The 99,517-nt window shown below is 73.4% G+C and carries 102 protein-coding genes and 1 riboswitch; of the genes, 49 read left to right on the forward strand and 53 right to left on the reverse strand.

Annotated elements, in window-relative coordinates; all coding sequences use genetic code 11:
- Positions 1 to 100 precede the first annotated feature (100 nt).
- Positions 101 to 424: a ferredoxin gene (gene fdxA / locus M8316_RS09935; RefSeq protein ID WP_250054207.1), complete on the reverse strand. Its 324-nt coding sequence runs from the start codon at positions 422 to 424 to the stop codon at positions 101 to 103.
- A gap of 99 nt (positions 425 to 523) precedes the next feature.
- On the opposite strand from fdxA, the gene M8316_RS21075 reads away from it, so the two are divergent.
- Positions 524 to 1,537 (forward strand): GNAT family N-acetyltransferase, encoded by a 1,014-nt coding sequence (locus M8316_RS21075; protein ID WP_250054208.1) that lies wholly within the window; start codon positions 524 to 526, stop codon positions 1,535 to 1,537.
- A gap of 25 nt (positions 1,538 to 1,562) precedes the next feature.
- Here the strand turns inward: M8316_RS21075 and M8316_RS09945 are convergent, their stop codons facing one another.
- Genes M8316_RS09945 through M8316_RS09960 form a run of 4 tightly spaced genes read right to left on the reverse strand, consistent with a single transcriptional unit; the run spans position 1,563 to position 5,860 of the window.
- Positions 1,563 to 3,647, reverse strand: coding sequence for a VanW family protein (locus M8316_RS09945; protein WP_250054209.1), 2,085 nt, complete (start codon positions 3,645 to 3,647; stop codon positions 1,563 to 1,565).
- Positions 3,648 to 3,658: 11 nt separating this feature from the next.
- Positions 3,659 to 4,069: a hypothetical protein gene (locus tag M8316_RS09950; RefSeq protein ID WP_250054210.1), complete on the reverse strand. Its 411-nt coding sequence runs from the start codon at positions 4,067 to 4,069 to the stop codon at positions 3,659 to 3,661.
- 43 nt (positions 4,070 to 4,112) lie between these two features.
- Positions 4,113 to 5,060 carry an N-acetyl-1-D-myo-inositol-2-amino-2-deoxy-alpha-D-glucopyranoside deacetylase gene (gene mshB, locus M8316_RS09955; protein WP_250054211.1) on the reverse strand — a complete coding sequence of 316 codons (948 nt, stop codon included), beginning with the start codon at positions 5,058 to 5,060 and terminating at the stop codon, positions 4,113 to 4,115.
- A 41-nt stretch (positions 5,061 to 5,101) separates the two neighbouring features.
- Positions 5,102 to 5,860, reverse strand: coding sequence for a (deoxy)nucleoside triphosphate pyrophosphohydrolase (locus M8316_RS09960; RefSeq protein ID WP_250054212.1), 759 nt, complete (start codon positions 5,858 to 5,860; stop codon positions 5,102 to 5,104).
- Between the two features lie 72 nt (positions 5,861 to 5,932).
- Between M8316_RS09960 and M8316_RS09965 the strand changes: the two genes are divergently transcribed.
- Together M8316_RS09965 and M8316_RS09970 are read left to right on the forward strand one after the other, a co-directional pair.
- Positions 5,933 to 6,874 carry an EamA family transporter gene (locus M8316_RS09965; protein WP_250054214.1) on the forward strand — a complete coding sequence of 314 codons (942 nt, stop codon included), beginning with the start codon at positions 5,933 to 5,935 and terminating at the stop codon, positions 6,872 to 6,874.
- A complete protein-coding gene (locus tag M8316_RS09970) occupies positions 6,871 to 7,695 on the forward strand; it encodes a hypothetical protein (protein WP_250054215.1) in 825 nt (274 codons plus the stop codon). Before M8316_RS09965 ends, M8316_RS09970 begins: the two co-directional genes overlap by 4 nt.
- 60 nt (positions 7,696 to 7,755) lie before the next feature.
- On the opposite strand, the gene M8316_RS09975 is transcribed toward M8316_RS09970, so the two are convergent.
- Positions 7,756 to 8,613 (reverse strand): thioesterase family protein, encoded by an 858-nt coding sequence (locus M8316_RS09975; RefSeq protein WP_250054217.1) that lies wholly within the window; start codon positions 8,611 to 8,613, stop codon positions 7,756 to 7,758.
- A gap of 96 nt (positions 8,614 to 8,709) precedes the next feature.
- Here M8316_RS09975 and M8316_RS09980 point away from each other — a divergent pair, with 96 nt between their 5' ends.
- The 11 genes from M8316_RS09980 to M8316_RS10030 all read left to right on the forward strand — a co-directional run bounded on the left by M8316_RS09980 (position 8,710) and on the right by M8316_RS10030 (position 21,251).
- The gene (locus tag M8316_RS09980) at positions 8,710 to 9,786 is read left to right on the forward strand and encodes an acetamidase/formamidase family protein (protein WP_250054219.1); all 1,077 of its coding nucleotides are present in this window, start codon (positions 8,710 to 8,712) and stop codon (positions 9,784 to 9,786) included.
- On the forward strand, positions 9,783 to 11,336 hold the full coding sequence (locus tag M8316_RS20590) for an AtzH-like domain-containing protein (RefSeq protein ID WP_272495034.1): 1,554 nt from the start codon (positions 9,783 to 9,785) through the stop codon (positions 11,334 to 11,336). Before M8316_RS09980 ends, M8316_RS20590 begins: the two co-directional genes overlap by 4 nt.
- 163 nt (positions 11,337 to 11,499) lie before the next feature.
- Entirely contained in the window at positions 11,500 to 12,021 is a 522-nt protein-coding gene (uraD, locus tag M8316_RS09990; protein WP_250054220.1) for a 2-oxo-4-hydroxy-4-carboxy-5-ureidoimidazoline decarboxylase, read from the forward strand.
- Positions 12,022 to 12,026: 5 nt separating this feature from the next.
- Complete coding sequence (gene uraH / locus M8316_RS09995) at positions 12,027 to 12,347, forward strand: hydroxyisourate hydrolase (protein ID WP_250054222.1); 321 nt, start codon at positions 12,027 to 12,029, stop codon at positions 12,345 to 12,347.
- 14 nt (positions 12,348 to 12,361) lie between these two features.
- Positions 12,362 to 13,693 carry an allantoinase AllB gene (allB, locus tag M8316_RS10000; protein WP_250054223.1) on the forward strand — a complete coding sequence of 444 codons (1,332 nt, stop codon included), beginning with the start codon at positions 12,362 to 12,364 and terminating at the stop codon, positions 13,691 to 13,693.
- A gap of 117 nt (positions 13,694 to 13,810) precedes the next feature.
- Entirely contained in the window at positions 13,811 to 15,046 is a 1,236-nt protein-coding gene (locus M8316_RS10005) for a pyridoxal-phosphate-dependent aminotransferase family protein (RefSeq protein ID WP_250054225.1), read from the forward strand.
- A complete protein-coding gene (locus M8316_RS10010) occupies positions 15,043 to 16,329 on the forward strand; it encodes an allantoate amidohydrolase (RefSeq protein WP_250054227.1) in 1,287 nt (428 codons plus the stop codon). Before M8316_RS10005 ends, M8316_RS10010 begins: the two co-directional genes overlap by 4 nt.
- A complete protein-coding gene (locus M8316_RS10015) occupies positions 16,326 to 17,195 on the forward strand; it encodes a MurR/RpiR family transcriptional regulator (RefSeq protein WP_250054228.1) in 870 nt (289 codons plus the stop codon). Before M8316_RS10010 ends, M8316_RS10015 begins: the two co-directional genes overlap by 4 nt.
- 17 nt (positions 17,196 to 17,212) lie before the next feature.
- Positions 17,213 to 18,007, forward strand: a complete 795-nt coding sequence (locus M8316_RS10020) for an FAD binding domain-containing protein (protein ID WP_250054229.1) — start codon at positions 17,213 to 17,215, stop codon at positions 18,005 to 18,007.
- Positions 18,004 to 20,766: a molybdopterin-dependent oxidoreductase gene (locus tag M8316_RS10025; protein ID WP_250054230.1), complete on the forward strand. Its 2,763-nt coding sequence runs from the start codon at positions 18,004 to 18,006 to the stop codon at positions 20,764 to 20,766. The genes M8316_RS10020 and M8316_RS10025 overlap by 4 nt, the downstream gene beginning before the upstream one ends.
- Positions 20,763 to 21,251, forward strand: a complete 489-nt coding sequence (locus M8316_RS10030) for a nucleoside deaminase (RefSeq protein WP_250054231.1) — start codon at positions 20,763 to 20,765, stop codon at positions 21,249 to 21,251. The genes M8316_RS10025 and M8316_RS10030 overlap by 4 nt, the downstream gene beginning before the upstream one ends.
- Before the next feature lie 64 nt (positions 21,252 to 21,315).
- On the opposite strand, the gene M8316_RS10035 is transcribed toward M8316_RS10030, so the two are convergent.
- The 4 genes from M8316_RS10035 to M8316_RS10050 are packed head-to-tail and all read right to left on the reverse strand — an operon-like array spanning position 21,316 to position 24,980.
- Positions 21,316 to 22,203: an ABC transporter permease gene (locus M8316_RS10035; protein WP_250054232.1), complete on the reverse strand. Its 888-nt coding sequence runs from the start codon at positions 22,201 to 22,203 to the stop codon at positions 21,316 to 21,318.
- The gene (locus M8316_RS10040) at positions 22,200 to 23,006 is read right to left on the reverse strand and encodes an ABC transporter permease (RefSeq protein ID WP_250054233.1); all 807 of its coding nucleotides are present in this window, start codon (positions 23,004 to 23,006) and stop codon (positions 22,200 to 22,202) included. The genes M8316_RS10035 and M8316_RS10040 overlap by 4 nt, the downstream gene beginning before the upstream one ends.
- Positions 23,007 to 23,037: 31 nt before the next feature.
- Positions 23,038 to 23,862 (reverse strand): ABC transporter ATP-binding protein, encoded by an 825-nt coding sequence (locus tag M8316_RS10045; protein WP_250054234.1) that lies wholly within the window; start codon positions 23,860 to 23,862, stop codon positions 23,038 to 23,040.
- Positions 23,862 to 24,980, reverse strand: coding sequence for an ABC transporter substrate-binding protein (locus M8316_RS10050; protein WP_250054236.1), 1,119 nt, complete (start codon positions 24,978 to 24,980; stop codon positions 23,862 to 23,864). Before M8316_RS10050 ends, M8316_RS10045 begins: the two co-directional genes overlap by 1 nt.
- A 177-nt stretch (positions 24,981 to 25,157) precedes the next feature.
- Between M8316_RS10050 and M8316_RS10055 the strand changes: the two genes are divergently transcribed.
- The 3 genes from M8316_RS10055 to M8316_RS10065 all read left to right on the forward strand — a co-directional run bounded on the left by M8316_RS10055 (position 25,158) and on the right by M8316_RS10065 (position 28,386).
- Positions 25,158 to 25,886 carry a GntR family transcriptional regulator gene (locus tag M8316_RS10055; RefSeq protein ID WP_250054238.1) on the forward strand — a complete coding sequence of 243 codons (729 nt, stop codon included), beginning with the start codon at positions 25,158 to 25,160 and terminating at the stop codon, positions 25,884 to 25,886.
- 221 nt (positions 25,887 to 26,107) lie between these two features.
- Positions 26,108 to 27,670 carry an NCS1 family nucleobase:cation symporter-1 gene (locus M8316_RS10060; RefSeq protein WP_250054239.1) on the forward strand — a complete coding sequence of 521 codons (1,563 nt, stop codon included), beginning with the start codon at positions 26,108 to 26,110 and terminating at the stop codon, positions 27,668 to 27,670.
- 5 nt (positions 27,671 to 27,675) lie between these two features.
- Positions 27,676 to 28,386, forward strand: coding sequence for an aspartate/glutamate racemase family protein (locus tag M8316_RS10065; protein ID WP_250054242.1), 711 nt, complete (start codon positions 27,676 to 27,678; stop codon positions 28,384 to 28,386).
- 28 nt (positions 28,387 to 28,414) lie between these two features.
- On the opposite strand, the gene M8316_RS10070 is transcribed toward M8316_RS10065, so the two are convergent.
- Positions 28,415 to 29,116: a YoaK family protein gene (locus tag M8316_RS10070; RefSeq protein WP_250054243.1), complete on the reverse strand. Its 702-nt coding sequence runs from the start codon at positions 29,114 to 29,116 to the stop codon at positions 28,415 to 28,417.
- Between the two features lie 244 nt (positions 29,117 to 29,360).
- Here M8316_RS10070 and M8316_RS10075 point away from each other — a divergent pair, with 244 nt between their 5' ends.
- Entirely contained in the window at positions 29,361 to 30,839 is a 1,479-nt protein-coding gene (locus tag M8316_RS10075; protein ID WP_250054244.1) for a right-handed parallel beta-helix repeat-containing protein, read from the forward strand.
- A 45-nt stretch (positions 30,840 to 30,884) separates the two neighbouring features.
- Here the strand turns inward: M8316_RS10075 and M8316_RS10080 are convergent, their stop codons facing one another.
- Entirely contained in the window at positions 30,885 to 31,367 is a 483-nt protein-coding gene (locus tag M8316_RS10080; RefSeq protein ID WP_250054245.1) for a response regulator, read from the reverse strand.
- A 197-nt stretch (positions 31,368 to 31,564) separates the two neighbouring features.
- A complete protein-coding gene (locus tag M8316_RS10085) occupies positions 31,565 to 32,089 on the reverse strand; it encodes a methyltransferase family protein (RefSeq protein ID WP_250054246.1) in 525 nt (174 codons plus the stop codon).
- Positions 32,090 to 32,319: 230 nt separating this feature from the next.
- Between M8316_RS10085 and M8316_RS10090 the strand changes: the two genes are divergently transcribed.
- Complete coding sequence (locus M8316_RS10090) at positions 32,320 to 33,480, forward strand: ECF transporter S component (protein ID WP_250054247.1); 1,161 nt, start codon at positions 32,320 to 32,322, stop codon at positions 33,478 to 33,480.
- Positions 33,481 to 33,484: 4 nt separating this feature from the next.
- Here M8316_RS10090 and M8316_RS10095 read toward each other — a convergent pair whose 3' ends face one another.
- From M8316_RS10095 to M8316_RS10120, 6 genes are all read right to left on the reverse strand, one after another.
- Positions 33,485 to 34,765 carry a multidrug effflux MFS transporter gene (locus M8316_RS10095; RefSeq protein WP_250054248.1) on the reverse strand — a complete coding sequence of 427 codons (1,281 nt, stop codon included), beginning with the start codon at positions 34,763 to 34,765 and terminating at the stop codon, positions 33,485 to 33,487.
- 85 nt (positions 34,766 to 34,850) lie between these two features.
- A complete protein-coding gene (locus tag M8316_RS10100; protein ID WP_250054250.1) occupies positions 34,851 to 36,551 on the reverse strand; it encodes an ABC transporter substrate-binding protein in 1,701 nt (566 codons plus the stop codon).
- A gap of 284 nt (positions 36,552 to 36,835) precedes the next feature.
- Positions 36,836 to 38,980, reverse strand: a complete 2,145-nt coding sequence (locus tag M8316_RS10105) for an ABC transporter permease subunit (protein ID WP_250054252.1) — start codon at positions 38,978 to 38,980, stop codon at positions 36,836 to 36,838.
- 51 nt (positions 38,981 to 39,031) lie between these two features.
- Entirely contained in the window at positions 39,032 to 40,033 is a 1,002-nt protein-coding gene (locus M8316_RS10110) for an ABC transporter ATP-binding protein (RefSeq protein WP_250054254.1), read from the reverse strand.
- Positions 40,030 to 40,902 carry an ABC transporter ATP-binding protein gene (locus tag M8316_RS10115; protein WP_250054256.1) on the reverse strand — a complete coding sequence of 291 codons (873 nt, stop codon included), beginning with the start codon at positions 40,900 to 40,902 and terminating at the stop codon, positions 40,030 to 40,032. Before M8316_RS10115 ends, M8316_RS10110 begins: the two co-directional genes overlap by 4 nt.
- A gap of 119 nt (positions 40,903 to 41,021) precedes the next feature.
- Positions 41,022 to 42,332 (reverse strand): NtaA/DmoA family FMN-dependent monooxygenase, encoded by a 1,311-nt coding sequence (locus tag M8316_RS10120; protein WP_250054258.1) that lies wholly within the window; start codon positions 42,330 to 42,332, stop codon positions 41,022 to 41,024.
- Positions 42,333 to 42,834: 502 nt separating this feature from the next.
- On the opposite strand from M8316_RS10120, the gene M8316_RS10125 reads away from it, so the two are divergent.
- From M8316_RS10125 to M8316_RS10135, 3 genes are read left to right on the forward strand one after another with little or no spacing between them, the layout of a single operon-like run.
- Positions 42,835 to 43,602, forward strand: a complete 768-nt coding sequence (locus M8316_RS10125; RefSeq protein WP_250054260.1) for a GntR family transcriptional regulator — start codon at positions 42,835 to 42,837, stop codon at positions 43,600 to 43,602.
- 1 nt (position 43,603) lies between these two features.
- Positions 43,604 to 44,914, forward strand: coding sequence for an NtaA/DmoA family FMN-dependent monooxygenase (locus M8316_RS10130; protein ID WP_250054262.1), 1,311 nt, complete (start codon positions 43,604 to 43,606; stop codon positions 44,912 to 44,914).
- Entirely contained in the window at positions 44,914 to 46,221 is a 1,308-nt protein-coding gene (locus M8316_RS10135; RefSeq protein WP_250054264.1) for an NtaA/DmoA family FMN-dependent monooxygenase, read from the forward strand. The genes M8316_RS10130 and M8316_RS10135 overlap by 1 nt, the downstream gene beginning before the upstream one ends.
- A gap of 29 nt (positions 46,222 to 46,250) precedes the next feature.
- Here M8316_RS10135 and M8316_RS10140 read toward each other — a convergent pair whose 3' ends face one another.
- Positions 46,251 to 46,628, reverse strand: a complete 378-nt coding sequence (locus M8316_RS10140) for an iron chaperone (RefSeq protein WP_250054265.1) — start codon at positions 46,626 to 46,628, stop codon at positions 46,251 to 46,253.
- 50 nt (positions 46,629 to 46,678) lie between these two features.
- Between M8316_RS10140 and M8316_RS21080 the strand changes: the two genes are divergently transcribed.
- Positions 46,679 to 47,380 (forward strand): HNH endonuclease family protein, encoded by a 702-nt coding sequence (locus M8316_RS21080; protein WP_250054266.1) that lies wholly within the window; start codon positions 46,679 to 46,681, stop codon positions 47,378 to 47,380.
- Positions 47,381 to 47,420: 40 nt separating this feature from the next.
- The gene (locus M8316_RS10150; RefSeq protein WP_250054267.1) at positions 47,421 to 47,759 is read left to right on the forward strand and encodes a hypothetical protein; all 339 of its coding nucleotides are present in this window, start codon (positions 47,421 to 47,423) and stop codon (positions 47,757 to 47,759) included.
- Here the strand turns inward: M8316_RS10150 and M8316_RS10155 are convergent.
- Genes M8316_RS10155 through M8316_RS10170 form a run of 4 tightly spaced genes read right to left on the reverse strand, consistent with a single transcriptional unit; the run spans position 47,753 to position 51,638 of the window.
- Positions 47,753 to 48,145, reverse strand: coding sequence for a biotin/lipoyl-containing protein (locus M8316_RS10155; RefSeq protein ID WP_250054268.1), 393 nt, complete (start codon positions 48,143 to 48,145; stop codon positions 47,753 to 47,755). The two genes, M8316_RS10150 and M8316_RS10155, sit on opposite strands and share 7 nt — an antisense overlap.
- A gap of 58 nt (positions 48,146 to 48,203) precedes the next feature.
- Positions 48,204 to 48,503, reverse strand: a complete 300-nt coding sequence (locus M8316_RS10160; protein WP_250054269.1) for a hypothetical protein — start codon at positions 48,501 to 48,503, stop codon at positions 48,204 to 48,206.
- Positions 48,500 to 50,071, reverse strand: coding sequence for an acyl-CoA carboxylase subunit beta (locus M8316_RS10165; protein ID WP_250054270.1), 1,572 nt, complete (start codon positions 50,069 to 50,071; stop codon positions 48,500 to 48,502). The genes M8316_RS10160 and M8316_RS10165 overlap by 4 nt, the downstream gene beginning before the upstream one ends.
- A 19-nt stretch (positions 50,072 to 50,090) precedes the next feature.
- Entirely contained in the window at positions 50,091 to 51,638 is a 1,548-nt protein-coding gene (locus M8316_RS10170) for a methylmalonyl-CoA carboxytransferase subunit 5S (protein ID WP_250054271.1), read from the reverse strand.
- A 245-nt stretch (positions 51,639 to 51,883) separates the two neighbouring features.
- Between M8316_RS10170 and M8316_RS10175 the strand changes: the two genes are divergently transcribed.
- Both M8316_RS10175 and M8316_RS10180 read left to right on the forward strand, forming a co-directional pair.
- A complete protein-coding gene (locus M8316_RS10175) occupies positions 51,884 to 52,270 on the forward strand; it encodes a YciI family protein (protein ID WP_250054273.1) in 387 nt (128 codons plus the stop codon).
- A 32-nt stretch (positions 52,271 to 52,302) separates the two neighbouring features.
- The gene (locus M8316_RS10180; protein WP_250054275.1) at positions 52,303 to 53,589 is read left to right on the forward strand and encodes an RNA polymerase sigma factor; all 1,287 of its coding nucleotides are present in this window, start codon (positions 52,303 to 52,305) and stop codon (positions 53,587 to 53,589) included.
- A 3-nt stretch (positions 53,590 to 53,592) separates the two neighbouring features.
- On the opposite strand, the gene M8316_RS10185 is transcribed toward M8316_RS10180, so the two are convergent.
- Together M8316_RS10185 and M8316_RS10190 are read right to left on the reverse strand one after the other, a co-directional pair.
- Positions 53,593 to 53,784, reverse strand: coding sequence for a ferredoxin (locus M8316_RS10185; RefSeq protein WP_250054277.1), 192 nt, complete (start codon positions 53,782 to 53,784; stop codon positions 53,593 to 53,595).
- Positions 53,781 to 55,112, reverse strand: coding sequence for a cytochrome P450 (locus M8316_RS10190; protein ID WP_250054279.1), 1,332 nt, complete (start codon positions 55,110 to 55,112; stop codon positions 53,781 to 53,783). Before M8316_RS10190 ends, M8316_RS10185 begins: the two co-directional genes overlap by 4 nt.
- A gap of 109 nt (positions 55,113 to 55,221) precedes the next feature.
- Here M8316_RS10190 and M8316_RS10195 point away from each other — a divergent pair, with 109 nt between their 5' ends.
- On the forward strand, positions 55,222 to 55,848 hold the full coding sequence (locus M8316_RS10195; protein WP_250054280.1) for a TetR/AcrR family transcriptional regulator: 627 nt from the start codon (positions 55,222 to 55,224) through the stop codon (positions 55,846 to 55,848).
- Between the two features lie 10 nt (positions 55,849 to 55,858).
- Positions 55,859 to 56,242, forward strand: coding sequence for an HNH endonuclease (locus tag M8316_RS10200; RefSeq protein WP_250054282.1), 384 nt, complete (start codon positions 55,859 to 55,861; stop codon positions 56,240 to 56,242).
- 33 nt (positions 56,243 to 56,275) lie between these two features.
- Here M8316_RS10200 and M8316_RS10205 read toward each other — a convergent pair whose 3' ends face one another.
- From M8316_RS10205 to M8316_RS10215, 3 genes are all read right to left on the reverse strand, one after another.
- Positions 56,276 to 56,716 carry an SRPBCC family protein gene (locus tag M8316_RS10205; protein ID WP_250054284.1) on the reverse strand — a complete coding sequence of 147 codons (441 nt, stop codon included), beginning with the start codon at positions 56,714 to 56,716 and terminating at the stop codon, positions 56,276 to 56,278.
- Positions 56,717 to 56,738: 22 nt separating this feature from the next.
- Positions 56,739 to 57,488, reverse strand: coding sequence for a DinB family protein (locus M8316_RS10210; RefSeq protein ID WP_250054287.1), 750 nt, complete (start codon positions 57,486 to 57,488; stop codon positions 56,739 to 56,741).
- A 116-nt stretch (positions 57,489 to 57,604) separates the two neighbouring features.
- Positions 57,605 to 58,351 (reverse strand): SRPBCC domain-containing protein, encoded by a 747-nt coding sequence (locus M8316_RS10215; RefSeq protein ID WP_250054289.1) that lies wholly within the window; start codon positions 58,349 to 58,351, stop codon positions 57,605 to 57,607.
- A 46-nt stretch (positions 58,352 to 58,397) separates the two neighbouring features.
- Between M8316_RS10215 and M8316_RS10220 the strand changes: the two genes are divergently transcribed.
- A complete protein-coding gene (locus tag M8316_RS10220) occupies positions 58,398 to 58,778 on the forward strand; it encodes a hypothetical protein (RefSeq protein ID WP_250054292.1) in 381 nt (126 codons plus the stop codon).
- A 3-nt stretch (positions 58,779 to 58,781) separates the two neighbouring features.
- Here the strand turns inward: M8316_RS10220 and M8316_RS10225 are convergent, their stop codons facing one another.
- Together M8316_RS10225 and ychF are read right to left on the reverse strand one after the other, a co-directional pair.
- Positions 58,782 to 59,090, reverse strand: coding sequence for a putative quinol monooxygenase (locus tag M8316_RS10225; protein ID WP_250054293.1), 309 nt, complete (start codon positions 59,088 to 59,090; stop codon positions 58,782 to 58,784).
- Between the two features lie 78 nt (positions 59,091 to 59,168).
- Positions 59,169 to 60,242 (reverse strand): redox-regulated ATPase YchF, encoded by a 1,074-nt coding sequence (ychF, locus tag M8316_RS10230; protein ID WP_250054295.1) that lies wholly within the window; start codon positions 60,240 to 60,242, stop codon positions 59,169 to 59,171.
- A 133-nt stretch (positions 60,243 to 60,375) separates the two neighbouring features.
- On the opposite strand from ychF, the gene M8316_RS10235 reads away from it, so the two are divergent.
- From M8316_RS10235 to M8316_RS10250, 4 genes are read left to right on the forward strand one after another with little or no spacing between them, the layout of a single operon-like run.
- The gene (locus tag M8316_RS10235; protein ID WP_250054298.1) at positions 60,376 to 61,176 is read left to right on the forward strand and encodes an exodeoxyribonuclease III; all 801 of its coding nucleotides are present in this window, start codon (positions 60,376 to 60,378) and stop codon (positions 61,174 to 61,176) included.
- A gap of 4 nt (positions 61,177 to 61,180) precedes the next feature.
- Positions 61,181 to 61,609 carry a GNAT family N-acetyltransferase gene (locus tag M8316_RS10240; RefSeq protein WP_250054301.1) on the forward strand — a complete coding sequence of 143 codons (429 nt, stop codon included), beginning with the start codon at positions 61,181 to 61,183 and terminating at the stop codon, positions 61,607 to 61,609.
- A 36-nt stretch (positions 61,610 to 61,645) separates the two neighbouring features.
- The gene (locus M8316_RS10245) at positions 61,646 to 62,806 is read left to right on the forward strand and encodes a DNA recombination protein RmuC (protein WP_250054303.1); all 1,161 of its coding nucleotides are present in this window, start codon (positions 61,646 to 61,648) and stop codon (positions 62,804 to 62,806) included.
- Positions 62,803 to 63,231 (forward strand): DUF6542 domain-containing protein, encoded by a 429-nt coding sequence (locus M8316_RS10250; RefSeq protein WP_250054305.1) that lies wholly within the window; start codon positions 62,803 to 62,805, stop codon positions 63,229 to 63,231. Before M8316_RS10245 ends, M8316_RS10250 begins: the two co-directional genes overlap by 4 nt.
- Positions 63,232 to 63,273: 42 nt before the next feature.
- Here M8316_RS10250 and M8316_RS10255 read toward each other — a convergent pair whose 3' ends face one another.
- Both M8316_RS10255 and M8316_RS10260 read right to left on the reverse strand, forming a co-directional pair.
- On the reverse strand, positions 63,274 to 63,897 hold the full coding sequence (locus M8316_RS10255; protein ID WP_250054307.1) for an L-threonylcarbamoyladenylate synthase: 624 nt from the start codon (positions 63,895 to 63,897) through the stop codon (positions 63,274 to 63,276).
- Between the two features lie 9 nt (positions 63,898 to 63,906).
- Positions 63,907 to 64,923, reverse strand: a complete 1,017-nt coding sequence (locus M8316_RS10260) for a 4-hydroxy-3-methylbut-2-enyl diphosphate reductase (protein ID WP_250054309.1) — start codon at positions 64,921 to 64,923, stop codon at positions 63,907 to 63,909.
- Positions 64,924 to 64,970: 47 nt separating this feature from the next.
- Here M8316_RS10260 and xseA point away from each other — a divergent pair, with 47 nt between their 5' ends.
- Both xseA and M8316_RS10270 read left to right on the forward strand, forming a co-directional pair.
- On the forward strand, positions 64,971 to 66,218 hold the full coding sequence (xseA, locus tag M8316_RS10265; RefSeq protein WP_250054311.1) for an exodeoxyribonuclease VII large subunit: 1,248 nt from the start codon (positions 64,971 to 64,973) through the stop codon (positions 66,216 to 66,218).
- Positions 66,211 to 66,447, forward strand: a complete 237-nt coding sequence (locus M8316_RS10270; RefSeq protein WP_250054313.1) for an exodeoxyribonuclease VII small subunit — start codon at positions 66,211 to 66,213, stop codon at positions 66,445 to 66,447. Before xseA ends, M8316_RS10270 begins: the two co-directional genes overlap by 8 nt.
- 107 nt (positions 66,448 to 66,554) lie before the next feature.
- Here the strand turns inward: M8316_RS10270 and M8316_RS10275 are convergent, their stop codons facing one another.
- Entirely contained in the window at positions 66,555 to 67,172 is a 618-nt protein-coding gene (locus M8316_RS10275) for a DUF4245 family protein (RefSeq protein ID WP_250054315.1), read from the reverse strand.
- 110 nt (positions 67,173 to 67,282) lie between these two features.
- Between M8316_RS10275 and M8316_RS10280 the strand changes: the two genes are divergently transcribed.
- Genes M8316_RS10280 through glpX form a run of 5 tightly spaced genes read left to right on the forward strand, consistent with a single transcriptional unit; the run spans position 67,283 to position 71,458 of the window.
- A complete protein-coding gene (locus M8316_RS10280; protein WP_250054317.1) occupies positions 67,283 to 67,678 on the forward strand; it encodes a TOBE domain-containing protein in 396 nt (131 codons plus the stop codon).
- Positions 67,675 to 68,508, forward strand: a complete 834-nt coding sequence (gene modA / locus M8316_RS10285; RefSeq protein ID WP_250054319.1) for a molybdate ABC transporter substrate-binding protein — start codon at positions 67,675 to 67,677, stop codon at positions 68,506 to 68,508. The genes M8316_RS10280 and modA overlap by 4 nt, the downstream gene beginning before the upstream one ends.
- A 3-nt stretch (positions 68,509 to 68,511) precedes the next feature.
- The gene (gene modB / locus M8316_RS10290) at positions 68,512 to 69,381 is read left to right on the forward strand and encodes a molybdate ABC transporter permease subunit (RefSeq protein ID WP_250054321.1); all 870 of its coding nucleotides are present in this window, start codon (positions 68,512 to 68,514) and stop codon (positions 69,379 to 69,381) included.
- The gene (locus M8316_RS10295) at positions 69,378 to 70,439 is read left to right on the forward strand and encodes an ABC transporter ATP-binding protein (protein ID WP_250054324.1); all 1,062 of its coding nucleotides are present in this window, start codon (positions 69,378 to 69,380) and stop codon (positions 70,437 to 70,439) included. Before modB ends, M8316_RS10295 begins: the two co-directional genes overlap by 4 nt.
- Entirely contained in the window at positions 70,436 to 71,458 is a 1,023-nt protein-coding gene (gene glpX / locus M8316_RS10300) for a class II fructose-bisphosphatase (protein WP_250054326.1), read from the forward strand. Before M8316_RS10295 ends, glpX begins: the two co-directional genes overlap by 4 nt.
- Before the next feature lie 87 nt (positions 71,459 to 71,545).
- Here the strand turns inward: glpX and M8316_RS10305 are convergent, their stop codons facing one another.
- Entirely contained in the window at positions 71,546 to 72,409 is an 864-nt protein-coding gene (locus tag M8316_RS10305; protein WP_250054328.1) for a hypothetical protein, read from the reverse strand.
- A gap of 97 nt (positions 72,410 to 72,506) precedes the next feature.
- On the opposite strand from M8316_RS10305, the gene M8316_RS10310 reads away from it, so the two are divergent.
- The 5 genes from M8316_RS10310 (at position 72,507) to M8316_RS10330 (ending at position 78,045) form a co-directional block, all read left to right on the forward strand.
- Positions 72,507 to 73,538, forward strand: coding sequence for an alpha/beta fold hydrolase (locus M8316_RS10310; RefSeq protein ID WP_250054330.1), 1,032 nt, complete (start codon positions 72,507 to 72,509; stop codon positions 73,536 to 73,538).
- 203 nt (positions 73,539 to 73,741) lie between these two features.
- Positions 73,742 to 75,055, forward strand: coding sequence for an extracellular solute-binding protein (locus M8316_RS10315; protein ID WP_250054332.1), 1,314 nt, complete (start codon positions 73,742 to 73,744; stop codon positions 75,053 to 75,055).
- Entirely contained in the window at positions 75,052 to 75,990 is a 939-nt protein-coding gene (locus tag M8316_RS10320) for a carbohydrate ABC transporter permease (protein ID WP_250054334.1), read from the forward strand. The genes M8316_RS10315 and M8316_RS10320 overlap by 4 nt, the downstream gene beginning before the upstream one ends.
- A gap of 1 nt (position 75,991) precedes the next feature.
- Positions 75,992 to 76,825, forward strand: coding sequence for a carbohydrate ABC transporter permease (locus tag M8316_RS10325; protein WP_250054336.1), 834 nt, complete (start codon positions 75,992 to 75,994; stop codon positions 76,823 to 76,825).
- A gap of 5 nt (positions 76,826 to 76,830) precedes the next feature.
- Positions 76,831 to 78,045, forward strand: a complete 1,215-nt coding sequence (locus tag M8316_RS10330) for an ABC transporter ATP-binding protein (RefSeq protein WP_250054337.1) — start codon at positions 76,831 to 76,833, stop codon at positions 78,043 to 78,045.
- 187 nt (positions 78,046 to 78,232) lie between these two features.
- On the opposite strand, the gene M8316_RS10335 is transcribed toward M8316_RS10330, so the two are convergent.
- From M8316_RS10335 to M8316_RS10380, 10 genes are all read right to left on the reverse strand, one after another.
- Positions 78,233 to 79,312 carry an ABC transporter ATP-binding protein gene (locus tag M8316_RS10335; protein WP_250054340.1) on the reverse strand — a complete coding sequence of 360 codons (1,080 nt, stop codon included), beginning with the start codon at positions 79,310 to 79,312 and terminating at the stop codon, positions 78,233 to 78,235.
- Between the two features lie 212 nt (positions 79,313 to 79,524).
- Positions 79,525 to 80,217, reverse strand: a complete 693-nt coding sequence (locus tag M8316_RS10340) for a DUF1707 SHOCT-like domain-containing protein (protein WP_250054342.1) — start codon at positions 80,215 to 80,217, stop codon at positions 79,525 to 79,527.
- On the reverse strand, positions 80,214 to 80,903 hold the full coding sequence (locus tag M8316_RS10345; protein ID WP_250054344.1) for a DUF1707 SHOCT-like domain-containing protein: 690 nt from the start codon (positions 80,901 to 80,903) through the stop codon (positions 80,214 to 80,216). The genes M8316_RS10340 and M8316_RS10345 overlap by 4 nt, the downstream gene beginning before the upstream one ends.
- A gap of 9 nt (positions 80,904 to 80,912) precedes the next feature.
- Positions 80,913 to 82,496, reverse strand: coding sequence for a phosphomethylpyrimidine synthase ThiC (gene thiC, locus M8316_RS10350; protein WP_250054346.1), 1,584 nt, complete (start codon positions 82,494 to 82,496; stop codon positions 80,913 to 80,915).
- The gene (gene thiD, locus M8316_RS10355) at positions 82,493 to 83,404 is read right to left on the reverse strand and encodes a bifunctional hydroxymethylpyrimidine kinase/phosphomethylpyrimidine kinase (protein ID WP_250054347.1); all 912 of its coding nucleotides are present in this window, start codon (positions 83,402 to 83,404) and stop codon (positions 82,493 to 82,495) included. Before thiD ends, thiC begins: the two co-directional genes overlap by 4 nt.
- Entirely contained in the window at positions 83,401 to 84,009 is a 609-nt protein-coding gene (locus M8316_RS10360) for a thiamine phosphate synthase (protein WP_250054349.1), read from the reverse strand. The genes thiD and M8316_RS10360 overlap by 4 nt, the downstream gene beginning before the upstream one ends.
- The gene (locus tag M8316_RS10365; RefSeq protein ID WP_250054351.1) at positions 84,006 to 84,791 is read right to left on the reverse strand and encodes a thiazole synthase; all 786 of its coding nucleotides are present in this window, start codon (positions 84,789 to 84,791) and stop codon (positions 84,006 to 84,008) included. Before M8316_RS10365 ends, M8316_RS10360 begins: the two co-directional genes overlap by 4 nt.
- A complete protein-coding gene (gene thiS, locus M8316_RS10370; protein WP_250054353.1) occupies positions 84,788 to 85,009 on the reverse strand; it encodes a sulfur carrier protein ThiS in 222 nt (73 codons plus the stop codon). Before thiS ends, M8316_RS10365 begins: the two co-directional genes overlap by 4 nt.
- A complete protein-coding gene (locus tag M8316_RS10375; protein WP_250054354.1) occupies positions 85,006 to 86,151 on the reverse strand; it encodes an FAD-dependent oxidoreductase in 1,146 nt (381 codons plus the stop codon). The genes thiS and M8316_RS10375 overlap by 4 nt, the downstream gene beginning before the upstream one ends.
- Positions 86,148 to 86,825 carry a thiamine phosphate synthase gene (locus M8316_RS10380; RefSeq protein WP_250054355.1) on the reverse strand — a complete coding sequence of 226 codons (678 nt, stop codon included), beginning with the start codon at positions 86,823 to 86,825 and terminating at the stop codon, positions 86,148 to 86,150. The genes M8316_RS10375 and M8316_RS10380 overlap by 4 nt, the downstream gene beginning before the upstream one ends.
- A riboswitch (TPP riboswitch) is annotated at positions 86,819 to 86,930 on the reverse strand. It overlaps the preceding gene by 7 nt.
- A gap of 61 nt (positions 86,931 to 86,991) precedes the next feature.
- On the opposite strand from M8316_RS10380, the gene M8316_RS10385 reads away from it, so the two are divergent.
- The gene (locus M8316_RS10385; protein WP_250054356.1) at positions 86,992 to 88,677 is read left to right on the forward strand and encodes a fumarate hydratase; all 1,686 of its coding nucleotides are present in this window, start codon (positions 86,992 to 86,994) and stop codon (positions 88,675 to 88,677) included.
- 93 nt (positions 88,678 to 88,770) lie between these two features.
- Here M8316_RS10385 and M8316_RS10390 read toward each other — a convergent pair whose 3' ends face one another.
- Positions 88,771 to 88,989 carry a hypothetical protein gene (locus M8316_RS10390; RefSeq protein ID WP_250054357.1) on the reverse strand — a complete coding sequence of 73 codons (219 nt, stop codon included), beginning with the start codon at positions 88,987 to 88,989 and terminating at the stop codon, positions 88,771 to 88,773.
- A gap of 102 nt (positions 88,990 to 89,091) precedes the next feature.
- Here M8316_RS10390 and M8316_RS10395 point away from each other — a divergent pair, with 102 nt between their 5' ends.
- Positions 89,092 to 90,501 carry a class II fumarate hydratase gene (locus tag M8316_RS10395; protein WP_308195992.1) on the forward strand — a complete coding sequence of 470 codons (1,410 nt, stop codon included), beginning with the start codon at positions 89,092 to 89,094 and terminating at the stop codon, positions 90,499 to 90,501.
- A gap of 75 nt (positions 90,502 to 90,576) precedes the next feature.
- On the opposite strand, the gene M8316_RS10400 is transcribed toward M8316_RS10395, so the two are convergent.
- The 5 genes from M8316_RS10400 to M8316_RS10420 form a co-directional block, all read right to left on the reverse strand.
- Positions 90,577 to 91,059 carry an acyl-CoA thioesterase gene (locus M8316_RS10400; RefSeq protein WP_250054358.1) on the reverse strand — a complete coding sequence of 161 codons (483 nt, stop codon included), beginning with the start codon at positions 91,057 to 91,059 and terminating at the stop codon, positions 90,577 to 90,579.
- A 43-nt stretch (positions 91,060 to 91,102) separates the two neighbouring features.
- Complete coding sequence (locus M8316_RS10405; protein ID WP_308195993.1) at positions 91,103 to 91,807, reverse strand: alpha/beta fold hydrolase; 705 nt, start codon at positions 91,805 to 91,807, stop codon at positions 91,103 to 91,105.
- A 16-nt stretch (positions 91,808 to 91,823) separates the two neighbouring features.
- Positions 91,824 to 92,546 carry an aggregation-promoting factor C-terminal-like domain-containing protein gene (locus M8316_RS10410; RefSeq protein ID WP_250054374.1) on the reverse strand — a complete coding sequence of 241 codons (723 nt, stop codon included), beginning with the start codon at positions 92,544 to 92,546 and terminating at the stop codon, positions 91,824 to 91,826.
- Between the two features lie 465 nt (positions 92,547 to 93,011).
- Entirely contained in the window at positions 93,012 to 94,409 is a 1,398-nt protein-coding gene (gene phoH2, locus M8316_RS10415; protein ID WP_272495057.1) for an RNA 5'-3' helicase PhoH2, read from the reverse strand.
- A 311-nt stretch (positions 94,410 to 94,720) separates the two neighbouring features.
- Positions 94,721 to 95,425: an isoprenyl transferase gene (locus tag M8316_RS10420; RefSeq protein WP_250054372.1), complete on the reverse strand. Its 705-nt coding sequence runs from the start codon at positions 95,423 to 95,425 to the stop codon at positions 94,721 to 94,723.
- A gap of 299 nt (positions 95,426 to 95,724) precedes the next feature.
- Here M8316_RS10420 and trhA point away from each other — a divergent pair, with 299 nt between their 5' ends.
- Positions 95,725 to 96,456 carry a PAQR family membrane homeostasis protein TrhA gene (gene trhA / locus M8316_RS10425; protein ID WP_250054360.1) on the forward strand — a complete coding sequence of 244 codons (732 nt, stop codon included), beginning with the start codon at positions 95,725 to 95,727 and terminating at the stop codon, positions 96,454 to 96,456.
- Positions 96,457 to 96,492: 36 nt separating this feature from the next.
- Here trhA and M8316_RS10430 read toward each other — a convergent pair whose 3' ends face one another.
- Positions 96,493 to 97,722, reverse strand: a complete 1,230-nt coding sequence (locus tag M8316_RS10430; protein WP_250054362.1) for an MFS transporter — start codon at positions 97,720 to 97,722, stop codon at positions 96,493 to 96,495.
- Positions 97,723 to 97,930: 208 nt separating this feature from the next.
- Between M8316_RS10430 and M8316_RS10435 the strand changes: the two genes are divergently transcribed.
- Positions 97,931 to 98,905, forward strand: a complete 975-nt coding sequence (locus tag M8316_RS10435; RefSeq protein ID WP_250054364.1) for an ArsR/SmtB family transcription factor — start codon at positions 97,931 to 97,933, stop codon at positions 98,903 to 98,905.
- A 22-nt stretch (positions 98,906 to 98,927) separates the two neighbouring features.
- Here the strand turns inward: M8316_RS10435 and M8316_RS10440 are convergent, their stop codons facing one another.
- A complete protein-coding gene (locus M8316_RS10440) occupies positions 98,928 to 99,320 on the reverse strand; it encodes a DsrE family protein (protein WP_250054366.1) in 393 nt (130 codons plus the stop codon).
- Positions 99,321 to 99,517: the final 197 nt, after the last annotated feature.

A 99,517-nucleotide genomic window follows, 5' to 3' on the forward strand; every position in this document is an offset into this window, starting at 1 on the left:
GGGGGCGCGGGCCGCCCCGGGGTTTGGGGGCCCGCGTGGTGGAGCGGGCCGGGCGCCCCCGCCGGGGGGGGCCCGCGGTCGCGGAGGTACTGCTCAGGGCTCAGCCCTGGTTCTGCGGCGGCAGGCCGGCGACGAGCGTCGCGTCCTTGTCGATGGCGCCGGTCTTGGCGGCGCCGCCCGGGGAGCCCAGGTCGTCGAAGAAGGTGACGTTGGCGTCGTAGTAGTCCTTGTGCTCGGCCGGCACGTCGTCCTCGTAGAAGATCGCCTCGACCGGGCACACGGGCTCACACGCACCGCAGTCGACGCACTCGTCAGGGTGGATGTACAGCATCCGCTTGCCCTCGTAGATGCAGTCGACGGGGCACTCGTCCACGCACGCCTTGTCCTTGACGTCGACGCAGGGCTGGGAGATGACGTAGGTCATCAGGGTCCTCCTGAAAGTTCCTGTGGGGTGTCCGTGAGGACGACGGACACCTTCTCACCAGATGTCCACCCGCGGGCTCGCCCACCCTAGTATCCCGGCGTGCCGGATCCTGCGGAAGACCACCCCTCGACACCCGTCGCGTCCTCGAGCACCCCGTTCCTGGGGCCGCACGTGGTGGGTCGACGCGTGGTCGTGCGACGTCGGCTGCGCGGCGAGACCGGCCCCAGCGGCGCCGAGGCGACCACCGACCTGCTCGGCGTCTGCCTGGCGTGGGACGAGGACAGCCTGCTGCTCGCGCCCGACGGCCCGCGGCACGGCGAGGCCGAGCCCGTGCGGATCGCGTTCGCCGACCTCGTCTCCGGCAAGCCGGTGCCGCCACGGGCCTCGGCGCTGGCGCGGGTCAGCGCCCGCGACGCCGAGCAGCACTGCCTCACGATGTTCGGCCACGTGGAGACCGAGGCGATCGGCGAGTGGGTGCTGCGGCACGACCCCGCGCCGGTGGGTCGCCCGCTCAAGCGCGCGACCTCGGTGCTCGCCATGGGCGACCCCGGGGTGGGCACGGACGAGGCCCTGCGCCGGGTCCTCGCCTGGTACTCCGCCCGCGACCGGCCGGCGTTGGCGCAGGTGGAGGCCGGCAGCGAGGTCGAGCAGGCGCTGCTCGACGCCGGCTGGAGCGTCGTCCCGGGCGGGGACGCCGAGATGCGCGCCGGGTCGCTCTCCCAGGTGCGGCGCGGCCGGCGCGGCCGGGGCGGCGACCGCGCGGTCCTCTCCCCCTCGTCCCTGCTGGAGCCCGCGCCCGGGCCCGGGCAGGTCGCCCGCGCCGAGGCGGCCGTGGCGGACGCCGGCGGCCGACTCGGCGAGTGCCACGCGGTGCTCGCGGCCGACTGGCTGGGCATGCACGGCCTGCGCGTGCGCCCCGAGCACCGCCGCCAGGGACTGGCCGGCGACCTGGTCGACGCCCTGCTGGAGTGGGCCGCCGAGCGCGGCGCGCGGTTCGCGTGGCTGCACGTGGAGACCGACAACGCGGCCGCGCAGGCCCTCTACGAGGGCATGGGCCTCGAGGTGCACCACGGCACCCGGTACCTCGTGCCACCGGGCACGCCCGCTCCCTGACCGGCCCCCTGACCGAGCCTCAGCGTCAGTTGTTGCCGCCGCCGCCGCCGTTGCCGCCGCCACCGTTGCCGCCGTTGTCGGAGGGCGGCGCCTCGCAGACCACCGAGTCCTGCGGGGTGTAGACGGTGTGGAAGGTCTCGGTGTCGACCAGCTCGTCCTGTCCCGGCTCCCGGAAGTACCGGTAGACGTCGATCGAGAAGCCCTGGCTGCCGGTGTAGGCGTAGCAGTCGTCCGTGGTCAGCGTGCGGGTGGTCGGCGCCGTGTAGTCGTAGCGCTCGGAGGTGGAGGTGGTGATGTCCCACGTCTTGGTGGAGTACATCGTCACGGTCACCGAGCCGCTGCTGCTGGGCGTCGAGGGCGTCGTCGAGGAGCGGACCCAGACGCCGTGGTCGGTGTTGTTGCGGAACCGCAGGTCGAGCGCGCCCCAGACCACGGTCGCCTCGCGACCGATCGGGTAGCGGCTGATGTAGAACGAGTGCGGCTTGTGCTCCACGTCCTCCAGGCCGGCGAAGAACATGGCGTTGAACAGGGTCGTGGCCATCTGGGAGACGCCGCCGCCGAGGTCCTCCACGAGGATGCCGTTGGAGATGATGAAGCCCTCGGTGAACCCGTTCTCCCGGGTGCGCTCGCCGACGATGTCGTTCATCGAGAACGTCTCGCCGGGCAGCAGCAGCGTGCCGTCGACCAGCTCCGCGGCGCGGCCGATGTTGGTGTTGCGGTAGTCGGCGTGCGGCCACTCGGTGGTGAAGGAGGAGACCTCCTCGACCACGCCGAGCGCGCGGGCCTCCTTGGTGGTCAGCTCCGGCTCGGCGACCTTGGCCCGCACCCGGGCGGTGCGGTCCTCGTCGCTGCTGACCGCGGTCAGGAACGCGCTGGTGACGGCCGCCGGGCGGTAGGTGACGCCGGGCTTGGCCGGCACCACGCGGGGCTCGCCGTCGGAGGTGAGCCGGAAGGTCGCGTCGACCGGGGCGTCCGCGCCGGCGGTGGCGCCGTCGACCAGCGCGAGCAGCGGCTTGCGGCGCACGGACGGCACGAGCGCGCCGTCCTCGACCGTCATCCGCAGGGCGTCGTCGAACTGGCGGGTGGTCAGGCGCACCGGGTTGCCGCCGAAGCGCAGCACGACCGGCCCGGAGGTCGCGGTGGCGCCGAAGCCGGCGATCGCGTCGGCCACGTCGGCGTCGCTCACGGCGGGCTCGACGTCGACCGGGTCCAGGGTGACCTCGTCGCCGCCGGGGTAGACGGCCACGAGCGCGGCCGCCGCGTCCTCGACGTCGAGGCCGGAGCCGTCCTGGGCGGCGACGGCCACGGCGCGTCCACGACGGATCTCCACCCCGCCGTCCACGGGGGCCACGGCGACGTCGGCGGCCAGCCGCTCGACGGTCGCGGCGAGCGCGTCCTCGTCCACGGCGACGACGGCGTCGGTCTCGTCGCCGCCGGTGTACCAGTCCCAGACGCGGCGCGGGTCGAACGAGCGTCCGCCGCCGGCGGCGGCCACGGAGGCCGCGTAGTCGATGGAGAGCCCCAGCTCGCCGGGCGTGAGGGTGGTCGTCGTGCCGTCGACGACCACGTCGATCGGGGCGGACGCGGTCTCCGAGAGCGCCTCCTCGAGCCGGGTCTCGGCGGCCGACGGGATCAGCCCGCCGACCTCCACGCCGGCCACGGTGGCGTCCTGCGGGAGCCGGTCACCGGCCGCGAGGGCCGCCGCGGCGTAGCCGCCGCCGACCAGCACGACCAGGGCGAGCACGGTCAGCAGCGCGACCTTGCCGCCCGGCCCGGAGCGGGCCGGCTTCGGCGCCTTCGCCGGCGTGCCCGCGGCAGCGGCTGCCGCGGCAGGCGGGGCGTCCTCGGTGGCGACCGAGCCGAAGAAGCCCGTGTCGTCCGCGGGCTCCGGCTCGGGCTCCGGCTCGGGCTCCGGGTCCGGCTCGGCGGTGTCGAGCACCTCGGTCTCCGGGTCCGCGTCGGGCTCGGCGTCCGGCTCGGCGTCGGTCGCTGCAGCAGGCTCGGGCTCGACAGCGGGCTGCGACGCGTCGCGCTCGGGGTCCGTGGGCTCCACGTCGGTGGGCTGCACGTCGTCGGGCCGGTCGTCGGGCCGGTCGTCGGGGCTCGTCACGAGCGGGGAGTTTACGTTCCCAGGTGCTTCTCAGCCGCACCGACGGGGCCGTCGTCCGCGCTCTCATCCCCGCTGTCGCTCACGTGGTCGTGCCGGCGCCGCGGGCCCGGCAGCGTGACCACCGCCAGGAGCACCGCCACCAGGGCCAGGGCGATGAGGGCCCACCCCCGCGCGTCGGCGGTGACGAGGAAGCCGCCGTCGGCCGCCTGCTGGGAGCCGTACCAGAGCACGCCGCACAGCACGAGCGCGTAGAGCAGCCGGGTGCGCACGCCCGGGCGCAGGGCGAGCAGGCACAGGACGACGGCGGCCCAGCCGAGGACCGCGCCCACCGTGTCGCGGTGCAGCAGGAGGGTGGGGACGGCGGTGAGCAGCGCGAGCGCCGCGACCGCGACGGTCCCCAGCACCGCCCTCAGCACCGACACCGCGTCCACCGTCCGCTCACCCCGTTCACCCGGGCCCGCTCGCTCAGGCCCAGGAGGAGTCGAGGCCGGCGAAGAGGTCGGTCTCCAGGCCCTCGTCGTTGACGGGGCCCTGCACGCCCTTGGCGAGCCGGTAGAACTCCTCGGCCCACACGCGGTCGCCCAGGTTGTTCGAGAGCGCGAAGAAGGGCCCGTCGACCTGGATCTGGGTCGGGTAGGCGCGCATCGCGTCCAGCTTCGCGCGGGCGCCCTCGGAGCCGCCGTCCACGACCGCGGCCAGGTGCTCGTCGGCGACGACGACCGGCGGGAGGGGCCCGTCCGGGTCGCCGCCGAAGAACTCGACCTCCTCGCCGGCGGCCTTGAGCTGGCGCATGCCCTCGCGCATCCGGGACTCGCTCATCGCGTTCCAGTAGTGCTTCGGGATGTCCCACGCAGCACCGAGCTCGGGCTTGTAGGAGGGCACCGCGGCGAGCGCGGCCCCGTAGGTGGCGACCCGGTGGGCCTGCTTGTGGTCGGGGTGGCCGTAGCCGCCGAACTCGTCGTAGGTGACCAGCACCTGGGGGCGGACCTCGCGGATGATGCGCACCAGCTCGTCGGCGGCGACCACGAGGTCGCTGTGCCAGAACGCGTTCTCGTGCACGTCGTCGGCGGGGATGGCGTAGCCGCCCTCGGGCGCCCACTTCATGCCGGAGTCGCGGAACCGGCCGAAGCCGCCGAGGAAGCGGTGGTCGGTGACCCCGAGCGCGGCCATGGCGTCCGCGATCTCGCCGCGGCGGTGCTCGCCGAGCTTGTCCTCGCGGTCGGCGGCCAGGTGCTCCAGCTCGGGCACGAGGATCTCGCCCATCTCGCCCGCCGTGCAGGTCACCATCGTGACCCGGCGTCCCTCGGCGACGTACTTCGCCATGGTGGCGCCGTTGCCGATCGTCTCGTCGTCGGGGTGGGCGTGGACGAGGAGGAGCCGCTGGTCGGCGACGGGGAGGGGGCTGGAGGTCATGGTCTCGATTCCTGGGAAGCGGTGGAGCGGGGAGCCGCGGCTCAGGCCCGGTCGGGGCGCTTGACGCGCTTCGGGGCCGTGGGCAGGGCGGGCGGTGCCGTCGGGGTCCAACCGGCACGGGGCCCGGCCTGTTCCCCGGCACCCGGCTGGTCCCCCTCGTCCAGCCACCCGTCGACCTCGTCGAGCAGCAGCTCGACCACGAACGTGGGCGCGTCGGTGAGCACCGCCCAGGGGTGGTCCTCGTCGTCGTCCTCGCCCGCCAGCCGCTCCCGGGTCAGGACGGCGTCGAACCCGTCCGCCACCAGGCGCTGCTGCACGGCGATCGCGTCCTCCTCCTCGAACAGGACGAGGCGGCGCTGGTCGGCCGCCACCCGGGCGAGGTGGTGGCGCAGCTGCGGGAGGAAGGGCCTGTCGGAGTCCAGCCAGTCGACCTCGTCCAGCTCCTCGGCGGCCAGCCAGCGCACCTGGTCGTGGCCGCCGGGCTCGTCGGTCGGCTCGGGCTCGCCGCCGACCACGCGGGCCAGGGCGACCCGCAGGTCGAGCGCCGGGCCGTCGTCCGTCGCCTCGCGGATGCGGGAGGTGCCGTCGAGCCAGGCGACGACCTCGACCTCGCAGCCCAGCTCCTCGTCGACCTCGCGCTCGACGGCAGCAGCCGGGGGCTCGCCCGGCTCCACCTTGCCGCCGGGCAGCTCCCAGCGCCCGGCCGCCGCGGGCGGGGTGGTGCGGCGGGCGGCGAGCACCCGGGCGCCGCGGACGATGGCGGCACCGACGACGAGGCGGGGCGGGGGCAGCTCGGGCACGGGCCCACCGTAGGGCCCTCGGCGACGGGGCAGCACCCACGGGGAGGGGCCGGCGTGCGCCAGACTGCCCCGGTGACTCGGAGCACCCCCACCCTGCTGCCGCCCGCGCGGCTGCCCCTCCTGCCGGCCGCCGCGTTCGTCGTGGTGTGGAGCAGCGGCTACATCGCGGCCCCGGTGGGCGTGGACCTCTCCGCCCCCATCGCGCTCCTGGTGCTGCGGTTCGGCGTGGCCACGCTGATGCTCGGCGGGCTCGCCCTGGCCCTGCGCGGCCGGCCGCGGTTCTCCCGGGCCGACCTGCTGCGGGTGGGCGCCACCGGCCTGCTGATCAACGCGGCCGTCTTCGCGCTCATGTACGAGGGGTTCGAGATCGGGCTGCCGGCCACGCTGGCGGCGCTGCTGCACTCCCTCTCCCCCGTGCTCACCGCACTGCTGGCGACCCTGCTGCTGCGCGAGCGATTGCGCCCGGTGCAGGTCATCGGCTTCGCCGCGGGCGTCGTCGGCGTGCTCGTGGTGCTGGGGCCGGACGTCTGGGGCGGCGAGGCCGGCGGCACCGCCGTCTCGCCCACGGCCGTGCTGCTCGGGCTGGGCAGCCTGCTCTGCCTCACCCTCGGCACGCTGGGCCAGCGGTGGACCGGCGAGGTGGACCCCGTCTGGTCGGCCACCGTGCAGTGCGCGGTGAGCGTGCCTCCCCTCCTGGTGCTCATGGTCGCCACCGAGGGGCTGCCGCCCGTGGAGTCCCCCGGGCTGCTGGCCCTCGACGTGCTGTGGCTGGCAGGCATCAACTCCGTCGCCGGGCTGCTGCTGCTCGGTCGCCTCGTCCGCGCGGGCGGGGCGGGCGCGGCCGCCAGCCTGTTCTTCCTCATGCCGCCGGTGACGGCGCTGGCCGCGACGCTGCTGCTCGACGAGCCGCTGGGCCTGCGCGAGGTCGTCGGACTGCTGGTCGGCGCGGCCGGCGTCGCGATCGCCACCGGGGCCGTGCGCCTGCCCGGCCGGGGCGGTGGGCAGGCAGCATGACCCCGCTCGTCGACGCCCTGCGCCGTCTCCCCCTGCCTCGGCGGCTGCGCCGCACCTGGGCGCCCGGCCTGGCGGTGCGCGCCGCCTGGACCTGGGAGGCCGAGGACCGTGCCGACCCGCGCTGGTGGCCCCAGGGCGTCGCCGCGCCGGGGCACGGCCTCCTCCTCGTCGCCTGGTACGCCAAGGACGGTGGCGCGCGGGTGAGCGTCGCCGACACCCGGGCGGGCCGCTACGCGCACGTCCCGCTGGCCGGCGAGGACGGTGGGCCCCTGCACGTGCACGCCGGTGGCCTCGCCACCGACGGGCCGTGGCTGCACGTGGCCGCGACCCGGGCAGGGTTCGTCAGCCTGCACGCCGACGACCTGCCGTCCGCGCCCGCGGAGCCGTGGCAGGTGCGGCGCGCCAGCGGCCCGCTGGAGGTCGCCGACGGGCCGGCGCTGCGCGTCTCGTTCCTGGCGCCGGCCGCCGGCGGGCTGGTGGTCGGCGAGTACGCCCGGGGCGAGGCCCCACGGCGCCTGGCGCACGTGCCGCTGGACGACGGCGTGCCGACCGGCCCGGCCCGCGTGCTGGGCGACGGCCCGGCCGGCATGCAGGGCGCGGTGCTCGCCGTCGGCGCGGCCGAGCTCGGCGCCGGCGTCCTCTCGACCTCGCACGGGCCGTGGGTGCCGGGCACCCTGTGGACCGGCGCCCCCGGGGCGTGGCGCGCCCGCCGCTGGGCGCTGCCGATGGGGCCCGAGGACCTCGCCCGGGACCCCGACGGCCGCCTGTGGTGCGCCACGGAGCACCCGCACCGGCGCTGGCTCGTCCGCGTCGCCGGCTGAAAGCTTCTGCCGACTCACCGCCGAGTCGGCAGCAACGTGCTGCCGACTCGGCGGCCAGGGTCAGCGGGGGACGAGGGCCAGCTGGCGGGCCTGGGCGACGAGGTGGTCGTCCGCGTCCCAGACCTCGCAGTCCTCCTCGAACATCCCGCCCGCGAGGTGGCGGGTGGCCTGGGTGATCCGCAGCCAGCCCGGCGCGGGGCGGCGGCGCACGTGCGCGGTGAGCGAGAGGGTCGGCGCCCAGCCGGGGCGGCCGAGGTCGAAGGTGACCGGCGGCAGCACGTCGAGGGCGGTGAGCAGGGAGAGCGTGTCGGGCTCGCGCCCGTCGCGGAACCGGAACCAGGCGCTGAGCCGTCCCTGGCCCGAGGGCGCACCGACGGCGAAGCCGGCGCAGGCGGGGTCGAAGCGCATCTCGAAGCGCTCCATCATCGGGGCGATCTCCAGCATCTGGGGCGGCGTGTGCTCGGGGCCCGGGCACCGCTCGGGCGCGGGCAGGTCGGGCGGGGTCGCTGTGAGCCGCTCGTCGCCGGCAGCGGCCTCGTGCGCGGCGGCGAGGTCGCCGAAGGTGCCGATCGCGGCGATCCGCGTGGCGCCGCCCTGCACGAGCCGCGCCCGGACCGTGGCCAGGCGCCCGACACGCTCGAGGTCGACCTCGACCTCGGCCGGGCCGTCGGTGCCCGCGGAGAGGTAGTGCGCGCTGATGCTCACCGGGTCGGGGTGGGCGGGCAGGTGGGCGCGGACGGCGGCGCCGACGACGCCCAGCTGGAAGCCGCCGTTGACACCCCCACCGACGCTCCAGCCGCCGGTCAGCGCGGCGGCGTAGCGGCCCGCCGGGGCGTCGGACGCCGTGCCGGGCAGCGGACGGACGGCGGTCTGCCGGTCGAACTCGTGGGTCGACGCGGCGAGGGGCTCGGTGCTCACGTACTGGACAGTAACAACGTGTCCGCACGGTCGGCGAGCACCACGACGGCGCGGACGGGTGCTCGGCCACGACAGGTGTCCGTAGGGTGACCAGCCATGGAGACGCTGCAGACCGGCGTGGGGCCGGTCCGGGGGACCTACCTGCCCTCGACGACCGAGAACGTCCTCTGGGGCCGACTGCCCTGCGAGACCGACGAGCCCGTGCTGCGCGTCGAGCCCGGCACCGAGGTCACCCTCGACACGATCAGCCACGAGGGCATCCTCGAGGACCAGGGCCGCGACCCGCGGGCGTTCTTCACCACCCACGGGCCGGACGGCGTCGAGGTGCTCGACGACGCCGTCGCGCTGGCCGCGTCCGACTACCCGCGCACCTTCGGCGTCGACGGCCCGCACGTGGTCTCCCGCCCCGTCGCGGTGACCGGCGCCCGCCCCGGGGACCTGCTGGCGGTGACCGTGGTGGAGACCCTCCCCCGCGTGCCCTACGGCGTGATCTCCAACCGGCACGGCCGCGGCGCCCTGCCCGGCGAGTACCCGCTCGAGGGGGACGTCTTCAGCGCGTTCTCCCACCTCACCGAGGACGGCACCCACGCGACGCTGCCCCTGGTGCCCGGCGGGGAGCCCGTCGTCCGCTACCCGCTCGCGCCCTTCCCGGGGGTCCTCGGCGTCGCCGTCACCGGCGACCAGCGTCCGCACTCGGTGCCGCCCGGTCCGCACGGCGGCAACATCGACATCAAGCTGCTCACGGCCGGCGCCACGCTCTACCTGCCGGTGCAGGTCGCGGACGCGATGTTCTACGCCGGCGACCCGCACTTCGCGCAGGGTGACGGCGAGGTCAGCCTCACCGCACTGGAGGCCTCGCTGCGCCTCACCGTCCACCTGGACGTCGTGCCCGCCGCCGAGGCCGTCGAGCGCTTCGGCGAGGTGGTGGCACCGATCGCGGAGACCACCGACCTGCTCATCCCGACGGGCATGGACGAGGACCTCGACCTCGCCGTCCAGGCCTGCGTCCGCCAGGCCATCGCGGTGCTGGGCGCCCGGTACGGCATGGACCCCCGCCTGGCGTACGCCTACCTCTCGGCCGCCACCGACTTCGAGATCTCGCAGGTCGTCGACGTCGTGAAGGGCTGCCACGCCTCGATCCGCAAGGCCGACTTCGCCGGAGTGACCCGATGAGCACCGCATCATCCGCCGGCGGGCCCGGCACGGGCGTCGGCACCGGCACCCCGCTGCCGGTGCCCCCGGGCCTGGTCGAGGCCTTCTGGGCCTACGAGAAGGCCCTGATGAGCAACGACGTCGACGCGCTGGACCGGCTCTTCGCGCCGGGCGAGGCCACGCTGCGCGGGGACGCCGACGGCCTGCTCGTCGGCCACGACCAGATCGCCGCGTTCCGCTCCGGCCGTGGCGGAGCGCCGCAGCGCCGGATCGTGCAGACCCACGTGCAGGTCACCGACGACCACCACGCGCTCGTCGTCGCGGTCACCGAGCTCGCGCGGGGCGGGCGCGGCCAGCAGACCCAGCTCTGGGCCCTGACCCCCGGTGGCTGGAAGGTCACCGCCGCCCACGTCTCGGTGCCGGCGCCGGCCCTCGACACCCGCGTGTGGCGGGTCGTCGGCGACCCGCTCGTGCCCGGCTCGGCCACCGGCGGGCCGCTCACCGGCGAGACCGTGGCCGTGAAGGACCTCTTCGCCGTCGCCGGGCACGTGGTCGGCGCCGGCAACCCCGCCTGGGAGGCGGCGGCCCCGGTCGAGCGCCGCGACGCCGAGGCCGTCGAGCGGCTGGTGGAGGCCGGTGCCGCGGTCAGGGGCATCACCCGCACCGACGAGTTCGCCTACAGCCTCGCCGGCACCAACCACCACTACGGCACCCCGCCGAACCCCCGTGTGCCGCGCCGGGTGCCGGGGGGCTCCACCTCCGGCTCCGCCACGGCGGTCTCGCTGGGCCAGGCCACCATCGGGCTGGGCACCGACACGGGCGGCTCGATCCGGGTGCCGTCGGCCTACCAGGGCCTCGCGGGCATCCGGACGACGCACGGTGCCGTGTCCGTGCGCGGTCTGCTGCCGCTCGCCCCGACGTTCGACACCGTCGGCTGGCTGACCCGCGACGTCCACCGGCTGCGCGCGGTGGGCGACGTGCTGCTCCCGCCCGACACCGGCTCCGGCTCCAGCGAGCTGGTCGTCGTCCCGGGCCTCCTCGGCCTCGCGGACCCGGACGTGCGGGCGGCGATCGAGGCCTGGCTGGGCGACCTCGGGCTCGTGGTGCGCGAGGGCTGGCCGCTGGGCGAGCTGGGCACCTGGCTCCGGGCGTTCCAGACCTGGCAGGCCTACGAGGCGTGGAGCGTGCGCGGCGGCTGGCTCGCCGACCGGATGGACACGCTCGGCCCCGACGTCCGCGGTCGCTTCGAGGCGGCCTCGCGGATCAGCAAGGCCGACGCGGACCTCGCGTGGGACACCGTGCAGACGGCCCGCACCCGCATCCGCGACCTCGTGGGCGACCGGGTGCTCGTCCTGCCGTCCGCGTCCTCCACGGCACCGCGCCCCGGCGCGGGGCTCCAGGCCACGCGGGACGCCACCATGCGGCTCACCTGCGTGGCCGGGCTCGGCGGCCTGCCCGCCGTCTCGCTCCCGCTGCGCACCCGCTCCGGCACGCCCTGCGGCGTCTGCCTGGTCGCCGCCCCCGGCCGCGACCGCGCCCTGCTCGACCTCGCAGCGTCGCTCGCCGGCTGACCGCTCGGTGGTCGAGCACCGGGGCATCGACGTCCGCGACGGGCGTAACGGGACTGAAACAGTTGTTTCGTGAGCCGTAACGGGAGGGTCGTAGGGTCGCCCTCCCGGGCGGCTCGCACCGCCGGGCCGACCTGGACGACCCCTGAGCAGAACGTGGTGCCCGTTGCTCCTGCACGACCTGAACTCCGCCACTGACGACGAGGCCCGCGCAGTGCTCGCCCCCTGCGTCCGGATCGACTCCTGGGCCGAGACGCTCGCCGCCGGCCGCCCCTGGCCGGACGCCTCGGCCCTGCTCACCGCCGCCCGTGCGCAGGCCGCGAGCTGGACCGACGCCGAGGTCGAGGCCGCCCTGGCCGACCACCCGCGCATCGGCGAGCGGCCGACGGGCCCGGGGGCCAGCGCGGACATGAGCCGCAGCGAGCAGTCCGGCGTGAGCCAGGACGACGACACCGCCGCTCGGCTGGCCGACGGCAACCGCCGCTACGAGGAGCGGTTCGACCGGATCTACCTGGTGCGCGCCGCGGGCCGCTCGGCCGAGGAGATGCTCACCCTGCTCGAGGAGCGGCTGGGCAACGACGACGCCACCGAGGCCGCCGTGGTCAAGCAGCAGCTCGGCGAGATCGCGGTGCTGCGCCTGGCGGCGCTGGTGACCGACGACCCCACCACCGCCACCGTGGAAGGCTGAGCCGCGTGCCCACGCTCTCCACCCACGTCCTCGACGCCGCCCTGGGCCGCCCGGCCGCGGGCGTCTCCGTCACGCTCACCGGGCCCGACGGCGCGGCGATCGCCGCCGCGACCACCGACGACGACGGCCGGTTCCGCTTCCCCGACCCGGTGGAGCCCGGCGCCCACGGCCTGCGCTTCGCCACGGGCCCCTGGTTCGCCGCGCAGGGGCGCGAGACCTTCTTCCCGCACGTCGACCTCGCCTTCGAGGTCACCGAGAGCCAGCCGCACGTCCACGTGGCGCTGCTGCTGAGCCCGTTCGCCTACACGACCTACCGCGGCAGCTGAGCAGGAGAGCCCCCATGACCCCCGACGCCGTCCGCGCCCGCCGCGTCCTCACTCCCGAGGGCGTGCGCCCGGCCACGCTGCTGATCGAGGACGGCACCATCACCGGCGTCGCCCCGGTCGACCTCCCGCTGCCCGGCGAGGCGGAGGTGCTGCACGTCGCCGACTCCGCCGTCGTCCTGCCCGGCGTGGTGGACACCCACGTGCACGTCAACGAGCCCGGCCGCACCGAGTGGGAGGGCTTCGCCACCGCCACCCGCGCGGCCGCGCTGGGCGGCGTCACCACGCTGGTCGACATGCCGCTGAACTCGATCCCACCCACCACGAGCGTGGCGAACCTCGAGGCCAAGCAGGCCGTGGCCGCCGGCCAGCTGGCCATGGACGTGGGCTTCTGGGGCGGCGCCGTGCCCGGCAACGTCGCGGACCTCGCGCCCCTGTGGGAGGCCGGCGTCTTCGGCTTCAAGTGCTTCCTCGCGCCCTCCGGCGTGGACGAGTTCCCGCCGCTGTCCCCGGCCGAGTTCACCAAGGCGCTCACCGAGATCGCCTCGTTCGACGGGCTGATGATCGTGCACGCCGAGGACGCCCGCGTGCTCGACGCGGCCCCGGCGCCGCCGAGCCGCGCCTACAGCGACTTCCTGCTCTCCCGCCCCGACGAGGCCGAGGTCGCGGCGATCGCGCAGGTCGTCGAGGGGGCCCGCGAGACCGGCGGCCGGGTGCACGTGCTGCACCTGTCCAGCGCCCGCGCGCTCGACCTGCTCGCCGACGCGAAGGCCGAGGGCCTGCGGGTCACCGTGGAGACCTGCCCGCACTACCTGACGTTCGCCGCCGAGGGCATCCCGGACGCGTCCCCGCAGTTCAAGTGCTGCCCGCCGATCCGCGACGACGGCAACCGCGACGCGCTGTGGCAGGCCCTGGACGCCGGCATCATCGACTGCGTCGTCTCCGACCACTCGCCGGCCACCGCCGAGGTCAAGCTCGCCGGGGACGGCGACCTCCAGCTGGCCTGGGGCGGCATCTCCGGCCTCCAGGTCGGGCTTGCCGCCATGGCCGCCGAGGCCACGCGCCGCGGCATCGGCCTGGAGAAGGTGAGCGCCTGGATGTCGCGCCACACCGCCGACCAGGTCGGGCTGGCGCACAAGGGGCGGATCGCCGTGGGCGCGGACGCCGACCTGGCCGTGCTGGACCAGGCCGTGCCGCTCACGGTCAGCGCGGCCGGCCTGGCGCACAAGAACCCGATCTCGGCCTACGACGGGCTCACGCTCCCCAGCCAGGTCACCACCACGATCCTGCGCGGACGGGTGCTCGACCGCACCGACCCCGGCACGCACGGCGGCATGCTGCGCCGCTGACCGGCCTCGCGGTTGCAGGGACCTCCCGCTCGTTTCACAGCCCACCCCGGACCTGCTGAAACGCAGACGCACACGCCCGTGACGTGGACGAAACAATCGTTTCATACAGTCGTCGCCATGAGCCCGGCACCACCGATCGACCCGCCTGCCCGACTGCTGATGGGCCCCGGCCCGATCACGGCCGACCCGAGGGTGCTGCGCGCCATGTCCGCGCAGCTGGTGGGCCAGTACGACCCGTGGATGACGGCCACCATGACCGAGACCATGGGGCTCTACCGCGAGGTCTTCCGCACGACCAACGAGCAGACGTTCCTGGTCGACGGCACCTCGCGCGCCGGCATCGAGGCCGCTCTGGTGAGCCTCCTCGAGCCGGGCCAGGTCGTGCTGGTGCCGGTCTTCGGCCGCTTCGGGCACCTGCTGGTCGAGATCGCCACCCGCTGCGGCGCCCAGGTGCACACCGTCGAGGTGCCGTGGGGCGAGGTCGTGCCGGCCGAGATGGTCGAGGAGGCGATCCTCCGGGTACGCCCGAGCCTGGTCGCCTGCGTCCAGGGCGACACCTCGACCACGATGTGCCAGCCGCTCGCCGAGATCGGCGAGGTCTGCCGCCGCCACGACGTGATGCTCTACGTCGACGCCACCGCCAGCCTCGGCGGCAACCCGTTCGAGACCGACGCGTGGGGCGTGGACGTCGTCACCGCCGGCCTCCAGAAGTGCCTGGGCGGCCCCTCGGGCAGCGCCCCCATCACCATCTCCCCCGCGGCCGCGGCCCGGATCGACGCCCGCAAGGTCGTCGAGGCCGGCATCCGCGAGGCTGCGGACGACGACGCCGAGGCCGGCAACGAGCACGCCGTCATCCGCTCCAACTACCTCGACCTCGCGCAGGTCATGGACTACTGGGGCCCGCGCCGCCTCAACCACCACACCGAGGCGACCACGATGCTCTACGGCGCCCGCGAGTGCGCCCGGCTGCTGGTCGAGGAGGGCCTCGACGCGGCGGTCGAGCGGCACCGGCTGCACGGGGCCGCGATGCTCGCCGGCGTCCGCGGCCTCGGCCTCACCGTCTTCGGCGACGTCGCCCACAAGATGCACAACGTCGTGGCCGTCGAGATCCCCGACGGCATCGACGGCGACGCCGCACGCTCTGCGCTGCTCACCGAGTTCGGCATCGAGATCGGCACCTCCTTCGGGCCGCTGCACGGCCGGGTCTGGCGCATCGGCACCATGGGCTACAACGCCCGCACCGACGCCGTGCTGACCACGCTGGCCTGCCTCGAGCAGGTGCTGCGGGCCGGTGGCGCGGAGGTGGTCGCCGGCGGAGGCGTCGCCGCCGCGCGGGAGGTGTACGCCGCATGAGCACCACCCCCCAGGACCCCCGGACCGCCACCAGCGCCACCACCGCCGCCGGCGTCCTCGCCCGCTGCGACGAGCTGGACCGCTACTCCTCCCTGACCACCGCCCTCGAGCGGGTCTACCTCTCCCCTGAGCACGCCGGCGTGAACGAGCTGGTCGCCGGGTGGATGCAGGTCGCCGGCCTGCGCACGTGGGTCGACGCGGCCGGCAACCTCAACGGCCGCCGCGAGGGCCCCGAGCCCGGCATGCCGGCCCTGGTGCTCGGCTCCCACCTCGACACCGTCACCGACGCCGGCTCCTACGACGGGATGCTCGGCGTGGTCATGGCCGTGGCCGTGGCCGAGCGCCTGTCCGGCACCGCGCTGCCGTTCGCCCTCGAGGTCGTCGGCTTCTCGGACGAGGAGGGCACCCGCTTCGGCAAGGCCCTGCTCGGCAGCCAGGCGTGGTCGGGCGAGTGGGACCCGGACTGGTGGGACCTGCGCGACAAGCGCGGCACCACGCTGCACCAGGCGTTCCTCGACTTCGGCCTCGACCCGCGGGCCGTCGGCGAGGCCGCGCGCCGCCCGGAGGACCTGGTCGGCTACCTCGAGGCCCACATCGAGCAGGGCCCGCACCTGGAGGCGGCCGACGCGAGCCTGGGCTACGTCACCACCATCGCCGGCGCCCGCCGCTTCCTGCTGACCGTGCACGGCGAGGCCCGGCACGCGGGCGGCACCCCCTACGAGCGCCGCAAGGACGCGCTGGTCGGCGCGTCCGAGGTGGTCACCGCGATCGAGCGCCGGGCCCGCCAGTCCTCGTGCATCGCCACGGTGGGCCGCCTCGACGTGCACCCCGGCGGGGTCAACGTGATCCCCGGCCGCGTCGACCTGACGCTGGACCTGCGGGCCGCCACCGACCCCGAGCGTGACCAGATGTGGGACGCGATGCTGGCGGAGGCCGAGACCCTGTGCGAGCTGCGCGGGCTGCGGCTGGAGGTCACCGAGACCCACCACGCCCCCGCGGCGCCCTGCGCGGGCTGGCTCACCGACGCCGTCGTCGAGGGCATCGGCGTCACCGGCGACACCGACCCCATGGGCCTGTGGAGCCGCGCCGGCCACGACGCCATGGCGGTCGCGCAGGTCACCGAGATCGCGATGCTCTTCCTGCGCTGCTTCGACGGGATCAGCCACCACCCGGGCGAGAACGTCCGCGAGGTCGACGTCGCGCTCGGCCTGGACGCGTTCGAGGCCGCGGTGCTGGCGGTCGCCACGCGGTACGGGGCCCGCCGGGCCGAGGTCGCCCGATGACGACACTGCCGGCTGCCGGGACCCCGGCCGAGACCGAGCCGACGGGCCGCATCGACCAGCGGATCACCGCCTGCCTCCCCCGGCTCTCGCCGCAGGAGCGCAAGGCGGCCTCCACGCTGCTCACGCACCTCGACGACCTGGCGACCTACCGGGCCGCCGAGCTCGCCGAGATGGCCGGCGTCTCCAAGGCCACGATGAGCCGGCTCTTCCGCAGCCTCGGGTTCGCCGACTTCGACGAGGTCCGCGACCACCTGCGCGCGCTGCGCGCCTCGGCCGGCGAGCCGCGCCGCAGCGAGGCGGGCGCCGACCTGACCGACCACCTCGAGCGCGAGGCCGACGCCCTGCGCCGGGCCGTGGAGAGCCCGGCCCTGCTCGACGCCGCCCGGCTCGTGGCGGCGGCCCGTCGCGTGACCGTGGTGGGCTGGCGCAACGGCCACCCCGTCGCGCTGCACCTGCGCCAGCAGCTGGCCCACGCCCGCGGCGACGTGCGGCTCGCCCCGCTGCCGGGCCAGGTGCTCGGCGAGGAGCTCGCCGACCTGGCCGAGGGCGACGTGCTGGTCGTCATCGGCTTCCGCCGCCGCCCAGCGGGCTTCGGCTCGTTCCTCCGCGAGGGCGCGGCGACCGGCGCCGACGTCGTCCTCGTGGCCGACCCGACGGCCGTCGAGCACGCCGGCCCCGGCGTCACCTGGCTGGAGTGCCCCCTCTCCTCCGCGCTCGCCTTCGACTCCTACGCCTCCGCGATGAGCCTGGTCTCCGTGCTGGCCGACGCCGTGCTGACCGAGCTCGGCCCGGACGCCCAGGAGCGGGTCTCGGCGATCAGCCGCACCTACGACCGGCTCGGGGAGACCGAGCAGGGGGTGCTCTAGGTGGAGCGGATCATCTGATGGACCTGGGCACCGTCACCGGGTTCCGCCGCGCCACCGACCGCACCGACCTGGCCCTGGGGCCCGGCGAGCGGGTGGTCGCCGGCGGCACCTGGCTCTACTCCGAGCCGCAGCCCGGCACCACCGGGCTCGTCGACCTCACCACGCTGGGCTGGCCCGACCTCGAGCCGCTGCCCGACGGCGGCATGCGGGTCGCCGCCACCTGCCCGATCGCGCGCGTGCGCGCACTGCCCGGGTCGCTGTGGCCCGAGGCCACCGACGGGCTGCTGATGTCGTTCAAGATCCAGGCGGTCGCCACCGTCGGCGGCAACGTCTGCATGGCGCTGCCCGCGGGCGCGATGATCGGGCTGTTCACCGCGCTGGGCGCCACCGCCGTGATCTGGACCCCCGCCGGCGGCGAGCGCACCTGCCCGGTCGAGGACCTCGTCGTCGGGCCCGTGCAGACCTCCCTGGACGACGGGGAGGTGCTGCGCGCCTTCGACGTGCCCGGCTCCTCCCTGGTCGGGCCCGTGGGTCCCGACGGTCGCCGTACGCCCGTGGCCGCCGTCCGGCACGCCGCCCTGGCCGCCCGCGGACGCTCCGGCGTCCTCGTCGTCGGCGTGCGCACCGAGACGGGCACCCGGGTCAGCGTCACCGGCGCGACCGCCCGCCCCGTGGTGCTGCGCGACGGCGACGACCCGTCCGCCATCGACTGCTGGCACGACGACGCCCACGGCGCGCCCGACTGGCGCGAGGCCGTCGCGACCCGCTTCGTCGGCCAGGTCCGCGACGCGCTCACCGGAGGTGCCGCATGAGGTTCGAGCTGAACGGCGCACCCGTCGAGGTCGACGCCCGGCCCGGCCAGTGCCTGCGCACCCTGCTGCGCGAGACCGGCGCGACGGACGTGAAGAAGGGCTGCGACGCCGGCGACTGCGGCGCCTGCACCGTGCTCGTCGACGGCGAGGCCCGGCACTCCTGCCTCGTCCCGGCGCCGCGCGCCGAGGGCACCTCGGTCACGACGCTGGCCGGGCTCACCGGCCCCGACGGCGAGCTGCACCCGGCCCAGCGGGCGTTCGCGGACGCCCAGGGCTTCCAGTGCGGCTTCTGCACCGCCGGCTTCGTCGTCACCACGGCCGCCGCCACCGCGGACGGGCCGGTGCCCGAGGCCGACGTCGAGCGCACCTTCAAGGGCAACCTGTGCCGCTGCACCGGGTACCGGTCGATCCGCGACGCGATCGGCGGCGTCCGCAACGCGGGCTGTGCCGACGAGGTCGGCACCGGCGTGGGCGCCAGCGTCCCGCCGCCGGCCGCCCGCAGGGTCGTCACCGGCACCGAGCAGTACACGATGGACGTCCCGGCCGCCGAGCAGGCGGCCACCCTGCACCTCGCGGTGCTCACCAGCCCGCACCCGCACGCCCGGATCACGCGCATCGACACCGCGGCGGCCGCGGCGCTGCCCGGCGTCCACCTGGTGCTCACCCACCACGACTCCCCCGCCGTGCTGTTCTCCACCGGCCGCCACGAGTCGCGCCTCGACGACCCCGACGACACTCGCGTGCTCGACGACGTCGTGCGGTTCGTCGGCCAGCGCGTGGCCGCGGTCGTCGCCGACGACGTGGCGACGGCCGAGGCCGCCTGCCGGCTCGTCGAGGTGGAGTACGAGGTGCTGCCGCACGTGCTCGACCCCGAGGAGGCCCGCGCACCGGGCGCCCCGCTGGTGCACGGCGAGAAGACCACCGAGGCCAGCCGGATCAGCGAGCCCGGCCGCAACGTCGTCGCCCAGACCCACGGCGAGGTCGGCGACGTCGAGGCCGGGCTGGCCGCCGCCGTCCACCGCGTCCGCGGCGAGTGGCGCACCTCCCGCGTCGACCACACGGCCCTGGAGACCCACGGCGCCCGCGCCTGGCTCGACGCGCCTCTGGACGACGGCGGCCGGCTGCAGCTGCGGACCTCCACCCAGGTCCCCTTCCTGGTGCGCGACGAGCTGGCCCACGTGCTGGGCCTTGAGCAGGGCCAGGTGCGCGTGCGCGCCGCCCGCGTCGGCGGCGGCTTCGGCGGCAAGCAGGAGATGCTCGTCGAGGACCTCGTCGGCCTGGCCGTCCTGCGCCTGGCCGAGCAGGGCACCTACGCGCCCGTGCAGTGGGAGCTCACCCGCGAGCACCAGTTCGGGGCCACCCCGGTGCGCCACCCGATGCGGGTGCGCGTCGACCTGGGGGCGGACGCCGACGGCGTGCTCACCGCGCTGCAGGTCGACGTGCTGGCCGACACCGGCGCCTACGGCAACCACGGCCCGGGCGTGCTGTTCCACGGCACCCACGAGTCGATCGCGCTGTACCGCTGCGCCAACAAGCGCGTCGACGCCGAGTCGGTCTACACCCACCAGGTGCCCTCGGGCGCGTTCCGCGGCTACGGCCTCGGCCAGGTGGTCTTCGGCATCGAGTCGGCGCTCGACGAGCTCGCGCGCGTCAGTGGCGTCGACCCGTTCGAGCTGCGCCGTCGCAACGCGGTGCGCCCCGGCGACGACTTCGTCGTCAACGGCGCCCCCGACACCGACCTCGTGCACGGCACCGACGGCTTCGGCCAGTGCCTCGACCTGGTCCGCGACGCGCTCGCGGCGCCCGGCCCCGGCGGGCCCGGCACCACCGACGCCGAGCTCGACGCCCTGCTGCTGCCCACCGCCGGCGCCACCGCCTCGGAGTGGCGGGTCGGCGAGGGCATGGCCGCGGCCATGATCGCCACCATCCCCCCGCGCGGGCACCACGCGGACGCCTCGGTGGTGCTGCTCGCGGACGGCACCGTCGAGCTGCACGTCGGCTCGGCCGAGTTCGGCAACGGCTCGGCCACCGTGCACGTGCAGCTCGTCGTCTCAGCGCTGGCCGACGTGCTGCCGGTCTCGGCCGCCCAGGTGCGGCTGGTCTCCGCCGACACCGACGCGGTCGCCCACGACACCGGCGCCTACGGCTCGACCGGCTCGGTCGTCGCCGGCGGCGCGGTGCTGAACGCGGCCCGGGCCCTGGCCTCCCGGATCACCGCCGGCGAGGTCGCCACCCCCGAGGCACCGCTGGTCGCCCGGGGCGAGCACCACGGGAGCCCCAGGTCGGTCGCCTTCAACGTGCACGCCGTGCGCGCCGCCGTCCACGTGCCCACCGGTGCGGTGCGGGTGCTGCGGTCCGTGCACGCCGCCGACGCCGGCACCGTGCTCAACCCCGAGCAGCTGCGCGGGCAGGTCGAGGGCGGCGTCGCCCAGGGCTTCGGCTCGGCGCTGCTGGAGGAGGTCCGCGTCGAGGACGGCGTGGCCACCACCCGCACCTTCCGCAACTACCGGACCCCGCAGATGGCCGACGTGCCGCCGACCCAGGTGCTGTTCGCCGACACCTACGACGCCATCGGGCCGCTCGGCGCGAAGTCCATGTCCGAGGCGCCCTACAACCCCGTCGCCCCGGCGGTGGCCAACGCCGTGCGCGACGCCCTCGGCGTGCGCCCGCACTCCCTGCCCATGACCCGCGACCGCGTCTGGCGGCTCGCCGCCACCGGCTCGCTCGAGCCCACCGTCCCTGCCCAGGAGGCACCGTGACCGAGACCGCCCCGCACCCCGCCGACGAGCCGTTCATCCGGCGCGCGCTCGACCTCGCCAAGGCCAACGTCGCGGCCGGCGGCGGCCCCTTCGGTGCGCTGATCGTCCGTGGCGGCGAGGTGATCGCGACCGGGCAGAACCGCGTCACCCGCGACCTCGACCCCACCGCGCACGCCGAGGTCACCGCGATCCGTGCCGCCTGCCAGGTGGTCGGCGACTTCTCGCTGACCGGCTGCACGCTCTACACCTCGTGCGAGCCCTGCCCGCTGTGCCTGGCCGCCTCGCTGTGGGCCCGGCTCGACAGGGTCGTCTACGCCGCCGACCGCGACGACGCCGCGCGTGGCGGCTTCGACGACCGGGCCTTCTACGACCTGTTCGCCCAGGACCGCGACACCTGGCCGACCCCCGTCGACCTCGTCGGCGTCCCCGAGTCCTTCGACCCGTTCGCAGCCTGGCTCTCCAAGGACGACCGCACCCACTACTGAGTCGTGGGAACGCACGAGGCCCCGGCCACCCTTCTCGGGTGACCGGGGCCTGCGTGCGTCTGCGTCAGAGCTCGGCCTGGCTCATCGCCATCCGGTTGAGCACGACGGTCTCCACGACCTGCACGAGGTTGTAGAGCAGCAGCGTGACGACGGTGATGATCGCGACCGAGGCCCAGAGGTTGTCGAACTGGGCGGCGGCGTTGAACTTCACGATCTGCCCGCCCACGCCCTGGCCGGTGGAGAGCCACTCGGCCAGCAGCGCGCCGGTGACGGCGCCGGGCACGGAGACCCGGGCGGCGGCGAACAGCGACGGCAGCGCGCCGGGGATGGCGACCTTCGTGAGGGCCTGGACGGGGCCACCGCCGTAGACCCGGATCAGGTCGAGGCTCTCCTTGCTCGCCCGCGAGAGGCCGAACAGCACGTTGGCCAGCGCGGGGAACAGCACCACGATCGTCCCGATCACCGCGACCGAGGCGGTGGTGCCGCGGCCGGTGATGAGGATGATGACCGGCGCGATCGAGACCAGCGGGATCGAGCGCAGCAGCAGCGCGAGCGGCATGACGCCGGCCTCGACCGCCTTGGAGAGGTTGAAGAGCATCGCCAGGACGACGGCGGTCACCATGCCCACGACGAACCCGATGGCGGAGTCCTTGAGCGAGGTGCCGACGAGCCCGAACAGCAGCTCGCGGTTCTCCGCGGCGGTGGTCGACCTGTCCGGGTCGGTGACGAACAGGTAGTTCCAGACGTCCACCGGCCCCTTGGCCACGTACTCCGAGATCGAGGAGAACGAGATGATCGCCTGCCAGGCCAGCACCACGATCACCAGGGTGATCACGGTGTTCATCACCGAGCGTCCGACCGAGGCGGCGAGCGCCTTGGAGCGGGCCTTGGCCAGCGCGGCGCCGGCGTTGGGGTCGACGGTGGCCGAGGTGGTGGGAGCGGTGGTGCTCATGCGGTCCTCCGTCCCGACACCCACGGGGTGATCAGTCGAGCGATGAGGCCGAAGATCGCGTAGCCGAGCAGCGCGACGACGGCGCAGAGCAGGAACACGACCCACACGCGGGTCGCGTCCAGGTTGCCCTGGAGCCGGATCAGCAGGATGCCGACCGAGCTGTCCGTGGCCCCCATGTACTCACCGAGCACGGCGCCCAGGAAAGCGGTGGGCACCGCGATCTGCAGGGCGTTGAGGATCGCGGGGAGCGCGGCGATGAGCCGCACCTTGCGCAGCTGGGTGAGGCGTCCGCCGCCGTAGACCCGGATGACGTCGAGGCTGGCCTTGTCGGCTGCCTTGAAGCCGAGCAGCGCCCCGACCACCGTGGTGAAGAAGACGGCCAGGGAGGCCAGGAAGATCGCGGTGTCGGAGGTGTCGCCGGCGTAGTCGGCGCCCCCCATGACCACGATCGCGATGCCGCCCACCGCGACGAGCGGGAGGCAGTAGCTGACGACGGCGATCTGCACGACGATCGGCTCCAGCCTCGGCGCCAGCAGCACGGTCGAGGCGAGCAGCAGGGCCAGCAGGTTGCCCCACAGGAAGCCCCAGCCGGCCTCGGCGATCGTCACCTTGAAGGGGCCCCAGTACGGGCGCAGGCCGTCGTCGAGGAGCTGCTGGGCGACGGCCAGCGGGGTCGGGACCGGCGTGTAGTCGGTGCCCTCCGCCGGCGTGAACGCCGTGATCGAGAACAGGTACCACAGCGTCAGGATCACCACGATGCCGATGACCGCGGAGAGCCAGCGCGGGGTTCCGTTGCCGTTCATGCCGTGCCGTCCCTTGGCTTGTCGTCCATGCTCAGTGCCCGCCCTCGCTGCCGCCGCCGAACAGGAGGTCGGAGGCGCGGTCGACGAGGGCGTGGAACTCCGGGGTGCGCATCATCTCGGGCGTCCGCGGACGCGGGAGGTCGACCTCGATGATCTCCTTGACCCGACCGGGGCGCGCGCTCATCACGGCGACCTGGTCGGAGAGGAAGATCGCCTCGGAGATGCCGTGGGTGACCAGCAGCGTCGTCGCGGGCTTCTCGGTCCAGATGCGCAGCAGCTCGAGGTTGAGGTTCTGCCGCGTCATGTCGTCGAGGGCGCCGAAGGGCTCGTCGAGCAGCAGCACGGACGGCTTCAGCGCCAGCGCACGCGCGATGGAGACGCGCTGGCGCATGCCGCCCGAGAGCTGGGCGGGCTTGGCGTTCTCGAAGCCCCGCAGGCCGACGAGGTCGATGAGCTCCTCGATGTAGTCCTTGTCCGGCTTGCGCCCGGCCACCTCGAAGGGCAGCGCGATGTTCTTGCGCACGCTGCGCCAGGCCAGGAGCGCGTGGTCCTGGAAGGCGATGCCGAGCTGGCTGTCCTTGCGGAGCTCGGCGGGCGTCTGCCCGTCGACGAGGGCCTGACCGGTGGTCGGGTCCTCGAGGCCCGCGAGGATGCGCAGGATGGTCGACTTGCCGCACCCCGAGGGGCCGAGCAGGGCGAGGAAGCTGCCCTGCTCGGTGTGCAGGTCGGCGTCCGACAGGGCGGTGACGGTCTTGCCGCCACCGACCTTGAAGGACTTGGTGAGTCCGTTGATCTGGATGCCGGTGCCGCCCCGCGTGTGCAGGGCGGCACCGGGCTCCGGGCTGGAGGAAGCCATCAGCCCTGGTAGTCCACCAGGTCGGGGTTCTCCTCGTAGATCTCGTCGATCAGGGAGGTGTCGAACATGTCGTCGACGGAGACGTCCCAGCCGGCGGCGGCCAGGGAGTCGACGGTCTGCTGCTGCAGCTCGTCGGTGATGGTGAACAGGCCGTTGGACTCGGTGTCCTCGGTGGAGATGAGCTCCTGCTCGGCGGCCAGGCCCTTCGCGGTCTTGGCCGGGTCGAGCGAGCCGAAGACGCTCTCGAGGCCGTCCGCGTTCTCCGAGGCCGCCTGGTCGTAGTACTTGGTGATCAGGTCGACCGTGTCCTCGCTGGGCTCGGTGAAGGTGTCGGACCAGCCCTTGATCTCGGCGATCAGGAACGCCTTGAGCAGGTCCTGGTTCTCGGCCAGGTACTGGTCGGTGACCGTGAAGGTCTCGGCCACGTAGGGCACGCCGTTCTCCGCGTAGGCGAGGTTGGTGACGTCGTAGCCGGCCTCCTCGACGGTGATGGCCTCGTTGGTCAGGTAGGCCATGAAGCCGTCGACCTCGCCGTTCATCAGCGGCGTGGGGTCGAAGTCGACCGGGACGACGGTGACGTCGTCGGGGTCGATGCCGTTGGCGTTGAGGATGGCGTTGAAGACCGAGGCGTTGGAGTCCTGGACGCCGATGGTCTTGCCGACCAGGTCCTGCGGCGTCGCGATGTCGGCACCGTCCTTCAGCGAGAGGATCGTGAAGGGGTTCTTCTGGAACGTCGCGCCGATGATCTTCAGCGGGGCGTCCTGCTCGGCGATCGCGGCACCGACCGAGGCGGCGTCGGAGAGGGCGACCTGCACGGTGCCCGACAGCAGCTTGGCGACACCGGTGTCGGGGCCCGAGATCCCGTTCACGGTGCCGAAGCCCGCCTCGTCGTAGTAGCCGTTCTCGTAGGCGTAGAACTCGCCGGCGAACTCCTCGTTCTTGATCCAGGAGTACTGGACGCTGATGTCGCCGTAGTCAGCGGCCTCGCCGCTGCTGGAGGACTCGCTGCTGGTGTCGTCCGAGCCGCAGGCGGCCAGGGTGAGCGAGGCGGCCGTGGCCAGGGCGACGGTCGCGAGCAGGCGCCGGGCGGTGAGCCGCGGGCGGCGGATGGTGGGCATGCAGTCTCCTCAGGAGGTGTTCTCGGGCGGCGTCACGCTACGAGGGCTGCGTTTCAGCCGACGAAACGCAGGTTTCACGGCTGTAACGCTTGCGACCGGACCAGTCCGGCGGTGCACGATGGCGCCCGTGGGCCGCCGTCGTCCCGCACCCTGTGAGCCGAGCAGGAGGACTCTCCCATGCCCGTCGGTGCCCCCAGCCCCGCACCCCGTCGTCGCTCGGTGTTCGCCTCGCGGCTGGTCAGCACGCACGCGGAGGGCACGCCGCCCCGTGTGATCGACGACATGCGCCGGGCGATCCTCTCCGGCGAGGAACCGCCGGGCACGCTGATCCCGATCGACGAGGTGGCGCGGTTCTTCGGCGTCAGCCCCATCCCGGTGCGCGAGGCGCTGAAGGTGCTGCTGGGCGAGGGCCTGGTGGAGCACACCCCGCGCGTGGGGTACGCGGTGGCGAAGCTGACGTTCGCCGAGTTCCGCGAGCTCTACGACGTGCGCGCCGCGCTCGAGTCCGCCGCCCTGCGCGCGGCGGTGGGCAACGCCGGGCCCGCGGACGACGAGCGCGTGCTCACCGCCCACGAGGGACTGGCCCGGGCGCTGGCCGCCGGGGACGAGCGGGCTTACCACGAGCAGTCGCGCCTCTTCCACGACGCCCTCATCGCGCCCGCGGGCATGCGCCGCCTCGTGCACATGTATCGGTCCGCGTGGAACATCACCGAGCCCGCGCGCCCGATGGCCCGCGTCGAGCACGACGGCCGCCACGCCTTCTACGACGACCACGACCGCATGCTGGCCGCGTTCGTGGCCCGCGACGCCGACACCTTGGTCGCCGAGTCGCTGGCGCACTACCGGCACCTGACCGACGCCCTCGAGGGTTTCGCCGACGACCTCGACGTCTTCCTGCCCGGCTGAGCCGCGACCGGCCCCGACAGACCGGCCCCGACGGACCGGCCCCGACGGACCGGCTTCGACAGACCCGTCCCGGATATACCCGTCCCGTCACGGATATACCGTTCGCGTGACGCCCCCGTCACCACGACCGTGCGGTGCGGGAAACACCGCGTTCCTAGCGTGCTGCCGACACCCCAGCCCGCGGGCCAGCCGCCCGCCAGCCGCGCACGAGGAGCCGAGCCATGAGCGCCACCGAACGTTCGCACCACGGTCCAGTCCACCAGCCCGACGTCGTCGAGGCGGCGGGCTACCCGCCCGGCCGTGGCGTGGCCAAGCGGGCCTACGACCCGCGCCTGTCCAACGAGGACCTCGACCCGCTGCCCGAGCAGACCTGGTCGACGTACAACATCTTCGCGTTCTGGATGTCGGACGTGCACAGCGTCGGCGGCTACGTCACCGCCGGCGCGCTGTTCGCCCTCGGCCTGACCTCGTGGCAGGTGTTCGTGGCGCTGATCGTCGGCATCGTCATCGTGCAGGTGTTCTGCAACCTGGTGGCCAAGCCCAGCCAGGTCGCGGCCGTGCCCTACCCCGTCATCAGCCGGGCCAGCTTCGGCGTCCTGGGCGCCAACATCCCCGCGATCATCCGGGGGCTCATCGCGGTGGCCTGGTACGGCGTCCAGACCTTCCTGGCCGCCGGCTCGCTCACCATCGTCATCCTCAAGCTGTTCCCGGGGCTGACCGAGTACGCCACCGACGCCTGGTCGTTCGCGGGCCTCTCGCTCGTGGGCTACGTCAGCTTCGCGATCCTGTGGGTGACCCAGGCCCTCGTCTTCTGGCGGGGCATGGACGCGATCCGCAGGTTCATCGACTTCTGCGGCCCGGCGGTCTACGTCGCGATGATCGTGCTGTGCGGCTACATGCTGGTGCGCGCCGACTTCGACATCTCGTTCTCGCTCTCGGACCGCGACCTCACCACCGGCCAGCAGGTCACCGCGATGCTGGGCGCCATCGCCCTGGTCGTCTCCTACTTCTCCGGGCCGATGCTGAACTTCGGTGACTTCTCCCGGTACGGACGCAGCTTCGAGGCCGTCAAGCGGGGCAACTTCCTCGGTCTGCCGGTGAACTTCGTCGTCTTCTCCCTGCTCGTGGTGCTCACCGCCTCGGCCACGATCCCGGTCTTCGGCGAGCTCATCACCGACCCGGTCCACACGGTCCAGGCGATCGACACCTACACCGCGGTGCTGCTCGGCGGCCTGACGTTCGTGGTCGCCACCGTGGGCATCAACATCGTCGCCAACTTCATCTCCCCGGCCTTCGACTTCTCCAACGTCGCACCGCAGAAGATCTCGTGGCGGATGGGCGGCATGATCGCGGCCGTCGGCTCGGTGCTGCTGACCCCCTGGAACTGGTACTCCAACGACGAGGCCATCTTCTGGACCCTCGGCATCCTCGGCGCCCTCATCGGCCCGCTGTTCGGCATCCTCATCGCCGACTACTACCTGGTGCGCCACCAGCAGGTCGACGTCGACGAGCTGTACACGCTCGAGCCGGACGGCGAGTACTACTACCGCAAGGGCTACAACCCGGCCGCCGTCGCCGCGGTCGCCGTGGCCGGCGTCCTCTCGGTGCTCTCGGTCGTGGTGCCCAAGCTCAGCGGGCACCTGACCTGGCTGCCCGACTACTCCTGGTTCCTCGGGTGCGGGCTCGGCCTGGTGGCCTACCTGGTCGCAGCGCGGGTGACCGACGTCGCCGGGCACGCCGCCCGCAACCGTGCCGCCCTGGCCCAGGCTCCCGCGGAGGTCTGAGCAGCGTGCGCCTCCTCGTCGTGAACCCCAACACCACCGCGTCCATGACGGCGCTGATCGGCGGGGCCGCCGGCGCCGTCGCCGGCCCGGACGTGACGATCGAGGCCGTCAACCCCGCCTCCGGGCCGGTCTCGATCGAGAGCCACTACGACGAGGCGCTCGCCGTGCCCGGTGTGCTCGAGCTCGTCGCCCGGGGCGGGTACGACGGCTACGTCGTGGCCTGCTTCGGCGACCCCGGCGTGCTCGCCGCGCGCGAGCTGACCGGCGCCCCGGTCGTCGGCATCGCCGAGGCGGCCATGCGGACGGCCGCCTACCTGGGCCGCACCTACTCCGTCGTCACCACGCTGGGCCGCACCATCGGGCACTCCTGGGACGTGGCCCGTGCCGGCGGCCTGGCCGACCACTGCGCCGGCATGCACGCCTGCGAGGTGCCGGTCGTCGAGCTCGAGACCGACCCGCGAGCCCGGGCCCGCATCCTGGCCGAGGCCGAGCACGCGCTCGCCACGGACCGCTCCGACGTCATCGTCCTCGGCTGCGCCGGGATGGCGGACCTGGCCGACTGGCTCTCGGCCGAGCTGGGCGTGCCGGTCGTCGAGGGCGTCGGTGCGGCCACCCTCGAGGTGGAGAAGCTGGTCCGGCTGGGCCTGCGCACCTCCAAGCGCGGCGAGTTCGCGCCGCCACCGGCCAAGGAACGGGGCCCGTCGCTGCTCGTGTGAGTCGGCGGGCCCGGGCACCGTCGGCCGGTCAGGCCGGCCGGTGCCCGCGGGCGTGCAGGTGCCCGACCACGGTGACGGCCGCGATCAGCACGCCGGCGAGGAGCAGGCCGGCGCCGGTGTGCCAGCGCAGCAGCGCCGCGCCGACCGCGGCACCGGCGAGGATCGCCACGACCGCCCAGGCCCGCCGCCCCGAGCCGCCGCCGGCCGCCCTCGCCTTGCCCGAGCCCAGCACCGAGTCGGCCGCCAGGCCGGTGATGGTCGAGGTGACGACCACGGTGGTGACGTCCTTGACCGCGATGAAGCGCGCCGTCGCGGCCTGGAGGCCCATGGCCGCGCCGAGGAGCGTGGTGACGGGCAGGCCGACCGCCGGGGTCGGCTCCTCCCCCACGACCAGCAGGACGACGGCCAGGCCGATGCACAGCACCGCGACGGTGGCGAAGAGCCACCCGGTCAGGCCGGTCCACGGCTGCGAGGCGCGCTTGAGCACCCGGCCGCCGATAGCGGCGCCGCCCATGAAGCCGAGCAGCGCCAGGATCGGACCGACCACGGGCAGGTCGTCGGCGCCGGTGAGCGCCATGCCCAGGATGACCACGTTGCCGGTCATGTTGCCGGTGAAGACCCGGTCCAGGCCGAGGTAGCCGACGGCGTCGACGATCCCCGTGGTGAAGGTCAGCACCAGCATGAGGACCAGGTGCAGGGTCGCGGGCGGGACGGCGTGGAGTCGGCTCACGGGGAGCCATCCTGCCGCAGCCGTGGGCCACGCCCGACGACGGGACGACGGCTGGGCGGCTCGCCGGTGCCGGGCGGTCGCCGACGCCGCACCGGGCGGGACCTTCGGCCCGGATCCGTCCTCCAGCGGTAAAGGCCGCACCGAACTCCTGCGGTCCGGATACCCCTCCCCCTATGTTGTCGGGCAGGTCGACAGCCAGTCGACCGATCAGGGGGGCGACGTCCGCGACTCGCCAGGAGCATCCGTGCTGTCCGACTCCCCCCGCCCCTGCCCTGACCAGGGCCCCCGCAGCGCCACCCCCAGCGGCGCTCCGGGACTCCCCCGCACCACCCCCGACCTGCCCACCCCGACCCCCAGCAGCACCCCCAGCAGCACCCGCACGCCTCGCGCGCACCGCACGGTGCCGCGGTGGCCGGCGCGCGCCGTCGCGCTGGTCGCCCTCGTCGCGTCGGCCCTCCTCACCTGCCCCCCGGGAGGGTCCGCGGCCACCGTGGCCGACGCCCGTGGCGTGACCCGGTACGTCTCGCCCACGGGCGACGACTCCGCCGACGGCGCCTCGCCGAGCACGGCCTGGCGGACGCTGGAGCGCGCCTCCGCGGCGCTCGCCGCCGGCGACCTGGGGGCGGGCAGCAGCCTCCGGCTGCAGCGCGACGGCACGTGGAGCGGGACGCTGGCGGTGCCGGCGTCCGGGACGGCGCGGCAGCCGCTGGTGGTCTCGGCCTACGGCCGGGGCGCCCGCCCCGTGGTCCGGGGCGGCGGCTGCGTGCAGGTCTCCGGTGACCACGTCCTGGTCACGGCCCTCTCGGCGCGTGCCTGCGACTTCGCCGGGTTCACCCTGACCGGCGACGACGTCACCGTGCGGGGCGTGCACGCCACGGGCAACGTCGCCGGCGTCTCGATCGGCGAGGACGCCGAGCGCGCCCGGGTGCTGCGCTCCAGCCTGGTGCGCAACCGACGGATGGCGCCCGACACCCCCGGCAGCGACGACGACTACGGCGCCTACGGCGTCGAGGTGCTCGGCGACCACGCGACGATCGCGTGGAACCGGATCACCGGCCAGGTCGCCGACTCCGCCGACTACGGTCGCGACGGCTCCGCCGTGGAGGTCTACGGCGCCGTCGGCACCCGCGTGCACCACAACGTCTCGCGCCAGAACCTGACCTTCATCGAGCTGGGCAAGGCCGGGACCGACGACACCGTGCTCGCCTACAACCTGGTGACCTCCGGCCTCGAGGACGCCGGTTTCGTCATCACCCGCGGGCTCGGTGACGGGTTCGGCCCGGTGACCGGCACCGTGGTCGTCCACAACACCGCCCGGCTCAGCGCCGCGGGCACGCAGGCGTTCTGGTGCGGCGGGATCTGCACCGCCGACGTCCTCACGCTCTCCGACAACGTGCTGGTCGCCCACGCCCGGATCGGCTACGCGCTCGACCTCGACGGGCTCGCGAGCCTGCTCGGCGGCGGCCGCAACCTCATGTGGGGCTCCGGGGTCGAGCACCTGCTCTCACCCGGCGACGAGGTGGCCCGCCCGCGCTTCGCCTCGATGCGCACGCTGAGGCTCGAGCGCGCGAGCGCCGCGGTGGACGCCGGCCGCCGACTGCAGATCAGCGGCGTCCAGGGCGGCGTGGACGTGACCGGCCGCAAGGTCGGCGCCGACGGCGACGGGGACGGCGTGGGCCGCCCGGACCGGGGTGCGGTGGAGCGCCGGGCGACGCACGGCTGAGGCCGGGCAGCCGGACGCTGCTGCGGCCGGCCGTGCGGCGAGGGCTCAGAGACCCCGACCGAGCGGGCGGCCGGGGCTGGCGGCCAGCGAGCCCTCGAGGGCGGCCTCGTCCAGCAGCTGCTGGATGCGGTCGACCAGCTCCTCGCGGGAGAACGGCTTGGCGAGGAAGTCGTCGACGCCGGCCACGTAGGCGGCGCGGATGTCCTTGCGGGTCGCCAGCGCCGTCAGCATCAGGAAGATCGGCTTGCTCTCCGCGTCCATGTCGCTGCACTCGCCGAGCACCTCGAGGCCGGTCATGCGGGGCATCTGGTTGTCGAGGACGACGAGGTCGATGTCCCCGCCCCGGATGCGCTGGAGGGCGGCCACGCCGTCCTCGACTCCGACGACCTCGTGGCCTGCTCGGCTCACGACCAGCCGCAGGAGCAGGCACAGGTCAGGGTCGTCCTCGGCGATCAGGATGCGGGCCACGAGATTCCTCCACAGGTCGGCGACGGCCCGGGGGTGGCCGTCGCAGGTGGTCGTGCGCATGCAGCGCGCACGACCTGGAGACATTGTGCGCCCTGATGGCCCCCTGTGCACCCACAACGGGTGAGACCGAGGGGGGCCTTTGGTCACGCAAGCGTGCAGGCCGCGTGAAGGTGGCGCTCCGGCGACCGCACCCGGGCTCACCTGCGACTCCTCGCCCGCCGCCGCCCCGTGTCCAGCCCGTGGTCGTGCGTCGGCGTTCAGCCGCGGTGCCGGCCGGGCAGCGTCCACACCAGTGGTGCGAGCGCCTCGCGCACGAGTGCCGGCGTGCGGGCGTCGACCCACCGCGGCACCCGGTCGCGGTAGTCCTCCCACTCCTGCCCGAAGGCTGCCGCGAGGGCCTCCTCCTCGCGCCGGACCTGGCCGCGGTCCAGCGACACGACGAAGAGCGCGGCGGGCAGCAGGGCGCGCACGGACCGGCGGTGCACCGCGTGCGCCACCAGGAGCCCTGCCAGCCCCACGTACATGGGGTTGCGGGTGACCGCGTTCGCCCCGGTCGTCACGAGGGCCGAGGCCTCGTCCGGCCGGTGCGGGTGCCAGGTCGTGCCCGCCAGACGGAAGCGGACGAGCGGCTCGAGGCCGACGACGGCCGGGGGCACGGCGAGGACGGCCGCGGCCGTGGCGCTCGCCCGGGTCGGGGTGCCGCGGCGCCGCTGCACGGCCAGGGCCTGCACCCACTGCACCGCAGGGAGTCGGACGATCGTCTGCCACGTCTCGAGATCCATGACCTCATCCTGCCCCGGCCGACCCACCCGGCGCGTGAACCACCGCGGCCCAGACCCCGGCCGGCGACCGGCGCCGGCGGGGCGCACGTGCCATCCGGGTTGTGCGAAGTGTCCCGCGCGGCCCTCCCGGCCGGGATATCGTGTCGCCGAAGTCGCCCACCCCCGGCGCACCGCAGCACTCCAGGCGCGACCAGCAGGTCGTCTCCCGGAACAGACTGGAGAAGCACGACGTGAACGACGCAGGCGGCCCCGCGGTCAGCCGGTGGGACGAGGTGGCCGAGGGGCTCGCCGACCTCCGCCGGCGTCAGGGCGACCCCTCGTTCGCGGAGATCGCTCGCCAGGTCTCGCTGACCCGCCAGGCCGGGGGCGAGACGCAGGCCTCCTCCCGCATCGCGCGCAGCACCGTCTTCGACTGCTTCAAGACCGGTCGGACGCGGATGAACCTGCCGCTCGTCCGCGAGATCGCCGACGCCCTCGGGGCAGAGCCCGGGCTCGTGGACGCCTGGGTCGCGGCCGGCCTGGAGCAGGCCCGCGGCGCGGTGGCGCCGCGCAAGGACGCCTCCCCCGCGGAGGACGTGTCCACCGGCCCGGCCGTCGAGCCGGGGGCCGGCGTGGCTGCGGACGAGGACCGCTCCGAGGACCACCCCGAGGACCACCCCGGCCAGGCCACCGCGTCCGCCGCTGCTCCGGCCCCGACCCCGGCAGGGAGCGGCGCGGCGCCGGACGCGACCGAGACGGAGGCCGCCGTCCGGGCGGGCGCGGTGACCACCGCGGAACGGCCGCACGAGGAGCTGCCCCCGCCCGGGGTGCCGGCGACGCTGGCCGTGATGCTGGTGTGCCTGATCATCGACCTGCTCGGCCGCGAGCTGGTGCTCGTGGCCGGGCTGCCGCTGCACCTGGACATGCTCGGCACCGCCGCTGCGGCGATGCTGCTGGGGCCCTGGCGCGGCGCCGCCGTGGGCCTGGCGATGAACGTCGCCGGCGTCATCACGTTCTCCGGGGGCCCGCCGAACTGGGACTCCCTGGCCTTCATCGGCGTCAACGTCGTCGGTGCGCTGATCTGGGGCTACGGCGTGCACAGCTGGGGGTGGGGCCGGACGCTGCCCCGCCTGCTCGGGATGAGCCTCGTCGTCGCGGTGGTGAGCAGCATCCAGGCGGTGCCCATCCTGGTCCTCGTCTTCGACAGCCTGCTCCAGGTCGGCCAGGACTTCATCTCCCAGGCGCTCTACCAGCAGGTGCCCAGCACCGCGTTCTCGATGCCGGTCGCCAACCTGATCGTCTCGGTCGCCGACAAGGTCATCAGCACCTTCGTGGGGCTCTCGCTGGCCGCGCTGGCGCCCCGCGCGATGCGCGGGGCGCTGGAGCGCAACGTGCCGCTCGTGCGGCAGTGACGGCTCAGCCGGCTTCGGCGGCCTGAGCCTCCGGCACCCGCACGAGCGGCCCGGTCCGCCCGACCAGCAGCGCCGTGGTGGAGACGACGGTGCAGGTCAGCAGCACGACGAACATCGGCGACAGCGCCCCGACCACGGCGCCGCCGACCATGGGGGCGATGGCTGCGCCCGCGAGGAACTGCGAGAGGCCGACGACGGCGCTGACGAACCCCGCCTGCGCCCGGTCGCCCTCCATCGCCAGGGCGGTGGCGTTCGGGATGATCAGCCCCATGGCGGCGATCAGCAGCGCGAACAGGGGGACGAGCAGCCCCAGCGGGGCGACCACGAGGCTGGACACGAAGAGCGCGACGCCGGCCGCGAGGGTCACGGGGACGGCGACGGTCAGCATGGTCAGCGGTGCGAACCAGCGGGTCAGCCACGAGTTGGTCGCACTCACCACGACGATGCCCACCGCGTTCGCCGCGAAGACGAGTCCGTACTCGGTCGCGCTCAGCCCGTAGCCGTCCTGGAGGAGGAAGCTCGACCCGGCCAGGTAGGAGAAGACGGCTCCGTTGGTGCCTCCGATGACGAGGCACAGCAGCGCCAGCCGCACCGCCCGCTCACGCCCCAGGGGCGGGCGGGCAGGCCGAGGCCGTGTCGCGACCGGTGCCGCCCCGCCCAGCCACCGGGTCTCGGGCAGCACGGTGAGGGACAGCACCAGGCCCACGATCCCGAGCCCGGTGATCATCACGAAGATCCAGCGCCAGGAGCTGTGCTCCACGAGGAAGGCCCCGGCCAGCGGGCCCACCACCGGCGCGATCGCCGTGCTGGCGCCCACCCAGCTGTAGAAGCGCACCAGCGCCCTGCCCTCGTACACGTCGCGACCGATGGCGCGGGCGATGGACATCGCGCCGGCAGCGGCGAAGCCCTGCGCGAAGCGGGCGGCGACCAGCCACCAGATGGACGGCGCCAGCACGCAGAGCACCGAGGCCGCCACGTACACGACCAGGGAGATCCGCAGGGGCGAGCGGCGGCCCGCGCGGTCGCTGAGGGGGGCGAAGAGGAACTGCCCCAGCGTCATGCCCACCAGCGTGGAGGTGAGCGTGAGCTGCACGAGGCGGTCCCCCACGCCCAGGTCGGCCGCGAGGGCCGGGAAGGACGGGCTGTAGGCGTCCATCGAGAACGGCCCGATCCAGGAGAGCGCCACGCACACCAGCGCGATCCGCACCGCGGCGCGCGGCGGCAGCGCCGTCGGTGCGGGGGGCGTGGTGGAGGTGGGCGGGCTGGTGGGCGGGGTGGTGGTCACGGTGCCTCCTCGGGCGCGCGGACCGCACCCATGACGGTGCCCCCGCCCCGGACCTGCCGGGACGGGGGCACCTGGTCGGTCGGGATCAGGCGGAGTAGCTGTAGCCGCGGCCCCACGGGATGTTGGCGCCGTGGCCCTTGACCCCGTCGATGTTGGACGCGACCGGGATCAGGCCGCCGGTCTCGGCGAGCGGCAGGATCGGCAGGTCCGCCATGATCTGCTTCTGGGCGGTGCGGATCAGCTCGACCTGCTCGTCCGGGTCGAACGACGTGGCCAGGGCGCCGACCGCCTCGTCCACGACGTCGTTGGAGTAGTGGATGAGCACCTGGGTGGGGTCGCTCGGGAACAGCAGCTGCAGGCCGTAGAGCGAGTCCGGCACCAGCGGCGTCGACTGGTTGTCGAGCCACATCAGCAGGGTCGCCTCGGTCAGCTCGCCGGCGAACGTGGTCGGGTCGACGCTGACGAGCTCGACGTCGAGGCCGACGTCGGACAGCGAGGACTGGATGAGCACGGCCAGCGACTGGAGCAGCGTGCTGCCGCCCTTGTACTGCAGCTTCAGGCCCTGCCCGGCGTAGGGCGCGAGCATCTCGGTGGCCTTGTCGAGGTCCTGGTCGTAGACCCAGTACTCGTCGGTGAAGCCCTGGAAGAAGCTGGGCAGGACGCTCTTCATGGACGTCGCCTGGCCGCGGAAGACGCTGTTGACGATGTCGTCGAACGGCAGCGCGTAGGCGATGCCCTGGTGCAGGGCGACGTCCTGGTAGAGCTCCTCCTCGTTGTTGAAGCCGAGGAACGTGTAGCCGGTGTTGGCCACGGTGACGACCTTGGCGGAGTCGCTGGACTCGACCTCGTCGATCTGCACCGGGGAGAGCGCGTCGATGACCTGGGCCTCGCCGCGCAGGAGCAGCTGGAGCTGGGTGCTGGTCTCGGTGGTGGTGCGGAACGTGACCGTCGGGATGGCCACCTCGCCGTAGTAGTTGGGGTTCGCCTCGAAGACGTTGAGCGTGCCGTCGGCAGCGACCGACTGCAGCTGGTACGGGCCGAAGCCGCACGCGTTGGAGGCGATGTAGTCCTGCGCCCACGGGTCGTCGTCGGTGGCGTTGGCCTGGGCCTCGGTGGCGTCGAAGATCGGCACGATGAAGCAGCCCATGAGCTGGAGGAAGTAGGTCCGACCGATGGGGCCGGCCAGGTTCATCACGATCGTGTCGTCCGAGGGCGCCTCGATCTGGCTGATGTCAGTCACGCCGACGCGGTTGAGGAAGATGCCGCCGTACCACTTCATGGCCAGGTGACGCTCGAAGGACCACATCACGTCCGCGGAGGTGAGCGAGTTGCCGGCCGGGCTCATGGCGTCGGTGTTGAGCGTGATGGTCCAGACCGAGTTGTCCTTGTTGGACTCCCACGCGGTGGCCAGGGCCGCCTCGGGCTCGTAGTCGGCCAGGAGGGCGGCCAGCTCGCCGGAGTCCGGCGGGGTGGAGGTGTCGAAGAGCGAGTCGTACAGCATCGTGTACTGGAAGATGCCGCTCGGCTGCTCCGGGTCGAACACGGTGCCGGCGGTGGCCGTGGCCACGGTGAGCGTGTCGGTCGAGGAGCTCGCGGCACCGGAGGTGCCGCTCTGGGCGCTGGACCCGGCGCCGCACGCGGCCAGCGCAGGTGCGGCGGCGGTCGCGGCGAGGGCGACGCCGCCGAACTTGAGCAGGCGGCGGCGGGACAGCGCACGCGCAGCCAGGGCCGGGGCCGCCGCGTTCGTGAACGCGGAGAGGTCGGGGTCGGTGTGGTGAGGAGCCATGGCTGGGTGCTGCCTTTCGCATCGTGGGTGGTGCCGAGAGCGGGTGTGGCTGTCCGGGTCCGCGGACACGGTGCTGCGTGGGTGCAGTGGTGCGGTGGACGCCGGCGTGACCGGGCTCGGGCACCGTTGACCGGCGCACGGCACGTGGCTGTGGTGGAGCTGGGGTGGTGGATCTGGGGTGGGGCGGGAGGTGGTGCGGGAGGTGGTGCGGGCAGGGCTGGACCGGGGCACCCGCTGGTCAGGGCGTGGCCGGGCGGGTGCCCCGTGGCCGGATGGCGGGCGCGTCAGCGGTAGATGTCGCGGGCCCGGGAGACTCCGTCGGCGAGGAGGTTGAACGCGGCGACGGCCAGGAGCACGGCGAGGCCGGGGAACGTGACCGCCCACCACTGGCCGGTGACGATGTTGTCCTTGCCGGTGAGGATCATCGAGCCCCACTCCGCGGTCGGGGCCTGGACGCCGACACCGAGGAAGGCGAGGCCGGCGACGGTGAGGATCGCGTAGCCGAGCTGGACGCCGGCCTGCACGATGACCTGACCCGTGACGTTGGGGAACACGTGCCGGGCGAGGATGCGTGCCCGGCTGTTGCCCAGCGCCCCGGCCGCCTCGATGTAGCGGTGCTCGCGGACGGCCAGCACCTCGCTGCGCACCAGGCGCAGGAAGATCGGCGCGTTGATGAAGACCAGCGCCCAGATGACGTTGCTCAGGTTGTTGCCGGCGAAGGAGACCATCGCGACGGCCACGATCAGCACGGGGAACGCCTGGAGCATGTCGACGACGCGCATCGCGACCTCGTCCACCCACCGCTTGCGGGAGAAGCCGACCATCAGGCCGGCGACGACGCCGAGGATCACCGAGATGCCGACGCCGGCGGCGGCGATCCAGAGGTCGGTGCGGGCCGCGTAGACGACCCGGACGAAGATGTCGAAGCCGGAGACGTCGGTGCCGAAGGGGTGCGCGAGGGAGGGCTCGGCGAGCGGGTTCAGCACGTCGGGCTCGAGCACGCCGTAGGGCCACAGCGGCGGCACCACGAACGCGGCCACGAGCATCACGACGATGATCCCGCCACCGGCCAGCAGGGCGGCGTTGCCGCTGCGCACGGTGGCCCACACCGCGGCGGGCCAGCGGTGCGGCCGGATCTCACGAGCGACCTCGACGACCACGTCGACGGCCTCCTTGAGGCCGCTGAGGACGCCCGCCCGCTGACGCGGCGGCGCGACCACGGCCACGGCGGCGGGCTCGGGCGAGCCGGGCGCGTCTGCCACGGAGACCGAGCGCAGGCGGCGCACCATCGGCCACGTGCGCCAGGTCAGCACCGAGCGCAGGAACCCGGTGCCGCCGTGGGCGCGGATGCGGGGGTCGAGCTTGAACAGCACGATGTCCACGACCAGGAAGGCCAGCATGGCCATCACGCCGGTGACGAGCACGAAGCCCTGGGTGGCGTTGAAGTCGTTGCGGGCGATGGCCTGCTGCGCGTACTGGCCGACGCCGCCCCAGCTGAACACCGTCTCCATCAGCACGGCGCCGCCGCACAGCAGGGCGAACAGGGTGCCGGTGAAGGTGATGACGGACGGCAGCGCGGCGCGGGTCTGGTAGCGCCACATCGTGAAGGAGTCCAGGCCGACGGAGCGACCGAACCGGACGAAGTCCGACTCCATCACCGTGAGCATCGAGCCTCGCATCAGCCGGGCGATCGGGGCGGAGAGCAGCAGGCCGAGCACGCCGATCGGCAGGATGGCGTGCATGAAGGAGTCCTGGAACGCGACCACGTCGCCGGTGAGGACCGAGTCGAGCAGCGCCGCGCCGGTGACGTTCTCGGGGCCGGCAGCCCCCAGGGACACCTGGCCCGTGGGGCTCGGGAGCCAGCCCAGCTGGAAGAAGAGGACGTAGATCGCCACCAGGGCGAGCCAGAAGTCCGGCACGGCGAGAGTGAAGAACGTGACGCCGTTGATGGTCCCGGCGAGCGCCTTGCGCCGCGTCCGCGCCGCCAGGGCGCCGAGCGGGACGCCGATCAGCCAGGCGAACGCGATGGCGCCGAAGACCATCTCCAGGGTCGCGGGGAACCGGATGAGGAGGTCGGTGAGCACGGGCTGGTTCGTGACCGTGGAGACGCCCATGTCGCCCTGGAGCAGGCCGGTCATGTAGTTCCAGTACTGCACGATCAGGGGCTTGTCGAAGCCGTACTCTGCCTCGATGGCCGCGATGACCTCGGGGTCCTGGGCCTGGCCGGCGATCTGGGCGGCGGGGTTGCCGCCCAACGCGTGGGTGAGGATGAAGGTGAGCGTAACGATGCCGAACAGCGTCGGGATCATCACCAGGAGGCGTCGGCCCACCAGCGGCAGCAGGACGCTCTTCTGCCGGGTCTTCTGGGGCTTGCGTTGCGCCTCGGACGGCTCTGTCCGGGGGGCCACCGCTGTGTCGAGGGTGGTCATGGGGAGGTTCCCTTCACCTGGTGCGGGGCGGTCGGTGTCGTCGGAGGGGTCTCAGGCCCCGGCCTCGTGGCACGCCACGAGCTGGGTGGTCCCGCGCTGGACCAGGAGGGGGACCGTCGAGGTGCACGCCCCCGGGTCGGTGGTCGCGACGCACCGAGGTGCGAAGCAGCAGCCGTTGCGGTCGACCTTCGTGTCCAGCCCTGCCTCGTTGACGGCCGGCGGCGGGGTCTTGACGTCGGGGTCCAGCGACAGTGCCGACCCGAGCAGGAACTGCGTGTAGGGGTGGGTGGGCCGGTCGAGGACGTCCTCGACCCGACCCTGCTCGACGACGCGACCGAGGTACATGACGGCCAGGTGGCTGCACACCGCGCGGATCGTCGTCAGGTCGTGCGAGACCAGGATGTAGGTCAGGTCCAGCTCGTTCTGGAGCGTGACGAGCAGGCTGAGGATCTCCGAGCGCACCGACACGTCGAGCGCCGAGGTGGGCTCGTCGAGGACCAGCAGCTGGGGCTCGGTGGCCAGGGCACGGGCGATGTTGGTGCGCTGCTGCTGACCTCCCGAGAGCTGGTGGGGGTAGCGGTGGCGCAGCGCGGGGTCGAGGACGACGAGCTCCATCAGCTCGACGACCTTGGCCTCCAGGGCCTTGCCGCGCAGACCACGGTGCAGCCGGAGCGGCTCGCCGATCGCGTCCTCGATCCGCATCCGCGGGTCGAGGGCCTCGAAGGGCTCCTGGAAGACGATGCCGGCGCGGCCGCGCAGGTCGCGCAGCTCCCGCTGGCCGGCGCTGACGGTGTCGGTGCCCAGCACGTTGGCGACGCCGGAGTCCGCCGAGACCAGCCCGAGCAGGCACCGGGCCAGCGTCGACTTGCCGGAGCCGGACTCGCCGACGATGCCGAGTGTGCTGCCCTTCTCCACCCGCAGGTTGGTGTGGTCGATGGCGACCACGTCGGCCCCGCCCCCGCGCCCGGGGTAGACCTTCACGAGGTCGCGCAGCTCGACGACGGCGTCCTGGGTGCTGGTGCTCATGGAGAGGTTCTCGCTCACGAGGGTCATGCGGCGGCCCTCACTCGTCGGGTCACGTGGGACAGGGTGGAGGCCTGGAGCAGGTTGCGGGTGTACTCGGCCTCCGGCTCGCGCAGGACGCGGCGCACCGGCCCGTCCTCGACCACGGAGCCGTGCAGCATGACCGTGACCGTGTCGCAGTACTGGGCGACGATCGACAGGTCGTGGGTGATCATCAGGACCGACAGCCCCAGCTCGTGCTGCAGCCGGGAGATGAGCTCGAGGATCTGGCGCTGCACCGTGGCGTCCAGGCCGGTCGTGGGCTCGTCGGCGATGAGGAAGGTCGGGTCGCACAGCAGGGCGGTCGCGATGACCACGCGCTGGGCGAGGCCGCCCGACAGCTCGTGCGGGAAGGCGCGGGCGATGCGGGAGGCGTCCGGGATGCCGACGAGGTTGAGGTAGTGCAGCACGCGCTCGGCGCGCTCCTTCTTGCCCAGCGACAGGTGGGTGCGCAGCACCCGGTCCATCTGCTTGCCGACCGCGTGCATGGGGTGCAGGGCCGTGCGCGGGTTCTGGAAGATCATCCCGAACCGCGGCCCGCGCAGGTCGTGCAGCTCCTTGTCGCCGGCGCCGACCAGCTCGCGGTCGCCCAGCAGGATGGAGCCGGACTCCACGGTCACGCCCTTGGGCAGCAGGCCCATCACCGCCGAGGCGGTGATGGACTTGCCGGAGCCGGTCTCGCCCACCAGCCCGTGCATGGTGCCGGCGCCGACCCTGACGGAGACGCCGTGCAGGAGCTCGGCGGAGCCGCGGCTGTTCTCCGCCCGGACCACCAGGTCGCGGACGAGGACGGCGTGGTCGTTCTGCCCGGTGGCGGCCGCAGCGGCCACCGGGGCGGTGCTCTTCGGGTGCTCAGTCATGGAACTAACGAACCAACCTCTCGCTTCGGGAACGGGGCAGTGCAGTTATCAGCGAGTTACGCCGGTGCAACCAGCTGTGACGGTGCTGTCGGGGTCGGGGCGTGCCTGTGGTGCCGGGCTCAGAAGGCCATGAGGTTGTCGCGGAACGTCGGGGCGTCGTAGCCCGTGCGCACCAGGCCGCGCTTCTGCAGCGCGGCGGCGAGACCGTCGACGGTCTCGGCGATCGTCCGGCGGTTCATCTCGGGGTAGAGCAGGAACCCGTCGCCGCCGACCTCCTCCATGATCTCGCCCATCTTGGCCGCCACGGTGTCGGGCGAGCCGACGAGGTCGAGGTCGGCGCCGACCTGGGGCTTGCCGGTCAGCGCCTCGCGCAGCGTCTTGCCGCGCGCCCGCTCGTAGAACTTGGCCAGGGAGCTCTGCTCGCCGTTGCCGATGATCTCGGGCACCGGCTGGTCGAGGTCGAACTTGCCGAAGTCGACGGTGCCGCCGGAGATGTAGGACAGGCCCCAGAGCTTGGTCTCGATGGGGGCCTCGCTGTTCGCCGTGTTGATGGCCTCCTGCCGGGCCCGGGCCTCCGCGTCGGTGTCGCCGAGGGTCGGGGTGGCCAGGAACATCACCTTGATCTCGTCCGGCTTGCGGCCGGCCTCGATCATCCGGGCCCGCATGTCCTCGCGGAACGTCTTCATCTGCTCGACGCTGGTGCCGAAGGCGAGCATCGTGTCCGCGTGCCGGGCGGCGAGGTTGCGGCCGGGGATCGAGTTGCCGGCCTGACCGATGACGGGGCGGTGCTGCGGCCCGGGCATCGTGTTGAGCGGCCCGCGGACCTTGAAGTACTTCCCCTCGTGGTGGATGGGGTGCACCTTCGTGTGGTCGATGAGCCGGGGCTCCTCGGTGTCGCCGACGAACGCGTCGGGCTCCCACGAGTCCCAGAGCTTGGTGCAGACGTCCATCCACTCGCCGGCCTGGGCGTAGCGCTCGTCGTGCTCCATGTGCTCGTCGTAGCCGAAGTTCTGCGCGACGCGGTTGGTCACCGAGGTCACGACGTTCATGCCGGCCCGCCCCTCGGTGAGGTGGTCCATCGTCGCCATCATCCGGGCCGCCAGGTACGGCGGGTACTGGATGGTCGAGATGGTCGAGATGATGCCCAGGTGGCGGGTGTGCGCGGCCATGAGCGGCATCAGCGGCAGCGGGTCGTTCTTGGGGGCCATCATCCCGTACTTCAGGGAGGTCTCCATCGAGCCGTGCAGGGTGTCCTCGACCATCGCGGTGTCCTCGATGAAGAGGAAGTCGAAGCCGCCGCGCTCCAGCGACGTCGCCAGGTCCACGTACATGCCGGGCTTCATCCAGTCCTTGCGGACGTTGCCCGACCAGGGCCCGAGCCACGGGTGGATGCCGTAGCTGTCACCGAGGAACCAACCGAGGTGGAACATGAGAGAGCACTCCTTCACGGGGCTGTCCGGCGACGGTCGTCGTCGGCTGCAGGAGTAGTTCTCGCAGTCGATTGTTTCTCCCGCGCCGACCAGCGGTTGCTCCTCAGTTGCGCCACTCCGCACCCCTGTCGTCACGCCTGGGACCGCGGCGACGGACGGCACTTCCGCCCGTTGACCGACCCACTCACGCCGGTCGCCCCGCCTCGTCCGAGGGCCCTCGATTGCTACGCCGCAGAAATCTCACCGCCGACTGCAAGCCTCTGACCTGCAACGATGCGCCTGCCTCGCGCGTGGGAAGGACGAGCCGGCACCGCGCAGGACGTCCCGCCGGGCCGGGACCAACGGCTCGACGCGCCGGGGCGAACGGCGAAACGAACCGCGTCCTCCCGGTTGTCCGGCGCGAAACAAACCGACCCAACCATCGACACCTGTAGCGGGTGGGACGACGTCGTCACGCCCCACGCTCTCCCGTGCTCTCCCCCGTTTCCCACAAGGAGATCCCATGCTCGACCAGCAGGTGAGGAAGACAGTGACGACGACGCGCCGGGTCGGGTCCTCGCGCGACCGGGCCATCCGGCTCGCCCACGACGCCCTCCGCTCCTCCATCCGCCGCGGCCGGCTCGGTCCCGACCAGCCGCTCGTGGAGTTCAAGCTCGTGCGCACCCTCGGCATCGGCCGCAACGCCGTGCGCGAGGTCCTGCGGCGGCTCGCCGACGAGGGCCTGGTGATCCGTCGGCCCGCGATCGGCACCATCATCCCGCGGCCGATGATCCGCGTCTCCCCCGACGAGATCGTGGGGTTCGACGGCGACTGCGAGGAGCAGTTCGAGCAGCGGGTCACCGTCGAGGTGCTGGCGCAGGAGCTCATCGACATCGCGGAGGACCTGTCGTCCTCGATGGCCATCCCCGCCCGGATGCAGCTGGTGGAGAGCCTGATCCACGTGGACGGGGAGCCGCTGGCGCTGCTCTCCCAGCTCATCCCCGAGGGCTACGACATGGCCCGGATGACGAACCGCTGGGAGCCGCTGGACCGCCCGTTCCTCCGCCTGTACGGCGTGCGCCTGGGCAGCACGAGCACCACCGTCGAGGCGGTGGCGGCCGACGCGTGGTGCGCCACCCTGCTGGGCACGGACGAGGGTGCCCCGCTGATCCTGCGCGAGCAGGTGCTGGAGTCCGAGGACGGCTCGGTGCGGATGATGAACTTCGCCCGCTACCGCGCCGACCGGGTCGCGTTCACCGCGTCCTCCACCAGCGGCTACGAGGGCCGCTGACGTGGGGGCCGCGCCGTTCCACCTCGGCTGGTTCATGAGCTTCCGCCCGCCGGCCTGGAGCTCGCCCTGGGCCGGGGACTCGGGTCGCACCTGGGCCAACGGCGACTACTACATCGACTTCGTCCGCTCGCTCGAGCGCGCCGGCTTCGACTACATGATGATCGAGGACTCCTCGATGGTCTCCGACGCCTACGCCGGCTCCTCGCAGATCGACCTCAAGCACGCGTTGTACGCCCCGAAGCACGACCCGGTGCCGCTGGTGCCCTTCCTGACCGCGGCGACCGAGCGGATCGGCGTCGTGGCCACCATGTCGACGTCCTTCTACCCGCCGTTCATGCTCGCGCGGACGATGACGACGCTCGACCACCTCTCGGGCGGCCGCGTGGGCTGGAACATCGTCACCTCCTCCGAGGACCGCGCCGCCCAGAACTACGGCATGGAGAAGCTGTTCGAGCACGACGAGCGCTACGACCGCGCCGACGAGTTCGTGGACGTCGTCACCAAGCTGTGGGACTCGTGGGAGCCCGGCGCGATCGTGATGGACCAGGAGACGGGGCAGTACGTCGACCACACGAAGATCCACCCCATCGAGCACGAGGGCCAGTACTTCAAGGTCCGCGGACCGATGAACACGGTGCGCAGCCCGCAGGGGCGCCCGGTGTTCTGCCAGGCCGGTGGCTCGCCCCGGGGTCGCGACTTCGCCGCGGCGCACGCCGACACGATCATCGCCTCGGCGCAGGGGGTCGAGGCGATGAAGGCCTTCCGCGACGACATCCGGGCGCGGATGGTCGAGGCCGGCCGCAAGCCGGACGACTGCAAGATCCTCTTCGTGGTGATGCCGACCGTGGCCCCCACGGACGCGGAGGCGCTGGCGATCCGCGAGTCGTGGAAGGAGCCCGCGGTCGCGCGGATGCGGGCCGAGGCTGCCCTGGGGCACCTCTCGGCGCTGACCGAGAACGACTTCTCCACTTTCGACCTCGACCAGCCCGTCCCCGACGTCGGGACGAACGGCCACCGCTCGACGCTGGCCGACTTCCTGCGGATGGGCACGGGCGGCAAGACGCTGCGCGAGGTCGCCTCCACCTGGTCGATCGAGTCCTTCCCGTTCGTGGGCTCCCCGTCGACCATCGCCTCGCAGATGGACGAGGTCATGCAGGAGGTCGGCGGTGACGGGTTCCTGATCTCCGGCGCCGGCACCCGCCGTCAGATCACCGAGATCTGCGACGGCCTCGTCCCCGAGCTCCAGGCCCGTGGCCTGACCCGCTCCTCGTACACCTACGAGCACTTCCGCGACAACCTGATGGAGTTCTGATGGCCAAGCGACTGCAGTACGGATGGTTCGTCAACTACATGCCGACGGCGTGGAAGACGCCCTGGGCCCCGACCAGCCCCGAGGACTGGACGGACGGGAAGTTCTACGTGCGGATGGGGCAGATGCTCGAGTCCGCGGGCGTCGACTTCATCATGCTCGAGGACTCGGTGACCGTGCCCGACACCTTCGGCGGCTCCATGGAGCTGGAGATGAAGTACACGACCCGCTCCCCCAAGGGCGATCCGCTCCCGCTGGCGGCGGCCATCGGGGCGGCCACCAAGAACCTGGGCCTCGTCGTCACGATGTCGACCACGCTCTACCCGCCGTGGATGCTCGCCCGCACCCTCTCGACGCTCGACCACCTCACCCGGGGCCGGGTCGGGTGGAACATCGTCACCTCCACCGAGGACCGCGCGGTGCAGAACTTCGGCATGGACACGATCTTCGAGCACGACCACCGCTACGAGCGCGCGCACGAGTTCGTCGACCTGGTCAAGCAGCTGTGGGACTCGTGGGAGCCCGACGCCCTCGTCATGGACAAGGAGACCGGGACCTACGTCGACCACACGAAGGTGCACCCGATCGACTTCGAGGGCGAGTACTTCCGCTCGCGGGGCCCGCTGAACACCCTGCGGATGCCGCAGGGCCGGCCGGTCATCGCGCAGGCCGGCATGTCCAACGCCGGCCGCGACCTGGCCGCGGCGCACGCGGACGTCATCGTCTCCGCGCCCAAGGGCAAGGAGTCGATGAAGGAGTACCGCGACGACATCCGCGCCCGGATGGAGAAGCTCGGGCGCGACCCCGACTCCTGCAAGATCCTCTACATGGTCACGCCCGTGGTCGGGGAGACCGTCGAGGAGGCGCGCGAGAAGCACCGGCGGATGTACGAGCTGGACCCGGACGCGATCATGCGCAAGCTGGCGCTCATGTCCTCGGGCGGCAACACCGACTGGGCCCAGTTCGACCTGGACGCGCCGATCCCCGACGACCTCCCCGACAGCTCCATGCTGGCCGAGTACCGCCGCGTCGGCGCCGGCCGGACGCTGCGCCAGATCATCAGCGGCAGCAGCCAGTCGGAGTCACTCACGCTGGTGGGCACGCCCGAGACCATCGTCGACGAGATCGAGGAGGTCATGGACTACGTCGGCGGCGACGGCTTCCTCTGGTTCGCCGGAGGGGGCGGCCTCATCACCAGGCACTACCTCTCCGACGTCCTCGACGGCCTCATGCCCGAGCTCAAGCGCCGCGGCCTGGCGCGCGACAAGTACGAGCACCAGATGCTGAAGGACAACCTGGCGCTGACCTGATCAGGTCCGGTGCACCGCCCGGGGCCGGCTCAGCCGTTCCAGGTCGAGCCGGTCTCGGCGAACTCCGCGAGCCGGTAGCCGATGAGCCGGGCGCACAGGTCCTCGGGCAGCGGCTGGTCGTAGGGCAGCTTGACGAAGCCCTCGCCGGCCTCGTGCCCCGCCGCGGTCACCTCGTCGACGTGCGCGGCGAACTGGTGGGTCGGGAAGCGCAGCGAGCAGTGCTTCTTGTAGCCCTGCAGCACCCAGAGGCGCACGCCGCCCTTGAGGTAGGCCGGCTGGTTCCAGTGCACCGTCTCCTCGACGTCCGGGTCGGCGGCCAGGCTGAGGGCTCGCAGGCGCTCGAGGTGGGGACGCTGGACGTCGTCCAGGTGGTGCATGAAGTCGTCGACGTCGACACGCTTGGGCATGGGCACGAGCCGCAGCGTACGCCGTCGGAGGGGTGCTCTACGGTCGGCGCGTGCGTCCCCTTCGTCTCCTGCTCGGCCTGCTGGTCCTCGTGCTCGCGACGGGCGGGTGCGACGCTGTCCTGGAGGCCGGGCGGCCCACGTCGACCGACAGCACGCAGGCGGACGCGGCCACCCCGGGTGCCCGCAAGGCGCTGCGGCTGCTGGCGGCCCTGCCGTCCGGGGCGCGGGTGAGCCCGTCGTCGCTGGGCTACGACCGCGACGCGTTCGGCAGCGCCTGGGCCGACGTCGACGGCAACGGCTGCAACCAGCGCGACGACGTGCTCCTGCGCGACGCGGTGCCGGGCTCGACGACGGTGGCGGTGCAGGGCTCCTGCGACCACGACGTGCTCGCCGGCACCTGGGTCGACCCCTACACCGGCCGTCGGCTCACGTTCGACGACCTCAAGGACCCGGGGCAGGCGCAGGCGATCCAGATCGACCACGTCGTGCCGCTGGCCGAGGCGTGGACCTCCGGTGCGGTGGACTGGTCGGACGAGCGGCGCCGGCGCTACGCGAACGACCTGGGCGTGCTGCTGGCCTCGGACGGGCCCACCAACGCCGCCAAGAGCGACGACGACCCGGCTGCGTGGCGTCCTCGGCAGGCCTACCAGTGCCGGTACGCGCGGCAGTGGGTGGCGGTGAAGTCCGCGTGGGACCTGAGCGTGGACGACTCGGAGCGCCGTGCGCTGGACGAGATGCTGGCCGCGTGCTGAGGTTCGGGCTCCTCTCAGGTGGTGGGTGTGGGATGGCGGGGTGCTGAGCCTTCGGTGGACCGCCCGCGTCCTGCTCCTGCTGTCCGTGGCGGCAGCCGTGGCGGCGTGCTGGCTGGTGCTCGACAACCCGAGCATCGACGGCACCAGCCGTGGGGACGACTACACCTGCCTCGCGCCCTACGACACGGTGCTGCTGCACGGCGACAACACCCCCGGCGGGGAGCCACCGCAGGACGCGGTGGCGATCCACGACCGGTGCGAGGCCGCCGGTGCCCGCCGGTTCGAGCTGGCCGTCGCGGCCGCGGCGGGGTCCGTCGTCCTGCTCCTGGGCGGTGTCGTGGTGCGCGAGCGGGAGCGGCACTCCGTGGCGCGCTACTGAGCCTCGGCCATCTCCACGAGCACCTGACCGCCGCTGACCGTGTCGCCGGGAGCGACGAGGACGGCGCTGACCGTGCCCGCGGCCGGCGCGGTGATCTCGGTCTCCATCTTCATCGCCTCCAGGACCACGAGCACGTCGTTGGCGGCGATCTCCTGCCCAGGCTCGACCAGCACCCGGGCGACCGCCCCCGCGAGCGGTGCCTTCACCCCGTCCCCCGTGCCCCCGGACGAGGCGGGGCCGGTCGACCCACCGGGAGCTGCGCCCGCGGCTGCCGGCGCGAACGACCCGCCGGTCATGAACACCGCGCCCACGGTGGGCGTCGGCTCCTCCTCGACCTCGACCTCCACGTCGTAGGCGACCCCGTCCACGGTGACCTTCAGCCGCATGACCGGCTCCTTCCTGCCTGGTCGACCGTGTCGCTCCGGGCGTCCTGGGCGCGCATCCTCAGCGCACCCCGTGCATGATCCGGTGGCCGTGCACCATGGCCCGGCCCTGCTGCGCCCAGGCCGCGCCCGAGCGGTAGTGCACCTGCTTGACCTTCGCGCGGTGCCCCAGGAACTCCGCGACGGCCGCGGAGATGGCGAGCACCACCTCCGGCGGCACCTCCGGGACGGGGAGCAGCGCCCGGGTCTGCGCGAGCTCGGCCTCGAGCCGGTCGACGCGCTGCGTGAGCGCGCGGACCTGCTCCAGAACCTGCTCCAGGACCTGCTCGAGCTGCACCTCGGGGCGCGGGTCGCCGGTCATGTCGGGCCCAGCCCGTGCTTCTTGGCCGGCCGCACGTCACGCTTGGCGGCCAGCACCTCCAGCGCCCGGGAGACCTGCGCGCGGGTCTCGGCGGGGTCGATGATGTCGTCCACCAGGCCGCGCGAGGCGGCGACGTAGGGGGTGGAGAAGGTCGAGCGGTACTCCTCGATCAGCTCCTGGCGGCGGGCCGCGGGGTCCTCGGCACCGGCGATCTCGCGGCGGAACACGATCTCGGCGGCGCCCTCGGCCCCCATGACGGCGATCTCGGCGCTGGGCCAGGCGAAGACCTTGTCGGCCCCCAGGTCCTTCGAGCACATCGCGACGTAGGCGCCGCCGTAGGCCTTGCGCAGCACCACCGTCACCTTGGGGACGGTGGCCGCCGAGTAGGCGTAGAGCAGCTTGGCCCCGTGCCGGATGATCCCGTGGTGCTCCTGGGCGACGCCGGGCAGGAAGCCCGGCACGTCGACCAGCGTGAGGAGCGGGATGTTGAAGGCGTTGCAGAAGCGGACGAAGGACGAGGCCTTGTCGCTGGCGTCGATGTCGAGCACGCCGGACATGACGGTGGGCTGGTTGGCGACCACGCCCACCGTGCGGCCGGTGATGCGGCCGAACCCGACCACGATGTTCTGGGCGTACCCGGCCTGCACCTCGAGGAAGTCGCCACGGTCGACGAGGCGGGCGACCACCTCGCGCACGTCGTAGCCCTTCTTCGCGCTGGTCGGCACGACCTCGAGGAGCGAGGGATCGGGCTCGATGACGTCGTCGGGGTCGACGATCGGCGGGTCCTCGGTGTTGTTCTGCGGCAGGAAGCTGAGCAGCTTCTTGGCGATGAGCACGGCCTGCTCGTCGTCGTCCGCGACGAAGTGGGTGACGCCGGAGCGGGTCATGTGCGCGTCGGCGCCGCCGAGGGCGTCCGCGGTGACCTGCTCGCCGGTGACCTGCGCGATCACGTTCGGCCCGGTGATGAACATGTGTGCCTGACGGGTCTGGATGACGAAGTCGGTCAGGGCCGGGGAGTAGGCGGCGCCCCCCGCGCACGGGCCGGCGATGATCGCGACCTGCGGCACGACCCCGGAGAGCAGCACGTTGCTGTAGAACACCCGGCCGTAGCCGGCCAGCGAGCCGATCCCCTCCTGCACGCGCGCCCCGCCCGAGTCGTTGATGAACACGAACGGCGTGCCGGTCGAGAGGCTGGCCCGCATCATCGCCACGACCTTGTCGGAGTGCACCTCGCCGGCGCTGCCGCCGGCGACGGTGAAGTCCTGGCTGGCCACGTGCACCGGGCGGCCGAGCACGGCCCCGGCGCCGGTGACCACGCCGTCCGCGGGCATCTCCACCTTGTCGAGACCGAAGTAGGTGGAGGTGTGCCGGGCGAACATCCCGGTCTCGGCGAACGTGCCCGGGTCGAGCAGCGCGTCGACGCGCTCGCGGGCGGTGAGCTTGCCCTGCTCGTGCTGCTTGGCCAGCCGCTTCTCGCCGCCGCCGAGCGCGACCCGGGCGCGCTGCTCGCGCAGCTCGGCGGTGCGGTCGGCCAGGGAGGCGTCCGGGGGCAGGGGTCGGGTGGACATCGAGGTTCCCTCCTCGGGCTCAGACCCGCTGGACGGCGACCTGGTGGGCCTTGCCGTCGAGGGTCACGGAGTAGTGCACGGGCGCGGTCGAGGGGCCGTCGCCGGCCTCCCGCGCCAGCCGCTCGGCGGCCAGCTCACCGGGGTCGCGACCCACGTTGCGCGGCCCCTCGTGGCGCTGGGCGAGGAACCCGGGGGCCACGCCGGGGAACATCGCGTGCGTCAGGACGTCCTCGTCGCTGCCGTCCGCGCCGTCGAGGTCGGCGGTGGCGGCCACCAGGCCGTCCCACTCCGGCGCCAGCAGGTCGGCCGGGCGGACGTCGATCGGCTCCTTCTTCGTCTGGGCCCGCGCCATCGCGACGATCTTCGGGTTCCGCTCCCCCAGCGTCTGCCCGTAGTAGCCGAGCATCAGGTCGGCGAACTCGGCCGTCAGCACCTTGTACGGCCCCATCAGCACGTTGAACACCGCCTGCGTGCCGACGATCTGGCTCGAGGGGGTCACCAGCGGGGGGAACCCGGCGGCCTCGCGGACCCGCGGCACCTCCGCCAGCACCTCGCGCAGCCGGTCGCCCGCACCCTGCTGGCGCAGCTGCGACTCCATGTTCGAGATCATCCCGCCGGGGATCTGGCTGCTGAAGATCTCCGTCTCGACGCCGGTGATGGCCGACATGAACTCGGTGTAGCGCGGGCGCACCCGCGCGAAGTGGTCCTTGACCCGCCGCAGCCGCTCGTCGTCGAGGTGGGTGGTGAACCCGGTGCCGGCCAGCATCTCCACCAGGGACTCGGTGGGGTTGTGGCCCGGCCCCATCGAGACGGAGGAGATGGCGGTGTCGACCACGTCGGCGCCGGCCTCGATCGCCTTCATCAGGCTCACCAGCGTCACGCCGGTCGTGGCGTGGCAGTGCACGTGGACCCGGACGTCCTCACCGACGCCCTCCTTGATGGCCCGGACGAGGTCGAACGCCGGCTGCGGGCGCAGCAGGGCAGCCATGTCCTTGATGCACAGCGAGTCGCAGCCGAGCTCCATCAGCTCGTGCGCCTGGGCGACGTAGCCCTCGATCGCGTGCAGCGGGCTCTCGGTGTAGCAGAGCGTGCCCTGGGCGTGCTTGCCCACGCGGCGCACCGCCGCGATCGCCTCGCGCACGTTGCGGGTGTCGTTGAGGGCGTCGAAGACCCGGTAGACGTCCATGCCGTTCTCGGCCGACTTCTCCACGAAGCGGTTCACCACGTCGTCGGAGTAGTGCCGGTAGCCGAGCAGGTTCTGCCCACGCAGCAGCATCTGCAGCCGGCTGTTCGGCATCAGCTCGCGGAAGGTCCGCAGCCGCACCCACGGGTCCTCGTTGAGGAACCGGATGCAGGCGTCGTAGGTGGCCCCGCCCCAGCACTCCACCGACCAGTAGCCGGCGGCGTCGATGTCCTCGCAGGCACCGACCATGTCCTCCAGCGCCATCCGGGTCGCCATGAGGCTCTGGTGCGCGTCGCGCAGCGCCAGCTCGGTGACCCCGACCTCCCTGCGCACCGGGGCCGGCGAGGTGTCCTGCGGGGCGGGGATGACGGCTGCGTCGGCCATGTTTTGATCGTTCTACCGGCCCGCACCCACGGACAACCCCTGGCGGGCATGGTCGGGACCATGGTCCCCGAAGGTCCTGACCTCCGCAGCCGGGGTTGACCGCGCGCAGACTCCTGACCTGGGACTTCCTGTGACCCGGGCGACAGGCCCCGGTCCTGGTTGCGCTGCCGTGTCGAATCCGCTGAGGTGGCTCCGACGTACGGTCGCAGGGCCGAGAGGCGGCCCGTCCCCCGAGGGAGCACGCAATGAAGTTCGTCGTCCTGATCCACTCCAACCCCCAGCCCTGGGGCCACCCGACCAGTGACCTCACCGCCGAGTACCAGGCCCTCCCGGCGGAGAAGAAGGCCGCCCTGGGCGCGCACTGGGACAAGGTCTTCGGCGAGGCCGACGCGGCCGGCGAGATCGTCTACGGGTGCGCGCTCGGCGACCCGTCGACCTCGGTCGTGCTCGGCTACGACGAGGGGCCGGTCGCCTCCGACGGTCCGTACGCGGAGAGCAAGGAGCACCTCGCCGGGTTCTTCGTCATCGACGTCGAGACACAGGCGCGGGCCCGGGAGATCGCCGAGGCGTTCGCCTGCCCCGGCGACACCATCGAGCTGCGGCCGACCATGCGGCCCGGCTGCGAGGCCTGACCCGCCGGCGGGTCTCGTCCTCGGTGAGCCACGTGGGCGGCGACGTGGGCGGCGACGTGGGCGGCGACGTGGGCGGCCACGCCGCGCGGGCGCCGGTCGCGGACGTGGTCGGGGACGTGTGGCGTCGCGAGGCGCCGCACGTCCTCGCCGCGCTCGGGCGACGCTCGGGCGACCTCGCCGACTGCGAGGACGCCGCGCAGGAGGCGCTCGCGGACGCGGCGGTGCAGTGGCCACGCGACGGGGTGCCGGCCAACCCGCGTGGCTGGCTCGTCCGGGTGGCCTCCCGCCGCCTCGTCGACGCCCAGCGCTCCGACGCCGCGCGTCCGGCGCGGGAACGGCGTGCCGAGACGGACCGGACCTCCGCGCGGCCGGCCGACGGGGCGACCTGGAGCGACCGCGCCGGAGACCAGGACGACTCGTTGCAGGTGCTGCTGCTGTGCAGCCACCCCGTGCTCAGCCGGACGTCGGCGGTGGCGCTGACCCTGCGGGCGGTCGCCGGGCTGAGCACCGAGCAGATCGCGGCCGGGCTGCTGGTGCCACGCAGCACCGCCGCGCAGCGGATCAGCCGGGCGAAGGCGTCGCTGCGCACGGCCGGGGTGCGCTTCGGGCCGATCCCACCCGAGGAGCTGGCGGCGCGGCTGCACGCGGTGCGGCACGTGGTGCACCTGGTGCTGACGACCGGTGCGAGCCTGCCGGCCGGGCCGACGGTCCTCGACGCCGACCTGACCGGTGAGGCGCTGCGGCTGGCCGAGCGGCTGCACCGGGCGCTGCCCCGTGACCCGGAGACCACCGGCCTGCTCGCCCTGGCGCTGCTGACGGTGGCGCGGGCGCCGGGCCGGGTCGCGGCGGGCCGGCTGGTGCGGCTCGCCGAGCAGGACCGCAGCACCTGGGACCGGGGCGCCGTCGACCGCGCGGTCTCGCTCCTCGAGGAGGCGTTGCCGCACGGGCCGGTGGGCACCTTCCAGCTCCAGGCCGCCATCGCCGCCGTGCACGCGACCGCCCCGGCGTTCGAGGACACCGACTGGCCGCAGGTCCTGGCGCTGTACCGGATGCTGGTCGAGGTCGACCCCCACCCGGCCTCGCGGCTGGGCGCGGCCGTCGCGCTGGCCGAGGTCGAGGGCGCCGAGGCCGGGCTGGCCGCCGTCGAGCCCCTGGTCGCCGCTCGTCCGCGCGACCACCGCCCCCTGGCCGTGCGCGCCCACCTGCGCTCGCGCCTGGGGCACCCCGGCGCCGCCGAAGACTTCCGCCGGGCCGCCGCGCTCACCGACTCCGTGCCCGAGCAGCGGTACCTGCACGCGCAGGCCGACGCCCTGGGCTGACCCCTACTCCTCCAGCCGCAGGGCTCCGGTCGGGCAGGCCTCGCAGGCGGCGCGGACGGCGGCCTGCCGCTCGCTCGCCGGCGTGCTGTCGAGCACGGTGAGCGCGCCGTCGTCGCTCACCTCGAAGACGTCGGGGGCGAGGTCCTCGCACATGCCGATCGAGGCGCACCGTGCCTGGTCGTGGACGACCCTCACGACCCGCTCCCCACCCGTGCCGCGGCCCGGGCCGACTCGGGCGTGAACCGCACCGTCATCGCGTTGACGGCGTGGAAGAAGTTGCCGGAGCCCAGCTCCGGCTCGCCGACGACCTCCAGGTCGGGCAGACGGGTGAGCAGCTCCCGGAAGGTGGCGGCCAGCTGCATGCGGGCCAGCTGGTTGCCCAGGCAGTGGTGGATGCCGCCGCCCCCGAAGGAGAGGTGCGGGTTGGGGGAGCGGGAGACGTCGAACCGCTCGGGGTGCTCGAAGGCCGTCTCGTCGAAGTTCGCCGAGGCGTAGAACATGACCACCTTGTCGCCGGCGGTGATCTGCCGGCCGTCCAGCTCGCAGTCACGGGCCGCCGTGCGTCGGAAGGTCATGATCGGCGTGGCCCACCGGACGATCTCCTCGACAGCACCGGGCAGGCGCTCGTCCAGGTCCTCGAGCAGCCAGGCCCGCTGCTCGGGGTGGCGGGCGAGCGCGAGCACGCCGTGGCTCGTGGACTGCCGCGTCGTGTCGTTGCCCGCGATCATCATCAGGCCGAAGAAGGAGACGATCTCGTCGTCACTCAGGTGCTCGCCGTCGATCTCGGCCTGCACCAGGGCGGTCAGGAGGTCGTCCTCGGGGTGCGCCCGCCGCTGGGCGACGAGCTCGAAGCAGAGCTCGCGCATCGTGCCGGCGGCCTCGAGGAGCCGGCCCAGGGGCTCGGCGCCCTGCATCAACGACTCGTCGCGCCAGCCGCCGGCGAACTGGGACTCGTGCGCCACGGTGCGTCGGTGCTCCGCCGGCACCCCGACCATGTCGCAGATGTTGTGCATGGGCACCAGCGCGGAGACGTGGCGCACCAGGTCGACCTCGCCCAGCGCGGCGACGTCGTCCACGATGCGACGCGAGTTGGCCTGGATGCGGTCGGCGATGCGGCGCATCTGACGTGGGGTGAAGGCACTGGTGAGCAGGCGCCTCACACGCGTGTGCCGCGGTGGGTCGAGGGCGATGAACCCTTGCCCGGCGTCGAGCAGCTCGCGGGGCATCGACTCGAAGACGATGCCCTCCCCGGAGACGAAGTCCTCGTGGCGACGCGTCACCTCGGTGACGTGGCGGTGCGTCACGACCGCCCAGAAGCCCTGGTCGTTCGGGTCCTCGAACAGCCCGTTCTCGACCGGCCGGTGCCAGGAGACGGGGCGCTCGGCACGCAGCTGCGCGAACGTCCGCTCCCGCTCGGCGGCCGTGCTCGACCAGAACGCGAGCGAGGAGAGGTCGAGGGGGTCGTAAGGGCGCTCGGCACGGGTGCGGGCGCTGGTCTCGCTCTGCTGGACGTCGTCGGCCATCAGGTCCTCCTGGGGGGGGTGAGTGGCACGACTCTTTGACATTTCCTCGTTTCTGTCAACAGTGGGCGACGTTCGTCCACATCTGTCGCGCGAGCGGTACGGTGGCCCCGTGACGACCGCCGAGGACCTGCGCGCCGACTCCCGCGCCGAGCTGCGCTCCCGCGTGCGGGACCTCGCGCTCGACTCGACCCGTCGCGTGGTGCTCGACGTCGGCTGGGCCTCGGTGCGCATGGGCTCGGTCGCGCGGGAGGTCGGCGTCAGCCGGCAGACGCTGCACAACGAGTTCGGCACCAAGGAGGACCTCGGGCTCGCCCTCGTCGGCCGCGAGGCCCAGGCCTACTTCGCGGACGTGGCGACCCGGCTCGACCAGCACCCGGGCGACCTGCCCGGCGCCGTCCGCGACGCTGCGCAGCACACCCTGGAGACGACCGCCGACAACCCGTTCCTCCAGGCCGTCCTCACCGGCACCGCGAGCGGTGACACGTCGCTGCTGCCGCTGCTGACCAGCCGCAGCGAGCCGTTGCTGCACGACGCGGTCGCCCTGTTCGGCGCGTGGGTACGTGCCCAGTGGCCCGACCTGGACGACGACCGTGCCCGGATCGGCGTCGAGGCCGTCGTCCGCCTGCTGCTCTCGCACGTCATCACGCCCACCGCTCCCCCGGCCGACGTCGCACGCGACCTCGCCGAGGTCGCCACGCGGGTGATGTTCGGCGACGGAACGCGGACCCGCGCCTAGGCTCCCGCCCATGCCGTCCCGCACGAAGAGCGCCCGCTACTCACGGCGCCGGGCGCGGCGCAAGGCGCTGGTGGTCAACGACCTCACCCCGGCCCAGTGGGCGGCGTTGCGCGAGGCCTGGGACGGGTGCGCCTACTGCGACGCCGGCGACGACGGCGCGCTCCAGAAGGACTGCATGCTGCCGATCTCGCGCGGCGGGCGCTACACGCTGGAGAACGTGGTGCCCGCCTGCCGCTCGTGCAACGCGAGCAAGGGCAACCTCGAGCTCACCGTCTGGATGCGGCGCAAGAAGAAGGACGAGCGGGAGTTCTGGACCCGCCAGGTGACCATCGCCCGAGCCCTGGCGCCGGCGGAGGTCGTCGCAGCGGACGACGAGCCCGTCGCTCCCGACTGACCGCCAGGCCTCCTCACCAGGTGAGAGCGTGGCTCACCGATGGAGCGGTCCCAGCTCCCGCACGAGGTGCGCGTTGCGCTCCTCGAGCAGCCGGATGAGGTAGCGAGCCAGGACGAGGGCGTCGACCGCCCTGCCGAGGGGACCCAGCGGCGCGGCGTAGTCGACGCGGTCGGTCATCCGGGTGCCGCCGGGGACGGCCTCGAAGGCGTGCTCGTGCCACCAGCGACCGAACGGCCCGCGCACCTGCCGGTCGACGAACCGGTGAGGCGGGTCGTGCTCGCTGATCTCGGACGTCATGGTGAACGTCCAGCCGAAGTGACGTGCCCGCCAGGTGACTGTCTCACCCGGCCCCATGACCCCGCTGGTCACGCCGGCGACGGCCCGCTCCTCGGAGGCGGCCATCGACGCGGTGTGCAGGTCGACGGAAAGACTGAGGTCGAAGCAGGCCCGCGGCTCGGCCGCGAGGTCAGTCACCAGGTGGAGGCGTGGCACCTGCTCAGGACCCGGCCGGCGGGGTGAGCGTCGCGAGGTCACGCGTGACGTAGCGCAGGTGCGCCCACTCCTCCTCGAGGATCACACGCACGCAGTCGCCGACGGTGGGGTGCCAGTCGCCGGTGCCGTCGTCGTCCCAGGGGTTGTCCCGCTCCTCGGCGAGCAGCGCCGGCGTTGCTGTGGTGAGGAACTCTGTCACTTGCTGCTGCCGCTCGGCCCGCACGGCGAGGACCTCCTCGTGGTCGACCGGCTCCCGGAAGACCGACACGTCGAACCCCATCTCGGCGGCGCCGGTGAAGATCTGCCCGACGGGGTGCCAGGGCTGCGGCACGCGCAGCACCCCGCGCCCCAGCCACGCGTCGGTCGCGAGGACGAGGTGGCGCAGCGTCTGCGCGAGCGACCACTCCCCGTCGACCTGGACGTCCCACTGCTCGCGCGGGGTGGCGGAGACCAGCGTGGCCCAGGCCTCCTGGACCGCGACCCACGCCTCGCGCAGGCCCTCGGGGGTCTGCGCCTTCTGCAGCTCACGCCCGGGGAACCTCCGGTTCAGCTCCGCGTCGACCAGCGGGACGACGTCCACGCCGTTGACGACCAGCGAGCCGAAGAACAGGTCGTGGCTGTCGATGTCGAGGCCACCCACGTCGCTCTCGCGGATCTTCACCCCCGTCAGGTCGGAGAACCGCACCGTGGCACCGCGGAGGCTGGCCCGCTCGAAGGTCGCGCCTTCGAGCTCCTTGCCCGAGTAGGTCGTCATGGCGCCCATCATGCGGCGCTGCACCGACAGAGCGACAGAGCGACAGAGCGACAGTCTCACCGGTTCCGGGTGCGATCACTGGCATGATCTGCCAGGGATCGCGCCCACGAAGCGCATCAGTCGTCGAGCCCGGTGACCTCGTAGCGCCGCTCGATGCCGGCCGTCGCGGCGCCCCACGCGCTGGTCACGATGCGGGCCTGGTGCGCGCGGAAGGCGTCGGCGTCCACGAACCGCTCGGCGACGCTCCAGGTGCGCGGCTCGGCACCGGGGTGCACGTCGAAGTCCAGGCACCCGGGCTCGGCGCGCGTCAGGGCGACGTGCTCGTCGAGGTGGTCGGCGACCGCCCCGGCCTCGGACTCGTCCCGGCAGACCAGGACTCCGCGCAGCACCACGTGGGTCTCGCCGAGGTGGCGCGCCAGGTTGTCCAGGGAGGACGCCAGGGCGGCGGTGTGGACCTCGGCGTCGATGCCCGCCGGCACGTCCTCGGCGCGCACCCGCACCAGGGTGCCGTCGCCCCGGGGAGCGACCTCCCAGGTCATCGTCATCGTGCCCGCGAACGCGGGGTCGTCGCTGACGAAGTCGACGGCCTGCACGACGCGGGCGCCGGGCTCCACCTCGACGTAGCGGGCCTCCACCACGTCCGAGCCGGCCGTCGTCTTGCCCTGCTGCGCGCCCTGGCCCCCGTCGTCGTAGGCCAGGACGAGGCGGTACGAGCCGCCGGTGCGGGGGTCGAAGTGCTCGAACCGGCCGGTCATCCCCGCAGGCGGCAGCCAGGCCTCGAGGGCCTCGCGGCCGACGAGCGCGGCGAACACCTCCGGCGGGGCGGTGGCGAGCCGGAGAGCGGCCTGGTCGGTCCTCGTCATCGCGCCACCGTAGCCGGGGTGGGCGACCTCTGCTTGCATGAGTGTCATGACGAACCGGACAGAGACCGAGCGTCACAGCAGTCTCCCCGCCGGGGGGCCCGGCACGCCCGACGAGGACGACGAGGTCGTGGTGGGGCCCCTGCGGCTCCGCGCGCTCCGGCACGCCGGGCCTTTCTGGGAGGGCGAGGGCCACCTCAGCGACGACGTCGACGTGCTCGGGGCCTGGCTCGGGGCCTCGCGTGGACTGATCGAGGACGCCCTCGCGTGGGCCCGGGCCTACCAGGACCTCGCCGACGACCCCGGCCCGGCCTGGCGTCGACGACACTGGGACCAGCAGCAGGTGCTGCTGCGTCGTCTGGCCGACGAGGTCTCCCCCGGCATCGAGGTCGAGCCGGCGCTCGACGAGCCGCCGGCGACCCCGTGGTGAGGCTCAGTCCGTCAGGCCGGTGATCCGGAAGTCCTCGGACAGCAGGGCCGACACCGTCGCCCACTCGCTCGCAGCACCGCGCGCCTGGTGGGCGCGGAAGGCCGCGGTGTCGACGAACCGCTCCGAGAGCTCCCAGGTGAGCGGCGCGGCGGCGGGCGTCACCTCGAAGTGGAGGCAGCCGGGCTCGGCGAGGCTCAGCTCCACGTGCAGGGGCATGTGGGTCTCGACCAGGGTCGCCACCTGCGCGTCGGGGGCCGTCAGGGTGCCACGGAGGACGACATTCTCGGCGTCTGCGGGACGGGTGTCGGTCATGGGCTCAGTATCTGCCCGTGCGGCACGCGCACCGAGCGGCGCGGTCGGCACGTGGGACGCGGCCCCGTCCTGGACGGCTCAGACGTTGAAGCGGAACTCCACGACGTCCCCGTCGTGCATCACGTAGTCCTTGCCCTCCATGCGGACGCGGCCGGCCTCGCGAGCCTTCACCATCGTGCCGTGGGCTACCAGGTCGTCGAACGAGACGATCTCGGCCTTGATGAAGCCCTTCTGGAAGTCGGTGTGGATGACACCGGCGGCCTCGGGGGCCGTGTCGCCCTTCCTGATCGTCCAGGCCCGCGTCTCCTTGGGGCCGGCGGTCAGGTAGGTCTGCAGGCCCAGGGTGTCGAAGCCGACGCGGGCGAGGACCTCGAGGCCGGGCTCGGCGATGCCGGCGTCCGCGAGGAACTCGGCGGCCTCCTCCTCGTCCAGCTCGGCGAGCTCGGCCTCGAACTTGGCGTCGAGGAAGATCGCCTCGGCCGGCGCGACGATGTCGCGCATCTTCTGCTTGAGCGGCTCGTCGGCGAGCTCGTCGGAGTCGCAGTTGAAGACGTAGATGAAGGGCTTGGCAGTGAGCAGCGAGAGCTCGCGCAGCAGGGAGCGGTCGATCGAGGTGGCGATGATCGGGGTGCCCGCCTCGAGCGCCTCCTTCGCCTCCTTGGCGGCCTCGAGGTTCGCGACGAGGTCCTTGACCTTGCGCGACTCCTTCTCGAGACGGACTACGGCGCGCTCGACGGTCTCCAGGTCGGCGAGGATGAGCTCGGTCTGGATCGTGGAGATGTCGTTGCCGGGGTTCACCTCGCCGTCGACGTGGGTGACGTCCTCGTCCTCGAACACGCGGGTGACCTGGCAGATCGCCGCGGACTCACGGATGTGGGAGAGGAACTTGTTGCCCAGGCCCTCGCCCTGCGAGGCCCCGCGGACGATGCCCGCGATGTCCACGAACTCCACCGTCGCCGGGAGGATCTTCTCGCTGGAGAAGATCTCCGCCAGCTTCGGCAGCCGGGAGTCCGGCACGCCCACGACGCCGACGTTCGGCTCGATCGTCGCGAACGGGTAGTTCGCCGCGAGCACGTCGTTCTTGGTCAGGGCGTTGAAGAGGGTGGACTTGCCCGCGTTGGGCAGGCCGACGATGCCGATGGTGAGAGCCACGGGCGACGAGTCTAGGGGCGCGCCGCGCCAGCACCCAACGCGCACGACAGGTGCACGTCGGGCGCAGGGTGGGCGCACGAGCACAGCACGGGCGGACGCCGGCCGCCGACCGTGCCCGGACTAGGGTGCGCCCGTGCGGATCGCGACCTGGAACGTCAACTCCCTGCGCACCCGGATCGACCGTGTCGAGGCCTTCCTCGAGCGTCACGACGTCGACGTGCTGGCCGTGCAGGAGACCAAGGCCAAGCCCGAGCAGCTGCCCGTGATGGGGCTGGAGGCCAAGGGCTACGAGGTGGCCGCGTCCGGCTACAACCAGTGGAACGGCGTGGCGATCATCAGCCGCGTCGGCCTGGACGACGTCACCGAGCACTTCGCCGACCAGCCGGCCTTCGGCAAGGGCGGCGCCGACCCCGTCGTCGAGGCCCGCGCGCTGGGCGCGGTCTGCGGCGGCGTCCGCGTCTGGTCGCTGTACGTGCCCAACGGTCGCAAGCCCGACGACGAGCACTACCACTACAAGCTCGACTGGCTGGCCCGGCTGAAGGCCGCGTCCGACGTGTGGCGCGACGAGCCGACCGCCCTGGTCGGCGACTGGAACATCGCCCCGCTGGACACCGACGTCTTCGACATCACGGCGTTCGCCAAGGACACCCACGTCACCCCGCCCGAGCGGGCGGCGTTCGGGGCCTTCACCGGTGACGGCTGGACCGACGTCGTCCGCACTCACCTGCCCGACCCCGAGGTCTACACCTACTGGGACTACTACCGGCAGCGCTTCGAGCGCAACCGCGGCATGCGGATCGACTTCGTGCTCGGCTCGGACGCCTTCGCCTCGCGCGTGACGGGAGCGTTCGTGGACCGCGAGGAGCGCGACCCCACCGTCTTCGCCGGCGCCCCCTCCGACCACGCACCCGTGGTCGTCGACCTCGCCGACTGACGCGATGGTCGCCCTGCGCGCCGCGACCCACGCGGACGTCCCTGCGCTGCTGGCGCTGTGGGAGGTGGCGGCGGAGAACGACAGCCGCCCTGTCGACGACGCGGCCGCCGTCGAGCGTTTGCTGGAGCGCGACCCGGACGCCTGCCTGGTGGCCGAGGCGGAGGGCCGGTTGGTCGGCAGCATCGTCGCCGGCTGGGACGGTTGGCGCGCCCACCTCTACCGCCTGGCCGTGCACCCCGACGCCCGTCGTCAGGGCGTCGCGACCGCCCTGCTGGAGGCCGCGTCCAGGCGCTTGCAGGCCCTGGGTGCCACGCGTCTGGACGCGATGGTGCTGGAGGGCAACGACCTGGGCCAGTCGCTGTGGCGGGGTGCCGGGTTCGCGCCCCAGCCCGCGTGGCGGCGGTGGGTCCGCGCGGTGGGGCCGCGCGCCTGACCGTGGGCTGTCGGTGGTCTCCGCCATGGTGGTCGCATGGACGTCGGCACCCTGCTCATCCTCGCCACCACCCTGCTCGTCGGGGTGCTGCTCGGCGTGCTCGTCGGCTGGTCGCTCGCCCGCGCCCAGCGGGGCTCGTCCTCGGGTGACGACGTGGTCGCCTCCCTCACCGCACGGGTCGAGGAGACGGCCGTGGTCAAGGAGGGTCTGGAGCGCCTCGGCGACCAGCTGCGCGACCTCGAGCACAACCGCGCCACGTGGCAGGGCCAGCTGCACCAGCAGGTGCTCGACATGCGCCACACCACCGACCTGCTGCGCCGCGAGACGTCCTCGCTGGCCACCGCCCTGCGCAAGCCGCAGGTGCGCGGACGCTGGGGCGAGCTGCACCTGCGGCGCGCCGTCGAGCTGGCCGGCCTGGTGGACCGGGTGGACTTCTCCGAGCAGGTGCGCCTGGAGGACGGCGCCCTGCGGCCCGACCTCGTCGTGCACCTCGTCGGCGGGCGCAGCGTCGTGGTCGACGCCAAAGTGAGCCTCGAGGGCTTCCTCGACGCCACCGCGGCCGAGGAGGACGACGAGCGCGAGGCCCACCTGCGTCGGCACGGCCGCCAGGTCCGCACGCACGTCGACCAGCTCGCCTCCAAGGGCTACTGGGAGGCGCTCGACTCCGCGCCCGAGTTCGTGGTCCTGTTCCTGCCCGCCGAGTCGGTGCTCGCGGCGGCGCTCGAGGCCGACCCGTCGCTGCTCGAGCACGCCGCCGCCAAGCAGGTCGTGCTCGCCTCCCCCACCACCCTGATCGCCCTGCTGCGCACCGTCGCGCAGGGCTGGCGCCACGAGGCGCTGGCCGAGCAGACCCGCGAGGTGCACCGCCTGGGCCGCGAGCTGCACCGCCGTCTCGGCACCCTCGGCGGCCACCTCGACTCGGTCGGCCGGTCGCTCAACGCCGCCGTCGGGCACTACAACGCGGCGATCGGCTCGCTGGAGTCGCGCGTGCTCGTGTCCGCCCGTCGCTTCGAGGAGCAGGGCGTGACGGAGGAGCACCTGACCTCTCCGCGCCCCGTCGACCTGCAGGCCGTCGCACGGCGTGGCACCGATCACCCGGGCCAGGCCCGCCCTAGCGTGGGGCTGGAGGCGGTCCAGCTGGAGCGTCCCGAGGAGCACGGCGACCAGGACCAGAGGCGCGAGGCGGACTCACGATGACGGCACGCACGGTGTGGGAGGAGGGCCGCGAGCCCGGGTGGCAGGTCGCCGCCCTCGCGACGGCCGCCACCGGTTCCGCGCTGGCCCTCGACCTGTGGTGGGGCGCCGACGTGGGCTGGCTCTTCGACACCGTGTTCGTGCTGGCCTGCATCGCCATGGCCCTGCTGGTGCGACCCGGCGACTTCTTCGTGGTCGGCAGCGCCCCGCCCTGGCTGATGGTCGGGCTGATGGTCGTCACCGCCCTGATCGACCCGGCTTTCCTGGCCGAGGCCGACGACCGGGCCGTGCAGGCCGTCGTCGCCGGCATGAGCATGCACGCGTTCCCGCTCGTCCTCGGCTACGCGCTGGCGCTCGCGGTGCTCTACGTCCGGGACAGGGTGCGCAAGTCGCACACGCACCCGCGACCGCACCCGACGGCCTCCTGAGCCGCCGCACGCCCAGTGCCGTAGGGGCACCGGGAACGGCCGTCACTCGAAGCGGCTGACGTCCCCCGCGCCCTCGCGCAGCACCTCGGGGTACCCGTCGGTCCACTCCACGACCGTGGTCGGCACGGCGGGGGTCTCCCCCGCCTCGATGACGACGTCGACCGCGTGGTCGAGCTCCTCCTTGACGTCCCAGCCGATGGTCCGGGGCTCCTCCTCGCCCGGGAGGATCAGCGTCGAGGACAGCAACGGCTCCCCCAGCTCGGCCAGGATCGCCTGCGTGGCGACGTGGTCGGGGATGCGCACGCCGACGGTCTTCTTCTTCGGGTGCAGCAGCCGACGCGGCACCTCGGGCGTGCCCGGCAGGATGAACGTGTACGGGCCCGGCGTGCAGGCCTTGATCGCCCGGAACGCGGCGTTGTCGATGTGCACCAGCTGGCCGAGCTGGCTGAACTCCGAGCAGAGCAGCGTGAAGTGGTGGCGCTCGTCGAGGCCACGGATCTTGAGGATGCGGTCGCGGCCGTCCCGGTTGCCCAGCCGGCAGCCGAGCGCGTAGCCCGAGTCCGTCGGGTAGGCGATCAGCGCGTCGTCGTCCCGGAGGGCGTCGACGACCTGCCGGACGAGCCGGGGCTGCGGGTTCTCGGGGTGAAGGTCGACGAAGCGTGCCACCCGACGAGCCTAGTCCTGCGCGGCGGCAGCGGCCTTGGCGGCCTTGAGGTCGCGACGCAGCTCCTTGGGGAGCGCGAAGACGAGGGACTCCTCGGCGGAGTGCACGGCCTTGGCGTCGGGGTAGCCGCGCTCGGCGAGGTAGGAGAGCACGCCCTGGACGAGCTCCTCGGGCACCGAGGCGCCGGAGGTGACCGACACGGTGGAGACCCCCTCGAGCCAGGCCTCGTCGATCTCCGAGGCGTCGTCGACGCGGTAGGAGGCGCCGGCGCCGGCCTCGAGGGCGACCTCGACCAGCCTCACGGAGTTCGAGGAGTTGCCGGAGCCGACCACGATGAGGAGGTCGGAGTCCTTGGCGATCTCCTTGACCGCCAGCTGGCGGTTCTGGGTGGCGTAGCAGATGTCGTCCGACGGCGGGTCCAGCAGCAGCGGGAAGCGCTCGCGGATCGCGTCGACGGTCGCCATCGTCTCGTCCACCGACAGCGTGGTCTGGGAGAGCCAGGCGACGCGGGCGGGGTCGCGCACGACGACGTTCGCCACGTCGTCCGGGCCCTCCACGAGCTGGATGTGCTCGGGCGCCTCCCCGGCGGTGCCCTCGACCTCCTCGTGGCCCGCGTGGCCGATGAGCAGGATGTCGTAGTCGTCGTTGGCGAAGCGCTTGGCCTCGTGGTGCACCTTCGTGACCAGCGGGCAGGTCGCGTCGATGGTCTTGAGGTTGCGCTCCAGCGACTCGCGGTGCACCTCGGGGCTCACGCCGTGGGCGGAGAAGACGACCGTGGCGCCCTCGGGCACCTCCGGGATCTCCTCGACGAAGATCGCGCCGCGCTTCTCCAGCTCGGCCACGACGTGCTTGTTGTGCACGATCTGCTTGCGCACGTAGACGGGCGGGCCGTAGAGGTCGAGAGCCTCCTCGACGGTGACGACGGCGCGGTCGACGCCGGCGCAGTACCCGCGCGGCGCGGCCAGCAGCACGCGCTTCTCGGCCTCCTCGGGCGACAGGACCGGCGGCATCCCCATGTCGGTGCTCATGACCTCATCGTAGGGGGACGTCGGTGGCGTCCTCTAACCTCGCCGCCATGCCCCTGGAGACCTCGCCGAGCGCACCGGCGCCCGTGCGTCAGATCGCCAACCTGATGTCGGGCTACATCGACCGGCTCGGCGCGGTCTGGGTGGAGGGCCAGGTCGCCCAGCTGAGCAAGCGCCCGGGCATGAACCGTGTCTTCCTCACGCTGCGCGACTCGGTGGCCGACCTGTCGGTCACCGTCACCTGCAGCCGCGTCACGGTCGACTCGCTGCCCACGCCGCTGGTCGAGGGCGCGAGCATCGTCGTCTACGCCAAGCCCTCCTACTACGCGCCCCGCGGCACGCTCTCGCTGGAGGCCCGCGAGATCCGGATGGTGGGCCTGGGCGAGCTCCTGGCCCGGCTCGAGCAGCGCCGCCAGCTGCTCGCGGCCGAGGGCCTGTTCGACGCCGCCCGCAAGCGCCCCCTGCCGTTCCTGCCGCGCACGGTCGGGCTGGTCACCGCGCCCGGCAGCGCCGCCGAGCGCGACGTGCTCGAGAACGCCCGACGCCGCTGGCCGGCCGTCTCCTTCGAGGTCGCCCACGCCACCATGCAGGGCACCCGCTGCGCGGGCGAGGTCATCGAGGCGCTGCGCCGGCTGGAGAACGACCCGGAGGTCGACGTCATCGTGGTCGCCCGCGGCGGCGGCTCCGTGGAGGACCTGCTGCCGTTCTCCGACGAGGGCATGGTGCGCACGGTCCACGCCCTGCGCACCCCGGTCGTCAGCGCCATCGGCCACGAGCCCGACACCCCGCTGCTCGACTACGTCGCCGACGTGCGCGCCTCCACGCCCACCGACGCGGCCAAGCGGGTGGTGCCGGACGTGGCGGAGGAGCTGTCCGGCGTCGCGTGGTCCCGCGAGCGCCTGCGCACCCTGCTCGCCGCCCGCCTCGAGCGCGAGCAGCACACCCTCGACGCGCTGCGCTCCCGCCCCGCGATGGCCGACCCTCGCTCCCTGCTCGACGAGCGCGCGGGCGAGCTGCTCGCGCTGCGCGACCGCGCCAGACGCAGCCTGGGCCACCGCCTCGACCGCGCCGCCGACGAGATCGACCACCACCGCGCCCGGGCCCGGGCGCTCTCCCCCCTGGAGACCCTGCGGCGCGGCTACGCCGTCCTCCAGGACGACGGCGGGCACGTCGTGTCCTCCGTCGACGCCGTGGCCGCCGGCAGCCGGGTGTCGGTGCGGGTCGCCGACGGCCGGGTGCACGCCGACGTCACGGGCACCGAGAAGACCAGCACTACGCAGAAGGACGCAGATGGCTGAGAAGAAGAAGGCCCCGGCCGAGGACGGCCTCGGCGACCTGACCTACGAGCAGGCTCGCGAGGAGCTCGTCGAGACCGTGCGTCGGCTCGAGGCCGGCGGCACGACGCTGGAGGAGTCACTGGCCCTGTGGGAGCGGGGCGAGCGCCTCGCCACCGCGTGCCAGGGGTGGCTCGACGGTGCGCGGGAGCGGCTCGAGGCCGTCCTGGAGAAGGACGCAGAGCAGGGCTGACGTCGCTGGTCGGGTGCGGGCGTCTCGAGGCTCGTCGCTGACGCTCCTCACACCTCGACGACCGGTGGTCTCGAGACAGGACTTCGCCTTCCTCGACCTCGGGGGTGTCAGCCGCGGGTCGAGACGAGCAGGCCGAGCATCTCCTGGAGGTCCTCGGCGGGCGCGGAGCCGTAGACGATGACGGACTTCTCCTGACCGCCACGGCCGATGGTCGCGGTGTAGGCGGTGTCGCCACCCTCGTCGGTCCAGGTCTCCCACTCGCTCGGCACCCCCGCGGACGCGCCCTCGAGCGTGTAGACGCCCTCGTCACGCGCCGCGGCGTCGACGTAGGTGTCGACCAGCTCGTCGACGTCCTCGTCCTCCACGTGCACGCCCACGAAGAAGCCGGTCTCCTCGTCGCTGTCGTGGTCGGTGAGGATCGCCAGGTCGACGAACCCCTCGGCCGAGGGGATGCGCGGGTCGGTGTTGAGCACCCATCCCGCGGGCAGCGACGCCGGGTAGACCCAGGTGCCGTCGGAGAGCGCGAGCGCGTCGGCCACGTCGGGGTAGGCGATGTCGGTGCCCACGGGCGAGACCTCGTCGTCGCGGAACGCGCCGAACGCCTGCCACGCCACCACCACGACGACGACCATCACGATCATCGAGCCGATGAGGCCCCCGGTGGTGCGCTGGTAGCGACCCGGCTTCTCGGGGGCCGGCTCGGGGGCGGAAGCGTCCTGACTCACGCCTCCCATCGTCCCCGACGCACCCCGAGCAGCCACATCCGCGTCCTCCCCACCACCAGTCCTGCGGCCCCCACAGCGCGGAGAAACCGCAGATGCGGCATCATGGACGGGTGAGCACCTACGCAGTTGCGGAAGCAGCGACGGTCCTGGGCGTCAGTGACGACACCGTGCGCCGCTGGGTCGACGCGGGCCGCGTCGCCTCACGACGCGACCAGGGTCGTCTCGTCATCGACGGGCCCGACCTCGCGGCCCTGGCCACCAGCCTGGTCGAGAACCCCGACCCCGGGCTGACCCGCACCGCGCACGTCAGCGCCCGCAACCGGCTGCCCGGCATCGTCACCCGGGTGCTGCGCGACACCGTGATGGCCCAGGTCGACATGGTGTGCGGCCCCTACCGCCTCGTCTCGCTCATGTCCGCCGAGGCCGCCGACGACCTCGGCCTCGAGCCCGGCTCGCGCGTCGTCGCGAGCGTGAAGTCCACCAACGTCACCGTGGAGACCCCGTGAACCCCCGCACCCGCAGCACCCGCCCGAGCACCCGCACCCGGACGGCGGCGCTCCTCGCCGCCACCCTCCTGGGCGCCGGCGCCCTGACCGCCTGCTCCGGCGACGGGTCGAGCACGGCGTCGGACACGGGGTCGGACACGGGCGCCGACACCGAGCTCACCGTGCTGGCGGCCGCATCGCTCACCGAGACCTACACCGCACTGGCCGACGAGTTCGAGGCCGAGCACCCCGGCGTCGAGGTCACGCTGGCCTTCGACAGCTCCGCGACGCTGGCCGCCCAGGCCGTGCAGGGTGCGCCCGCCGACGTCCTCGCGACCGCCGACCTGCGGACGATGCAGGACGCGACCGACGCGCTCGCCGACGCCCCCCAGCTGTTCGCCTCCAACCAGCTGGTGGGCGTCACCCCCGCCGACGACCCGGCCGGCATCTCCGACTTCGCCGACGCCGTGGCCGAGAACGTCGACTACGTGGCCTGCGTGGCGACCGCCCCGTGCGGCGACCTGTGGGCGACCATCGCCGAGGAGCAAGGCGTGACGACCGACCCCGCGAGCCTCGAGGTCGACGTGAAGGCCGTGCTCCAGAAGGTCACCTCGGGCGAGGCGGACGCCGGGTTCGTCTACTCCACCGACGCGGTCGCGGCCGGCGACGACGTCACCTCCTTCACCGTGCCCGGGGCGGACGACCACCTCACCGACTACGCCGTGGCGCCGCTGAGCCAGGCCGAGGAGCCCGACCTGGCCGTGGAGTTCATCGACCTCGTCCTCTCCGACGCCGGGCAGCAGGTGCTGGCCGACGCGGGGTTCGGCGCGCCCCGCGACTCCCAGGGCTGAGCGGTGAGCCAGCAGGGCACGGCCGGACGCGGAGGCGGCGCGAGCCGGCCGAGCACGCGGCCCGTCCGGCTGGGTCGACCCCCTGCCGTCCTGCTGGTGCCGGCGGCCCTGGCGGCGCTGCTCCTCGTGGTGCCCGTGGTCGCCCTCGTGGTGGCCGCTCCGTGGGGCACGCTCGCGGAGCGTCTGGCGTCCCAGGCGGTGGGTGAGGCGCTGGCGATCTCCCTGGGGACGTCGCTGGCCACCGTGCTCGTCTGCCTCCTGCTGGGCACGCCGCTCGCGTGGGTGCTGGCGCGGCTGGACCTGCCCGGCCTCGGGCTGCTGCGGGCCCTTGTCGCGGTACCGCTGGTGCTGCCGCCGGTGGTGGCCGGTGTCGCGCTGGTGACCGCGTTCGGGCGCACCGGCGTGGTGGGCGCCCCCCTGCGCGAGGCGTTCGGCCTCACGCTGCCCTACACGACGGCCGGCGTGGTGCTGGCGCACGTCTTCTGCGCGATGCCGTTCTACGTGCTCAGCGTGGAGGGTGCGCTGCGCAGCGCCGGTGAGCGCTGCGACGCCGTGGCGGCCACGCTCGGCGCGAGCCGCTGGTACGCGTTCCGCCGGGTGGTGCTGCCCCTGGCCGTGCCCGGCGTGCTCGCCGGGTGCGTGCTCGCGTGGGCCCGCAGCCTCGGCGAGTTCGGCGCCACCATCACCTTCGCCGGCAACTTCCCCGGCACCACGCAGACCATGCCGTCACTGGTCTACACGGCGCTCCAGGCGGACGCCGACGACGCCCGCGCGCTCGCGCTCGTGCTGCTGGCCGTCTCGCTGGCCGTGCTCGCCGGCCTGCGGCACCGCTGGCTCGACCCGCTGCGCGGCCACCGCCGGGAGCGGGCATGAGCACGGCGAGCGGGGACGGCCTGCACGCCCGGGTGCGGGTGCCGGGCCGGGTCGAGGCCGACGTCCGGGCCGCGCCGGGAGAGGTGCTGGCCGTGGTCGGGCCGAACGGGGCGGGCAAGTCCTCGCTGGTCGGTGCGCTGGCGGGCACGGTGCCGGCACACGGGCCGGTGCGGCTGCGGGGTCGTGACGTGAGCGCCGGGCCGGTGCAGGAGCGGCGGGTCGGGCTGGTGCCGCAGGACGGTGCCCTGTTCGAGCACCTCACCGCGCTGGAGAACGTCGCGTTCGGCCTGCGCGCCCGGGGCGTGCGGCGCGGGCCCGCCCGCGAGGCGGCCGCCGCGTGGCTCGAGCGGCTCGGCGTGGGCGCGCTCGCGGGCCGTCGTCCGGGTGACCTCTCGGGGGGCCAGGCGCGCCGGGTGGCCGTGGCCCGTGCGCTGGTGACCGAGCCCGACCTGCTGCTCCTGGACGAGCCCTTCGCGGGCCTGGACGTCGGCGTGGCGGCCACCCTGCGCGCCGAGCTGGGCCAGCACCTGGCCGCCACGGCCGCCGCGCACGGCACGGTGACCCTGCTGGTCACCCACGACGCCGTCGACGCCCTCACCCTGGCCGACCGGGTGCTCGTGCTCGAGGGCGGCCGGGTCGCGCAGGAGGGCACGCCCGCCGACGTGGCCGCCCGCCCGGCCACCGCACACGTCGGCAGGCTCGTGGGCCTCAACGTGCTCACCGACGCCGCCGCCGTCCGCACCTTCCCGCCGTCGGCGGTGACGGTGGACCTGACCGAGCCGCACGGGTCGGCGCGGCTGCGCTGGCCCGCTCGCCTGCTGGGGCTGACGCGCACGGGCGACGTGGTCCGGCTGCTGGCCGAGGTGCAGCCCGGCCACCTCGAGGGAGAGGGAAGCGGGGGCGAGGGGCGCGGGAACGGGTCGACCGCACCGGTGGTCCAGACCCTCCTGGCGGACGTGACGCCCGCGAGCGCGGAGCGTCTGGACCTGCGACCGGGGAGTGAGATGTGGCTCAGCGTCAAGGAGACGGCAGTCACCACGGCTACCATGCGCCCATGACCGAGCCGGCCACCCTGCAAGTCGCCCCTGAGTCCCCGGACCGCAACCTCGCCCTCGAGCTGGTGCGCGTCACCGAGGCGGCCGCCATGGCCGCCGGCCGCTGGGTCGGCCGCGGTGACAAGAACGGTGCTGACGGCGTGGCCGTCAACGCCATGCGCACCCTCATCTCGACCATCGGCATGAACGGCACCGTCGTCATCGGCGAGGGCGAGAAGGACAACGCCCCGATGCTGTTCAACGGCGAGAGCGTCGGCGACGGCACCGGCCCCGAGTGCGACGTCGCCGTCGACCCGATCGACGGCACCACGCTGTGCGCCAAGGGCATGACCAACGCCGTCTCGGTGCTGGCCGTCGCCCCGCGCGGCTCCATGTACGACCCCTCCGCGGTCTTCTACATGGACAAGCTCGTGACCGGCCCCGAGGCCGCGGACGTCGTCGACATCCGCGCCTCGGTCGCGGACAACATCCACGCCGTCGCCAAGGCCAAGGGCAAGAAGGCCCAGGACGTCACCGTCTGCGTGCTCGACCGCCCCCGCCACGACCAGCTGGCCGACAAGATCCGTGCGACCGGCGCGATGATCAAGTTCATCTCCGACGGCGACGTCGCGGGCTCGATCCTCACCTGCCGTCCCGACTCCTCGGTGGACCTGCTGCTGGGCATCGGCGGCACCCCCGAGGGCGTCATCACCGCCTGCGCGATGAAGGCCATGGGCGGCACCATCCAGGGCAAGCTGCGCCCCAAGGACCTGGAGGAGCGCGAGAAGGCCCTGGAGGCCGGCCTCGACCTCGACCAGATCCTCGACACCGACACCCTGGTCACCGGCGACGACTGCTTCTTCGTCGCCACCGGGATCACCGACGGCGAGCTGCTCCGCGGCGTCCGGTACTTCCCCGGCGGCGTCTCCACCCAGTCGCTGGTGATGCGCAGCCGCTCCGGCACCATCCGCCAGATCGACTCCCAGCACCAGCTCTCCAAGCTGGCCGCCTACTCGGCGATCGACTTCGACTACCAGGGCTGAGCCCGGCAACCAGCCCCTGGCCGTCACCGCGACGCCCGGAACCTGCGTGGGTCCGGGCGTCGCGGCCGTCCGGAGGTGGAGGGCGGGTCAGGCCGTGCGGTCGAGCGGGACGACGGCGGCCGGCGGCACCTCGGCGGCGACCGCGCGGTGGCGGGCGAGGGCGTCGCGCACGACGGCGAGGACGGCGGGGCTCACGCCCATCCCCAGGTGCGTGCCGCTCACCTCGACCGCGGCGTGCGCGTCGGGGTCGATGCAGGCCTGCCACGCCACGATGCCGTCGGCCTTGGAGTAGACGCAGGTGTGCGGGACGTCGGGGGCCAGCGCGGCCCGCGAGTCGAGGAAGGAGTCGCGGGCGCACTCGCCGCGCACGCAGTCGTGCCCCATCACCTGCTCCACCCCGGCGGCGTGCAGCCCGACCAGCGCCGCGATCGAGACGCTCAGCGCCACGTGGTGGGCCCCGGGCGCCAGCACCGGGCTGCCCAGGGTGGTGACCCCGGCGGCGAGGTCGGGGCGGGCTGCGGCGACCCCGCGGGCGAGCATGCCGCCCAGGCTGTGCCCGACCAGCTGCACGCGCCGGCCCGAGCGCTCGGCGGCCTCCTCGAGCCGCTGCTCCACCAGGCGTGCCATCTCGCTGGTGCAGCCGACGTTGGCGGCGATGCCGGAGCGGTACGTGCGCCACCCGGCGCGGCGCAGGCCGCGGTGCAGGCCGAGCAGCGAGTAGTCGCCGCAGAGGAACCCCGGGACCAGGAGGACGGGGTCGTCCGCCCCGTCCTGGGCCGCGCGCCAGCGGCTGGCCACGGGCAGCCGGGTGACGGTGCCACGGGCCTGCGCACCGACCTCGGCGGCCGCCGCGCGGGCGCCCTCGGCGAGCAGGTGACGCTCGCGCAGCACCGCAGCGTGACCGGGGCGGGCGAAGCCCTCCGGCAGCAGCAGCGATGTGACCTCCGTCATGTATTGACAGTACAACCGTCGTCCCACCTTGTGAGGTGAGCCACAGTCAAGGCTGCGGCAAGTTCCGGGCAACCGCGGCTCGGGTCTACTGGGACGCATGGCCCACCCCGGCACGGACACCGTCGACACCCCCGTCGACTCCCCCGTCCACCCGTCCACGACCGCCCTGCGCGACCCCGACGGCCACGACCCGAGCGACGTCGCCACGTCCGGGCTGCTGCGCGCGCCGGTCAGCGGCGACCTCGAGCTGTGCTACCAGACGTTCGGCGACCCCGCCGACGAGCCCCTGCTCCTGGTGATGGGGCTGGGCGGCCCGCTGACCTGGTGGGACGAGCGGCTCTGCCGGATGCTGGCCCGACGCGGCTTCCACGTCGTCCGCTACGACAACCGCGACGCGGGCCGCTCCACCTCGGTGGCTTCGCCGGCGCGCCGCACCGCCGTCGTCCGCACCTTCCTCGGGCTGCCGACCCCGGTGCCCTACGGCATGGCCGAGCTCGCCGATGACGCAGTGGCGCTGCTCGACCACCTGGACCTGCCGGCGGCGCACGTCGCGGGCATCTCCATGGGCGGGATGATCGCCCAGACGCTCGCGATCAACGCGCCCGAGCGGGTCTGGTCGCTGTCCTCCCTGATGTCGACCACCGGGCGGCGGGCCGTGGGCTGGCAGCACCCCTCGCTGCTCGCGCCGCTGCTCAGCGACACCCACGTGGGCCGGGAGCGCACCGAGGAGGAGGATCGTGACGCCTACGTGCGCCAGAGCGTGCGGACGTGGCGCCTGACCGGGTCGCCCGGCTGGCCGCTCGACGACGAGGCGCTGGCCCAGCGCGCCCGCGACACCTGGGACCACGGGGTCAACCGGGCCGGCACCGTGCGGCAGATGCTGGCCGTGCTCACCGCCCCCGACCGCGAGCCGGCGCTGCGCGAGGTCGGGGTGCCCACACTCGTCCTGCACGGGCTGGCCGACCGCATGGTGCATGTCTCGGGCGGGCGGGCCACCGCGGCCGCGGTGCCCGACGCGGAGCTGGTGCTGGTCGAGGGCCTCGGGCACGACGTGCCCCTGCCGCTCTTCGGTCTGGTCGCCGACGCCCTGCGCCGCACCGCCGACCGGGCCGAGCGACCGACGCGCTGAGCGCAAGCCCCGTCCCAGGTTCTCGACAGCTGTCAGAGATCACCCGGACAGGTGGGGTCAACCTCACCCGAACGGGGAATGGGCACGGGCGCGGGGCCTGACCGACCCCGCCGCCGTCCCCGCTCCCGGCCCGGGAGCACCTGCGGACGTGCACCCGAGACGGAAGCGACCGCCCCGGTCGCGGCCGCGGTGCGGAGGACGAGATGGGCAGGACGACGAGGACGTCGTCGACCCGGTGGAGGCTCGGCAGGTGGCGGACGGGGGTCGCGGCCCTGGCGCTGGCGACCGCCGGCGGGCTCCTGGCCGGGTGCAGCAGCGACGGGAAGCCGACGCTGACCTGGTACCTCAACCCGGACGGGCAGGACACGCTGAACGCGATCGCGCAGCGCTGCTCGACCGACGACTACGACATCCAGACCCGGCTGCTGCCGACGTCCGCGACGGACCAGCGGGTCCAGCTCGCGCGGCGCCTCGCGGCGGAGGACGACACCACCGACCTGATGAACCTGGACGTGGCGTTCGTCAGCGAGTTCGCCAACGCCGGGTGGCTGCTGCAGCTGCCGGACGACACCATCAGCGACGACACGCTCTCCGGCATCGCCTCCACCGTGCAGTGGGACGACGGCGTCTACGCCGCTCCGCTGTGGGCCAACACCCAGGTGCTCTGGTACCGCAAGAGCCTGGCCGAGCAGGCCGGTCTCGACATGTCCCAGCCGGTCACCTGGAAGCAGGTGATCGACGCCGCCGACTCCGTCGACGGCGCCACCGTCGGCGTGCAGGGCAACAAGTACGAGGCCTACGTGGTGTGGATCAACGCGCTCATCGAGGGGGCGGGGGGCCAGATCCTCTCCGACCCCGAGGCGGGCAAGGATGCGGAGGTCGACCTCGACACCGAGGCCGGCAAGGACGCGGCCGCCGTGATCGCCCAGCTCGCCGGCTCCTCGGCGGCGCAGTCGGACCTGTCGGTCTCCAACGAGGGCACGGCGCTGGCCGCCATGTACGGCGGCCCCGGTGAGTTCATGGTCAACTGGACGTTCGTCTACAAGAACTACGAGCCGAGCGACGCCAACGACTACAGCAAGGACCAGTTCGACGACCTCGGCTGGGCCCGCTACCCGCAGACGGTGGCCGGCGAGGCGTCCAAGCCGCCGGTGGGTGGCATCGACGTCGGCGTGGGTGCCTACACGCAGTACCCCGAGTACGCGCAGGAGGCCGCGGCCTGCATCACCTCGGTCGAGAACCAGGTGCAGCTCGCCGTGGACGCCGGGCTCATGCCGGCCACCGCGTCCGGCTACGACGCACAGGAGCTCACCGACGCCTACCCAGCGGACCTGCTCGACCTGTACCGCCGCAGCATCGAGGACGCCGGCCCACGACCGCAGAGCCCGTTCTGGGCCACGGTCTCCAGCGCCATCCAGGCGACCTGGCACTCCCCCGCGGACGTCGACCCCGACACCACCCCGGAGAAGTCCCAGGACTACGTGACCCAGGTCCTCGAGGGGAAGGCACTGCTGTGAGCGCCACGACCACCGCATCCACCGCCGGCACCCGCGCGCCCCGCGCCGAGACCGAGCGCGCGAGGAACGAGAACCGGCTGGGCCGGCGCCTGGTCGCCCCCGCCGTGATCGTCATGCTGCTCGTCACCGCGTTCCCGATCCTGCGGGCGCTGTGGCTCAGCTTCTACAGCTACTCCCTCACCGCGCCCGACGACCGCGAGTTCATCGGCCTCTCCAACTACGTCACGGCGCTGACCGACTCGCTGTTCTGGCGCGACATCGGCGTCACGGTCGTCTACATGCTGGTGACGGTCGCCTTCGAGCTGGTCATCGGCTTCGCGTTCGCGCTGGTGATGCACCGGGTCGTGTTCGCGCGCGGGCTTATCCGCACCTCGATCCTCATCCCCTACGGCATCATCACCGTCGTCTCCGGCTTCGCCTGGCAGTTCGCCTTCACCTACCAGAACGGGTTCGTGAACTCCTGGCTGCCGTTCGTGCCCACCGACTTCAACTGGTTCGGCGACACCCTGCCGGCGATGATCGCGATCATGGTCTCCGAGATCTGGAAGACCACCCCGTTCATGTCGCTCCTGCTGCTCGCGGGCCTGGCCCAGGTCAGCGACGACATGGTCGAGGCCGCCAAGGTCGACGGCGCCACCTGGTGGCAGCGGATGTACAAGGTGATCCTGCCGAACATGCGGGCCGCGATCATGGTGGCGGTGCTCTTCCGAGCCCTGGACGCCTACCGCATCTTCGACAACATCTTCGTGATGACCGCCGGCGCCGAGGGCACCGAGTCGATCTCGTTCCTGACCTACCGCCAGAGCATCGAGCAGTTCCAGCTCGGCATGGGCTCCGCCCTCGCCGTCCTGCTGTTCCTGTCCGTGCTGCTCGTGGCGTTCGTCATCGTCAAGCTGTTCCGGGTCGACCTGGCCCAGGCCCGAGGGGAGGGCTGAGATGAAGCGCAAGATCGGACTCGTCGTCGGCGTCGCACTGGTGCTCGTGTGGTGCCTGCTGCCGGTGGCCTGGATCCTCGCCCTGTCGTTCAAGAGCCAGGCCGCCGTCTCCAACGGCAGCGACCCCGGCTTCCTGCCGCTCGACTCCTTCGCCGGCTGGAGCAACTACGCCGACGTGTGGGCGGACGAGCAGTTCCGCCGCGCGATCCTCAACTCGATCGGCATCAGCCTCATCTCGACGCTGCTGTCGGTGATCATCGCGACGCTGGCCGCCTACGCCATCGCGCGGCTGGAGTTCCGCGGCAAGAAGGCCGTGCTCTCGGTCGCCCTGGCGATCGCGATGTTCCCGGTGGTCTCGCTGGTCAGCCCGCTGTTCGACCTGTGGCGCACCATCGGGCTCTACGACACCTGGCCGGGCCTGATCCTGCCGTACATGTCGTTCACCCTGCCGCTGGCGATCTGGACCCTGACCGCGTTCTTCCGGGAGATCCCCTGGGAGATGGAGCAGGCGGCCCAGGTCGACGGCGCCACCTCCTGGCAGGCGTTCCGCAAGGTCATCGTGCCGCTGGCCGCGCCCGGCGTGTTCACCGCGGCGATCCTGACCTTCTTCTTCGCCTGGAACGACTTCGTCTTCGGCATCACGCTGACCTCCACCGAGGCGGCCCGACCGATCCCGGCGGCGCTGTCGTTCTTCGTCGGACCCGACCCGTTCCAGCGTCCGGCCAGCCTCCTGGCCGCCGCCGCCGTCATCGCGACGATCCCGATCGTCCTCATCGTCCTCGTCTTCCAACGCAAGATCGTCGCCGGCCTCACCTCCGGCGCCGTGAAGGGGTGACCCGCATGTCCGCCATCAAGCTGAAGAACATCGTCAAGCGCTACGGGGACGGCTTCCCGGCCGTCAACGACGTCTCCATCGACATCGCCGACGGCGAGTTCGTCATCCTCGTCGGCCCGTCCGGCTGCGGTAAGTCCACGCTGCTGCGGATGATCGTGGGCCTGGAGGACATCACCGACGGCGAGCTCTCCATCGGCGAGAAGGTCGTCAACGACCTCCCGCCGCGCGAGCGGAACCTGGCGATGGTCTTCCAGAACTACGCCCTCTACCCGCACCTGAGCGTCTACGAGAACATCGCGTTCCCGCTGCGGCTGGCCAAGGCGCCCGACGACGAGGTGGACAAGAAGGTCCGCGAGGCCTCGGCCACGCTGGAGCTGGACGAGCACCTCGAGCGCAAGCCCGGCAACCTCTCCGGCGGCCAGCGCCAGCGCGTCGCGATGGGCCGCGCGATCGTCCGCGAGGCCGACGCGTTCCTCTTCGACGAGCCGCTCTCCAACCTGGACGCCAAGCTGCGCGGCCAGATGCGCACAGAGATCGCCCGGCTCCAGAAGAAGCTCGGCATCACCACGGTCTACGTCACCCACGACCAGACCGAGGCGATGACGCTGGGCGACCGCGTGGCCGTGCTGAAGAAGGGCGTCCTGCAGCAGCTGGCCACCCCGCGCGAGCTCTACGAGAACCCCGGCAACCTCTTCGTGGCCGGCTTCATCGGCTCCCCGCCGATGAACTTCCTGCCGGCCGAGGTCGAGGGCACGCAGCTCAAGCTGCCCTTCGGCACCGTCGAGATCGGCGAGGAGAAGGCCGCCAAGGGCCGCGACAAGGGCCTGCTCATCGCAGGCATCCGCCCGGAGCACTTCGAGGACGCCTCCCTCTCGGACAAGGCCTCGGACGGCTCCACGTTCTCCGCCCCGGTCGACTTCGTCGAGTGGCTGGGCCACGAGACCTACGCCTACGTGCCCTTCGAGGCGCCGGCCGAGGTCAAGGAGCGGCTCGCCGAGCTGGAGAAGGACCTCGACGGCGAGGGGCTGCGCACCCAGCTGGTCGTCTCCCTCGACGGCGCCACGACGATCAAGCAGGGCGAGGACGCCAAGCTCTGGGTGGACGCCTCGAAGATCCACCTGTTCGACCCGTCGTCCGGGGAGAACCTCACCGTCGACGCCGAGCACGCCGGTGAGATCCATGGCCGGGCGATGGCCGAGGCGGCCGCCCTGCCCGACTGAGACACCCCCGCCGAGTCGGCAGTAGCTTCCTGAAAGTTGCTGCCGACTCGGCGGTGAGTCGGCAGCAAGTTACTGCCGACTCGGTGTCCGGACGCGACGAGGCCCCGGGAACCGTGGGTGGTTCCCGGGGCCTCGTGCTGTCGACGACCGAGGTGCTCCTCGCGTCGGGTGGTCAGCTCACCCGTGCTCAGTCGGAGAGGCGCAGCCCGGTGGTCGTGTCGAACACGTGCACGTGGTGGGGGTCGGTGGTGACGTGGACGGTCTCGCCCTTGCGGGCGTGGTCACGACCGGAGACCCGCACGATGACCGTGCTCGGGACACCCGCGACGTCGCTGGTGCCGTAGAGGTAGTTGTCCGCGCCGAGCTCCTCGACGACGGTGATCTTCAGCGGCAGGCCCTCGCCGGGGCCCACCATCCGCCAGTTCTCGGGGCGGACGCCGATGGTGATGTCGCCGGCCATCTTCTGCTCGGCGGCCGGGTCGACCGGCACCTCGTACTCGCCGATGTAGGCCTTGCCGTCCTTGGCCACGGCCTCCATGAGGTTCATCTGCGGGGAGCCGATGAACCCGGCCACGAAGAGGTTCGCGGGCCGGTCGTAGAGCTTCAGCGGGGTGTCGCACTGCTGGAGCTCACCGAGCTTCATGACGGCGACGCGGTCGCCCATCGTCATGGCCTCGACCTGGTCGTGGGTCACGTAGACGGTGGTGATGCCCAGGTCGGCCTGGAGCTTGGCGATGTCGGTACGGGTCTGCACGCGCATCTTGGCGTCCAGGTTCGACAGCGGCTCGTCCATGCAGAAGACCTGCGGCTGGCGGACGATCGCGCGGCCCATGGCCACGCGCTGACGCTGACCACCGGAGAGGGCCTTGGGCTTGCGGCCGAGGAACTCGGTCAGGCCCAGCATCGCGGCGGCCTCCTCGACGCGCTTGGTGCGCTCCTCGGTGGGCACCTTGGCCATCTTGAGGGCGAAGCCCATGTTCTCGGCGACGCTCATGTGGGGGTACAGCGCGTAGTTCTGGAACACCATCGCGATGTCGCGGTCCTTCGGCGGCATGTGGGTGATGTCCCGGTCGCCGATCATGATGCGGCCGTCGTTGACCTCCTCGAGGCCCGCGAGCATGCGCAGGGTGGTCGACTTGCCGCAGCCCGAGGGGCCGACGAGGACCATGAACTCACCGTCGTTGATCTCCAGGTCGATGCCCGGGACGGCGGGGGTGTCGGCGCCGGGGTACCAGCGCTGAGCCTTCTCGAAACGCACAGATGCCATGACAAATTGCTCCTTCACCGGCAGGCACGTGCCGGACGATCCGTCGTAAAGGGAGTGACGCCACTCACGTGGCGCAGGCCACAACCTACCCCGGTGACCGCGATCACGCGAGGGGTCCGCGCGGAGCACTCCTCCGACCGGGCACGACCCGGGCCGTCGTCCTGCCCGGAGCAGGCACGGGATCGGGCCCGAGATCAGGCCGGGCCGGTGGCTCAGTCGCGCTCGCGGCGCTCGACGGCGACGGCGCCCCACACCGCGAACCCCGTGACCCGGAGCGTCCGGGCGGGCTGACCGGGCACGGCGACGGCCTGGTGGTCGCGCGGGCCCTCGTAGCCGCCCATGATCCCGATGCCCTCCATGACGACCTCGACCTCGGGCCCCACGACGACGTGGACGCCGCCCATCACGGCGCTGGCGGCGATCTCCATGGTGTCGCCGGGCCAGGCGGCCTCGCGCAGGTCGAGCTCGACACCGCCCCACCAGGCGAGCGTCCGGAACCGGCGCGGCGCGCGCCAGCGCCCCCTGCGCACGACGCCGGAGAACACCGCGACGTGGGTGGACCGCTCGGCGTGCCCGGCCGGCAGGGGCCCGCTCGTGGCCGCCGGCGCCGAGGCGGGGCGGACGACGGGGGTCGACCCGGTCGCCGCGGGCAGGTCGATCGTCAGCTCGGCGAGGTCGGCGTAGGTGCGGGCGGCGAAGCAGGCCTCCAGCCGCTCCTCCAGCTCCTCGAGGTCGAGGCGGCCCTCCCCCGCGGCCTCGCGCAGCCGCTCGGCGGTCTCGTGGCGGTCGGCGTCGCCGACCCGGAGCCGCGACGCCTGCTCCTGCTGCTTCTCCTGCCCCTGCTCACGCCCCTGCTCCTGCCCCTGCTTCTGCCCCTGCTTCTGCTCAGGGTCGGGCCCGCTCATCGCGCCCACCACCGGGCGCGCTCCTCGCCGGGCAGTGCGCGACGACGGACGGTGACCGAGCCGAGCAGCGCCGTGCCGGTCACGCGCACGACCGGGGAGCCCGGCCGCAGCTCGGCCGGGACGCTGCGACGGTGCAGCTTGAAGTCGCCGGCCAGGCCGGTGCCCTCGAGCACGACCCGGGTCTCGGGGTCGACGTCGATCTTCACGTCGCCGAGCACGGCCACGGCGTGCAGCACCAGCACCGGCGGCAGGTCGGCGTGCCGCAGGTCCAGCTTCACGTCGGCCAGGACTGCGGTGGCCGAGTGCCGCTCGCCCGGGCGCCAGGGCCCCTCGCGACGCACCGTGCCGAGAAACGCGGTCGAGGAGCGGACCACGCCGGCCTGCGCGGGCAGCGGGGTGCCGGGCACGGGAGGCCCGGGCACCGGGGTGCCCGGCCGCGCCGCCGGCCAGTGCGGCGGGGCCCACCCGGGCGGCAGCGGGGAGGCCACCCCGGGCAGGTCCGCCAGCAGCGGACCCAGGTCCGCGTAGGTGCGTGCGGTGAACGCCGCCTCGAGGCGGTGGTCCAGCTCCTCGAGGTCCAGCCGGCCGTCGCCGGCGGCGTGGCGCAGCGCCTCGGCCACCTCCGTCCGCTCCGCGTCCCCGACGCGCTGCTGCCAGGGGTCGGGGACGGCGGACGGCGGAGTCATGCGGCCAGACTACGAAAGCCGGGCGCCGCTCGGGGCCGGGTCGCCCGCCTCGTCCTCGACGTAGACGGTGGCCCCGAGCGCGAGGAACTCCTCGCTCTTCTCCCGGAAGGCCTCCCGGACGTCCTGGCTGATCCGCATGGAGCAGAACTTCGGCCCGCACATGGAGCAGAAGTGGGCGGTCTTCGCGGCCTCCGCCGGCAGCGTGGCGTCGTGGTAGGCCTGCGCGAGCGGCGGGTCCAGCGAGAGCGCGAACTGGTCGTGCCAGCGGAACTCGAACCGGGCGCGGGAGAGCTCGTCGTCCCAGGCCCGCGCGCCCGGGTGCCCCTTGGCCACGTCGGCGGCGTGCGCGGCGAGCTTGTAGGTGACCACCCCGGTGCGCACGTCGTCGCGGTCGGGCAGGCCCAGGTGCTCCTTCGGGGTGACGTAGCAGAGCATCGCGGTGCCGTGCTGGGCGATGGTGGCGGCGCCGATGGCCGAGGTGATGTGGTCGTAGCCCGGCGCGACGTCGGTGGCCAGCGGCCCGAGCGTGTAGAAGGGTGCGCCGTCGCACCAGTCGTGCGCGAGGTGCACCTGCTCGGGGACGCGGTCCAGCGGCACGTGGCCCGGCCCCTCGACCATCACCTGCACGCCGCGCTCGCGGGCACGGCGGGTGAGCTCGCCCAGCGTCCGCAGCTCGGCCAGCTGGGCGGCGTCGCCGGCGTCGGCCAGCGAGCCCGGGCGCAGGCCGTCACCCAGCGAGAAGGAGACGTCGTGGGCGGCCAGCACCTCGCAGAGCTCGTCGAAGTGGGAGTACAGGAAGTTCTCCTCGTGGTGGGCCAGGCACCAGCCCGCCATGATCGAGCCACCTCGGCTGACGATGCCGGTGACCCGCTCGACGGTGAGCGGCACGTGCCGCAGCAGCACCCCGGCGTGCACGGTCATGTAGTCGACGCCCTGGGCGCACTGCTCGAGCACCGTCTCCAGGTAGACCTCCCACGAGAGGTCCTCGGCCCGGCCGTTGACCTTCTCCAGGGCCTGGTAGATCGGCACCGTGCCGATCGGCACGGGCGAGGCGCGCAGCACCGCCTCGCGGGTCTCGTGGATGCCGGGACCGGTGGAGAGGTCCATGACGGTGTCGGCGCCCCAGCGCACGGCCCAGTCGAGCTTCTCGACCTCGCCGGCGGTGTCGGAGGTGACCGCGCTGGTGCCGATGTTGGCGTTGATCTTCACCAGGAACGCGCGGCCGATCACCATCGGCTCGAGCTCGGGGTGGTGCACGTTGGCCGGGATGATCGCCCGCCCGGCCGCGACCTCGCTGCGCACCAGCTCGGGGTCGCAGCCCTCGCGGGCCGCGGCGTAGCGCATCTCCTCGGTGACGACGCCGGCCCGGGCCAGCTCGAGCTGGGTGACCAGGCCGTCGGCGCGCTCCGCGCGGGCCGCGAGCCAGGGCGCGCGCAGCGCGGGCAGCCCGCCCGCCTCGTCCCGCTCGGGGCCGGCGGTGGTGTAGCGGTCGAAGGTGCGGCCGTCGGTGAGGTGCACGCGCGTCACGGGCACCTCCAGGCCGTCGTGGGGCACGAGCACGCGCTCGTGGTTGGGGTGCAGGGGCTCGGTCATCGGTCTCCTCCGGTGGGGGTGGCCGCCCGCGGTCCGCGGGCGGTGGCTGGGGTGGTGGCTGGGGTGGTGGCCGGGGTGCTGGCCGGGGTGGGCTCGGGGACGGTGTGCGCGACCGGCCCGCGGCCCCGGCCGAGCCGCCAGCCGACGCCGGCGCGCAGCCGCTCGGCGGTGAAGGCGGCGGCCGCGCGCACCGCGGTCGTGAGGTCGGCGCCCCGCGCCAGGTGGGCGGTCAGGGCGGCGCTGTGCGTGCAGCCGCTGCCGTGGTCGTGCACGGTGGGGACGCCGTCGTGGGTCAGCGGCTGCGGCGGGCTGCCGGGCAGCGCGAGCCAGTCGGTGCGCGTGCCGTGGCGCCGGTCGGCGGCGGTGGGCTCGCCACCGGTGAGGACGACGGCGCAGCCGAGGTCCGCCAGGGCTGTCGCCAGGGTGGGGTCCGGGATGTCGGCCCCGAGGCCGGTCAGGGCGAGCGCCTCGCTGCGGTTCGGGGTGACGACCGTGGCCACGGGCAGCAGGTGCTCGACCAGTGCCGCGGCCACCTCCGCGTCGCCCAGCACCGCGCCGGAGGTCGCCACCAGCACGGGGTCGACCACGAGGGGCAACCGCTGCTCCACGGCCACCGCCGCGACCAGGCGGACGACGGCGGGGCTGCCGAGCACGCCGGTCTTGGCCGCGGCCACGGGCAGGTCGCCGACCACCGCGTCGAGCTGGGCCGCGACCTCGCGGGGCGGCAGGGCGTGCACGGAGGCGACGCCGGTCGTGTCCTGGGCCGTGACCGCGGTGACGGTGCAGGCGCCGTGGACGCCGAGCGCCGCGAAGGTGGTGAGGTCGGCGGCCAGGCCGGCCGCGCCTCCCGAGTCGGTGCCGGCGACGCTCAGCGCCACGGGCGGGCTGCCGGCGGGTGAGCGGCTCACGCGGCGCCTCCCGTGGTCGCAGGGGCGTCGGCCGGCAGGGCGGCGAGCAGGCTCGCGACCATCCGCGCGGGGTCGGCCGCCGCCATAACCGCTCCCATCACGGCGACGCCGTGCGCGCCTGAGGCGAGGGCGTCGGCGGCGTCCTCGGGCGTCGTGATCCCGCCGAGGGCGAGCACCGGCAGCGGCACGTCGGCGAGGCCGTCGCGCCCGACCGGCGGCCCGTACCCGGGCTTGCTCAGGGTGGCGCCCCAGGGCGAGAGCGTGGCCCAGGAGGCTCCCTCGGCGGCGGCTGCGCGCACCTCGGGGACCGCGTGGCAGCTCCGCCCCCAGCACCCGTGGTGCGGAGAAGGTTGGTGCGCCGCCAGGTGGGTGCCCGCCGCGAGCGGGTGCGTCCGGCGGGAGAGGAGCAGGGTGAGCCCGGGGATCGCCGCAGCCTCCCGGACCAGCGCCTCGAACGGCTCCCCGACGAGGTCGGGCTCGCGCAGGACGACGGCGCGCAGCCCCGCGTGCGCGCACTCGCGCAGGGTGCGCACGAGGTCGCGGCCCAGGCGCAGCTGCGCGCGGTCGGTGAGCAGGACGAGGCGGGGCAGCGGTGCGTGGCTCATGCCGGCGCCCCCACGCGTCCGTGCCGGGGGCTGGAGGCCCGCGCGACCGTGCGTCGGGGGATGCGCCCGGCCCCGACCGCCGCGTGCCCGGCCTCGACGGCCAGCGCCAGGGCTCGGGCCATCCGCACGGGGTCGTCGGCGCGGGTGACCGCGCTCGCGGCGAGCACGGCCGAGCAGCCGAGCTCGAGGGCGAGCGCGGCGTCGGACGCGGTGCCCACGCCGGCGTCCAGCACCACCGGCACGTCCACGGCCGCGACCAGCGAGGCGATCGCGTGCGGGCTGCGGATGCCCAGCCCGGACCCGATCGGCGAGCCCAGCGGCATGACCGCCGCGCAGCCGACGTCGGCCAGGCGCCGGGCCAGCACCGGGTCGTCGGTGGTGTACGGGAGCACGGTGAACCCGTCGGCCACCAGTCGCTCGGCCGCGTCCAGCAGCTCGACGGCGTCGGGCAGGAGGCTGGCCTCGTCGCCGACGACCTCGAGCTTGACCCAGTCGGTGCCCAGCGCCTCGCGCGCCAGGTGCGCGGTGAGCACGGCCTCGCGGGCGGTGGTGCAGCCGGCGGTGTTGGGCAGGACGGGCACCCCCGCCTCGTGCAGGGTGCCGAGCAGGGTGCCGGGGCCGGTGGCCGACGTCCGGCGCACCGACACGGTCACCATCGCGGGCCGGGCCTCGGCCAGGACGGCCGGCAGGAGCCCGAGGTGGGGCAGCCCACCGGTGCCCAGCAGCAGGCGGGAGGTCAGCCGGCGACCGGCGAGCTCCCACGAGGTCGCGGGGTCGCTCATCCGCCCTGCACCGCCCCGACGACCTCGACGACGTCGCCGGTCCGCAGCTCGAGACCGGCGTGCTCGGCGCGGGGCACGACCCGCTCCCCCACGGCCACGGCCAGGCCGGTGGGGTCGGGGACGAGGTCGGCGACCGTGCTGCCGGCGGGCAGCAGCCGCGGCCGGCCGTTGACGTGCACCTCGACGGTGCGGGGTGGGTGGGTGCCGGTGGTGGTCATCGGACCTCCTGGGTCTGGGGCTGGGTCTGGGGCTGGGTCTGGGGCTGGGTCTGGGTGTGGATCTGGGTCTGGTCGTGGGAGTCGGGCTCGTGGCGCCCGGGGTCCAGGAGCCGCCCGAGCACGGGGTCGGCGCGGCCCTCGACGTGGTCGGCGACGAGCGCGGCCACGAGCGGGGCGAGCAGCACTCCGTGCCGGTGGAGGCCGGCGGCGAGGACGGTCCGGGGACCTGCCTGGGCAGCCGCGCCGGGTGCCAGCCCGACCAGCGGGAGCCCGTCGGCGCTGCCGGGCCGGTCGCGGGCCAGCGCCTCGCCCAGCACGGCCCGGTCGAGGCCGGGCAGCAGTCGGCGGGCGTCGTCCAGGAGGGCGTGCACGCCGCCGGCGGTGACGACGGGCGGGCCGGCGTGCTCCTCGGTGGTGGCGCCGACGACGACCTCGCCGTCGGCGCGCGGCACCACGTAGACGGGGCGTCCGGCGACCAGGCCGCGCACGACCCGCTCCGGCGGGTCCTCGCTGCGCAGTCGCAGGATCTCCCCACGCACCGGCCGCACCAGGTGGGCCCAGGGCTGCGGCAGCACCGCGCCGGTCGCGATCACCTCGGCGTCGGCCGTGGCGCTCGACGCGACCGGCCGCACCGGGACCCGACGCAGCAGGGCGGCCACGACCGCGCGCGGGTCGACGCTGTGGTCCTCGGGCAGCCAGGCCCCGCCGGCGACCCGGGCCAGCCGCGGCTCGAGGGCCCGGAGCCGGGCCGTGGTCAGCCGCTCGGCGGGCTCGCCGAGGTCGGTCAGCAGGTCGAGGTGGCGGTCGAGGTCGGCACGGTCGCCGGCGTCGTGAGCCACGAGCAGGGTGCCGGTGCGGTGCAGGCCCACGCCGAGCCGATCGGCCAGCGCCGACCACTGCACCAGGCTCCGGCGGCCGAGCCCGACGACGTCGCGGACGGCCGGCCCGGCCTCGCCGCCGGGGCTCAGCATCCCGGCGGCAGCGTGCGAGGCTCCGCTGCCCGGCGCCGGGTCGACGGCCTCCACCCGGTGCCCGCGCCGCAGCAGCTCCTCGGCGACGGCGAGACCGACGACGCCCGCGCCGCGGACGCGCACCAGCAGCCGGCCGGGGCGGTGGCCCGGGCCGGTGACGCGGCTGCTCACCGGACGGCGGTGAGCAGCTCCTGCGCGGCGACGAGGGGGTCGGGCGGGTCCCAGAGCGCGCCGATGACGGCCACCCCGTGGGCGCCGGCGGCACGGCAGCGCAGTGCCGTGCCGGCGTCCACCCCGCCGATGGCCACGAGGGGCAGCGGTGCGGGTGCGGCAGCCTCGGCGCGGGCGCACGCGGCGATCGCCTCGACACCGAGCGGTGCCGGGAGGCCGGGCTTCGAGCGGGAGGTGCGGACCGGTCCGACGCCGGCGTAGTCGGCCCCCGCCTCACGGGCGGCCCGCACGTCGGCGGGGCCCCGGCAGGTGGCGCCCACCAGCAGGTGGGGCGCGAGCCGACGCACGTCGGCCACGGGCAGGTCGTCGGCACCGACGTGGACGCCGTCGGCGCCGGCCGCCAGGGCCACGTCGAGCCGGTCGTCGACCACGACGCTCGCGCCGTGCGGCCGCACCGCCGCGATCACCCGGCGGGCGTGCGCGAGCACGGCCGCGTCGCCGCCGTCCTTGTCGCGCACCTGGAACCCGCGGACGCCGGCGGCCGCCAGCGCTCCGGCCACGGCCGGGTCGTGCTCGGGGCCGACGAGGACCCACAGGCGTGGCAGGCGCACCCCGGACGTGGCGTGGTCGGTGGCTCGTTCGGACTTCTCGCGCCGCAGCGCACTGGAAAGCATCTGCTCCCCCGCTCCCTTCGCCGGCACTACCCGGATCAGGTTCGACGGTCGGAGCGGCTCCAGCTCCCTCTCAGCCCGCTGCCGCGAGCTCCCGTGGTGGACAGGGGTGACCGTAACGTGACCCGTGGCACCCACGTCAAGGCCCGAGGCCGTAAGGTGCAGAGTCGTGGCCGCCGCAGAGTTCCGCTACTCCGACCTCCTCCCGACCGGCAAGGACGACACGCCCTACCGGCTGATCACGACCGAGGGGGTCAGCACCGTCGAGGTCGACGGGCAGACGTTCCTCAAGGTCGACCCGGAGGCGATCCAGCGCCTCACGGCGGAAGCGATGCACGACATCGCGCACTACCTGCGTCCGGCGCACCTGACCCAGCTGCGCAAGATCCTCGACGACCCCGAGGCCTCCGGCAACGACCGCTTCGTCGCGCTGGACCTGCTCAAGAACGTCAACATCTCCGCCGGCGGCGTGCTGCCGATGTGCCAGGACACCGGCACCGCGATCGTGATGGGCAAGAAGGCCGAGGGCGTGCTGACCGGTGCGGACGACGCCGAGTGGGTCAGCAAGGGCGTCTTCGACGCCTACACCAAGCTGAACCTGCGCTACTCGCAGCTGGCGCCGATCACCACCTACGAGGAGAAGAACACCGGCTCGAACCTGCCGGCGCAGATCGAGCTGTACTCGACCCCGTCCAAGGACGGCAAACCGGAGTACAAGTTCCTCTTCATGGCCAAGGGCGGCGGCTCGGCCAACAAGTCGTTCCTGTTCCAGGAGACCAAGGCGATCCTCAACCCCAAGCGGATGCTGCAGTTCCTCGACGAGAAGCTGCGCTCGCTCGGCACCGCCGCCTGCCCGCCGTACCACCTGGCCGTGGTCATCGGCGGCACGAGCGCGGAGTTCGCGCTCAAGACCGCCAAGTACGCCTCCGCGCACTACCTCGACGCGCTGCCGACCGAGGGCTCCATGGACGCCCACGGCTTCCGCGACCTCGAGCTGGAGGAGGAGGTCTTCAAGCTGACGCAGGACTTCGGCATCGGTGCGCAGTTCGGCGGCAAGTACTTCTGCCACGACGTCCGCGTGGTGCGTCTGCCCCGCCACGGCGCCTCCTGCCCCGTCGCGATCGCCGTCTCCTGCTCGGCCGACCGCCAGGCGCTGGGCAAGATCACCGCCGAGGGCGTCTTCCTCGAGCAGCTCGAGACCGACCCGGCCAAGTACCTGCCCGCCACCGGCGCCACCCAGCCCGAGGACGACGCCGACGTCGTGCGCATCGACCTGAACCGGCCGATGTCGGAGATCCTCTCGACGCTCAGCGAGCATCCCGTGAAGACCCGGCTGTCGCTGACCGGTCCGCTCGTGGTGGCCCGCGACATCGCGCACGCCAAGATCCAGGAGCGCCTGGACGCCGGCGAGGACATGCCGCAGTACATGAAGGACCACGCCGTCTACTACGCAGGCCCGGCCAAGACGCCCGAGGGCTACGCGTCGGGCTCGTTCGGCCCGACGACAGCCGGCCGGATGGACTCCTACGTGTCCTCGTTCCAAGCCGCGGGCGGCTCGATGGTGATGCTCGCCAAGGGCAACCGCTCGAAGGTCGTCACCGAGTCGTGCGACACCCACGGCGGCTTCTACCTGGGCTCGATCGGTGGCCCCGCCGCCCGCCTCGCGCAGGACTGCATCAAGTCCGTCGAGGTGCTGGAGTACCCCGAGCTGGGCATGGAGGCGGTCTGGAAGATCGAGGTCGAGGACTTCCCCGCCTTCATCGTCGTGGACGACAAGGGCAACGACTTCTTCACCGACCCCTCCGGCGCGGTCACCGTGCCGCTCTCCGGCATCCGGGTGCGCTCGCAGGAGTAGGGCGGAACCGGGATACGACCCACCACATTCGTGGTTCCAGCGCGGTCGAACCACGAATGTGGTGGGTCGTACCCCCTCTACCCGGCCGGGGACCTAGTTCTTGTTCGAGCCGGCGCGGGAGTTGGGGCCGGTCGGACCCTCGTCGACGGCGCCCGACTCGGCGTCCGGCTGCCCCGCGACCGACTGGTCGTCGCTGATCGGGGTGTCCGCGTCGGCCGGGTCCATCGCGGAGACCTCCGAGACCTGGCCGTCCGCGTCCTTCTCGGTGCGGTGCTGGGCGTTGATCGCGTCGCGCTCTTCGGGTGTGGGCATGGCGGGCCGGTATCCCGGCCACGTCGGTCCATCCCACCCCGCCGGGCGGAGATCACCCGCCCGGCGGGAATGACGCGCCCACCGGCGAGGTAGGTAAGGGATGTGACTACCGACGCGACGCAGGCCGGCGGGCAGGAGTTCCGCACCGAGCACGACAGCATGGGCGAGGTCCTCGTCCCGAAGGACGCGCTGTGGCGGGCGCAGACCCAGCGCGCGGTGGAGAACTTCCCCATCTCGGGCACGCCGATCGAGCCGGCGCTCATCCACGCCATCGGGCACGTGAAGGCCGCGGCCGCCACGGTGAACACCGAGCTCGGCATCCTCGCCGAGGACGCCGGCGTCGCGATCACCACCGCAGCCGGCTCCGTGGCCGCGGGCGAGCACGACGACGCGTTCCCCATCGACGTCTTCCAGACGGGGTCGGGGACCTCGTCCAACATGAACGCCAACGAGGTCATCGCGACCCTCGCCCAGCGCGCGGGCACGCAGGTGCACCCCAACGACCACGTGAACGCGAGCCAGTCCAGCAACGACACCTTCCCGACGGCGATCCACGTGGCGGCCGCCGTGGCGGTCACCGAGGAGCTGCTGCCGGCGCTGGACGTGCTGGCCACCAGCCTCGAGGGCAAGGCCGGGGAGTTCGCCGGGCTGGTGAAGTCGGGCCGCACCCACCTCATGGACGCGACCCCGGTGATGCTGGGCCAGGAGTTCTCCGGCTACGCCGCCACGGTGCGCTACGGGGCCGAGCGGCTGGACGCCGTCCTGCCGCGCGTGCGTGAGCTGCCGCTGGGCGGCACGGCCGTCGGCACCGGCATCAACACCCCCGCCGGCTTCGCCGAGCGCGTCATCGAGGTGCTCGGCGAGCGCACCGGCCAGCCGTTCACCGAGGCGCGCAACCACTTCGAGGCCCAGGGCACCCGCGACTCCCTCGTCGAGCTGTCGGGGGCGCTGAAGACGATCGCCGTGGGCCTCACCAAGATCTGCAACGACCTGCGCTGGATGTCGTCCGGCCCCACCACCGGCCTCGCCGAGATCCACCTGCCCGACCTGCAGCCGGGCTCGAGCATCATGCCGGGCAAGGTCAACCCGGTGCTGCCCGAGGCGACGCTCATGGTCTGCTTCCAGGTGATGGGCAACGACACCGCCGTCACCGTCGCGGGCGCATCCGGGGCCTTCGAGCTGAACGTGGCGATGCCGGTGATGGCCCGCAACGTGCTCGAGTCCACCCGCCTGCTCGCCGCCTCCTCGCGGGTGCTGGCCGAGCGCTGCGTCGACGGCATCACCGCCGACGCGAGCCGGATGCGCACCTACGCCGAGTCCTCCCCCAGCGTCGTCACGCCGCTGAACAAGCACATCGGCTACGAGAACGCCGCCAAGGTCGCCAAGAAGGCGCTCGCCGACGGCGCGACCATCCGCGAGACCGTCCTCGCCATGGGCTTCGTCGACCGCGGCGAGGTGACCCTCGAGCAGCTCGACACCGCGCTCGACGTGGAGTCCATGACCCACCCGTGAGGTTCGGCCGATAGTGCGCGACGAAGTGGCTGCCCGGAGAGCCGATCCGGGTGCTTTTCGTCGCGCACTATCGGCTCACCGGCCCCGCAGGGGCACGGGCGGGCCGGAGTAGGCGGAGAGCAGGGTGCGCAGGTCGTCGTCCATCGCCCAGGGCTTGCCGGTGCCCGGGTCCAGCAGGACGACGGTGGTCTCACCGAGCACGGCGGGCTCGGCGTCCCCCGACAGCCGTAGCTCCAGGCCGACGTCCAGCGAGGACGAGCCGAGGCGCGTCACCCGGACCGCCACGACGTAGGGCCGCGTGGGGTCCAGCGGCACCTCGCTGACGTACTCGACCCGGTGCGCCACGACCAGCTCGGTGACGTGGCCCGGTGCCGCGGCCAGCACGCCGGTGAACGGCACGCCGTCGGGTGAGACCAGCGGGGCGAACCGGAAGAACCGGGTGCGCGCCTCGTCGAGGATGCGCAGCAGCTCGACGTTGTCGGCGTGCCCCTCGAGGTTGACGTCGCGCACGCGGGCGCCGATCTCGCACTCGTACGGGTCCGCTACCTGCTCGCTCATGTCCCCGATGCTGCCAGGCGGGACGTTGCAGGTATGTGACGCGTCAGACGTGCCGACCGAGAGCCTGGCGGACGGTGGCGACGAACCGGTCCGGGTCGGTGTGCCAGAAGTCGTGGGGCACGTCCGGCACCGTCGTGAGCCGGGCGTGGGGCAGGAGGGTCGCGAGCTGACCCAGCGGCCAGGCCGGCCGCACGTCGTCGCCCGCCGCGACGAGCTCCACCGGCACCGGGCACTCGGCCAGGCTGCGCCACAGGAGCGGGTGCTGCGTCCAGGTCGTGAAGGACGCCCGCAGCGCTGCCCAGACCTCGGCGTCGAACGCCACGTCGACACCCTTCTCGAACGCCTTGCCCGCCTCGTACGCCTCCGACCAGGTGCGGTCGCGCTGCGGGCCCCGTGCGGCGACCGCCACGACGCAGGTCACCGCCTCGGGGTGGTCGACGGCGTAGCGCAGCGCGAGGTCCCCGCCCCACGAGTGCCCGACGACGGCCCATGAACCGAGGCCGAGGCCGATCCTCAGCGCCTCCAGATCGGCCACGGCCCGCTCCATGTCGTGGGGCCCGCCGCCCGACGGTCTCACCCCGCGCGGCCACGGGAACCAGCAGCGGCGCCCGGTCGGTGCCAGTGACTCCGTGGCGAGGTAGTGCTCGCAGCCCGGCCCCCCGGAGAGGACCAGCACGTCCGGGCCCGCTCCCGTCACCCGCAGGTGCAGAGGCGTCCCGTCGTCAACGACGAGCGTGCGCTGGTCCACGCGGGCCGGGGTGGGCTCAGTACCAGTTGACGGACTGGCTGTGCGCCCAGGCCGAGCACGGGCTGCCGTAGACGTCCTGGATGTAGCCCAGGCCCCAGGTGATCTGGGTGACGGGGTTGGTCGCCCAGTCGGCGCCGGCGGAGGCCATCTTGGAGCCGGGCAGGGCCTGCGGGATGCCGTAGGCGCTGGACGTCGGGTTGTCGGCGTCGACCTGCCAGCCGGACTCCTTGGTCCACAGGGAGTCCAGGCAGGTGAACTGGCTGCTGTCCCACCCGTAGCTGCCGAGCATGGCCGAGGCGATGGAGCGCGGGTCGAGGTCGGAGGAGTCCTCCGAGCGGGTCATGGCCTCGCCGTCGGAGGAGAGGATCGCGACCTTGGTGTCGTCGGTGTCGGCGCGGCGGTCGGCGCTGCGCGAGACGACGCCGCGGTCCTCGGTGGCGATCTCCTGAGCGGCCGCCGCGGTCTCCTCGACGCCGGTGAGGAGGTCGGCGGCGGTGAGGCCGACCGACTGCGTCGTCGCGGTGTCGGCGGCGGCCACGGGGGTCGTGCCTCCGGCGAGGCCGACGCCGCCGGCCACGGCGGCACCGGTCGTCCCGACGGCGAGGGCGGAGACCACGACGGTCGTCCGGGCGGCCAGGCGCGGGGCCTGGGCGACGCCGGCGGGAATGACGGAGGCCCGAGGAGCGGCGTGCCGGGCGGCGGAGTGCTTCGGGGCGGACGACTCGGGACGCGGGGTCACAGGGTCGTCAGCGGTCCGACGGCGTCGGCCTGGCTGGCGGTGCTTCGACAAGGGCTGGTCCGGGGTACTGGTCGGGGGCGGCGCCGGGGCGCGCACCTCGTGCTCGGGCAGGTGCCGAGACCCCGAGGGGCCCGGCGGTGGTGCGTGGACGCCTGCACCTCTCATCGGCCGGGGGCCGGCTGACCTGCGTGACGTCCGCGAGCCACGATGCATGACGCGGATGGGTCAGACAAACCGAACGCGTAACTTCTGTGCACTTCTTCACGTTTCACAGCACATCCGTCACACCAGTCACACGTGTCGGGCAGTGGCCCACCCGCCGGGGTGAGCTCGGTCCGGACAGGCCGCCGCCGCCCGGCACTCTGCGTGAGGGCACCGGACGGCGGAGGGGCTGGTGGGAACCCCGGACCCGGTCGGCATCGGCGCCGCTGAGCGGTCGCCGACGGGTCGGGCGGGGCGTCGAGGTCAGACCGTGACGTTCTCCAGCATCTCGGTGACCAGCGCCGCGATCGGCGAGCGCTCGGACCGGGTCAGGGTCACGTGGGCGAACAACGGGTGACCCTTCAGCTTGTCGATCACGGCGACCACGCCGTCGTGCCGGCCGACGCGCAGGTTGTCGCGCTGCGCGACGTCGTGGGTCAGCACGACCTTGGAGTTCGCACCCATGCGCGAGAGCACGGTCAGGAGCACGTTGCGCTCCAGCGACTGCGCCTCGTCCACGATCACGAAGGCGTCGTGCAGCGAGCGTCCGCGGATGTGGGTCAGCGGCAGCACCTCGAGCATCCCGCGGTCGACGATCTCGTCGATCACGTCGGGGGTGGTCATGGCCGAGAGGGTGTCGAAGACGGCCTGCGCCCAGGGCGACATCTTCTCCGACTCCGAGCCCGGCAGGTAGCCGAGCTCCTGGCCGCCGACGGCGAACAGCGGGCGGAAGATGACGACCTTGGAGTGCTGACGGCGCTCCAGGACCGCCTCGAGACCGGCGCACAGCGCCATGGCGGACTTGCCGGTGCCGGCGCGGCCACCGAGCGAGACGATGCCGATCTCGGGGTCGAGCAGGTGCTCCAGCGCGATCCGCTGCTCGGCGCTGCGGCCGTGGATGCCGAACGCCTCGCGGTCCCCGCGGACCAGGTGCACCCGCTTGTCGGCACCGACCCGGGCCAGCGCGCTGCCCCGGTCCGACATGAGCCGCAGGCCCTGGTGGCAGGGCATGTCCCGGGCCTCGTCCAGGTCGGTGACGCCCGCGTCGTAGAGGTCGTCGAGCGCGGTCGCGGCCACGTCGAGCTCGGCCATGCCGGAGTAGCCGGTGTCGGACTCCGAGACCGCCTCGGCGCGGTACTCCTCCGCGTCCAGGCCCACGGCCGAGGCCTTGATCCGCAGCGGCATGTCCTTGGAGACGAGGGTGACGTCGTGGCCCTCGGAGGCGAGGTTCTTGGCGACGGCGAGGATGCGGGTGTCGTTGTCGCCCAGCCGGAAGCCGGAGGGCAGGCAGGTGGGGTCGATGTGGTTGAGCTCGACGCGGACCGAGCCGCCCTCGTCGCCGACGGGCACCGGGGTGTCCAGGCGGCCGTGCGCCACCCGCAGCTCGTCGAGCATGCGCAGCGCGGCGCGGGCGAAGAAGCCCAGCTCCGGGTGGTGGCGCTTGCCCTCCAGCTCGGTGATGACGACGACGGGGAGGACGACCTCGTGCTCGGCGAAGCGGCGGATGGCCGCCGGGTCGGCGAGCAGCACGCTGGTGTCCAGCACGTAGGTGCGGACGGCGGGCTGCTTCTTGCGAGGTCGTCGGGTGCTGCGGGTGCTGGTCGCGGTGCCCTCGGTCGCCGAGGTGGCGGAGGTGGGGCGGGGGGACTGCTGCGACTGCATGGCCTGGTCCGGCACGGTTTACCCCTCACGGACCGACGCAGGCACTCCTTGCCCCGGCCCTAGCTCACACGGTTGGACCGGGACGCCCGAAAGCGGGAGTGCCCGCCTCCGATCGCGCGGCAGGCGCAGTGCGTCTGCCGTGCGGTGCAGTCGTGAATCTCCACGAGCGGGCCTCCAGGTTCAGCAGGCTTCCCCACCTGCTGATGCCACGGAAAGTAGCCCCAGGACGGACGTGATCGGGGCGACACGCGGGAGTGACGCGCAGTGTTCACACCGCCGTCACACGCGACCCGCCCTCCGGCAGCGGCCGCTCAGGCGCCGAAGCGGCGCTGCCGCAGCGCATAGCTGCGCAGGGCGCGGAGGAAGTCCACGCGGCGGAAGTCCGGCCAGTACGCCTCGCAGAAGTAGAACTCCGAGGTGGCCGACTGCCAGAGCAGGAACCCGCCGAGCCGCTGCTCCCCCGACGTCCGGATGACGAGGTCGGGGTCGGGCTGGCCCTTGGTGTACAGGTGCTCGGAGATCGCGTCGATGTCGACCTCGCGGGCCAGCTCCTCCAGCGAGGCTCCGCGCCGGGCACCGTCGGCCAGCAGCGAGCGCACGGCGTCGGCGATCTCCTGCCGGCCGCCGTAGCCGACGGCCACGTTGACCCACAGCCCGTCGACGTCGCGGGTGGCCTCCTCGGCGGCCTTCAGCCGCTCGGCGAGCCGGTCGGGCAGCAGGTCGACGGCGCCCACGGGGTGCAGTCGCCAGCGGCGGGTGTCGGCGAGGGAGTCCACGGCCTCGGCGATGATCTCCAGCAGCGGCTCGAGCTCCTCGGCGGGACGGTGCAGGTTGTCGGTGGAGAGCAGCCACAGCGTGACCACCTCGACGCCGACCTCGTCGCACCAGCCCAGCAGCGGCTCGATGTTGGCGGCGCCCGCCCGGTGGCCGTGCGCGGTGGACTGGCCCACGGCCTTCGCCCAGCGGCGGTTGCCGTCCAGCATCACGCCGATGTGCCGGGGCAGGTTGTCCGGCATCCGGCGCACGAGACGTGCCTCGTACAACGGGTACAGCACCCGTTGGAGCACGCGCTTGACCTGACCCACGAGCGACAGGGTAGGCCCACCGCGGCGCCGCGCGGCATCATCGGTGGCAGCAGGGGCCGCACGACCGGCCCCACGCCTGCCGACCGGCCCCGCTACCGACCGGCCCCGCTACCGACCGGTCACCGTGACGCCACCCGGGCGTCGTCATGCGGACACGAACGTCCGCCGGATGTGACACGGCTCGCCGTCGGCGGGGTGATCCGCAACCGTCCGGCCGCTACCGTTGGTCCATGACCACTCATCTGCCGCCCTCGGTCCGCGCCGGCGTCGACTCCCTGCACGAGTCCCTGTCGGAGCTGAAGGCCGAGATCAAGCCGCGGCTGCGCGGCTGGCAGCACCTGGCGGTCGCCCCGCTCACGCTGGCCGCGGGCATCGTGCTGATCGCACTCTCCCCCGACACGGTCACCAAGGTCGGCTCGGCCGTGTTCACCGGCTCGGCGCTGATCCTGTTCACCGTCTCCGCGATCTACCACACCGGTACGTGGTCGCCGAAGGTCTGGGCGTTCCTGCGCCGCTTCGACCACTCGAACATCTTCGTCCTCATCGCGGGCACCTACACGCCCTTCGCGCTGATCCTGCTCGACGGCCTCCAGCAGACCGTCCTGCTCTCGGTGGTGTGGGGCGGCGCGATCCTCGGCGTCGGGTTCCGGGTCTTCTGGAGCCACGCCCCGCGCTGGCTCTACACCCCGATCTACATCGCCCTGGGCTGGGCCGCGATCTTCTTCCTGCCCGGCTTCTTCGACGGCGCGGTCAGCCTCGGTCTGGGCATCGGCATCGCCATCTTCGTGCTCATCTGCACCGGCGGCGCGCTCTACACGATCGGCGGCGTCGTCTACGGCGTGAAGCGCCCCAACCCCTCGCCCCGCTGGTTCGGGTTCCACGAGGTCTTCCACAGCTTCACGGTGCTGGCCTTCGTGACCCATTACGTGGGCGTCTCGATGGCCACCTACGCCTTGCGCTGACCTCCCGGGGACGGGCTCCGGGCCGGCAGGAGCGGCTCAGGCCGCGAGCACCTCGTCGGCCACGGGACGACGGCGCGCGACCCGGTCCGCCAGCACCACGGTGAGCGAGCCGACCACCGCGAAGCCCACGCCCACCACGGCCCAGCCCGGGGCACCGGTGCCCAGCACCACGCTGGTGAGCACGCCCGGCGCGAGCATGCCCGCCAGGGCCATGCCGGTCTGGCTGACGCCCTGGTAGGCACCGGCCGCCCGCGGGTCCGCCAGCTCGAAGGAGAGCCCCCAGGAGCCTGCCTCGCCCCAGACCTCGCCGAAGGTCGCGAGGACGCCGGCGAGCAGCAGCACCGCGACCACCACCGGCACCGACAGCGCGGACCAGCCCGACAGCGGAAAGACCAGGCAGGCCGCGAGCAGCAGGAACCCGGCCCGGCGCACGGCCCGGCCGGAGACGGCGACGTCCTCGGTGCCGCGCGAGACCCGCACCTGCGTGAGCGCCACGAGCACCGTGTTGGTGACCAGCACGACCGAGACCATCACGTGGGGCGCGTCGGTGCGCTCGGCGATCCACAGCGGCACGACGACGCCCTGCAGGCCGAACTGGAGCGCCATGAGCGAGGTGAGCAGCGTGGCGGTCAGGTAGGTGCGGTCGCGCAGCGGCGAGACCCGCGGCGCGGCGGCCTCCTCCGGCGACGCGCGCCGACCCAGCCGCTCGAGCAGGCCCGGCACCCGGTGCCGCAGCCCGACGACGGGCACCACGGCCAGCAGCGCCAGCACCCCGACCAGCACGATGGTGGCGTGGTAGGCCGCCGGCGTCCCGACCAGGAGCGGGAGGGCGGCCAGCACCGTGCCCACGCCGATGAAGACGTTGAGCACGACGTGCAGGCGGGCGCGCACGGCCACCCGGTCGCGACCGGAGAACCACTGCGCGAGCATCGCCTGCCGGGCCGAGCCCTGGACGCTGCGGGCGCCCGAGACCGCCGAGGCGACCAGCACGAAAGACAGCGCGTCGTCCGCGGTGACGTAGACGAGCAGGCCCACGGCCTGGGCGATGCCGGAGACCTGCATGATCCGGTCGGCGGGCACCCGGTCGGCCAGGCGCCCGCCCAGCAGCGAGCACAGGACGCCGACGCCCCCGGCCACCGAGAGGCCCCACCCGACGGTGGCGGCCGACAGCCCGATGACCTGGGTGAAGTACAGCGCGCTGATGCTGTAGAAGAGGCCGTTGGCCAGCGCCCAGCCGGCCGTGGAGAAGGTGAGTGCCCGCTCCATCGCGGACGTCGGAAGGGCGGTCTGCGCCAGGGACAGGGCGAGACGTCCCCCCGCGGCAGCGAGGAGCTGGGCGACGCGACGACGGCCGTGGTGATCTCCGGTGGGGCGACCGGAGGGCTGACCGGGGGGAGTCGTGGGCGACGCTGAAGGCACGCCCGATGCTCGCCCACCCGACAGTCGTCCGGCCATGGATGTAGCGTCGGGCTTCATGCTGACCTACCGGCTGGACGGGACCGACCTGGGCGCGGTGCGCTTCGCGGTCTCCCCGCTGGGGGAGCTCTCCCTCTCGTTGCGGACGTGGCGCGAACCCGGCCGCTACCCGCTGCACCTGCCGTGGCTGCAGCGCACGATCCCCCTGCGCAGCGGCCTCGACACCGACCTGCTGCTGGCCCTCACCAACGAGCGGCTGTCGCTGCCCGACTTCCTCACCCCCCGACCCCACTCCCCCCTCACCCGGCTCGACGACGAGCTCGGCCGGATGGCTGCGCTCGACCCGGACGTCGTCGCCGAGGACCTCGCCGAGGTGCACCGCGACGGCCTGCCGCCCGCGCTGCGCGGCGACCCGGCGGTGACCCGCGACCGGATCGTGGCCGCGCTCGCCGAGTACGGGCGGGTCTGCCTCGAGCCCTGGTGGCCACGGGTGCGCACCGTCCTGGAGGCCGACGTCGTCCATCGCGGCCGCCGGCTCGCCCAGGGCGGCCTGCCGGCGGTCTTCGAGGACCTCTCGCCCCGCATCCGGCTCGAGGGCGACCTGGTGCGCGTGCAGCTGCGCGGCGGCCACACCGCCGAGCGCGCCACCTCCGGCGAGGGCCTCACGCTGGTCCCGAGCACCTTCACGCTCGGCGTCACCGCGCCCATCTCGGTCGCCGAGGCGCCCCTGCTCCAGTACCCGGCCCGTGGGGTCGGGACGCTGTGGGAGGGCGAGCGAGCCCGGCAGCTCGACGACGGGCAGCACGAGGCCGTCAGCGCCCTCCTCGGCCCCACGCGGACCGAGCTGCTCGTGGCGCTGGCCGAGCCCGCCTCGTCCTCGGAGCTGGGGCTGCGCTCGGGGGTGACCACCTCCGCGGTCAACCAGCACCTGCGGGCGCTGCGAGCGGCCGGCCTGCTCACCTCGGCCCGCCACGGTCGGCTCGTGCTCTACCGGCGCACCGACCTCGGGGACCGGCTGCTCACCGGCGGCTGATCGCGTCCCGACCCGTCGGGGCTCACAGGCGCAGGTAGGCCCACCCGGCCCACTGGCGTCGGGCGCAGTGAGCGAGCGCGGAGCCGACGACACCCAGCGGCGCCGGCACCTCGGCGACCTCCAGCCCCTGCCCGGCCAGGCTGTTCGCGCAGAGCACGACGCTCACGCGCGGGTCGGCGCACGCCGCGACGAGCGCCGTCAGGGTCGCGTCGTCGGTGAGGGCCGGCAGTACGGCCGCGCCCTGGACGACGACCTCCAGCCGCGCGCCCGGAAGGGCAGCCAGCACGTTGCCGACCGTGCGCCGGGCGACGGCCAGCACGTCGGCGTCGGGCCCCCACGCGTGGACGACGGCGGCGCCGGTCTCGGGCAGGCCGTCGGTGCCGGTCGGGGTGCCGGGCTCAGCGGGGGCGGTCATGCCGCCGAACGTACGCCTGGGCCCACACCCGCCCGCCGATAGTGCGCGACGAAACGGCTGTCCAAGGGGCGGTGGATTCAGCCTGTCGTCGCAACAGGTGGATCTGACTCGCCCGACAGTAGTGCGTCGAGTTCCTCCGCGGGGGTGCGCCACTTCAGTGTCTTGCGAGGACGGGCGTTGAGCTCGGCGGCGATCTG

The organism is Nocardioides bruguierae (genome assembly GCF_023554635.1).
Lineage (GTDB): Bacteria > Actinomycetota > Actinomycetes > Propionibacteriales > Nocardioidaceae > Nocardioides > Nocardioides bruguierae.

Bases quoted from the DNA above. Each gene is read 5' to 3' on its own strand.
- M8316_RS09980 (WP_250054219.1), top strand. From the start codon at position 8,710: ATGGAGACGCTGCAGACCGGCGTGGGGCCGGTCCGGGGGACCTACCTG.
- M8316_RS10430 (WP_250054362.1), bottom strand. From the start codon at position 97,722: ATGGAGCGGGCACTCACCTTCTCCACGGCCGGCTGGGCGCTGGCCAAC.
- M8316_RS10120 (WP_250054258.1), bottom strand. From the start codon at position 42,332: ATGTTCCACCTCGGTTGGTTCCTCGGTGACAGCTACGGCATCCACCCG.
- xseA (WP_250054311.1), top strand. From the start codon at position 64,971: ATGCCCCTGGAGACCTCGCCGAGCGCACCGGCGCCCGTGCGTCAGATC.
- M8316_RS10175 (WP_250054273.1), top strand. From the start codon at position 51,884: ATGAAGTTCGTCGTCCTGATCCACTCCAACCCCCAGCCCTGGGGCCAC.
- M8316_RS10420 (WP_250054372.1), bottom strand. From the start codon at position 95,425: ATGCCGGACAACCTGCCCCGGCACATCGGCGTGATGCTGGACGGCAAC.
- M8316_RS10035 (WP_250054232.1), bottom strand. From the start codon at position 22,203: ATGAGCACCACCGCTCCCACCACCTCGGCCACCGTCGACCCCAACGCC.
- trhA (WP_250054360.1), top strand. From the start codon at position 95,725: ATGACCACTCATCTGCCGCCCTCGGTCCGCGCCGGCGTCGACTCCCTG.
- M8316_RS20590 (WP_272495034.1), top strand. From the start codon at position 9,783: ATGAGCACCGCATCATCCGCCGGCGGGCCCGGCACGGGCGTCGGCACC.
- M8316_RS10055 (WP_250054238.1), top strand. From the start codon at position 25,158: ATGCCCGTCGGTGCCCCCAGCCCCGCACCCCGTCGTCGCTCGGTGTTC.
- M8316_RS10440 (WP_250054366.1), bottom strand. From the start codon at position 99,320: ATGACCGCCCCCGCTGAGCCCGGCACCCCGACCGGCACCGACGGCCTG.
- M8316_RS10435 (WP_250054364.1), top strand. From the start codon at position 97,931: ATGCTGACCTACCGGCTGGACGGGACCGACCTGGGCGCGGTGCGCTTC.
- M8316_RS10390 (WP_250054357.1), bottom strand. From the start codon at position 88,989: ATGCCCACACCCGAAGAGCGCGACGCGATCAACGCCCAGCACCGCACC.
- thiS (WP_250054353.1), bottom strand. From the start codon at position 85,009: ATGACCACCACCGGCACCCACCCACCCCGCACCGTCGAGGTGCACGTC.
- allB (WP_250054223.1), top strand. From the start codon at position 12,362: ATGACCCCCGACGCCGTCCGCGCCCGCCGCGTCCTCACTCCCGAGGGC.
- M8316_RS10005 (WP_250054225.1), top strand. From the start codon at position 13,811: ATGAGCCCGGCACCACCGATCGACCCGCCTGCCCGACTGCTGATGGGC.
- M8316_RS10100 (WP_250054250.1), bottom strand. From the start codon at position 36,551: ATGGCTCCTCACCACACCGACCCCGACCTCTCCGCGTTCACGAACGCG.
- M8316_RS10050 (WP_250054236.1), bottom strand. From the start codon at position 24,980: ATGCCCACCATCCGCCGCCCGCGGCTCACCGCCCGGCGCCTGCTCGCG.
- M8316_RS10125 (WP_250054260.1), top strand. From the start codon at position 42,835: ATGCTCGACCAGCAGGTGAGGAAGACAGTGACGACGACGCGCCGGGTC.
- thiC (WP_250054346.1), bottom strand. From the start codon at position 82,496: ATGACCGAGCCCCTGCACCCCAACCACGAGCGCGTGCTCGTGCCCCAC.
- M8316_RS10080 (WP_250054245.1), bottom strand. From the start codon at position 31,367: ATGCGCACGACCACCTGCGACGGCCACCCCCGGGCCGTCGCCGACCTG.
- M8316_RS10105 (WP_250054252.1), bottom strand. From the start codon at position 38,980: ATGACCACCCTCGACACAGCGGTGGCCCCCCGGACAGAGCCGTCCGAG.
- M8316_RS10115 (WP_250054256.1), bottom strand. From the start codon at position 40,902: ATGACTGAGCACCCGAAGAGCACCGCCCCGGTGGCCGCTGCGGCCGCC.
- M8316_RS10340 (WP_250054342.1), bottom strand. From the start codon at position 80,217: ATGAGCGGGCCCGACCCTGAGCAGAAGCAGGGGCAGAAGCAGGGGCAG.
- M8316_RS10295 (WP_250054324.1), top strand. From the start codon at position 69,378: ATGAGCACGGCGAGCGGGGACGGCCTGCACGCCCGGGTGCGGGTGCCG.
- M8316_RS10060 (WP_250054239.1), top strand. From the start codon at position 26,108: ATGAGCGCCACCGAACGTTCGCACCACGGTCCAGTCCACCAGCCCGAC.
- M8316_RS10170 (WP_250054271.1), bottom strand. From the start codon at position 51,638: ATGGCCGACGCAGCCGTCATCCCCGCCCCGCAGGACACCTCGCCGGCC.
- M8316_RS10240 (WP_250054301.1), top strand. From the start codon at position 61,181: ATGGTCGCCCTGCGCGCCGCGACCCACGCGGACGTCCCTGCGCTGCTG.
- M8316_RS10380 (WP_250054355.1), bottom strand. From the start codon at position 86,825: ATGCTTTCCAGTGCGCTGCGGCGCGAGAAGTCCGAACGAGCCACCGAC.
- M8316_RS10220 (WP_250054292.1), top strand. From the start codon at position 58,398: ATGACGAACCGGACAGAGACCGAGCGTCACAGCAGTCTCCCCGCCGGG.
- M8316_RS10215 (WP_250054289.1), bottom strand. From the start codon at position 58,351: ATGACGAGGACCGACCAGGCCGCTCTCCGGCTCGCCACCGCCCCGCCG.
- M8316_RS10010 (WP_250054227.1), top strand. From the start codon at position 15,043: ATGAGCACCACCCCCCAGGACCCCCGGACCGCCACCAGCGCCACCACC.
- M8316_RS10020 (WP_250054229.1), top strand. From the start codon at position 17,213: ATGGACCTGGGCACCGTCACCGGGTTCCGCCGCGCCACCGACCGCACC.
- M8316_RS10155 (WP_250054268.1), bottom strand. From the start codon at position 48,145: ATGCGGCTGAAGGTCACCGTGGACGGGGTCGCCTACGACGTGGAGGTC.
- M8316_RS09970 (WP_250054215.1), top strand. From the start codon at position 6,871: ATGACCCCGCTCGTCGACGCCCTGCGCCGTCTCCCCCTGCCTCGGCGG.
- M8316_RS10315 (WP_250054332.1), top strand. From the start codon at position 73,742: ATGGGCAGGACGACGAGGACGTCGTCGACCCGGTGGAGGCTCGGCAGG.
- M8316_RS10210 (WP_250054287.1), bottom strand. From the start codon at position 57,488: ATGACGACCTACTCGGGCAAGGAGCTCGAAGGCGCGACCTTCGAGCGG.
- M8316_RS10085 (WP_250054246.1), bottom strand. From the start codon at position 32,089: ATGGATCTCGAGACGTGGCAGACGATCGTCCGACTCCCTGCGGTGCAG.
- M8316_RS10330 (WP_250054337.1), top strand. From the start codon at position 76,831: ATGTCCGCCATCAAGCTGAAGAACATCGTCAAGCGCTACGGGGACGGC.
- M8316_RS10245 (WP_250054303.1), top strand. From the start codon at position 61,646: ATGGACGTCGGCACCCTGCTCATCCTCGCCACCACCCTGCTCGTCGGG.
- M8316_RS10110 (WP_250054254.1), bottom strand. From the start codon at position 40,033: ATGACCCTCGTGAGCGAGAACCTCTCCATGAGCACCAGCACCCAGGAC.
- M8316_RS10335 (WP_250054340.1), bottom strand. From the start codon at position 79,312: ATGGCATCTGTGCGTTTCGAGAAGGCTCAGCGCTGGTACCCCGGCGCC.
- M8316_RS10140 (WP_250054265.1), bottom strand. From the start codon at position 46,628: ATGCCCAAGCGTGTCGACGTCGACGACTTCATGCACCACCTGGACGAC.
- mshB (WP_250054211.1), bottom strand. From the start codon at position 5,060: ATGACCTCCAGCCCCCTCCCCGTCGCCGACCAGCGGCTCCTCCTCGTC.
- fdxA (WP_250054207.1), bottom strand. From the start codon at position 424: ATGACCTACGTCATCTCCCAGCCCTGCGTCGACGTCAAGGACAAGGCG.
- M8316_RS10360 (WP_250054349.1), bottom strand. From the start codon at position 84,009: ATGAGCCACGCACCGCTGCCCCGCCTCGTCCTGCTCACCGACCGCGCG.
- M8316_RS10365 (WP_250054351.1), bottom strand. From the start codon at position 84,791: ATGAGCGACCCCGCGACCTCGTGGGAGCTCGCCGGTCGCCGGCTGACC.
- M8316_RS10165 (WP_250054270.1), bottom strand. From the start codon at position 50,071: ATGTCCACCCGACCCCTGCCCCCGGACGCCTCCCTGGCCGACCGCACC.
- M8316_RS10260 (WP_250054309.1), bottom strand. From the start codon at position 64,923: ATGAGCACCGACATGGGGATGCCGCCGGTCCTGTCGCCCGAGGAGGCC.
- M8316_RS10160 (WP_250054269.1), bottom strand. From the start codon at position 48,503: ATGACCGGCGACCCGCGCCCCGAGGTGCAGCTCGAGCAGGTCCTGGAG.
- M8316_RS10045 (WP_250054234.1), bottom strand. From the start codon at position 23,862: ATGGCTTCCTCCAGCCCGGAGCCCGGTGCCGCCCTGCACACGCGGGGC.
- glpX (WP_250054326.1), top strand. From the start codon at position 70,436: ATGACCGAGCCGGCCACCCTGCAAGTCGCCCCTGAGTCCCCGGACCGC.
- M8316_RS10225 (WP_250054293.1), bottom strand. From the start codon at position 59,090: ATGACCGACACCCGTCCCGCAGACGCCGAGAATGTCGTCCTCCGTGGC.
- M8316_RS10310 (WP_250054330.1), top strand. From the start codon at position 72,507: ATGGCCCACCCCGGCACGGACACCGTCGACACCCCCGTCGACTCCCCC.
- phoH2 (WP_272495057.1), bottom strand. From the start codon at position 94,409: ATGCAGTCGCAGCAGTCCCCCCGCCCCACCTCCGCCACCTCGGCGACC.
- M8316_RS10015 (WP_250054228.1), top strand. From the start codon at position 16,326: ATGACGACACTGCCGGCTGCCGGGACCCCGGCCGAGACCGAGCCGACG.
- M8316_RS10250 (WP_250054305.1), top strand. From the start codon at position 62,803: ATGACGGCACGCACGGTGTGGGAGGAGGGCCGCGAGCCCGGGTGGCAG.
- M8316_RS10190 (WP_250054279.1), bottom strand. From the start codon at position 55,112: ATGGCCGACGACGTCCAGCAGAGCGAGACCAGCGCCCGCACCCGTGCC.
- M8316_RS10025 (WP_250054230.1), top strand. From the start codon at position 18,004: ATGAGGTTCGAGCTGAACGGCGCACCCGTCGAGGTCGACGCCCGGCCC.
- M8316_RS10325 (WP_250054336.1), top strand. From the start codon at position 75,992: ATGAAGCGCAAGATCGGACTCGTCGTCGGCGTCGCACTGGTGCTCGTG.
- M8316_RS10345 (WP_250054344.1), bottom strand. From the start codon at position 80,903: ATGACTCCGCCGTCCGCCGTCCCCGACCCCTGGCAGCAGCGCGTCGGG.
- M8316_RS10135 (WP_250054264.1), top strand. From the start codon at position 44,914: ATGGCCAAGCGACTGCAGTACGGATGGTTCGTCAACTACATGCCGACG.
- M8316_RS10200 (WP_250054282.1), top strand. From the start codon at position 55,859: ATGCCGTCCCGCACGAAGAGCGCCCGCTACTCACGGCGCCGGGCGCGG.
- M8316_RS10305 (WP_250054328.1), bottom strand. From the start codon at position 72,409: ATGACGGAGGTCACATCGCTGCTGCTGCCGGAGGGCTTCGCCCGCCCC.
- M8316_RS10270 (WP_250054313.1), top strand. From the start codon at position 66,211: ATGGCTGAGAAGAAGAAGGCCCCGGCCGAGGACGGCCTCGGCGACCTG.
- M8316_RS10400 (WP_250054358.1), bottom strand. From the start codon at position 91,059: ATGAGCGAGCAGGTAGCGGACCCGTACGAGTGCGAGATCGGCGCCCGC.
- M8316_RS10040 (WP_250054233.1), bottom strand. From the start codon at position 23,006: ATGAACGGCAACGGAACCCCGCGCTGGCTCTCCGCGGTCATCGGCATC.